General features: G+C 46.6%; 103 protein-coding genes, 1 tRNA gene and 2 pseudogenes (2 of these 106 only partly in view). 25 read left to right on the forward strand and 81 right to left on the reverse strand.

Annotation, left to right across the window (positions count from 1 at the left end):
* The 4 genes from AC07KQ_RS12550 to AC07KQ_RS12565 form a co-directional block, all read right to left on the reverse strand.
* Positions 1-139, reverse strand: the 5' portion of a protein-coding gene (locus tag AC07KQ_RS12550; protein ID WP_003571499.1) for an NUDIX hydrolase. 341 nt of this gene lie to the left of the window's left edge; 139 of the gene's 480 nt are visible here — the first part of the coding sequence; its start codon is at positions 137-139; its stop codon lies off the left edge, out of view.
* Positions 140-284: 145 nt separating this feature from the next.
* Positions 285-1,190 carry a lactate/malate family dehydrogenase gene (locus AC07KQ_RS12555; RefSeq protein WP_003567764.1) on the reverse strand — a complete coding sequence of 302 codons (906 nt, stop codon included), beginning with the start codon at positions 1,188-1,190 and terminating at the stop codon, positions 285-287.
* 27 nt (positions 1,191-1,217) lie between these two features.
* Positions 1,218-1,826, reverse strand: coding sequence for a TMEM175 family protein (locus tag AC07KQ_RS12560; RefSeq protein ID WP_003567766.1), 609 nt, complete (start codon positions 1,824-1,826; stop codon positions 1,218-1,220).
* A 91-nt stretch (positions 1,827-1,917) separates the two neighbouring features.
* Positions 1,918-2,610 (reverse strand): NAD-dependent protein deacylase, encoded by a 693-nt coding sequence (locus AC07KQ_RS12565; RefSeq protein ID WP_003567768.1) that lies wholly within the window; start codon positions 2,608-2,610, stop codon positions 1,918-1,920.
* A gap of 283 nt (positions 2,611-2,893) precedes the next feature.
* Between AC07KQ_RS12565 and AC07KQ_RS12570 the strand changes: the two genes are divergently transcribed.
* The gene (locus tag AC07KQ_RS12570; protein ID WP_003567770.1) at positions 2,894-3,040 is read left to right on the forward strand and encodes a hypothetical protein; all 147 of its coding nucleotides are present in this window, start codon (positions 2,894-2,896) and stop codon (positions 3,038-3,040) included.
* On the opposite strand, the gene AC07KQ_RS12575 is transcribed toward AC07KQ_RS12570, so the two are convergent.
* A complete protein-coding gene (locus AC07KQ_RS12575; RefSeq protein WP_013246094.1) occupies positions 3,037-3,963 on the reverse strand; it encodes a hypothetical protein in 927 nt (308 codons plus the stop codon). The two genes, AC07KQ_RS12570 and AC07KQ_RS12575, sit on opposite strands and share 4 nt — an antisense overlap.
* 251 nt (positions 3,964-4,214) lie before the next feature.
* Here AC07KQ_RS12575 and AC07KQ_RS12580 point away from each other — a divergent pair, with 251 nt between their 5' ends.
* The gene (locus AC07KQ_RS12580; RefSeq protein WP_003567772.1) at positions 4,215-4,724 is read left to right on the forward strand and encodes a YbhB/YbcL family Raf kinase inhibitor-like protein; all 510 of its coding nucleotides are present in this window, start codon (positions 4,215-4,217) and stop codon (positions 4,722-4,724) included.
* A gap of 75 nt (positions 4,725-4,799) precedes the next feature.
* On the opposite strand, the gene AC07KQ_RS12585 is transcribed toward AC07KQ_RS12580, so the two are convergent.
* The 5 genes from AC07KQ_RS12585 to AC07KQ_RS12605 form a co-directional block, all read right to left on the reverse strand.
* Positions 4,800-5,078: a hypothetical protein gene (locus AC07KQ_RS12585; protein ID WP_003581148.1), complete on the reverse strand. Its 279-nt coding sequence runs from the start codon at positions 5,076-5,078 to the stop codon at positions 4,800-4,802.
* Between the two features lie 35 nt (positions 5,079-5,113).
* Positions 5,114-6,097: a DUF1002 domain-containing protein gene (locus AC07KQ_RS12590; protein ID WP_003567776.1), complete on the reverse strand. Its 984-nt coding sequence runs from the start codon at positions 6,095-6,097 to the stop codon at positions 5,114-5,116.
* A 217-nt stretch (positions 6,098-6,314) separates the two neighbouring features.
* On the reverse strand, positions 6,315-7,256 hold the full coding sequence (gene ppx / locus AC07KQ_RS12595) for an exopolyphosphatase (RefSeq protein ID WP_003567778.1): 942 nt from the start codon (positions 7,254-7,256) through the stop codon (positions 6,315-6,317).
* On the reverse strand, positions 7,253-9,415 hold the full coding sequence (locus AC07KQ_RS12600) for an RNA degradosome polyphosphate kinase (protein WP_003567780.1): 2,163 nt from the start codon (positions 9,413-9,415) through the stop codon (positions 7,253-7,255). The genes ppx and AC07KQ_RS12600 overlap by 4 nt, the downstream gene beginning before the upstream one ends.
* Complete coding sequence (locus tag AC07KQ_RS12605; RefSeq protein ID WP_003567781.1) at positions 9,412-10,941, reverse strand: Ppx/GppA phosphatase family protein; 1,530 nt, start codon at positions 10,939-10,941, stop codon at positions 9,412-9,414. The genes AC07KQ_RS12600 and AC07KQ_RS12605 overlap by 4 nt, the downstream gene beginning before the upstream one ends.
* Positions 10,942-11,327: 386 nt before the next feature.
* On the opposite strand from AC07KQ_RS12605, the gene AC07KQ_RS12610 reads away from it, so the two are divergent.
* From AC07KQ_RS12610 to AC07KQ_RS12620, 3 genes are all read left to right on the forward strand, one after another.
* Positions 11,328-12,260 carry an aldo/keto reductase gene (locus AC07KQ_RS12610; RefSeq protein ID WP_003567783.1) on the forward strand — a complete coding sequence of 311 codons (933 nt, stop codon included), beginning with the start codon at positions 11,328-11,330 and terminating at the stop codon, positions 12,258-12,260.
* Between the two features lie 289 nt (positions 12,261-12,549).
* Positions 12,550-13,374, forward strand: a complete 825-nt coding sequence (locus AC07KQ_RS12615) for a class I SAM-dependent methyltransferase (RefSeq protein WP_003567785.1) — start codon at positions 12,550-12,552, stop codon at positions 13,372-13,374.
* Positions 13,375-13,396: 22 nt separating this feature from the next.
* Positions 13,397-13,897 carry a GNAT family N-acetyltransferase gene (locus AC07KQ_RS12620; RefSeq protein ID WP_003571512.1) on the forward strand — a complete coding sequence of 167 codons (501 nt, stop codon included), beginning with the start codon at positions 13,397-13,399 and terminating at the stop codon, positions 13,895-13,897.
* A gap of 428 nt (positions 13,898-14,325) precedes the next feature.
* Here AC07KQ_RS12620 and AC07KQ_RS12625 read toward each other — a convergent pair whose 3' ends face one another.
* The 8 genes from AC07KQ_RS12625 to AC07KQ_RS12660 all read right to left on the reverse strand — a co-directional run bounded on the left by AC07KQ_RS12625 (position 14,326) and on the right by AC07KQ_RS12660 (position 25,387).
* Positions 14,326-15,681: an MATE family efflux transporter gene (locus AC07KQ_RS12625; protein WP_003567789.1), complete on the reverse strand. Its 1,356-nt coding sequence runs from the start codon at positions 15,679-15,681 to the stop codon at positions 14,326-14,328.
* A gap of 214 nt (positions 15,682-15,895) precedes the next feature.
* Positions 15,896-16,756, reverse strand: coding sequence for a TPM domain-containing protein (locus AC07KQ_RS12630; RefSeq protein WP_003571520.1), 861 nt, complete (start codon positions 16,754-16,756; stop codon positions 15,896-15,898).
* 8 nt (positions 16,757-16,764) lie between these two features.
* On the reverse strand, positions 16,765-17,373 hold the full coding sequence (locus AC07KQ_RS12635) for a LemA family protein (RefSeq protein WP_003567793.1): 609 nt from the start codon (positions 17,371-17,373) through the stop codon (positions 16,765-16,767).
* Positions 17,374-17,558: 185 nt separating this feature from the next.
* Complete coding sequence (gene trpS / locus AC07KQ_RS12640) at positions 17,559-18,575, reverse strand: tryptophan--tRNA ligase (RefSeq protein ID WP_274990910.1); 1,017 nt, start codon at positions 18,573-18,575, stop codon at positions 17,559-17,561.
* Positions 18,576-19,323: 748 nt separating this feature from the next.
* Positions 19,324-21,450, reverse strand: coding sequence for an ABC transporter ATP-binding protein/permease (locus AC07KQ_RS12645; RefSeq protein WP_003567796.1), 2,127 nt, complete (start codon positions 21,448-21,450; stop codon positions 19,324-19,326).
* A 114-nt stretch (positions 21,451-21,564) separates the two neighbouring features.
* The gene (locus tag AC07KQ_RS12650) at positions 21,565-22,890 is read right to left on the reverse strand and encodes a dihydrolipoyl dehydrogenase family protein (RefSeq protein ID WP_003567798.1); all 1,326 of its coding nucleotides are present in this window, start codon (positions 22,888-22,890) and stop codon (positions 21,565-21,567) included.
* Between the two features lie 5 nt (positions 22,891-22,895).
* On the reverse strand, positions 22,896-23,855 hold the full coding sequence (locus AC07KQ_RS12655; protein WP_003567800.1) for an ABC transporter ATP-binding protein: 960 nt from the start codon (positions 23,853-23,855) through the stop codon (positions 22,896-22,898).
* On the reverse strand, positions 23,855-25,387 hold the full coding sequence (locus AC07KQ_RS12660) for an ABC transporter permease/substrate-binding protein (RefSeq protein WP_003567802.1): 1,533 nt from the start codon (positions 25,385-25,387) through the stop codon (positions 23,855-23,857). Before AC07KQ_RS12660 ends, AC07KQ_RS12655 begins: the two co-directional genes overlap by 1 nt.
* 657 nt (positions 25,388-26,044) lie before the next feature.
* Here AC07KQ_RS12660 and helD point away from each other — a divergent pair.
* Both helD and AC07KQ_RS12670 read left to right on the forward strand, forming a co-directional pair.
* On the forward strand, positions 26,045-28,333 hold the full coding sequence (gene helD, locus AC07KQ_RS12665; RefSeq protein WP_274990911.1) for an RNA polymerase recycling motor HelD: 2,289 nt from the start codon (positions 26,045-26,047) through the stop codon (positions 28,331-28,333).
* A gap of 134 nt (positions 28,334-28,467) precedes the next feature.
* Positions 28,468-29,301 carry a LysR family transcriptional regulator gene (locus AC07KQ_RS12670; RefSeq protein ID WP_003567806.1) on the forward strand — a complete coding sequence of 278 codons (834 nt, stop codon included), beginning with the start codon at positions 28,468-28,470 and terminating at the stop codon, positions 29,299-29,301.
* 24 nt (positions 29,302-29,325) lie between these two features.
* On the opposite strand, the gene AC07KQ_RS12675 is transcribed toward AC07KQ_RS12670, so the two are convergent.
* The 4 genes from AC07KQ_RS12675 to AC07KQ_RS12690 form a co-directional block, all read right to left on the reverse strand.
* Positions 29,326-30,294: a TDT family transporter gene (locus tag AC07KQ_RS12675; protein ID WP_003567808.1), complete on the reverse strand. Its 969-nt coding sequence runs from the start codon at positions 30,292-30,294 to the stop codon at positions 29,326-29,328.
* A gap of 435 nt (positions 30,295-30,729) precedes the next feature.
* On the reverse strand, positions 30,730-31,374 hold the full coding sequence (locus AC07KQ_RS12680; protein ID WP_003567809.1) for a CPBP family intramembrane glutamic endopeptidase: 645 nt from the start codon (positions 31,372-31,374) through the stop codon (positions 30,730-30,732).
* Between the two features lie 286 nt (positions 31,375-31,660).
* A tRNA-Thr gene (locus AC07KQ_RS12685) sits at positions 31,661-31,733 on the reverse strand.
* Between the two features lie 164 nt (positions 31,734-31,897).
* A complete protein-coding gene (locus AC07KQ_RS12690) occupies positions 31,898-32,572 on the reverse strand; it encodes an HD domain-containing protein (protein ID WP_003571551.1) in 675 nt (224 codons plus the stop codon).
* Positions 32,573-32,699: 127 nt separating this feature from the next.
* Between AC07KQ_RS12690 and AC07KQ_RS12695 the strand changes: the two genes are divergently transcribed.
* Both AC07KQ_RS12695 and AC07KQ_RS12700 read left to right on the forward strand, forming a co-directional pair.
* Positions 32,700-33,116 carry a MarR family transcriptional regulator gene (locus tag AC07KQ_RS12695; protein ID WP_003567813.1) on the forward strand — a complete coding sequence of 139 codons (417 nt, stop codon included), beginning with the start codon at positions 32,700-32,702 and terminating at the stop codon, positions 33,114-33,116.
* 212 nt (positions 33,117-33,328) lie between these two features.
* Positions 33,329-35,857, forward strand: a complete 2,529-nt coding sequence (locus AC07KQ_RS12700) for an excinuclease ABC subunit UvrA (protein ID WP_003567822.1) — start codon at positions 33,329-33,331, stop codon at positions 35,855-35,857.
* Positions 35,858-35,920: 63 nt separating this feature from the next.
* Here the strand turns inward: AC07KQ_RS12700 and AC07KQ_RS12705 are convergent, their stop codons facing one another.
* The 3 genes from AC07KQ_RS12705 to AC07KQ_RS12715 form a co-directional block, all read right to left on the reverse strand.
* Positions 35,921-36,925 (reverse strand): aldo/keto reductase, encoded by a 1,005-nt coding sequence (locus AC07KQ_RS12705; protein WP_003567823.1) that lies wholly within the window; start codon positions 36,923-36,925, stop codon positions 35,921-35,923.
* A 301-nt stretch (positions 36,926-37,226) separates the two neighbouring features.
* Positions 37,227-38,039: a Cof-type HAD-IIB family hydrolase gene (locus tag AC07KQ_RS12710; RefSeq protein ID WP_003567825.1), complete on the reverse strand. Its 813-nt coding sequence runs from the start codon at positions 38,037-38,039 to the stop codon at positions 37,227-37,229.
* A gap of 62 nt (positions 38,040-38,101) precedes the next feature.
* On the reverse strand, positions 38,102-38,446 hold the full coding sequence (locus AC07KQ_RS12715) for a hypothetical protein (protein ID WP_003567827.1): 345 nt from the start codon (positions 38,444-38,446) through the stop codon (positions 38,102-38,104).
* A gap of 307 nt (positions 38,447-38,753) precedes the next feature.
* On the opposite strand from AC07KQ_RS12715, the gene AC07KQ_RS12720 reads away from it, so the two are divergent.
* On the forward strand, positions 38,754-39,017 hold the full coding sequence (locus AC07KQ_RS12720) for a hypothetical protein (RefSeq protein WP_003567829.1): 264 nt from the start codon (positions 38,754-38,756) through the stop codon (positions 39,015-39,017).
* A gap of 288 nt (positions 39,018-39,305) precedes the next feature.
* Positions 39,306-39,983, forward strand: a complete 678-nt coding sequence (locus AC07KQ_RS12725) for a YoaK family protein (protein ID WP_003567831.1) — start codon at positions 39,306-39,308, stop codon at positions 39,981-39,983.
* Positions 39,984-39,988: 5 nt separating this feature from the next.
* Here the strand turns inward: AC07KQ_RS12725 and AC07KQ_RS12730 are convergent, their stop codons facing one another.
* Positions 39,989-40,675, reverse strand: coding sequence for a histidine phosphatase family protein (locus tag AC07KQ_RS12730; protein ID WP_003567833.1), 687 nt, complete (start codon positions 40,673-40,675; stop codon positions 39,989-39,991).
* Between the two features lie 44 nt (positions 40,676-40,719).
* Positions 40,720-41,532, reverse strand: a complete 813-nt coding sequence (locus AC07KQ_RS12735) for a Cof-type HAD-IIB family hydrolase (protein WP_003567836.1) — start codon at positions 41,530-41,532, stop codon at positions 40,720-40,722.
* Positions 41,533-41,628: 96 nt separating this feature from the next.
* Here AC07KQ_RS12735 and AC07KQ_RS12740 point away from each other — a divergent pair, with 96 nt between their 5' ends.
* A complete protein-coding gene (locus AC07KQ_RS12740) occupies positions 41,629-42,111 on the forward strand; it encodes a ribonuclease H family protein (protein ID WP_003567838.1) in 483 nt (160 codons plus the stop codon).
* Between the two features lie 5 nt (positions 42,112-42,116).
* Here AC07KQ_RS12740 and AC07KQ_RS12745 read toward each other — a convergent pair whose 3' ends face one another.
* A complete protein-coding gene (locus AC07KQ_RS12745) occupies positions 42,117-43,019 on the reverse strand; it encodes a LysR family transcriptional regulator (protein WP_003567840.1) in 903 nt (300 codons plus the stop codon).
* A 249-nt stretch (positions 43,020-43,268) separates the two neighbouring features.
* Here AC07KQ_RS12745 and AC07KQ_RS12750 point away from each other — a divergent pair, with 249 nt between their 5' ends.
* Entirely contained in the window at positions 43,269-44,471 is a 1,203-nt protein-coding gene (locus AC07KQ_RS12750) for an aminotransferase-like domain-containing protein (protein ID WP_003567842.1), read from the forward strand.
* Between the two features lie 304 nt (positions 44,472-44,775).
* Here the strand turns inward: AC07KQ_RS12750 and recA are convergent, their stop codons facing one another.
* Positions 44,776-45,969 carry a recombinase RecA gene (gene recA, locus AC07KQ_RS12755; RefSeq protein ID WP_003567844.1) on the reverse strand — a complete coding sequence of 398 codons (1,194 nt, stop codon included), beginning with the start codon at positions 45,967-45,969 and terminating at the stop codon, positions 44,776-44,778.
* 399 nt (positions 45,970-46,368) lie between these two features.
* Here recA and AC07KQ_RS12760 point away from each other — a divergent pair, with 399 nt between their 5' ends.
* Positions 46,369-47,067, forward strand: a complete 699-nt coding sequence (locus tag AC07KQ_RS12760) for a DUF554 domain-containing protein (RefSeq protein WP_003567846.1) — start codon at positions 46,369-46,371, stop codon at positions 47,065-47,067.
* 157 nt (positions 47,068-47,224) lie between these two features.
* Here AC07KQ_RS12760 and AC07KQ_RS12765 read toward each other — a convergent pair whose 3' ends face one another.
* The 4 genes from AC07KQ_RS12765 to pfkB form a co-directional block, all read right to left on the reverse strand.
* Positions 47,225-47,698 (reverse strand): DUF7679 family protein, encoded by a 474-nt coding sequence (locus tag AC07KQ_RS12765; protein ID WP_003567848.1) that lies wholly within the window; start codon positions 47,696-47,698, stop codon positions 47,225-47,227.
* A 319-nt stretch (positions 47,699-48,017) separates the two neighbouring features.
* Positions 48,018-48,356, reverse strand: a complete 339-nt coding sequence (locus AC07KQ_RS12770) for a hypothetical protein (protein ID WP_003658790.1) — start codon at positions 48,354-48,356, stop codon at positions 48,018-48,020.
* Between the two features lie 48 nt (positions 48,357-48,404).
* On the reverse strand, positions 48,405-50,387 hold the full coding sequence (locus tag AC07KQ_RS12775) for a fructose-specific PTS transporter subunit EIIC (RefSeq protein WP_003567850.1): 1,983 nt from the start codon (positions 50,385-50,387) through the stop codon (positions 48,405-48,407).
* 3 nt (positions 50,388-50,390) lie between these two features.
* Positions 50,391-51,320: a 1-phosphofructokinase gene (pfkB, locus tag AC07KQ_RS12780; protein ID WP_003567852.1), complete on the reverse strand. Its 930-nt coding sequence runs from the start codon at positions 51,318-51,320 to the stop codon at positions 50,391-50,393.
* A 125-nt stretch (positions 51,321-51,445) separates the two neighbouring features.
* On the opposite strand from pfkB, the gene AC07KQ_RS12785 reads away from it, so the two are divergent.
* On the forward strand, positions 51,446-52,198 hold the full coding sequence (locus AC07KQ_RS12785; RefSeq protein ID WP_003567854.1) for a MurR/RpiR family transcriptional regulator: 753 nt from the start codon (positions 51,446-51,448) through the stop codon (positions 52,196-52,198).
* 104 nt (positions 52,199-52,302) lie between these two features.
* Here AC07KQ_RS12785 and glpK read toward each other — a convergent pair whose 3' ends face one another.
* The gene (glpK, locus tag AC07KQ_RS12790; RefSeq protein WP_003567856.1) at positions 52,303-53,817 is read right to left on the reverse strand and encodes a glycerol kinase GlpK; all 1,515 of its coding nucleotides are present in this window, start codon (positions 53,815-53,817) and stop codon (positions 52,303-52,305) included.
* Between the two features lie 403 nt (positions 53,818-54,220).
* Positions 54,221-54,340: a putative holin-like toxin gene (locus AC07KQ_RS12795; protein WP_003567858.1), complete on the reverse strand. Its 120-nt coding sequence runs from the start codon at positions 54,338-54,340 to the stop codon at positions 54,221-54,223.
* 373 nt (positions 54,341-54,713) lie between these two features.
* On the opposite strand from AC07KQ_RS12795, the gene mazE reads away from it, so the two are divergent.
* Positions 54,714-54,956 carry a type II toxin-antitoxin system PemI/MazE family antitoxin gene (gene mazE, locus AC07KQ_RS12800; RefSeq protein WP_003567861.1) on the forward strand — a complete coding sequence of 81 codons (243 nt, stop codon included), beginning with the start codon at positions 54,714-54,716 and terminating at the stop codon, positions 54,954-54,956.
* Between the two features lie 283 nt (positions 54,957-55,239).
* Here mazE and AC07KQ_RS12805 read toward each other — a convergent pair whose 3' ends face one another.
* From AC07KQ_RS12805 to AC07KQ_RS12870, 14 genes are all read right to left on the reverse strand, one after another.
* Complete coding sequence (locus tag AC07KQ_RS12805) at positions 55,240-55,842, reverse strand: hypothetical protein (RefSeq protein ID WP_003567866.1); 603 nt, start codon at positions 55,840-55,842, stop codon at positions 55,240-55,242.
* A gap of 51 nt (positions 55,843-55,893) precedes the next feature.
* Positions 55,894-57,039, reverse strand: coding sequence for a galactonate dehydratase (gene dgoD / locus AC07KQ_RS12810; RefSeq protein ID WP_003571577.1), 1,146 nt, complete (start codon positions 57,037-57,039; stop codon positions 55,894-55,896).
* A gap of 37 nt (positions 57,040-57,076) precedes the next feature.
* Positions 57,077-58,453 carry a PTS galactitol transporter subunit IIC gene (locus AC07KQ_RS12815; protein ID WP_003567870.1) on the reverse strand — a complete coding sequence of 459 codons (1,377 nt, stop codon included), beginning with the start codon at positions 58,451-58,453 and terminating at the stop codon, positions 57,077-57,079.
* Between the two features lie 56 nt (positions 58,454-58,509).
* A complete protein-coding gene (locus AC07KQ_RS12820; protein WP_003567872.1) occupies positions 58,510-58,797 on the reverse strand; it encodes a PTS sugar transporter subunit IIB in 288 nt (95 codons plus the stop codon).
* 50 nt (positions 58,798-58,847) lie between these two features.
* A complete protein-coding gene (locus AC07KQ_RS12825; RefSeq protein WP_003567874.1) occupies positions 58,848-59,315 on the reverse strand; it encodes a PTS sugar transporter subunit IIA in 468 nt (155 codons plus the stop codon).
* Between the two features lie 15 nt (positions 59,316-59,330).
* Positions 59,331-59,957 carry a bifunctional 4-hydroxy-2-oxoglutarate aldolase/2-dehydro-3-deoxy-phosphogluconate aldolase gene (locus AC07KQ_RS12830; protein ID WP_003571583.1) on the reverse strand — a complete coding sequence of 209 codons (627 nt, stop codon included), beginning with the start codon at positions 59,955-59,957 and terminating at the stop codon, positions 59,331-59,333.
* Between the two features lie 123 nt (positions 59,958-60,080).
* Entirely contained in the window at positions 60,081-62,120 is a 2,040-nt protein-coding gene (locus tag AC07KQ_RS12835; protein WP_003567880.1) for a BglG family transcription antiterminator, read from the reverse strand.
* Between the two features lie 219 nt (positions 62,121-62,339).
* The gene (locus AC07KQ_RS12840; protein WP_003567882.1) at positions 62,340-62,654 is read right to left on the reverse strand and encodes a PTS sugar transporter subunit IIA; all 315 of its coding nucleotides are present in this window, start codon (positions 62,652-62,654) and stop codon (positions 62,340-62,342) included.
* Between the two features lie 83 nt (positions 62,655-62,737).
* The gene (locus AC07KQ_RS12845; protein ID WP_003567884.1) at positions 62,738-63,052 is read right to left on the reverse strand and encodes a PTS sugar transporter subunit IIB; all 315 of its coding nucleotides are present in this window, start codon (positions 63,050-63,052) and stop codon (positions 62,738-62,740) included.
* Positions 63,045-64,475: a glycoside hydrolase family 1 protein gene (locus AC07KQ_RS12850; RefSeq protein ID WP_003567886.1), complete on the reverse strand. Its 1,431-nt coding sequence runs from the start codon at positions 64,473-64,475 to the stop codon at positions 63,045-63,047. Before AC07KQ_RS12850 ends, AC07KQ_RS12845 begins: the two co-directional genes overlap by 8 nt.
* 74 nt (positions 64,476-64,549) lie before the next feature.
* Positions 64,550-65,425, reverse strand: a complete 876-nt coding sequence (locus AC07KQ_RS12855; protein WP_003567888.1) for an ROK family protein — start codon at positions 65,423-65,425, stop codon at positions 64,550-64,552.
* The gene (locus AC07KQ_RS12860; protein WP_289420432.1) at positions 65,422-66,717 is read right to left on the reverse strand and encodes a glycoside hydrolase family 125 protein; all 1,296 of its coding nucleotides are present in this window, start codon (positions 66,715-66,717) and stop codon (positions 65,422-65,424) included. The genes AC07KQ_RS12855 and AC07KQ_RS12860 overlap by 4 nt, the downstream gene beginning before the upstream one ends.
* Positions 66,714-69,353 carry a glycoside hydrolase family 38 N-terminal domain-containing protein gene (locus AC07KQ_RS12865; RefSeq protein WP_003571589.1) on the reverse strand — a complete coding sequence of 880 codons (2,640 nt, stop codon included), beginning with the start codon at positions 69,351-69,353 and terminating at the stop codon, positions 66,714-66,716. Before AC07KQ_RS12865 ends, AC07KQ_RS12860 begins: the two co-directional genes overlap by 4 nt.
* A gap of 48 nt (positions 69,354-69,401) precedes the next feature.
* The gene (locus tag AC07KQ_RS12870; protein WP_003567894.1) at positions 69,402-70,727 is read right to left on the reverse strand and encodes a PTS sugar transporter subunit IIC; all 1,326 of its coding nucleotides are present in this window, start codon (positions 70,725-70,727) and stop codon (positions 69,402-69,404) included.
* A gap of 226 nt (positions 70,728-70,953) precedes the next feature.
* On the opposite strand from AC07KQ_RS12870, the gene AC07KQ_RS12875 reads away from it, so the two are divergent.
* Positions 70,954-71,679, forward strand: coding sequence for a GntR family transcriptional regulator (locus AC07KQ_RS12875; RefSeq protein WP_003567895.1), 726 nt, complete (start codon positions 70,954-70,956; stop codon positions 71,677-71,679).
* Positions 71,680-71,711: 32 nt separating this feature from the next.
* On the opposite strand, the gene AC07KQ_RS12880 is transcribed toward AC07KQ_RS12875, so the two are convergent.
* The 6 genes from AC07KQ_RS12880 to AC07KQ_RS12905 all read right to left on the reverse strand — a co-directional run bounded on the left by AC07KQ_RS12880 (position 71,712) and on the right by AC07KQ_RS12905 (position 75,521).
* On the reverse strand, positions 71,712-71,918 hold the full coding sequence (locus AC07KQ_RS12880; protein ID WP_080596995.1) for a hypothetical protein: 207 nt from the start codon (positions 71,916-71,918) through the stop codon (positions 71,712-71,714).
* Between the two features lie 193 nt (positions 71,919-72,111).
* Complete coding sequence (locus tag AC07KQ_RS12885; RefSeq protein WP_003567897.1) at positions 72,112-72,840, reverse strand: class II aldolase/adducin family protein; 729 nt, start codon at positions 72,838-72,840, stop codon at positions 72,112-72,114.
* Positions 72,837-73,073, reverse strand: a complete 237-nt coding sequence (locus AC07KQ_RS12890) for a hypothetical protein (protein ID WP_003567899.1) — start codon at positions 73,071-73,073, stop codon at positions 72,837-72,839. The genes AC07KQ_RS12885 and AC07KQ_RS12890 overlap by 4 nt, the downstream gene beginning before the upstream one ends.
* On the reverse strand, positions 73,066-74,658 hold the full coding sequence (locus tag AC07KQ_RS12895) for a PTS galactitol transporter subunit IIC (protein WP_003567901.1): 1,593 nt from the start codon (positions 74,656-74,658) through the stop codon (positions 73,066-73,068). The genes AC07KQ_RS12890 and AC07KQ_RS12895 overlap by 8 nt, the downstream gene beginning before the upstream one ends.
* Positions 74,659-74,689: 31 nt before the next feature.
* Positions 74,690-75,010: a PTS sugar transporter subunit IIB gene (locus AC07KQ_RS12900; RefSeq protein ID WP_003567903.1), complete on the reverse strand. Its 321-nt coding sequence runs from the start codon at positions 75,008-75,010 to the stop codon at positions 74,690-74,692.
* A gap of 31 nt (positions 75,011-75,041) precedes the next feature.
* Complete coding sequence (locus tag AC07KQ_RS12905) at positions 75,042-75,521, reverse strand: PTS sugar transporter subunit IIA (RefSeq protein ID WP_003567906.1); 480 nt, start codon at positions 75,519-75,521, stop codon at positions 75,042-75,044.
* 205 nt (positions 75,522-75,726) lie between these two features.
* Between AC07KQ_RS12905 and AC07KQ_RS12910 the strand changes: the two genes are divergently transcribed.
* Entirely contained in the window at positions 75,727-76,524 is a 798-nt protein-coding gene (locus tag AC07KQ_RS12910; RefSeq protein ID WP_003567908.1) for a DeoR/GlpR family DNA-binding transcription regulator, read from the forward strand.
* Positions 76,525-76,779: 255 nt separating this feature from the next.
* On the opposite strand, the gene AC07KQ_RS12915 is transcribed toward AC07KQ_RS12910, so the two are convergent.
* The gene (locus AC07KQ_RS12915; RefSeq protein ID WP_003567910.1) at positions 76,780-77,628 is read right to left on the reverse strand and encodes a class I SAM-dependent methyltransferase; all 849 of its coding nucleotides are present in this window, start codon (positions 77,626-77,628) and stop codon (positions 76,780-76,782) included.
* A gap of 506 nt (positions 77,629-78,134) precedes the next feature.
* Here AC07KQ_RS12915 and AC07KQ_RS12920 point away from each other — a divergent pair.
* The gene (locus tag AC07KQ_RS12920) at positions 78,135-79,817 is read left to right on the forward strand and encodes a glycoside hydrolase family 13 protein (protein ID WP_274990912.1); all 1,683 of its coding nucleotides are present in this window, start codon (positions 78,135-78,137) and stop codon (positions 79,815-79,817) included.
* A gap of 460 nt (positions 79,818-80,277) precedes the next feature.
* Positions 80,278-81,027 carry a hypothetical protein gene (locus AC07KQ_RS12925; protein WP_003567914.1) on the forward strand — a complete coding sequence of 250 codons (750 nt, stop codon included), beginning with the start codon at positions 80,278-80,280 and terminating at the stop codon, positions 81,025-81,027.
* A 782-nt stretch (positions 81,028-81,809) separates the two neighbouring features.
* Here AC07KQ_RS12925 and AC07KQ_RS12930 read toward each other — a convergent pair.
* The 11 genes from AC07KQ_RS12930 to AC07KQ_RS12980 form a co-directional block, all read right to left on the reverse strand.
* Positions 81,810-81,968 (reverse strand): putative holin-like toxin, encoded by a 159-nt coding sequence (locus tag AC07KQ_RS12930; RefSeq protein ID WP_003567918.1) that lies wholly within the window; start codon positions 81,966-81,968, stop codon positions 81,810-81,812.
* Between the two features lie 367 nt (positions 81,969-82,335).
* Positions 82,336-84,624, reverse strand: coding sequence for a right-handed parallel beta-helix repeat-containing protein (locus tag AC07KQ_RS12935; protein ID WP_013246110.1), 2,289 nt, complete (start codon positions 84,622-84,624; stop codon positions 82,336-82,338).
* A 27-nt stretch (positions 84,625-84,651) separates the two neighbouring features.
* The gene (locus tag AC07KQ_RS12940; protein WP_003567922.1) at positions 84,652-85,635 is read right to left on the reverse strand and encodes a hypothetical protein; all 984 of its coding nucleotides are present in this window, start codon (positions 85,633-85,635) and stop codon (positions 84,652-84,654) included.
* Between the two features lie 69 nt (positions 85,636-85,704).
* Positions 85,705-87,630 (reverse strand): heparinase II/III family protein, encoded by a 1,926-nt coding sequence (locus AC07KQ_RS12945; protein WP_003567924.1) that lies wholly within the window; start codon positions 87,628-87,630, stop codon positions 85,705-85,707.
* Positions 87,569-87,916: a preprotein translocase subunit YajC gene (locus AC07KQ_RS12950; RefSeq protein WP_003567926.1), complete on the reverse strand. Its 348-nt coding sequence runs from the start codon at positions 87,914-87,916 to the stop codon at positions 87,569-87,571. The genes AC07KQ_RS12945 and AC07KQ_RS12950 overlap by 62 nt, the downstream gene beginning before the upstream one ends.
* A complete protein-coding gene (locus AC07KQ_RS12955) occupies positions 87,916-88,386 on the reverse strand; it encodes a PTS sugar transporter subunit IIA (RefSeq protein WP_003567928.1) in 471 nt (156 codons plus the stop codon). The genes AC07KQ_RS12950 and AC07KQ_RS12955 overlap by 1 nt, the downstream gene beginning before the upstream one ends.
* Before the next feature lie 119 nt (positions 88,387-88,505).
* On the reverse strand, positions 88,506-89,321 hold the full coding sequence (locus AC07KQ_RS12960; RefSeq protein WP_003567930.1) for a PTS system mannose/fructose/sorbose family transporter subunit IID: 816 nt from the start codon (positions 89,319-89,321) through the stop codon (positions 88,506-88,508).
* Positions 89,311-90,123: a PTS mannose/fructose/sorbose/N-acetylgalactosamine transporter subunit IIC gene (locus AC07KQ_RS12965; RefSeq protein ID WP_003567932.1), complete on the reverse strand. Its 813-nt coding sequence runs from the start codon at positions 90,121-90,123 to the stop codon at positions 89,311-89,313. Before AC07KQ_RS12965 ends, AC07KQ_RS12960 begins: the two co-directional genes overlap by 11 nt.
* A 130-nt stretch (positions 90,124-90,253) precedes the next feature.
* Positions 90,254-90,754, reverse strand: a complete 501-nt coding sequence (locus AC07KQ_RS12970) for a PTS sugar transporter subunit IIB (protein WP_041168881.1) — start codon at positions 90,752-90,754, stop codon at positions 90,254-90,256.
* Positions 90,755-90,853: 99 nt separating this feature from the next.
* Positions 90,854-92,032, reverse strand: coding sequence for a glycoside hydrolase family 88 protein (locus AC07KQ_RS12975; protein WP_003567936.1), 1,179 nt, complete (start codon positions 92,030-92,032; stop codon positions 90,854-90,856).
* Positions 92,029-92,859, reverse strand: coding sequence for a hypothetical protein (locus AC07KQ_RS12980; RefSeq protein WP_003567937.1), 831 nt, complete (start codon positions 92,857-92,859; stop codon positions 92,029-92,031). Before AC07KQ_RS12980 ends, AC07KQ_RS12975 begins: the two co-directional genes overlap by 4 nt.
* Positions 92,860-93,073: 214 nt before the next feature.
* Here AC07KQ_RS12980 and AC07KQ_RS12985 point away from each other — a divergent pair, with 214 nt between their 5' ends.
* The 5 genes from AC07KQ_RS12985 (at position 93,074) to AC07KQ_RS13005 (ending at position 97,595) form a co-directional block, all read left to right on the forward strand.
* Positions 93,074-93,841 carry an IclR family transcriptional regulator gene (locus AC07KQ_RS12985; protein ID WP_003567939.1) on the forward strand — a complete coding sequence of 256 codons (768 nt, stop codon included), beginning with the start codon at positions 93,074-93,076 and terminating at the stop codon, positions 93,839-93,841.
* Between the two features lie 261 nt (positions 93,842-94,102).
* On the forward strand, positions 94,103-94,948 hold the full coding sequence (gene kduI, locus AC07KQ_RS12990) for a 5-dehydro-4-deoxy-D-glucuronate isomerase (protein WP_003567941.1): 846 nt from the start codon (positions 94,103-94,105) through the stop codon (positions 94,946-94,948).
* Between the two features lie 34 nt (positions 94,949-94,982).
* The gene (gene kduD, locus AC07KQ_RS12995; protein ID WP_003567943.1) at positions 94,983-95,807 is read left to right on the forward strand and encodes a 2-dehydro-3-deoxy-D-gluconate 5-dehydrogenase KduD; all 825 of its coding nucleotides are present in this window, start codon (positions 94,983-94,985) and stop codon (positions 95,805-95,807) included.
* A 110-nt stretch (positions 95,808-95,917) separates the two neighbouring features.
* Positions 95,918-96,571, forward strand: a complete 654-nt coding sequence (locus AC07KQ_RS13000) for a bifunctional 2-keto-4-hydroxyglutarate aldolase/2-keto-3-deoxy-6-phosphogluconate aldolase (protein ID WP_003567945.1) — start codon at positions 95,918-95,920, stop codon at positions 96,569-96,571.
* A 4-nt stretch (positions 96,572-96,575) separates the two neighbouring features.
* Positions 96,576-97,595, forward strand: a complete 1,020-nt coding sequence (locus AC07KQ_RS13005) for a sugar kinase (RefSeq protein ID WP_003567947.1) — start codon at positions 96,576-96,578, stop codon at positions 97,593-97,595.
* A gap of 102 nt (positions 97,596-97,697) precedes the next feature.
* On the opposite strand, the gene AC07KQ_RS13010 is transcribed toward AC07KQ_RS13005, so the two are convergent.
* From AC07KQ_RS13010 to AC07KQ_RS13075, 14 genes and pseudogenes are all read right to left on the reverse strand, one after another.
* Positions 97,698-98,342 carry a DNA alkylation repair protein gene (locus AC07KQ_RS13010; protein ID WP_003567949.1) on the reverse strand — a complete coding sequence of 215 codons (645 nt, stop codon included), beginning with the start codon at positions 98,340-98,342 and terminating at the stop codon, positions 97,698-97,700.
* Positions 98,343-98,410: 68 nt separating this feature from the next.
* On the reverse strand, positions 98,411-99,100 hold the full coding sequence (gene rpiA / locus AC07KQ_RS13015; RefSeq protein ID WP_003567951.1) for a ribose-5-phosphate isomerase RpiA: 690 nt from the start codon (positions 99,098-99,100) through the stop codon (positions 98,411-98,413).
* 157 nt (positions 99,101-99,257) lie between these two features.
* Positions 99,258-101,222 carry a hypothetical protein gene (locus tag AC07KQ_RS13020; RefSeq protein WP_003567953.1) on the reverse strand — a complete coding sequence of 655 codons (1,965 nt, stop codon included), beginning with the start codon at positions 101,220-101,222 and terminating at the stop codon, positions 99,258-99,260.
* A gap of 11 nt (positions 101,223-101,233) precedes the next feature.
* Positions 101,234-102,175: a glycosyltransferase family 2 protein gene (locus AC07KQ_RS13025; RefSeq protein WP_003567955.1), complete on the reverse strand. Its 942-nt coding sequence runs from the start codon at positions 102,173-102,175 to the stop codon at positions 101,234-101,236.
* 1 nt (position 102,176) lies between these two features.
* Complete coding sequence (locus AC07KQ_RS13030; protein WP_003567957.1) at positions 102,177-102,848, reverse strand: phosphatase PAP2 family protein; 672 nt, start codon at positions 102,846-102,848, stop codon at positions 102,177-102,179.
* Positions 102,838-103,494 carry a VTT domain-containing protein gene (locus AC07KQ_RS13035; protein ID WP_003567959.1) on the reverse strand — a complete coding sequence of 219 codons (657 nt, stop codon included), beginning with the start codon at positions 103,492-103,494 and terminating at the stop codon, positions 102,838-102,840. Before AC07KQ_RS13035 ends, AC07KQ_RS13030 begins: the two co-directional genes overlap by 11 nt.
* A gap of 208 nt (positions 103,495-103,702) precedes the next feature.
* Entirely contained in the window at positions 103,703-105,094 is a 1,392-nt protein-coding gene (locus AC07KQ_RS13040; RefSeq protein WP_003567961.1) for a sensor histidine kinase, read from the reverse strand.
* Between the two features lie 15 nt (positions 105,095-105,109).
* Positions 105,110-105,811 carry a response regulator transcription factor gene (locus tag AC07KQ_RS13045; RefSeq protein ID WP_003567963.1) on the reverse strand — a complete coding sequence of 234 codons (702 nt, stop codon included), beginning with the start codon at positions 105,809-105,811 and terminating at the stop codon, positions 105,110-105,112.
* A gap of 283 nt (positions 105,812-106,094) precedes the next feature.
* On the reverse strand, positions 106,095-107,480 hold the full coding sequence (locus AC07KQ_RS13050) for a 6-phospho-alpha-glucosidase (protein ID WP_003567965.1): 1,386 nt from the start codon (positions 107,478-107,480) through the stop codon (positions 106,095-106,097).
* Between the two features lie 71 nt (positions 107,481-107,551).
* Positions 107,552-109,156 carry a PTS transporter subunit EIIC gene (locus tag AC07KQ_RS13055; protein ID WP_013246115.1) on the reverse strand — a complete coding sequence of 535 codons (1,605 nt, stop codon included), beginning with the start codon at positions 109,154-109,156 and terminating at the stop codon, positions 107,552-107,554.
* A 256-nt stretch (positions 109,157-109,412) separates the two neighbouring features.
* Positions 109,413-112,514 carry a polysaccharide lyase family 8 super-sandwich domain-containing protein gene (locus AC07KQ_RS13060; RefSeq protein ID WP_480156569.1) on the reverse strand — a complete coding sequence of 1,034 codons (3,102 nt, stop codon included), beginning with the start codon at positions 112,512-112,514 and terminating at the stop codon, positions 109,413-109,415.
* 127 nt (positions 112,515-112,641) lie between these two features.
* On the reverse strand, positions 112,642-112,830 hold the full coding sequence (locus tag AC07KQ_RS13065; RefSeq protein WP_003606154.1) for a hypothetical protein: 189 nt from the start codon (positions 112,828-112,830) through the stop codon (positions 112,642-112,644).
* A 126-nt stretch (positions 112,831-112,956) separates the two neighbouring features.
* Positions 112,957-114,876: pseudogene (locus tag AC07KQ_RS13070) on the reverse strand (cell surface protein); the annotation flags it as partial.
* Positions 114,877-114,879: 3 nt separating this feature from the next.
* Positions 114,880-115,343 (reverse strand): annotated as a pseudogene (locus tag AC07KQ_RS13075) (IS30 family transposase) (its annotated part continues 466 nt past the right edge of the window); the annotation flags it as partial.

Consider the following 115,343-nt stretch of genomic DNA (forward strand, 5'->3'; position numbering starts at 1 on the left):
CGCAATTAGCTGGGGTTTCATTAGGCAGGAATTTCCCGCCCAATGTATTCCACATGCCACGATATGGTGGATTCGTCCGATTAATTAGCAACCAGCCGCTTGGGGTTTCGACAGTGACTAAGGTATATTTTTTGACCATGTTTGCTCCTTTGCTTTGGGATCATCACTAGCAAAAAGGCGCCGAAATGGCGTCTCTTTTGAATCTTTGATGACAGGCCTTTTTTTGCGAGGATGCGTCAAACCGCCCAGATTAGCTGACCGTGAAAGAGCGCTCGTAAAAGGACCTACTTCATTTTTTCAAAGGTATCCTTAATGATACCGGCAGAATGAACATACTTAGCACGCTCTTCATCTGTCAACTTCAACGTTGGCGTCTTGATAACACCTTGTTTACCGATCATGGCTGGATGACCGATAGCAATACCGAATTCTGGATCGTAATTAGCGCATGGGAAGATGCGATGTGCATCGCTGATGATCGCCTGTGTCATTTCAGTCGCGATGGTGGCGATACCGTAGCTCGTATAATGCTTAGCCTGATAAATCTTCCAACCGCCTGCCCGCGCATCATCGGCAAGCTGGTCGTAATCCACCTTCGCATATTCAGCAATCGGTTCATTATTGACCCGTACTGTTGACCAAGCGGTAAATTGCGATTCGCCATGTTCGCCCATATTGTAACCACGCACGTCAGCAACATTCACATGCAAGGTATCGGCAACCGCCCGTCGCATCCGATAAGTATCCAGCGAAGTCCCAGTCCCAATAATTTGAGACTTCGGTAAATCTAGGAGATATTGCCAGTAACTCGTGACAGCATCACATGGATTGGTGATATCTAGCAAAACACCATGGAAGCCAGACGCCTTCAGTTTTGGAGCGACGTCATCTAGTGCTACTTTTGAAGTCTTGGTTTCTCCAATTCGATCACCATTTGAAATGGCGCCAATATTGCCGACCGCGGAAATAACCACATCAGCATCTTTCAAAGCATCATAATCGTTGACAACAATGTCAGTATAAGTGGGCAAGCCGCCAAGCGCATCCTTCAAGTCAAAGCTTTCGCCTTCAGCAAGTTCAGCCTTTTTATCAATCAAGACTAACTTGTCAGCAACCCCTTTGCTGACAAGATTAAAAGCCGTGGTCACACCTACGTGTCCAATACCAATAATACCAATTGTTCTTGCCATATAAAAAATCTCCTTTTCAAAATGCGTTCATTGGCGTGATTTCTTTTTTGAATCAGCCATCAAGTGACGTTCAATGCGCTGATCCGGAATCGCCCATAGCAGCAACATCAATAAGTCTAGTATGATCGTCAACGGCGGCCAAAGCAAAGCCAATAACATCGCAACAAGTGCAATCGCGACTGAGGCCGCTGCTTTCCAGTTGTGCCGCTGCCGATATAAGTCTGCTAATGCCGATGTTGGTCCATTGACGCGAATCAGGGTTTGTACTAATAGCACATAGCTGATATTGGCCATCAAGATCACAAACCCATAGGCCAATTCAGGGCCAAATGTCCCTACGTGTCCTTCGCCTACCCAGCTAGTGGCGAATGGAAACATTGACACAACCAGCATGAAGAAAGAGTTCGCCCACATCACCCGCCAATCGATTCGTTCGACCAGTTGAAACAAGTGATGATGATTATTCCAGTAAACAATGAGTGTCAAAAACGACACTAGATAAATGGCAAAAACACCGCGTAGTTGCCATAACGAAGCCAATGATCCGCTGTGCGGCGGTTGCAATTCTAACACCAGAATCGTCAGGATAATGGCGATAACCGCATCTGTAAACGCCTCAAGCCGCCCTTTATTCATGGCAATATCCCCTCACAAAGTTATTTTTGGAAGCTTCGCCTTCACTTACAGAATTTCCCAGATGATGAGCAAAAGCTAAGTTGTGATTGCTTCAGACTACCAGCTTCGCAAATACGTCCACCGCATCCCCCTGCACCATATGCGCGCCTTCCGGCAATGCGATCTTTTCACGGTTCACAGCGACAATGGTCGCCTCTGGTTGCGCATAGCCAATCAACCCCGCAAATGGATAAACCACGAAGCTTGTTCCCACCACGATCAGCAAATCTGCAGTTGAAATGGCTTCGATCGCCGCGCTGACGGTATCGGGATTGATTGGTTCACCATACAACACAATATCTGGTCGCAAAATACCACCGTCAGCTGCATGAATATCACTTTTCAGGTAGGTCTCGTAGTCAAAATGCTTGTGACAAGTTTGACAATAAATGCGATAAAGGTTGCCATGAAATTCAACAACATGCTCTGCACCGGCCTTACGATCGAGGCCGTCAACATTCTGCGTAACAATCGTACCTTTTTGATTGGTGATGGTTGCCATTTTCTCGTGAATAACGTTCGGTTTAGCCGCTGGAAAGTACATATTATTGACAACAAACTTATGAAAATCTTCATGATGTGCTTGTAAATTATCAATAGACAGTGCATATTCCGGATCGACTTGATCGGCGTATAGTCCGCCCTTGGAACGATAATCCGGAATCCCTGATGCTGTTGAGACCCCTGCCCCAGTCATGAATGTCACATGCTTCGCCTGCTGAATTGCAGTTTGCAGATCAAACATATATGGTCCCTCCTTAAACGCGATCACCGGCTCAGAAACCTGCACATAAAGACCTCAAGCCTAAAAGGCCGCTTATGCTCCGGTTTCTAAACGCGTTCGTTCACGCGCTCATCTTTTAGCAGATATTTTTCAATGATGAAAATACGCAATCAAACCGCCAATCCTTAGCATGACGCATCTTTAATATTTCAAGTTGCGTTTAAATGGTTCACATGCGCTATTAATTTAAATCAAAAAAGGTGTAACATAACAGTAGAAATACTTTCAGAAAGGAGTCTTGATCATGAAGTCATTTCGGTGGTCACACGTTATTAGTTATCTGATCATGGTCATCGTCCTTGTTTTCTTTGCCTTCGTCCTTTATCAGGTCATCATGCTCGGTGTTCATTCCGTTTCCAATAGTTTCTTCATCAACTTTGGTCGGCATTAACGAATTGTGTAGTCGAGCCGATACTGCGTCAGAATGTCATTCAGCGATTGTTGATACAACTGCTGAAAGGCTTCTGGCGTTGTTTCTTTTTCTGGCAAGGGCAGTACAAACGCATTTTGCTCATCGCTGCGTCCCATGGCAACATATGCGGGTTCCTTGGTCTCGCGATCACGGTAGCCACTGTGCTTGATCATGTAAACCTGATCCAAGGTGAGACGTAATTGCCGATGCGATAGGACAGGCGTTACCGTTGCAAATTCAGCATCGTTGGTCGGTTGATAGCCTAGCCGTTCAATCACGGTATCAAATCGCGCCAGCAGGTGAACAATGGCGCGTCGTAATCCAAATGGGGAATCAAGCTTCTGCGCATCCAGCAAGTCGTAAAGTTCGCGTGCAAGCGGCAAAGCTTGTGGATAGGCATTTGCTAATTCTGCTGGCAACTCACCATTTAAAAACCCCAACAAATCAAGCAACGATAGCACTCGATAAATAACCAACTGGTCATCGGCTTCTGCTGGCACATTTTGTTTGAAGCCGGCGAGCACTTGCGCCACCGCTGCGTCTGTCAAAAGGTTGTGATCGCGTTGCCAGGCCACAACAAGCATATGCACCGCAGCATTGTATAGCGAGGTGCTCGTGGCATAAAGTTGATCGTCTACCTGCGGATCACCGCTCAATAAATGGAATTGAAGTTGCGGATAACCTTTCATCTGGAACAACAGGTGTAGTAACTCATGACTTAAGGTGTAATCGACATTGGTCGTGTCCGTCACTGCTACCACTAGCGTACCATCTTTTTTTAATTGCTGATGGCTTTGATCGTGCGTTAAGACGCCGCTCGCCTCCCCACTAATATCAACTTCTAGGGGATGATCATAGTGTTCCTTGATTTCATTTAGTAATGTTTCAACGTCTTCCTGCATCGTATTGCACTCCTTAAACGCGATCACAGCCGCAGAAACCTGCACATAAGGACCTCAGGCGTAAATGACCCAAACCCAGCCGTTTACGCCTGAGGCCGCTTATGCTCCGATTTCTAACCGCGGCCGCTCACGCTCTGTCTTAAACACGGTTGCTGACCCAGAAACCGGGCCAGCTCACGCTCTGTGATAAATTGGCTTTAATTATTTTTATCCTCTATCATTAAGGTAGCGATAAAAGGGAGGAAATTCAAATGAAACTATCCGTACCACTTATCAATGGTCAACTTGCCGATCGCTATGGCAAGCATGCAAGCGGCAGTGACGTTAAAAATGGCTATCCCATTACGAGTTTTCCTTTTACGATTGAGGATGCCCCTGCCGAAACTGTCAGTTTTGCACTTTGGTTCCTTGACTACGATGCTGTACCGGTTGGCGGCCTACCATGGATTCATTGGAATGTAGCCAATATTCCCGCCGACAGCACAACATTCCCAGCAGGCGCCAGTCATACCAATAAGGTGCCAATGGTCGAAGGCAAGAACGCCACCGCTGGCCACCTCGTCGGCAACACCGACCCGTTCACACAGGCTGGTTATGTCGGCCCGCAACCACCAGATAAAGATCACGATTATACCTTAATCGTCTTTGCATTGGATACGAAATTGCCACTGCAAGCTGGCTTTTGGCTAAATGAAGCTCGGCACGCGATGAAGGGCCACATATTAGCACAAGCAGAAATTGATCTGCCTTCGCGCGTTTAACCGACAAAGATGAAAAACCCCTGCTGACCAGCGTCAGCAGGGATTTTTTCATTTTGACACCAGCTTCTTAAACTGTCAGCTACCATCGCCTGTGTTCAGCCATAAGGCACCAGCGCCGGCTGCAGCTAAAACGCCGACACCAATAATACCGACTAACGCAAACTTAAAAATGGCAAAGCCGCCAAGTGCAAACAGTATCAGACTGATAAAGGGATGACGGAGGATCGCACCCAGTAACTTAATCACCAAAAACAAAATGATGATCACCGCCACCACTGCACCAATCAAAATTGCGCCAGTTAAGGTATGACCATTGCCACTACCCTCTGTCGTTGTTAAAATCGCCGGAATCATCACAAACTGTCACCCCTTGCTTAAACCGCGAAAAATTATTTGATCAGGCTCTGAATCCATTGAGCGATACCATTAAAGAAACTCACGATGCCATCCCAGATTTTTTGCAGGAAATTCCGATTTTCTTCAGTGTTCAGGCTCTTATTGAGTTTATCAAACAAGCCTTTAGCAGAATTCTGAATGGAATCGGCCAGCTTCCCTGCCTGTGCTTTAAAGTCATTGTTCTTTAGTGAGCCGGCTTTTTGAACGTTCACTAGTAAGTTGATGATCAATTGCCGCTGATTGTTGTTAATAATCGTTGTTAAATTATTCTGTTTAAGCTGACTGTCTACGATGTTACCGATCTGATTTTGGGACAAAGTCTGCTGCCCGTTGTTACTTTGACTGGCCATTTGCTGTTTCGCACCCGCCACGGCATTATTGAGCTGCTTGTCAGAATAACCATCTTTGTCCTTATTCGCTTGGGTGATCGAACTCAAGGTGTTGACTTCCTGCTGAGCAGCATTGATTTGCTGGTTATTCAAATTTTCGCCATTTTGAGCAAAAGCCGCATAAACCCCTGCCAAGGCACCTGAACCATCAATTCTAACCGCGCTGGTAATGTAGAGGTTGGCATTGCTAACCCCAGCGGTTAATGCCGCATTACGATATTGATCAGCGGTGATGGTGGTGATGTTATTGGTGCCATTATAAGGGACGATTTTGACATTAATGCCCCCATTATCAGTCTTTTGAACCAACGCGCTAGACCAGACGCCTGAGCTTTCAGTAAAAGTACTACCTGAAGGATTGAGGTACTTCACCAGTGTGGCCCCATTCACGGTCAGTTGACTGGCATTGTTGACCCCGGCAGCATTTTGTAAAGTGCTCAGGGTGCCGCTTTTTTGATCAGCAGTCAGTGAGGAACCAATTGTTGCCACTGGTTGTGACCAAGTATCGGCTCGCACCACATGCGGTGCTGCGGTTAGCAAGGCCAAGCCTGCAACGGCCAGACCTAGCCATTTCATAAATTTTTTCATGAGTAAAATCCATCCTTTTAAATGCGTTCTCCAGCCCAGAAACCTCCGCATAGGGACCTCAAGCACAATGACCATGACCCAGTCATCGCACTTGAGCGCACTTATGCGCCGGCTTCTAACCGGGCTGGCTCACGCTCTCCTTTAGATTGGTACCTTCATTATCGCTGCTTCAGCGCACCCCGTCAGCATGTTTACCAGACTTTTAAGCAATGATTAACTAATGCTCACGCTGTGTCACTGCACGCGTGTTCAAATGATCGTACAGCGCGCCTTCTCGCAAGCCAAACTGTGAGAAGGTGAGACGATCCGAGTCTAGATAACGAATCATCGAGATAACCGGCATCAAACCGCCCACGATAATATCAGCGCGAAACTTTGACAGCCCCGGAATTGACTCCCGCGTGGCCAAATCTGCACCAAGAATTTCCTTAAAAATCGCATTGGCCTGCTTTGTCGGCATCCGATAGCCGTGAATTGCCTCAAAATCAGCCATTTTTTCCTTACGTCGTTCGATTTTCGCCAACGTCCGATTGCTTCCGCCAAGCGCGATAATCGGCAAATTCTGTGCCCGCCGCAGCCACCAGATGCTGTTAAAAGTCTCATGAATAAACGTACTTAAAGCAAAATACTCCGGCGCCGAAATCACATCCGGATTCAAAAACCGTTCGGACAGGTTGACCGAACCAAAAGGAATCGATACCAGATGTTGCAACTTCCGATTTTGAACCAGAATCAACTCGGTTGAGGCACCGCCTGTGTCCATAATTAAGGCGTTTTGAATCGGCAAGGTGTTGATGACGCCTAAAAAGTCATACTCGGCTTCACGCGTTCCCGGAATCACATTGATGATCAACCCCGCTTCGTTCTTCACCCGTTTGAGGAATTCTTTTTGATTCTTGGCTTGGCGGACAGCAGCTGTTGCAACCGCCTTTAAATCAATATCAGCATACTTATTCAGCTCCGTCTTAAACCCCTGCAAGGCTTTCAGGGTGCGATCCATTGCTGCGGGCTGCAAAACGCGATCTGGCCCCATGTCCTCAGACAATCGCACCATTTCTTTGAGCCGTTTGATCGGCTTGACAACCTCTTGCTCGATTTCCCAGATCGTCATCCGAGCTGAGTTACTGCCAAGATCAATTACTGCAAAATGATGCGTCATGCGTCATCGTCCTCCTTGGGTGCGGTTATCGGAATAAAAGTATGCGTTGCATGCAAGTCTTCAGGAGCATCATCAACTTCCTCACGTCGCAATGCTTCACCCATGGCTTCAGCATGTTCAATGAAGTATGCCTGTGCATTGAGTTTTGTAACCCCGCGTAATTGAGCACGAACCCACGTACTGTCCGGTTGTAAAATTCGCGTTTTAACGTTATCTGCCCACATGATACTGAAAATTTTGATGATGCGTTCGCGAATATCGTCCTGCAAAATCGGGAACAGCAGCTCAACTCGGCGGCTCAGATTGCGGTTCATCAAGTCAGCAGATGAAAGGTAAACATTTTCCTGCCCATCCGCATAAAAGTAGTAAATTCGGCTGTGTTCCAGCAACTGTCCGACAATCGAATGTACTGTGATATTGTCTGAAACTCCGGGAATACCAACCTTCAAGTTGCAGATCCCACGAATAAGGAGATGTATCTCGACACCAGCATTGGAAGCTTCATAGAGCTTCTCGATCATGGCCGTATCAGATAGCGAGTTCATCTTCATCTGGATCAAGGCCTTGCGCCCCGCCTTAGCAGCAGTAATTTCTTCATCAATTCGATCCATCAGATAGTCTCTGATGCCCAGTGGTGCAATGACCAGCTTGTGAAAATACGGTGGTTCCGAAAAGCCAGAAAGCATGTTGAAAATATTAGACGCATCTTCACCAATTTCGTTGTTGCAAGTGAACAAGCCCATGTCGGTATAAAGCCGCGCCGTCACATCGTTGTAATTTCCGGTCGCCATGTGCATATAGCGCTTGATGCCTTCCTCTTCGCGACGAACAACCAACGCCAACTTACAATGTGTCTTCAAACCGACCAAACCATAAATCACGTGGCAACCGGCATGTTCCAATTCTTGCGCCCAATGAACATTATTCTCTTCATCAAACCGCGCCTTCAACTCCACCAATACCGTGACCTGCTTGCCATTTTCTGCAGCTTTTTTCAGGTAACGGATGATCGGCGATTTGCTTGAAACCCGATACAGCGTCATTTTTACCGCAAGCACTTGTGGATCTAATGCCGCTTCGCGAATAAAGTCAACAACTGGCTGAAAGCTGTCATATGGGTGCTGCATGAAGACATCGCGATCCTTAATGACATCAAAAATCGACTCTTTCTTGAAATCCGGATCCATGTACGGTGTGAATGGCTTGAATAGCAAATCTTTATGATCGTGCACTTGTTTGACCAATTTGCTGAGAAAATTGAGATCAATCGGACCATGAATTTCATAAACGTCTTCATCCTTCACATTCATAGCCTTGATGAGACGTTTGCGCAAATGCTTGCTCATACCAGCTTCAATCTCAAGCCGCATCACTTTCCCGCGTTGACGCTTTTTCAACTGGGATTGAATCTCCTTCATCAAATCAGATGCATCCTCTTCGGCCACATCCATGTCCATGTCACGGGTAACCCGAAATGTAGCCGTTTCTTTGATGTCAGCACCAACAAACAGCTCACTGACAAACATCCGCACGACTTCTTCAAGCAAAATAAAGACATTGTCATCGCCTGGCAGCCGCAAAACCCGCGGAAAAACATCAGGCACCTGTACCATCGCAAACGACCGTGACTTATCGCCTTTATCATCAGGCCGAACCAGCCGAATGGCCAAATTCAGACTATTATTGCCAAGAAATGGGAACGGCCGCGTCGGATCAACTCCCATCGGGGTTAAAACGGGATACAGTTCATAATGGAAATAATCTGAGACAAAATCGTGCTGTTTCTCCGTCAATTCTGATGCATGTAGCAGTTGAATATCGACAGCACTCATTTTTGGCAACAGCGAACGAACCAATGTTGTGTATTGTTTCTCCACCATCGCGTGGGCGGTTTCGGAAATTGCGTCTAACTGCTCTTGCGGTTTCAATCCTGCTGCATCCGGCTGATCATAATTAACTGTGACCATTTTTTTCAGCGACGCAACGCGAATATTGAAAAACTCATCAAGATTGCTTTGCGTAATACCCAGGAAACGTACCCGTTCTAGCAACGGGTTATTCTTATCCCGGGCTTCTTCCAGTACCCGATCGTTGAATGCCAGCCAACTGAGTTCACGGTTATTAAAATAACGCGGCTTTGAAAAATCTAGTTTCTTCATAAAATGTTTCTTCCTTTCAGCTCAAGCCCTAGCCCGAATACCTCAGAGAAAAACTTTCCTTTGCGTGCTAATGTCCAGCGTTCAAGTTCAATATCATCATCGGCTCTGGCTGTTAACAGCACTTCATTTGGTTTGACAGAAACCCGTAATTGCTGAATCTTCTGTTGGCGAGATGCGTCTAGACTATCTGCAACGCGTAGCAAGGCGGATAACTTAGCCACAACTAAGCGATTTTCGGTCGACATTGTTGGAAAGTTCTTTAAGTCCGATTGCGGTGTAATGGAGCTGTGAAACCGTGTAATCGTTGCCACCATGGTTACTTCAAGATCATTGAGCCCCATAATTTCAGATGCTTTGATGATGTAATTAGAATGTGCGTAATGTTTGTGTGTTTCAATGTAACTACCAATATCACTAACCGTTGCGGCGACTTCAAGCAAAAGACGCTCGCGTTTGCCCATGCCGTGCAACTTTTTCAATCGATCAAACAGCTGTAAGGCAACCGTCCGTGTGGCTTGCATATGGGCTTCATCAACTTGGTAGCGTTCTGCCAAATTATTCGCACTGATGACAATTTCTTCATTTGGATCAAAGCCCAGCTTTTTAAAGCCGCCTTCATGTGCTGCATTGACTTCAATACCATCAATGGCTTTAAGATCTGAGATCCAAATAGATTGACTGTTGAGTGTTTCAACCAACCGATACACCAGCAAAACTGTCGGCAAAACCAGTGATGTTTGGTCAGAAGTCAAATCATAGGTATCTGCAAGGTACTGGTCAGAAGCCTTTGTCACTTCATCGTATAATAAATCAAACCCTGGCCGATCAGTTTCTACCTGATGCTTGCCTTCCGGAATGATATTTTGAAAAATCGACAGATTACTACCCATTAAAATCATATTGGTGTACTCAACACCTTGTGGCAACAGCCGCATAAAGTCGAGCAAGCGACTGTCGATATAGTCGCGCATCACTTCAACATAATTTGTCACCGAGCGTTGGACATCACTCATGATTTCATACACTCGCAAAGGGCCAAGTGACAGATTACGCGAGAAGCCAAACACGCCATTGCTGAAGGTAGTCAACTCAACTGACCCTGAACTGATATCAATCAGCACCGTGCCTTTTTGCGTAATCGATTTAAACTGCGGAAACTTCACCATGATCGCTTGGGTACGAAAAAAGGCTTCTTCTGATAGTGAGGTAGTTTTAATGAGCCAGCCAGTTCGCGTATAAAGCTGATCACGCACAAACTCGGCATTATCAGCTTCGGCCCAACTGGTACTTGCAAATACATTAACAGTCGGTACGCCATAGTCTTTAAAAATTTGATTGATGGCATCAAACGCTTGTACGATCGCATCAACAGTATCGGGCAAGATTTCATGTTCTGCATAAAAATCATCCCCAATGGCAACTGGATATCTACCGCGTTCAATTGTTTTCAGCGTCCGCAGATTTGTGATGCTAAAAACGATTGCTTGTGCACCGATCATCACAAACCCTTGTATATTATTTGCCATTCTCGTTCCACCCATTTCTTTTCGTTTGCTACCTGACTGTCATCATGCTCTAATGCCATGATAGCACGGTAAACACCGCCTGCATGGCTTTTTAGACAAGCCTTATTACTGACAATCGGTCTATCTACCTTTAGTTTACCAAAAATCGGCATCAATCTTTACTGAATGTGCTATAAGTAGCGCTTTCTTCAACATTTGGTCCGACCAATGGCAGACTCGACTGCTGGCTAGTCAGGCATTGGCCAATACCACAGACTTAATAACCATCACAAAAGCATGCGATAGCCTCAAATTAGGTCGTCCTTGAGGGTGCTTTCTCACGCAATCATCACTGCTTTTGTGATAATCTTAAAGCATCATGGAACAATTCTGAAAGGATGCTCATTATGAAAATGATTGATCTAGGCCGTTCTGGTCTGCACGCTTCTGCCATTGCGTTAGGTGTTATGCGTTTGCCGAATCTCGATCGGCCGCGAGCAACCGAACTACTTGATGCTGCTTATGACGTCGGCATTAACTTTTTTGACAATGCTGATGTTTACAGCAATGGTAAAGCTGAACAGCTTTTTGGCGATGCGTTGAAGAAGGCCAGCTTTACACGTGATCAAGTCCTGATTCAGACTAAGGTCGGTATCGTCAATGATCGAAAAGCGACCCATCGCTATGATTTCTCCAAAGAGCATATCGTGGATGCTGTCAATGGCAGTCTTAAACGCCTTGGTACCGATCATGTTGACAGCTTGCTATTGCATCGACCTGACCCGCTCATGGAACCAGAAGATGTTGCTGAAGCCTTTCTGCAATTGCAAAATGAAGGTAAAGTTCGGCAGTTCGGGGTTTCCAACTTCAATCCTGCTCAGATTGAACTGCTCCAACAGGCGGTGCCGCAACGATTGATCATCAATCAATTGCAGTTTTCCCTGATGCACACAGGCATGATTGATGCCGGCATGCATACAAACATGGCAGATGCCCGTTCCATTGATCATGATGGCGGTCTTCTCCCATACAGTCAGCAGCATCATATGGCAATTCAGGCGTGGAGTCCTTTCCAATATGGCTTCTTTGAAGGTGTCTTCATCGACAACGATAAATTCCCTGAATTAAATGCCTTACTTCAAAAGCTGGCCGATCAATATACCACCAATCCCAACGCAATTGCTGCTGCCTGGCTCTTGCGTGTACCAGCTGATGTGCAAGTCATCGCCGGAACCACCAAACCCGCTCGCATTCGCGCCATCGCCGAAGCCGGCGACATTGCTTTGACCCGGCAAGAATGGTATGACCTCTACTTCGCCGCCGGAAACGACCTGCCATAATCAGACAGAGCGTTCAATGGCGCGGTTAGAAACCGACGCATAAGCGGCCTCAAGTGCATTGACCGGGCTTTGGTCAGTCTGCTTGAGGTCCTTACACGCAGGTTTCTGCGACTGCGAACGCGTTTAGACAGGGCGTGAGGAGTCGCGCTTAGAAATCGAAGTGTAAGTGGCCTCGGGTGCGATGGTCGGCCTTTTACCATTGTGCCCGAGGTCCTCACACGCAGGTTTCTGCGACTGCAAACGCGTTTAGACAAAGCATGAACCAACACATTTTTAAAAGGAAAATCCTATGGAAAAACGACTCGACTACATTACAGATCTCATGGCACTTGGTCCAACCGCCAATGCAAGGACCATTCAGCGTCGCCAAACTGCCCATCGACTCGCAATTGCTGAGGCATGGCAGGTAAAACCCGGCGAAAAAATTCTAGAAATCGGCTGTGGGCAAGGCGACCTGAGCGCCGTTTTGGCTGATCAAGTCGGCTCAGCCGGGCATGTGACTGGCATTGACATCGCCTCGCCTGACTACGGCGCCCCGCTGACGCTTGGCCAAGCATGGAACCACTTGCTTGCGGGACCGCTTGGTGATCGCTTAACGGTTCATTTCAACACTAATCTTTCGGATGATCTTGGGCCCATCGCCAATCAGCATTTTGACCGGGTTGTCCTGGCACATAGTCTTTGGTACTTTGCTTCCGCCAACGCCCTCGCCTTATTATTCAAAAACATGGCAGCTGTCTGTGATCACGTTGATGTCGCCGAGTGGTCAATGCAGCCAACTGCGCTGGATCAAATTGGGCATCTGCAGGCGGCTATGATTCAAGGCTTGCTGTATGCCATTGCTCCAAGTGATGTCGCCAACATTCGCACGTTGATCACGCCGGACACTTTGGCACAAATCGCACATGATAACACATGGACCTACACCGCTGGCACCATCGTCGAAGACCCTACTTTAGATGATGCTCACTGGGAGATTGCAACAACCAATGCGCTTTTGACCGAACTCAAGCTCAGCACAGATTTGCGTGATCGTGTGAAACCATTGCTCGAGGCTATGAGCCATAACGGTACGGCAAGTTTAGCAACCTTTACGGGCCGCATCACATTTTAACCAAAATGGAGGTCATCAGACGTTGATTGAATTTACCCCTGCCACAGCCAGTGATTTACCAAAAATTGTCGCCATTTACAATGAAACTATCCCGACCCATCAAGCAACCGCTGACTTGCAGCCGCAAACAGTCGCTGAGAAACAAGCTTGGTTTGCGGCTCACAATAACCATTTTCCCGCTTGGATGATTCAAGTTGACCACAAAATCGTTGGCTGGCTGACACTGTCGGCTTATAGTGACCGCTCAGCTTATGACCAAACTGCCGAAATCAGTTTATACCTTGATGTGGCCGCCCGCGGTCACCACGTTGGCAGCGCGGCATTGGCCTTTGTTGACCGCGAAGCACCCAAGCACGACTTAACCACTGTTCTCGCCCGAATTTTTGGGCATAACCAAGCCAGTCGCAACTTGTTCACCAAATTCGGTTATGACCACTGGGGCCATTTGCCAGCCATCGCTATCCTGCCAGAAGGAGAAGCGGATTTAGAAGTCTATGGCAAACACTTTAAAAGCAGAGCGTGAACTGGCGCGCTTAGAAACCGGAGCATAAGCGACCACAAGTGCATTGGCCGGGTTTTGCCAGTGTGCTTGTGGTCCTTATGTGCAGGTTTCTGCGCCAGTGAACGCGTTTAAAAGAGCGTGAACTGGCGCGCTTAGAAACCGGAGCATAAGCGACCACAAGTGCATTGGCCGGGTTTTGGCCAGTGTGCTTGTGGTCCTTATGTGCAGGTTTCTGCGCCAGTGAACGCGTTTAAAAGAGCCTGAACTGGCGCGCTTAGAAACCGGAACATAAGTGGCCGCAAGTGCATTGACCGGGTTTTGCCAGTGTGCTTGTGGTCCTTATGTGCAGGTTTCTGCGCCAGTGAACGCGTTTAAAAGAGCGTGAACGCGTAAAAAGCGTTTGACTGATGCTAACGGGCTGACCCGTTGGCGATCAATCAAACGCTTTTTTAATCTTGGTGCCCAGCCAATTCATCTTCCTGCTGTCTAATGCGCCGCATCGTCCGAACATACGAGCTGACTAGTACCAGCACACTGCCGAACCACGCCAGCGGGTTGGCCGCCGATGCACCAGCAAAGCCGAATGGCACAACGAGGAAAATCGCCGCAAACGCCCGCATCCCCAATTCGAAGAATCCCGCAACCGTTGGCACCAACGTCTGGCCAAGACCTTGCAACAAATTACGAATCGTGAAAAGAATCGCCAACAACCAGTACATGCTGGCATTGAAGTGGAAATAAGTCTGGGCTAAGGCCGTCACAGCTGGTTGATTCGGCCCGAGAAACAAATTCACTAATGGTTTGCTGAAAAGAATAATAACCACACCCAGCACTGCCGATAAGCCGACGTTCACCATCAAGGTTTGATAAACTCCGCGACGGATTCGCCCATATTCCTTCGCACCCAGATTCTGCGCAGCAAACGTCGCCATTGCCACCCCAAAAGAGGCTGACGGCAAGGTCGCTAACTGGTCAATTCGTCCAGCCGCCGTATACGCAGCAACCGCATTGGTGCCTAATGTATTCAACATCACCTGCAAAATGACAGCGCCAATTGCGATAATCGACATCTGAAACCCCATCGGAAGCCCAACTTTTAAATGCTGAACAATATCGTGCCAATCAAAGCGCAAATCACGACGCCGAATCATTAGAAGCGGTATCCGCATGCGAATGTAAATCCAACAGAGCAACGCCGCGATCACTTGCGCGCTAACCGTTGCATAGCCGGCACCAGCCACCCCCGAATGAAACCCGAGAATGAACCAAAAGTCCAATACGATATTAATAATGGTCGCAATGATCAAGAAGAACAGCGGTGTTCTTGAATCGCCCAGTGCGCGCAGCATATTGCTTAACAAGTTAAAACTCATTGATGCAATAATGCCGAAATAGATAACCCGCACAAAGGCAATCGAACCATCCATGATATCCGGTGGTGTCTGCATCACGGTCAATAATGGTCGTGTCATCGTGACGGCTGCTACGGTGAGAATCAGTGAAATCCCAACCGTGATCCAAATGCTCGTACCGAAACTGCGTCGCACACGGCGATAATCATGAGCACCATAGGCCTGTGCTGTCAAAATAGAAAGTCCAGCCGTGGTCCCTTGCGCAAATCCAATAATCAAAAAAACAATGCTGGATGTTGCCCCAACTGCCGCCAACGCATCCTTACCGATCGTCCGCCCAACAATCAACGCATCCATAAAACTATAAAGCTGTTGAAAAAGATTGCCAATCAGTAATGGAATCGTGAACAGCACGATTAATTTCAATGGCTTACCGATGGTCAAATTCCGCATTAACAAATCCTCCAAAAATGATCGTGTGCTCACCCAATCAGGATCGCACTTTTCAACAACGGGATTGCACACGTAAACTACCTGTCCGTCATCGGATATCACTGATAAGCGATATGACATGCGCTCGTTCCCGTTCATAAAAGACTAATTCAACAACCATAGCACAAAAAACCAGGCAGCGACTCGCTGTCTGGTAATTGAAATATATTTGCAATCAAACATCGGCACCACCGCCGCCGGAACTGCCGCCGCCCCAGCTGGAACCGCCACCGGAGCCGCCTCCGAAACCACCGCCGAAGCCGCCTCCGCCGCCACGGCGGCCAGAAGATAGCAGCGCGTCCAGAATAACCCAGAGCCAAAAGCTACTGTCACCTCGACCACGGCGACCACCACGACCACCGCCGCCGCGACTACCAAAGATGATGGCCACAACGACGACAGCGATAAAGATGAAAACAATTTTCGTCAAAAAGTTGCCGCCGCTGTCTTGACTTGAGTTGCGATATTGATTCATCGTCTCATCAGAAACCGTGTTTTGATCTTTAGGGAACTTGTATTTCTTATCGATGACTGTCGCAACCGCATTGAAAACCTTGCGAATGGCCTGATTCAGTTCTTTAGGATCATGTGACTTGATGTCCTTCAAATTGTCATTCAAGATTCGCCCAGCCAGCGCATCAGGCAAATCACCTTCCAAACCATAACCAACTTCAATGCGCATGTTCTGCTTGCCGCCATTATTCGCATAAAGCAAAAGCACCCCGTTATCGGTACCTTTCTTGCCAATTCCCCATTTCTGGAAAAGATCCGGTGCATAGTCTGACAAGGGGTCGCCATGGGTCGACTTTAAAGCTGCTACGGCAATTTGCGGCTGTTGTTTAGTGCCTTGGTAATACTGATTCTTACTGTCGATCAGTTGCTTGGTACTTTCATCAAGCACACTGTCTTGATCTAGATAGTAATGCTCGGTGGGCCGTGCCGGCAGATCTTCGGCTGCCGCCACTGGCTGCGCGGCGCCAGTGAACAACAACAAACCCGTCAGCGCGGCAACAAACCACGCTAAGTGCCTGCGCATGATGCCACCTACTTCCCGGAACTAGAGCTGTTCGTTGAAAAGTCAACGCTTGGAACCGTTTGGGCAGCCGGTGTTGCTTTGAAGGTGTCCTTCTTCCCTAAGCCCATCATGCTAGCAAAAATATTCTTCGGGAAGGTCACAACACTCTGGTTATAATCACGAACCTGATCAATATATCGCTTACGTTCAACCGAGATTCGATTTTCACTACCTTCAAGCTGCGTCATCAAGGTGTTCACCTGATTGCTGCTTTGCAGTGTCGGGTAATTCTCTTTAATCACGTTGATCAAAGTACCCACACTCTTGTTCAACTGATCATCGGCCTTAGCTTTGTCAGTTGTCGAACTTGCATTAGCATACGACTTGCGGGCTTCAGCAATGTCACCAAAAACCTTCTGCTCTTGGCCCATGTTGCCTTTAACCGCATTAACTAAGTTAGGCACCAAGTCAGCCCGTCGCTGCATGACGTTTTCAACCTGGCCCCATTGCGCTTCAACGGCTTGATTCTGCTTAGCTAATGAGTTGTAGGTGCCGATTCCGAAGATCAGGCAGATAGCAACAATCACACCAAGGACAATACTTGTGACCGCAACTGGACTTAATCGTTTCGTTTTCATTGATATGAATTCCCCTCTAATGCGTTCACAATTACCTACCTTTTCACGGAAAAAGCCGTCAGAAAACAACGGTATTTCCGTGAAAAGGCAGGCTACAACTGCTCACGCTTATCATCAATTTCCTGCTTATACCATCATTCTACCATGACGACGGTTTTCGACATCCGGCTTAAGACGGAACTTGACTATTTAAAGTAGTTGAATCCGATCGCATCCCGAACTTCCTGAAGCGTTTGATTAGCCACCACATTGGCTTTAGCCGAACCTTGCTTGAGCATATCAGCAACCGCCCCCATATCCTTGGCATAGTGCTCCCGCCGAGTGCGGATAGGTTCAAGCACTGCCTCCATGACATCAATCAGGTAGCGCTTGATCTTCACGTCCCCTAAGCCGCCATGTTGGTACTGGGCTTTCAACTCAGCAACTTGCTGCTTATCAGGATCGAAAATATCAAGATAGGTAAAGACAACATTACCTTCCACCTTACCGGGGTCTTCAACGTGAATATGGCCCGGATCGGTATACATTGACATAATCTTCTGCTTAACGGTATCAGCGTCGTCCGCCAAATAGATCCCGTTATTTAAGCTCTTGCTCATTTTGGCATTACCATCAATCCCTGGCAACCGGCCAAGACCGTTTGGTGGAAAATAGCCTTCAGGTTCAACCAACACATCTTTGTGATAAGTCCGATTGAACGTGCGCACAATCTCACGAGTCTGCTCCAGCATTGGCTCCTGATCGTCACCCACGGGCACCGTTGTCGCCTTAAACGCCGTAATGTCAGCCGCCTGACTAACGGGATAAATGAAGAAACCTGCTGGAACGCTATCACCAAAGGCTTTTTGTTTAATTTCAGCTTTCACGGTTGGATTACGTTCCAGCCGGTTCACCGTCACCAGATCCAAGTAGTAGGCCGTTAATTCAAACAAAGCCGGAATCTGGCTTTGTACCAGAATCGTCGTCTTGTCTGGGTCAATCCCAACCGCCAAATAATCCAAGGCCACTTCCAGCAAAGAGTGGCGAATTTTTTCTGGATCGTTGGCGTTGTCCGTCAATGCCTGCGTATCGGCAATCATAACAAACGGTTCGTATTCTCCAGAGTTCTGCAGTTCCACACGATTTTTCAGTGAACCAATGTAGTGACCAATATGTAACCGTCCTGTTGGTCGATCACCTGTTAAAATGATTTTCTTTGCCATACTTGTTTCCTCCTTATATTGTGAGCGCGAGCCAGCGTGGGTGAAACCGGAGTGTAAGCGGCCTTGGGCGTGATGGTCGCACTTTGACCATTGCGACCAAGGTCCTTACACGCAGGTTGCAGCGCTGGCGAGCGCGTTATAGTGAGCGCGAGCCAGCGTGGGTGAAACCGGAGTGTAAGCGGCCTTGGGCGTGATGGTCGCACTTTGACCATTGCGACCAAGGTCCTTACACGCAGGTTGCAGCGCTGGCGAGCGCGTTATAGTGAGCGCGAACAGGAGCGCTTAGAAACCGGAACATAAGCGGCTTTGGGCGTGATGACCGGTTTTTGGTCATTGCGACCAAGGTCCTTATGCGCAGGTTTCTGCGACTGTGAACTCGTTATCGTAAAAAAAGCGCCCTATGTCATAACAACATAGGACGCAAGCGCGCGGTACCACCTAACTTGTCCGCCTTGCGGACCTCTCTTGGCTTAAGGCGCACCCACCGAACATAACGCAAACGACCCAACTTTGCCTACCATGGTCATCGACGTCACAGCATTGTCGACTCTCTGGAGACCACTTAGATAAGCTACTCATCGTTTGTGTGAATATGGGTTTAGGTTAGCTAAATTCGCTAGTGATGTCAATGCAAGGTTACATCTGTGACTTATCAATTTGCTCAGTTTTGTTCCAACTAATGACATCAATTATTCGATGCGGTAGCAATGACAAATGGCATGGTAAGCGCACCTTTGATTCAATCAAATCAGCCACGTTTTTGCCCATATGAAGCCTTTATAATGTCAATCGGGTCCTTACGGCTAATCAGCCGAATCGGCCATAAGCTAGCAAAAATGGTCACTCCGAAACTCAGAGCAAGATTTGTGATAAAAGCTGTCAAAATGATGGCTATGAAGTGAACTCCCAAACGCAGCGCCATTATCGTTGCCGCAACCACAATTAAAAGCGCAGCACCACCAAAACAATAGCATCCGTATTTCATGGCATTCCAGAAAAGAATGCGCCGAACATCTTTAGTTGTGAAACCAACCGCTTTTAAAATCCCAACTTCCCGCAATCGCTGTCGATTGTTCATACTGAAAAGTATGGTCAACGCAATCATACTTGCCATGATGAATAAAAGTGCAATCTGCCGCGTGCCGTTCTTCGCTTTCTGCACAGTAGCATTCAGTGACGCCACATTCTGTGCAACTGAGGAAACACTATAAAAACCGGAACTTGATTTGATAGTTTTAGTCATTGAAACCATATCGTTATAACTTTTAGCTTCCAATCTGAGCGCGCTATACCCAAAAGGCTGTTGCTTGAAGCCTTGAAAAATCTGATCTGACGTTGTATTTGCTCGAATCGCGCTGTGCAGCAAAGTCGTCATGCTAGCATCATCCATGAAAAAAGCGTTACCTTGCTCTGACCGATCATAAGGATAGTTTGAGGCATAGACGCCAGTGATGGTTGCTGCCAATGGCTGCTGAACATATATATTGCCATCTATCGCGACCTTCTTTTTATTATTGGTTGGCAGCTCACTTTCTGAAAGATATTGTGCATATGGAATATAGACTTCAAATGCTACTTGTTTACCCATCGCAGATTTTGTCGATATGTGATTTTTTTCAAGAAAGTCTTGGCTGACTATGAAGTTTGTTCCCACTTTAGCTGGATGTCCATTTGCATACAAATATTTTTTGGTCAAATCACTCTTATAAATTGGCTGGATTGAAAAGGTTTCATCGACATGATAACTTTTTCCGCCTAATGAAAAATTGGACCCTTTGGGAACCGGCTGTCTAACATTTTCTTTTGTCAGGCCATATGAAAGAAAGGTGTAGTAAGGCTGTACAGATGTAATCCCCGGCATTTTCTTGATTTTTTGGATCTGTTTAATCGTCAAATTTCGAAATGGATCGAGATCCTGATGACTGCCCGTACCAAGGGTGTTATTCGTGACAAAAAGTGAATTATCCGTTGCTTGATTGAGTTCACGTTGTTGCTGACTTGCCAAAATTTGTGGCACATTTAAAACTATGCTGGCAACGGCTAACATGACCGTAACAATGACAAGGAAGCCAATAGGCAGTTTTTTTGCTGATTGATAGTTGTCATAGACGAGCGCTTGCTTATTGGACAAATCTGATCGATATGTAACAGCAGATGCTGTCGGTTGGCCTGCCATGCTTTCTGGAATTGCACGATTGAAAAGTTTAGTACCCGACTGAGGCACTAATTGCCTGTTATTGATAGTCAAAATTTGATCAGCATAGTCTTCCGGCAGCGTTTCATGTGACGCAACGATCACAATCGCCTGTTGTTGGTGAGCAAAGTCCGCTAATTGTTCATAAAACATACGGGCATTTTCACTATCTAAGGAATTTGTTGGTTCATCAGCTAAAATAATCCGTGCACCGGAAATCAAAGCTCGACCAATAGCACCGCGCTGATCTTCGCCACCGGATAAATCCTCGGGCAACATGTGACGTTGGTCTTCAAGCCCCAGCTTATCCAAAATGGCTGTCACGCGAGCTGCTTTCTTTGCTTCTGGCAGGTTGCTTTTTAAAAGCGGCACTTTGAGATTCTCTTCAAGTGTCATCGTGTCGATTAAGTTATGTTGTTGAAAGACAAAGCCATAATCTTTCAGCCGCACACGCGCTTGTGTCGCATCATCCAGTGACCAAAGATTTTGACCATCATAAACCACTTCGCCTGCAATCGGCCGCTTCAATAAGCCAAGCACATTCAATAATGAAGACTTGCCAATACCTGACTGGCCTTGCAACAAATAAAAGTAGCCGCTTTTAAACTCATAAGAGACATCATGTAAAATCTCTCGATCAAACCTGATCGTCATATTCTTCAGCAATAAATTAGATTTCATTAGTGCCCCCTTCAAATACTCGGTTATCAGTTAATAAAAAAAGGACTGGCATAAAACCTACCAGTCCAACATATAATTAAAACAACATACCAATTAAGGTCATATCATCCCATATCAAAAGAGATACTGCAAATCACTCTGCGCACTTGGATAAGCATAGATCTTGTTTAAATCACTCGGCTTTTCACCAGTATCAATGGCCGCTGCGAAGGTATTGATCAAGTCCTCAGCCAAGCTGGCTAAGACGACAGCACCGGCAAGTCGGCCGGTCTTTTTGTCGACAATGGTCCAAACTTGCGCGTCAGGATCCTGGACCCGATTGTAAGTGTACCAGTGGGTCATCTCGTTGTGTTTGACGGTGTACTGATCAGGCGCTGCTTCAGCGGCCTCTAATGAAACCCCGACTTTGGCTAACTCCGTTGGGCCAAAGACGATAGTCGGAATGGCCGAATAGCTAATGGGTGCTTGGTCGCCTAAAATTTGGTTGGCAACATAACGGCCTTCGAAGCCGGCCACCGGTGTTAATTTAGGCTGTGGCTTCAAATTGACATCGCCGATTGCATAAATCGTCTCAACTGCGGTGCGAAGATGGTCGTCAACCGGAATACCACGCGTATCAGCCTTAATACCAGCATTGGCTAGCCCGAGGTCGGCAACATTGGCGATACGACCCATGGCAGTGATTGCCATGTCAACATTCAAATCGAAGTTATCAGCATGTAGATGGGTCATGGTACCTAAGGGCGTGATTTTAGTCAGTTCGACATTAGGATGAAAATGAATCCCGGTCTTGGCAAGCAATGGTTTTAAAGCTTCAGTGGCGACTTTGGGGAATGCCCGTAACAACCGATCAGAATGACCGATGATATGCACATCTGCGCCAGCCGCTGCAGCGATGTTGGCCAGTTCGACACTGACATAACCGGCTCCGATGAAGGCAATGCTGGTTGGTAACTGATCAAGGTCCAGAAAATCCCGACTCGTTTTAAGCAGATTGGCCCCAGGAATGTCCGGATAACGAGGCGTGTGCCCAGTTGCAATCACAATATGTTCACCGGTCACGTTTTGGGAGCCAACTTTGACAGCATGTTCACCTAGAAGCTGAGCATGACCATACAACGTCGTGATCCCAGCATGAGTCAGGCCATTCAATGTGCCAGCAGGTACGCCGGTTGTGTAACTGCGCTTGAAGGCCATTAAGGATGGCCAGTCAATCTTCGCCGTCCCACTGATACCAAAACCGTTCATGCGCAAGGCAGCATTTTTAACTTCGACACCACGATACAGCATTTTTTTCGGATCGCAGCCATAGTTGGGACAGGTGCCGCCCCACAAATCGTTTTCAACGACTAATACTTTTTGCTTTGCTGCTAAACCGTAAGCTGCTGCTAAGCCGCCTGGGCCGCCACCAATCACAATCGTTCCATAATCATAAGCCATCACGATCACTCCTTCGTCTCTGTGTTCTGATCGACAAATGCACTTGCGAGATAAGCGACAACACTATGGGTATTGACCACAAACGCACCATGTTCACTATTCACGCGCAACGCCTCATGCGCATCTAAAAGCGGCAACGCCTCGGCCAGCGTCAAGTTGCCGCCAACCGCATGCCGGGCCGACACATCCGCTGCAAATGGTGCTAACTGACTGAGCGTGACCTGCAGACCCTGATTGGCTTGCGCTCCCTTGAACAAATCCGCCACGAAATCGTTAGCCGGATTGGTCGCAATTTCTTCCGGCGTATCAACCTGCAAGAGTTTGCCACCGCGCATCACGCCGATCCGATCACCAAGTTTCATCGCTTCAGCCATATCGTGGGTCACAAAAATGACAGTGGTCTTCAAGGCACGATGCAAATGCAGCAGCATGTCCTGAAGCTGAGTGCGGGAAATCGGATCTAATGCTGAGAACGGTTCGTCCATCAAGACCACCTTAGGCCGTGATGCTAAGGCCCGCAAAATACCGATGCGTTGCTGCTGCCCTCCGGATAATTCGCTTGGCATGCGATTGCGATACTCGGCTGGCGGCAAATCAACTGTTGTGAGTAACTCGTCTGTTGCCGTCCGAATTTTTTGGCGCGACCAGCCCTTCATTTCGGGGATCACGGCAATGTTTTGCGCCACTGTCATGGTTGGAAACAAGGCGATCTGCTGCAGGACATACCCCAGATCCCACCGCAAGTCGCGCATTTTGTAACTGGTGAGCGGTTTGTCGGCAAATTCGATGACGCCGCTCGTTGGATCAACCAAACGATTGATCATTTTCAGCGTCGTGGTTTTGCCGCTGCCGGAGGTGCCGACTAGCACAAATAACTCCCCTTGATCGACCTTCAGGCTAAGATCGTTGACCACGGGCTTGCCGTCATATTCCTTTGTGACGTGTTCAAGACTGATCAATGCCATCAGCGCACCTCCTTCAGCAAGCCATGCTGAACCAAATAGCGGTGAGCCACAGTTGCGGCCTTTTCGTTCTTCACACTCACGGCATAATTCATGGTCTGCATCTGTTTTTCCGTAATTTGACCAGCCAACTTGTTCAATGCAGCTACAAGTTGCGGGTGTTTTTCGGCAAAGGCAGTTCGCATCAATGGTGCACCGCGATAAATCGGAAACAACCCCTTATCATCTTGCAACGCCACCAGATGATATTGCCGCAATTGCGCATCAGTCGTATACCCATCGGTCAAATTGATCTGCCCGCGGTCTAAAGCTTGGTAACGCAAGGAAGCATCCATTGAATCCACCTTAAACTGCAAGCCGTATTTTGATTGGATGCCCTTATACCCATCTTGCCGGTCAATGAACTCTAAATCAAATCCGGCGCGAATGGATGGTGCAATTTTGCCAAGATCGCTAATGGTATGCAGATCATAACGCTTGGCAAAACTTTCCTTAACGACTAAAGCATAGGTGTTGTTATACGCCATCGGTTTGAGATAACTCAGGCCTTGTTTAGCAAGCAGTTTCTTTGCAAGTGGATAATTATCTTTACCAGCCGTCACCTGTTGTTGCTGAGCGGCAGATGGTTTCGTCAAACTTGCCAGAACCGTCCCGGAAAACTCAGGGTATATGCCGATCTTATCGGTTCTCAACGCATTGTACAAGAAGCTCGTCTGTCCAAAGTTCGATTTCAACGTGACCCCGACATCAGGATCAGCTTTTTGAATGAGTTCTTTGTACATATTGATCAAAATATCCGGTTCACTGCCTAGTTTTCCCGCAATCGTGATAGTTTCCTTTGGTGCGGTCGCATAAGTGTATACTTGGCTGCCAACCATACCAAGGACGGCAACCGCCACAACCCCGACACTGACCTTCCAACTGACTTTTTGCATGACATTTAAGAGCCACGAAAAGACAATCGCCAATAGCGCTGCTGCCAAAGCACCCATTAAAGTTAACGCCGCATCATTTCGATCAATACCTAGCAAAATGAACGTGCCTAAGCCACCGGCGCCGATCAAAGCTGCCAGCGTCGCGGTACCAATGATCATGACCATTGCAGTCCGGACGCCCGACAAGATAACCGGTAAGGCGATGGGCAATTCAACTTTGAACAACTTCCGCAATCGACTCATGCCAAACGCATCGGCTGCTTCTTCATAGGAAGGATCAATATCGCGTAAACCGATATATGTATTTTGAAAAATCGGCAATAAAGCATACACCACTAAAGCAATAATCGCTGGCAGTGTCCCGATACCCACAAACGGAATCAACAACCCTAACAAGGCCAACGAAGGAATGGTTTGCAAAACACCAGTCACTTGCAGCAGCACTGCCGCAGTTTTGTGATGCGTCTGGACCCAAACGGCCAATGGAATCGCAATCACAACGGCGATCATCAAGGCAATTAAAGATATTTCGATATGTTGCCCCAAGGCACTAAGCAACTCGCCGTGCCGTTCAGAAATTGTCCGCCACAAATCAGCCATGTTATGCCTCCAATTGAATGTGATATGAGTAAGTGTAACACCTAGTTTTCACGTGCAACAAGATAAGGTGTGTTATATTCTGGCAAGTTCATCTTTCTTCTGGGAGCTGGTGAACTAACGGTAGTTCGCGTTAACTTCGCAGACGCCTGCCACTGTCTTAAACGCTTCAAGAAGCAGTGCCATGGGCAATCTAGCTCGAATACTAGGATAGAAAGCAGAGAGTTGGCGGAGCGGCGATGGGCTCAGTGGTGAGATTGGTCTTAGCAGAGTGGTTTTCTCCGCTTAGACCAAGACCGAGCTTCGAGACAGCGCGCCGGGCTTGCGCTTTGGCTCGAAGTCGTGCCCACCACTCTAGCTGCGCGGTCGCCACCCCGAATCGCCGCGGAGTCAACTCGGACAATAGGATCAAGTTTAATTAGAGTAGAACCGAGAAAAGCTTGACACATACGGGTCTGCTCACGCTCTCCCAAACGCGTTCGCAGGCCCAGAAACCTGCACATAAGGACCTCGGACATAAATGGCCAAAGCCCAGCCATTTATGTCCGAGGCCACTTATGCTCCGGTTTCTAACCGGGCCTGCTCACGCTCTTTACTTTTCCAAGTGCCCAGCGTACAATTATCGACACCATTTTAAACACCGAAAGGAGCGCCGTTTCTATGGAAAATGCAACGAAGGCAGAAGAACAGGCTCGGGTCACGGCGGTCATTGAGAAGCTCAAGGCAAGGCTAGCGGCCATTCATGACCAGATCGAAGCGGCGCACAAAGAAACCAGCCGGATTGAACGATCTTACGGTGAAAATACCAAGGTCAACGTTACCGAAGTCGATGACCAAATGGAAACCAACGCTGCGGTTCAACAGCAGAAAGTCATGGTTGCCCGCGCCGTCGAAAATGAAACCATTCTCAAACACGAAGGTAATCGTCTCACCCTGCTAGCGGACAATCCTTATTTTGGCCGTATCGATATTGACGAAGATGGCGATCCCGACACGCTTTATATCGGCACTGCCACCTTCATTGACCAAGATGGCGAATTCTTGGTTTATGATTGGCGCGCGCCGGTAAGTTCTATTTATTACAACGGTACCCTTGGCGATGTCAGCTACGATACACCAGCAGGCGAACAACACGCCACTTTGAAAAACAAGCGTCAGTTCCAAATCGAACACGGCCACATCAAAACCATGTTCGACACCAATGAAACCGTTGGCGACGAAATCCTTCAATCCGTTTTAGGCGATCAATCAGACGAATACATGAAAAATATTGTCGCGACCATTCAGCGCGAACAAAACGACATTATTCGTGATACCACCAGCGACTTGCTTGTGGTTCAAGGGGTCGCCGGCTCCGGGAAAACCAGTGCGGTCCTGCAACGCATTGCTTACTTGCTATATCACAGCCGTAGCGATCTGGATGCTGACCAAATGGTGCTTTTCTCGCCTAACCGCTTGTTTGCCAATTACATCTCACAAGTTTTGCCGAGCTTAGGCGAAAAGAATATGCGGCAGGCAACCTTGTTTGAATTCTTGGCAAACCGTTTCACCGGCTTACATGTTGAAACATTATTTGAACGTTATGAACATGATGCAGCTGGATTGCCGCCAGCTGCTGAGCATATCCGTCGCTTTAAAGAAGCGCCGCGCTATCTTGAAGCTATCTACGCCTATGCTAAGCAACCGAAGCGGACACCGCATTTTATTGACGTTGAGTTCAACGGTGAGACTTTCTTCTCAGCCGCAACCATCGCAAAAATTTATCAAGCCCAGCCAGCATTGATGCAGCCAGTTGATAAGTTTACCGCCACTAAGAATGCTTTGATCAAACGTCTGAATACCCGAATTCATATGGAAGCCAAACGAGACTGGGTGCAGTTGCGCGTTTCCGATCTGTCACAAACTGAATTGGAAACCTTGACCGCCGATCACGAATTCGAAACCGGTGAAGATGAACAGCGATTTGTCTCGGAAGCTATTGTCTCAAAAGCATTTTCACCAATCTACGATGCACTGTACAACGATCATTTTTACGATGTGTTCCAAGACTATCAGCAATTCATGGCACAGGTGAAACCACCCGTTGCTCCGGCTATCTGGCACACAATGGTCAACGCCTTTTCAGACGGAATCGAAGCGCATCAATTACGCTTAGAAGATGCCGCCCCGCTGCTTTATCTTCGTGATCTCAGCACCGGCAGCGGTCAAAATAGCCTGATTCAGTATGTTTTCGTTGATGAGATGCAAGACTTCAGTATGGCGCAGTTGTTGTACTTGAAACACGCCTTTCCTAAAGCCAAGTTGACTTTGTTGGGCGATGCCAAGCAAGACGTGTTTACCAGTAATTATCAGCCTAGTGATTTCATTCATGAAATCGAGGACGTTTTTTCCGGCTATAAAATTCGACTCATTACGTTGAACAAAAGCTACCGATCCACGCAACCGATTACTAACTTTGCCAAAGCTTTATTACCAGAACACGACCATATTCAGGCGTTTAACCGTGCTGGTGATAAACCAGAAGTCTTGACGGTAGCGCGCACGGAAGCACCCGATGCTTTGTCAAAACTGGTGACGCAACTGCTGGCAACCGATACCACCGTGGCGATTCTAACCAAAGATGCCCAAACGGCTGATCAACTTTACGCCACTCTCAAACTTGATGCACCAGTAACCTTGCTATCGGCTAATGACCATAGCCTTAAAAACGGTTGTGTCATTTTGCCAGTCTATCTCGCGAAAGGTTTAGAGTTTGACGCAGTCATCGGTTGGGATATTTCTGCAACCACGTATCAAAATGAAGCCGACCGTGATATTCTCTACACACTTTGCTCCCGAGCCTTGCACCATCTCACACTCGTTGCTTTGGACGCCCCAAGTCCATTGATCACGGCACTGCCCGCTGATCTCTACACACATGCAGGGGATGCCTCTGAGGCGCGTGTCTAATGCCACCCATGCATCATCAACAAACGCCCGTGTCTTCGCTGACACGGGCGTTTGTTTGGCTTCTAGAATCATGATAAATTATCAATGGGACGATTTAATCAATTCTGTTTATTAAAAATTTGGAGGGTTTATTTTTGTTTAATCTACTCCGTACCTTCATGGCCGTTTACGAAACACGCAGCTTCTCCTTGGCAGCCACGCACTTATTCACCAGCCAGCCAACTGTGTCACACCATATTCATCAGCTGGAACATCAACTAAAAACAACCTTATTTGAACGAAACAAACGCAGTGCGACGATTCCCACAGCAGCTGCTGATATTTTGTATGCCTTTAGTGGCAACATGCTGGCTGAGTGGGAAAAAACGCAGGAAGCGATTCAAAATAGTCAAAAGGATGCCATTGTTGACCTGCATATTGGCGTATCGCAAAGTGTCGCCGCTGTTCTATTTTCCCGAATCGCCGCGGCTTTAAAAAAGGCTTTTCCTTACTTGCAATATGATGTCGCCGTGCTCAATTCCTTGCAAGTTGTCAAACAGCTGGAAGGCCAACATTTAGATTTAGGCTTTATTGAACAACCTTTAACCTTAAAGGGCGCTGTCCGAACAACCCTTTGTACGGATCAACTGATCGCTGCAGGTTGGTCTACCGGCACTTGGATTACCCGCGAAGAAGGCTCTGGGATGCGCTATTACACCACCGCTTACCTGCAAGCAGCCGGTATTTCGCCGCAACACATGATGACCGTCAATAACAATGCCATGCTGCTGGCATTGGTACAACAAGGTGTCGGGCAGGCACTTTTGTCGGATCAAGTCGCACTCGGCAATGCTCCGGCACAAGCAATTGGGCCGCAATTTCAACGGCATTTTTACTTGCTGCAAAACCCAACCGCCAATTGGCCCCACAAACAGGCCATGCTAGATAGAATTGTTGAAGCAGCTCGCGCTTCGGAAGTAACCCGCTGATGGCCAAGCTGCTTTGGATGACTATTAATCAGACACTTCTTGAGTAGCAGCTGCTTGCTTGACTGTTTTAGCTGTAAGCCGCAAAAAGTTTAGATAATGGCCGGTCACAAATATCAGCATCAAACTCGCTACAAGCCACTCACCCCACTGCAACACGCTCAACAAGTTATGCACCAACCCCTTGCTGGCAAAGATAGCAATAAAGCGGGTCAAAGCAGTTGCGGAAATGACGAGTGGAAAGGTGAAGGCGGCAAAACTCGGATAAAACGACAGCCGCGTATACTGTCGAATGCTGAAAAGGGTCAGAAAATACAGGCACTGTGCAAAAATCAACATGCCGGTTGCAAATGCCAAATTCGGATGCGTGAAGCTGGCCAGATAACCGGTCAGGCAAAGCGAAGCCGGTGCGGCGATGATCGTCAGTAAGGGCTGTGTTGCCTCAGGCAGCGGTATTGTCCTGACACGATGCAGCACAAACGGAAAAACTGCCACGTAGATCACAAATGCAAGCCAGAAAAGGGGCTGCCCAAGTGCTGGCACGAATTTTCCACTGGTCACGGGAATGACGCCGATACCGACAAAGGTGACAAACCAGCTCGGATAAATCATTTGCCATTCTTTTTGTTGCGGGAGCAAATGCCGTGAAACGAAAAAAATCATTAAGCCAAAATGGATAATCACTGCTAATACCCAGATGACAGTAGCGATCCCCACCGGCATTCCCCAAGCAGTTAAATAAGTGCACAAGATCATCAAGGTCATCGAAAATGTCGGCGACACCGATGCGATGATCGGATCCTGTAAACTTTTAGCTGCGTGTAAGGGAGTCAGGCAAATTTTCAGTAAAATCAGTCCAAACAGCAAAGCAGCTAAGCCTCCTGTTAGGTTCCCTACTAATTGCCAACCTGCCAGTTTGTATAGATTACCCAACGATGCCAATCCCAGTGTCAGTCCCGCCATCGGTAACGGCACTCGTTTCAAAAATGATCTCATAACTGCCTCCTTATATTCTTGCTATTAAGTGTAGCAAGAATCATCGTCATCGGCTAAATTGATCTTTTGCATGATTAACATTCACTTATTGAATCAATCATGGTGACGATCATGCGACCAATCTAGGCTACAAGTTTCTTGCCATGCCAAACTCCGCAATCTCCGGCCAGATGAGGATGGAACGCGTGACGGCGCTTCGAGCCCAAAAAGCGGTCTCGAAGTCGCCTAACAACATCAGCGACAAAGCCCGGTCGCTGTGTTGTTTGCACAGCTGATCCCCATCCGGCCTACGATTGCTTCGCCTTGGCACTGGGATCTTTAAAACCCCAATAAATCATTTATGAGAAAATAAAAAATGAACAACTTCCAATTGCGAAAATTGTTCATTCTTATTTGACGCTTATGAATGATGTCCTAACCTTAGTTTGGAAAATTCTACACGAGCAAAATTGTTGCATTGTTGAGCATATGCAACCCAATCGAATAACGCATGTCTCTTGTTCGCAAGTAAGTCCAAGCAAGGACGCCGCCAAGCGCGGCATAGATGAAGAAGTTATAATCCACTTTTCCGGCCACATGCGCAAAGCCGAAGACTGCGGCACTGATTAGCACACTCGCCCATTGCCAGGATCGCCGCTTCAAAGAGCCGAAACTGTTCATCAAGAAACCCCGAAATAGATACTCCTCAACGATTGGGCCACCAACAACTGCTAATAACTTGATTGACCACGGATAGTTTTTAACTAAATCAAGCAGGTTACTTTGATTGGCAGCTTGAGGCGCGTGCATGACTTGCGTGAGCGTCACGGTGATGAGCTGAATCAAAAATAGCAATCCGATACCTTGCCAGATCACGCTAGAAGGATGAGCCACCGCCAGCGCAGGTTGTTGGCGGTAAAAATGTCGATAGCAGACCATCAATGCAGCAATCAGTGCACCGAATACAAAGACCAAGGCACCAATGGCCCCATAGGCACCCCACGTGGCCTCACTGCGGATCAACGCAAGTTCGGCAGACGAATAGGCGATAAAACCTGCAGCAACGCCAACAAGTTGGACAAATGAGCGAAGAATTTTCATGAAGTCAATCCTTTCTTGGCATGTTTGTCTTTAAGGGTAACATTTTAGAAGCCAGGGTGCATGGTGAAACATAGCCGTGAAGAGGCGTGTCATGCTTAGAAAGTGAAGCATAAGGTCCCACCATAACGCGCGAGTCATCCCAAAAACCTACGCATAAGGAGCTTAGTCGTAATGATCAAAGCCCGACCTCACGTCCAAGACCACATACTTTCCGGTTTCTAACCGGGTTGGTTCGTGCTCACAAAAAAACCTGACAGATTTAATATCTGTCAGGCGCGGTACTATCAGCCGTCTATCGGATTCGAACCGACGACCTCATCCTTACCATGGATGCGCTCTACCGACTGAGCTAAGACGGCAAATGGCTGTGTTGTTTAAAAACAACTGCCTAATTAATGTACACTAAATCCCCATAGCTCGCAAGTCCTTTTTATAAAAATGTAGCGTAGAAAGCAAAAAAATGCGCATTGCTACAGCTGTTTTAACTGGCCATGCTGTCCTTTCATAAAAGAGCCGCCTTGCCTTACCGTCTACCGTGCCACTCGGCCTTGAACTCGGTTAGAAAATCTTCCATAACCTGTTGGCGATGCATCGCCATTTTTTTGGCCGCATCGGTGTTCAATTGATCCTTGAGTTTCAACAGTTTTTCATAAAAGTGATTGATGACGGTGCCTTCTGTTGTACGATACTGAGCCGCGGTTAAGTCAGCTCGTGGTGGTAAATCTGGATCATACATCCGCCCACCATGTGCACCGCCATACATAAAAGCACGACCAATGCCAATGGCACCAATGGCATCAAGACGATCGGCATCCTGAACCAGTTGTCCTTCGACCGGCAACGATTGATGGTGTTGTAAGTTTGCTTTAAACGACATGTGATCGATAATCGTCAATACCATTTGGACTTGGTCAGCGCGCATGCCAGCGTCGACCATTGCCTGCTGGGCGGCGGCTTTGGCTATTGGCACATCCGGAACCAATTTATCGTCATAGGTATCATGCATCGTGGCCGCCGCCAACACAACAGCTGTATCAGCCTCTGGTGTTTGCGCAGCTAGTTGTTTTGCTGTCGCCACAACCCGCTGAATATGGTCAAACCCGTGGCCACTGTGATCTTGCTCAGATACCTTTTTTGCAAAGGCTGTCAGCTCTTGCCATTCGATCATGAATCGTTGCTCCTTTTCGTTGTCCACCATTCAGTCACCTGCTATGTGATTTTGTTAACAAATTGAGCTTTTTTCTGCCGTATTTATTGCGTCAATCAACCTCAATCCTTCATACTAAAAGTATACAGAGGTTATGAAAAAAAGGGGGAGCACTTTTATGAAAAAGCAATATTTGGCAGCCAGTCAGTCGGTGAATCAATTCAACCGACTCTTTTCACCGGTTTCAACATCGGAGATTCCATTGAATCAACAAAACCTGCTTTTCTGGATGGCGACCGATGCCACGCCAAGAACACCAACAAGCTTGGCCAAAGAGATGCACGTCACCAAGGCTGCGATCACCAAAGCCAGCAGCCCGCTGATTGACCGGGGTTTGCTTGAAAAACAACCCGATCCTGAAGATTGTCGCAGCTTCAAGCTCGTGCTTAGCGAAGAAGGTGAGCAAGCAATTGAGGATCTCGGGCCTGAATACTTGGGCAACTTAGAACGTCTCTATCATGAACTTGGCGAGAAAAAGTATCTGAAGTTGATCAAACTTCTCAGCCAAGCAACTGGCACCTTAGTCACCGAATAAACCGGTCATCTCGTGGCACAAACACCTCATGGAGATCACCACAATCAAGCCTGACGCTCAGTTGCGTGAGGCTTTTTCAGTTGACTGGGCGACACAATTTTGTCGCCGACTGTTGCCGTTTTTCTAGGAGCGTTACAATGACAATATCAGGACGTAGCTAGCCCGATTTTGTCAGTAGCCGGCTATGTCTATCTTTTTAAAGGAGTGGTTTGATGGCAATTCCCGATCATATCAGTGTTCGCGGCGCTTACGTTAACAACTTGAAGCATCTCAATGTTGATATTCCGCTTAACAAACTGGTGGCGATCACTGGTCGGTCTGGTTCCGGTAAAAGTTCATTAGCCATGGGCGTGTTATACGCTGAAGGTATGCGCCGCTACATGAGTGCCTTGTCCACCTACACCCGCCGGCGCCTTGGCCAAACAAGTCCTGCTGCTGCTGACTCAGTACGCCATATCCCTAGTGCCATCGCTTTGCGGCAGCGGCCAACCGTTCCAGGCATCCGCTCAACTGTCGGTACGGCCACAGAAGCGCTCAACGTCATTCGCCTCATGTTTTCCCGTCTCGGCTCGCCGGTTTGTCCTAATGGTCACCGCGTGTCGCCAACTCTCGATATTGCCAAGGCAATGGATCTGCCCAATGACGGTGAAAGTGGTATGGGCATGATCACTTGTCCGACCTGTGGCGTCCGTTTCATGGCTTTTGCTGCTGAAGATTTCGCCTTCAATTCAACTGGCGCCTGCCCGACATGCGGCGGTACTGGTCAAGCGCGCACACTGGCCGCCAACCGGCTCATCCCTGATCAAACACTGACAATCCGTCAAGGTGCCGTGGCCTCGTGGCGCTTACCCGGTCGCAATTTTATGCCTTTTGTCGCACAAGCAATCGGCATTGATATTGATACGCCTTTCCAGGACCTGCCAAAAGATCAGCAAGAACAGGTTTGGCACGGTGAACGTAAAAAATACGCCATCAATATCCCCAGCAAAACCGGCAAAATTTTTCATATGGACCATGCACAGTACGAGAATGCCTTCAATGCGGTCGAAGATTCTTTAGCGACGACCAAAAATGAACGCGCCATTCAGCGGCTGAATCGCTTCTATGAGTTTGGCATCTGCCCGACCTGCCATGGCAGCCGATTTGCCCCGAAATTATTGAGCCAGCACCTAGTGGATCAAAACATTGCTCAGGTTAGTGATATGACTTTAACGCAATTAGCCGCGTTCATTCCCGAAATTTATCACTGGTTGCCAGCAGATATGCAGTCACTGGCGCACGATATTATCCAAGAACTGACGCAATTGCTTAAGCCCATCATGGACCTTGGCCTCAGTTACCTGACCCTGAGTCGAGCCGCGGCTTCCTTATCGACTGGTGAATTGCAACGCATTCAGCTCAGTCGCACGCTTCGGACTGAAACGACCGGCGTACTTTACGTCCTTGATGAACCGTCCATCGGTCTGCATGCTGCAAACGTTTCTGGATTGCTAGAAGTCATGCACGGTTTGGTCAATCAAGGCAACTCGCTGGTCGTTGTGGATCACAACACCGCCATCATTGAGGCAGCCGATCAAGTGATTGAGATTGGTCCCGGTGCAGGCGTTGCTGGCGGCCGACTCATTGATCAAGGTAGCCCTGAAGCGATCAGCCATGATACCCATTCGTTGATTGCACCCTTTTTAACCGGAGCGGCTCCCTTGATTGTTCGCCCGCAAGCCGGTGAACAAGAAATTAAGCAAACCAAACAACTGCAATTAACCGTAACTGATCGATTTAACCTTCATGACCTGCATGTCCATTTTCCAGTTAACTGCTTCTCAGTGGTATCCGGCTTTTCTGGTGCTGGCAAGTCAACTTTGATTTTTGACGCCCTAGTACCAGCGCTGTCAGCAACTGCTGACCAACCAGCTCCAGCATTTGTTCGTGATCTTGACCGCGGCGGCCTGCGCCATGTAGTTGCGATTGATGCTACGCCGGTCGGTAAAAATGTCCGCTCAACCGTCGCCACCTACACAGACATTCTCGACCATCTGCGACACCTTTTCGCCAGTTTGCCTGATGCCAAAGCCAAGCACTATACGAGTAGCCATTTCTCTTACAACGTCAAAGCCGGCGCGTGCCCGACATGCGGCGGTACCGGCGTCATTAACTTAGATATCCAGTATCTGCCTGACATGCAGCAAACTTGCCCGACTTGTCACGGCCGTCGCTACAACCCCGAGGTTCTGAAAATCAAATGGCAGCAGCACAGCATCGCCGACTTGCTAGATCTGGACGTGGACTCCGCCTTGACCGTTCTGAAAGACGAACCGGCTATTACTCACACATTGCAAACCCTGCATGACATGGGCCTCGGTTATTTGCATTTAGGTGAAAGTACCCCGACGCTGTCTGGCGGTGAAGCGCAGCGCCTGAAGCTAGTTGCCCACATGGGACGCTCCCAAAAAGACACGCTTTTTGTCTTCGATGAACCATCGGTAGGTCTACACCCCTTGGATGTTCAAACGTTGATCGCTGTTTTTCAACGGTTGCTCAAAACCGGTGCAACGGTTATTGCCATCGAACACGATCTAGACGTCATCGCTAACGCTGATTATGTCTTGGATCTCGGACCAAAAGGCGGTGCAGAAGGTGGCCGCGTCATGGCTGCTGGCACACCGCAAGCAATCGCCAAACAAGGGAAAGGTGAAACTGCCCCTTACTTGGCGGCCCATCTGGCGGCCTTTCACGTTAAGTAGGCTTGACAAAAAGAGATGCCTCGGAAAGTGATGACCGAGACATCTCTTTTTCATACATCAACTTTAAACGTTCAAGATCGAATCAATGTGGCTGATTTCTTCTGCATTGAAGGTCAGATTTTCGGTTGCCTTCAGGTTGTCTTCCAAATGATCAACCGAGGTGGTCCCGATGATGACACTGGTGACAACTGGATCACGTAACAGCCATGCCAATGCCATTTGCGTTAACGTCTGGCCACGGTCATGTGCTACTTCGTTTAACTCGTTCAGCTTCTTCACAACCGCGTCTTTCCCATGGGCAAAAGTGGCTTGGTTGGTCGGATGAATTTTGAACGTATCCGGAATACCATTCAGATACCGATCCGACAACAAGCCTTCTGAAAGCGGCCCATAAGCAATTAGGCCGGCGCCATCGGCTTGAAGAGCCTTCGTTAGGCCAGAAGTTTCAGCCTCACGATTAAACATGTTGTAACTGAACTGATTCAGCACAAATGGCGTATGCAGATCTTTAAACATCGCAATCGCATCTTTGGTTTGCTGGGTATCAAAATTCGAGATCCCGATGTAAAGTGCCTTGCCATCACGCACCGTCTGATCAAGCGCATTGACAGTTTCTTCTAAATCAACCGTATCATCAAAGCGATGCGCATAATAAATGTCGACATAGTCAAGCTGCAGGCGTTTGAGTGAATCATTCAAGCCTTGAATGACCGCTTTGCGCGAAGTCCCAACACCATATGGGCCCGGATGAATCTCATACCCCACCTTAGTGCTGATCACCAATTCATCTCGATAAGCCTTCAAATCCGTTGCTAAAATTTGACCAAGCAAACTCTCGCTGCTGCCAAAACCAGGTTCATGATCACCATTACCATAGTGATTCGCCACGTCAAAATGAAAGACACCATGATCAAAAGCGTCTAAAATAACCGAACGGCGTGGGCCAAATGGATCAAGATTGCCATAATGCTGCCACAAGCCAAGTGAAATTGCCGGTAGCATCAAACCGGTTTTCCCGGCATGACGAACAGGCATCTTGTCATAACGATCAGTTGCTGCATAATACATGACTTTTCCCCCTCTACACGTTCACGAGTGCAGAAACCTGCATACAAGCGCCTTGAACGCTTATACGCCAGTTTCGACCGCACCAGCTCACGCTTTGACTTAAACGCGCTCACCGACCCAGGAATCATGTATACAAGCCCTGAACGCTATGGTCAAAATTCAACCATCGTATTCAAGCCAATTTGCATACGGATTTCTAACCGGGCTGTCTCACGCTCATAAAAACGTTTACCATCTTCTATGGTGGCAAACGTTGGCCCAACAAGCAACTTAAAAAGTCAATTTTTTAATATAAAACTACTTATTTTTCAAAAAAATCGTTCAAAAAGTTAGCTACACCATCATCCACATTGGCATCTGTCATATAGCGGGCAGTCTGCTTAACCTGTGGCACAGCATTTTCCATCGCCACACTAATACCAGCAGCCTTCAGCATGCCAAGATCGTTGAGACCATCGCCAAAGGCAATCGTTTGCTCCGGACCGATTCCTGTGAGCGTCTGCAACTCCTTGACAGCCGTGGCCTTATCAATATGTTTAGGAATGAGTTCAAGGTTAGTATGTTCAGAGGCTGAAACATGTAAAACATCCTGTGTTTCTAACGCTGCCTTCCCCTTAGCCAATGCTTCCGAATCATGCGGGCCAAAAATGATCCCATTCGTAATTGCAGGTGCATGTGCTAACAAATCATCAACTGATGGTAAGGCTACAACGTCAATGCTCACCGAGCTGGGGGCAAACTTGCGTGCAGCTGCTTCAATGGCAGGCGGCACTTTACCTGTGTAATAAACGGTATCATCGCTGAAATACAAGGCGTTCAGGCCCAACTGATCGGTCACAGTTTCAACCGCCGTAAGTGCCGCTTGCCCCAAAACATGATGCACCCGCTCGCCGGAAAAATCGTAGACAGCACCATTCGATGCAATAATCGAAGCTTCTGGTTCGAATTGTTTGGCCACAACCTGCGCTAAAGCGTGCATACGCCCGGTGGCAACATAAAAAGAAGCGCCGCTAGCAACGGCAGCTGCGATGGCCGCTGCCGTTTTGGGCGTAACGTCATGATGATTGGCGGTTAGTGTGCCGTCAATATCACTAATAATTAAGTATCGCGGCATAACCGTTCCTTTCTACCCTAAGGACACAAATGGCGACCGATCACCATCGGCCGCCTTATTTGTTAAAGTCCTTGCGGTAATCCGTCAATTTGATCAGCGTACCAATCGTTCCATGGTGTTTCAGGTGCGCCTTGCGCATTAAAAGTTACCTTAACTTGCTTCAAAAGGTCCAACAAGTTACCGGATCGGTTAGTCAGAAGACCGGCTGTCAATTCCTCGCGAGTCAGTGGTTGATTATCAAGCAAGTAATGATTAATATCTGCTAGATTCCCCTGCGTATCAATTTGGGAAAAAACATCGAGACCGGCGCCGAAGAAGCGATCCAAGTAGAACTTTGCAAAAGTTTCCAATGCTGTATGTTGTGCTGTTTCATTTAATTGATCAATCGTTGTGTTGCTTGCTGCCATAACTATTTTCGTCCTTTCTGCTTTATTCCATTATAACCACTTTTGGTTGCGTTTTGGAAAACATCGTCCCACAACGATCACAAGTTTCACATAAACTTACACGTTGCCGTCGACCACCATTTTATGAGTGCTCCTGGTCATATTCATTAATGAAAAGATAGTGTTTGATGACATTTTTATAGGAAATCAAAAATGCCATAAAATATTCGTCTTTTTTGAAATTTTACGACTTTGGTCTCTTGCTATTATGGAACGTTTGTTATAATATGCCAAATATGTTGGGGATCCGTGAAAGGCTGGAGATTTTATGGAAAAAGAAAAATTACATCTCGGTGACGCGGTTGTTTGTCATGTCAAAGAAGATATGGAAGCACCTTTTACCGGAAAAATAGAAAAGGTTTATGAGAACTCGGCGCTGTTGAGTATTACCGATTATGCTGATAAAGACCGGCAGAATGCCGCAGAGCTCAACTTTAAGATTGTCGCAAATTTCCACGCGATGACTCAGAACCTCGGCGGCGGCACTGTCTTGGCGTTCCCGCCAGAACCAGCCGAAGAGCCAAAAAAATAAACGTTCCAATCACATTGTCTCACAATATCACTGGCATCTCGTGCCAGTGAGTGGTTGTTATTATTTACTTAGGGATCTTCAACTCAAACAAACAAAGTCAAACCGGTCGACAGGACAGCCTGCTGATCGGCTTTTTTTAGTTAATACCCAAGACAACTTTCATGGTCATTCATGAAAATCAGCGTAAAATGAGTCGCAAACAATCTATCGCAAGAGCGCAAGCCAGTTAAGCTCGAAGTCTTATATGCGGGTTTCTGGCCTGTAAACGCGTTTAAGGGAGCGACCAACATGAACGAGAAACCCTATCCAGTCCACGAAAGTCTTTTGATCGGCACACTGCTCACAGCAGCTGCTGGCAGTTTTGATGCTTTCACCTATCTCTTACATGGTGAGGTATTCGCTGGCCTGCAAACCGGGAACGTCATCTTGTTGGGTATTCATCTCGGTCAGGCGCAATGGACTACCGCTGTCCGTTACATGGTACCGATCTTCGCTTTCATGTTCGGCACCATGGCCGCCCGCGCACTGCAACTGCAGGCTGGCAAAAAATCACGACCTTTAACCGAACAACGGTGGCTCATTCAATACGAAATCACTTTGATTCTTATCGTGACATTGTTTGGCCACTGGCTGCCTGATCTAGCCGCCAGTGCTTTGGTTTCACTCATCGCCGCCGCGCAGCTACAGGAATTTCGCCGTTTAAAAGGCGGCCCTTTTACTTCACTGATGATGACCGGCAACCTCCGCACCGCGGCGCAAAGCCTTTATGATGGCTTCATCCGCGGGCAGCAAAAAGGCCGCAAAGACGCGGCCACAATTGGGACGATTATTTTATCATTTGCTACCGGTGCTGCCGTGACAGGTATTTTAACGACCCTGATCGGAACTTATGCTTTAGTAGGCGCCGCTTTGTGCCTCGTCTGGATTGATATCATTTTTTGGCGTGATCAGGTTGAGCTTCACTAAGCCACTTAATTAGCGGCTTGACCTGCATGCAAGAAACTAAGGTCATTGAAATCCGTCACAGTAAATCGATCATTTTCCCACATCAGTTTCGTCACGCTAGCATTGTCTAGCATTTCGCGACCATCAATGTTGTAGTGAACATAATTCAACCACATGAGCGCCGCTGTCCCGTGTGAGACGACCAATACTCGCTCCCAGTCTTTGGCGACTGCCTCTACAGCAATCGCACGCAAAGTTCGATTCAAGCGTTCCTGCACCATGCGGTTCGTTTCCGCCTTGTTTGGGTGCTGATCCATATTCGCCGTAAAAGCTGCATCTGCCGTCTGGGCCAACGTTATTTCTTGATTGGCCAATGCATCGTGAAAGTTAGCAATCCCCATGGTCGCTAAGGAAAAATCATTTGCCAGTTGACCTTCGAACTTGCCGTAATTTTCTTCACGCAACCCCATCAAGGTCGTCACCGGTATCGGTTCATCCAAACCGCTCAAAACAAAATGGGCAGTATCTACCGCGCGGGTTAAATCGCTGGCAAAAGCCGCGTCAAAGTGAATGTTTTTAGTCTTAAAGCCTTGACCCAAAGCTTTAGCGTCCGCAATGCCTTTTGGCGTCAGTGCCGAATCGGCCATGCCTTGCACTCGTTTTTGTACATTGAATTCTGTTTGCCCATGACGGACAAGATAAAGCGTTGTCATGTCTAGTTGACTCCCATAATTTTCATTTTTCCTGCGACAATGGTTTAAGCCAGTTTCAAATAATCTGCCAAATAGTTTGCCACCCCATCATGCTGATTATCGTTAGGGGTCTGCGCATCGGCGATTGCAAGAATCGCAGGACGGGCATTTTTCATCGCAACACCATGACCCGCAAACTGCAACATATCAAGATCATTCATGTCATCGCCAAACGCAATGATATGCTTTTGATCGATTCCGTATTGGCCCGCCACGTAGGCAAGTGCCCGTGACTTACTGGTATTCTTACTTGTCACTTCAAGCGCAGTGTATTCACCACTCCAAGCACCCCACGTTTTGGCCGCCAAATGCGGATACAATGCGTTGACTTGTTTTGAAACTGGATCAAAAGTTTTAGCCGTCATAAACATCGTGACCGAAATAGGCGGCTGCCGCAAACCTTGCTCATCTAACAGCGCCTTAGGATGCGGACGATCTGGCAAAAACGGAATGTTCGCGTATGGTCGATCAGCCACCAGCAACTGTTTCCCTTCTGCCACCATAACTTTAAAGGAAAAGTCGCGTTTTAGCTGCCGTAACGACAGTGCCACCGGAATGGGAATGGTGACCTCTTGCTCATAACGCCAGTGTTGGTGCGGGATGTGAATCAGCGCACCGTTGAAATTGATCATCGGGCCATGAAGCTGCAAGTCGTCGTAGAAATGTTCCGAAATCGAATCCGGACGGCCAGTTGTAATGACAACGAGATGTCCCGCGGCTTGTGCCTCGCGGAGGACGGCAATCGTGCCAGCGCTTAATTGTCCATCCGCATTCAAAGTCGTGCCGTCTAGATCCAGTGCAATAAGATAGCGTTCCATGCAGCAGCCTCTTTTCAAAATTTTTTCTTAGTGATGTGTCTAGCCATCTAAAACGCGTTCCCCTACAATAGATAGCAGTTAGAAAGCGAGGAAATCATGGCTGAATCAATTGTACTTTATACAGATGGCGGTAATCGCAATACAGGAAATCAGGCGGGTGGATCGGTTCGCCCCACGGATAAAAGCGCATGGGCCGCATTGCTGATCTACGGAGATCACGAAAAAATGCTATCTGACGGCGACTATGGCCGAACGAATAATTATATGGAAATTATGGCCGTTATTCAAGGCTTAAAAGCCCTCAAACGCACAGATATTCCCGTCGATGTTTATTCCGACTCTGCTTACGTCATCAACACCATGCAGCAACGTTGGTGGGTAAAATGGCAACAAAACAATTGGCGCAACCATGGCAAACCAGTTAAAAATGCCGAGCTTTGGCAGGCCTTGTTGCACCAAGTCAATCGCTTTGAAACGATTACCTTTCACAAGGTCAAAGGCCATGCCACCAATCGCAACAACAATCGCGTCGATGCGGCCTTGAATCAAACCATGGACCAGCTTGACGATCATGTTTAACTATTTTACCCCTGATGGCCGAGAAATGCTTCACCATAAGTCTCAGCTAAGAAACTATGAATCACCTGCTGCATGCGCTGCACAGAAGGTGATTTTTTTATGGTCGGATTAATCACGAGACACAGCGTCCGCTCAAAGGGCTCAGAAAATGGGTACATGTTGACATCGCCAACTAACTTCTGCACCGCTAGTTTCGGCAAAATGCCCATCCCCAAACCTGATTCCACCATCGACAGAATGCTTTGGTCATCAATTGAATAATTAATTGCATTGCTTGACACATGGTAGCGGTCCAACGCATTTTTGGTATCTCGATCATAGTCAATCTGCTGCAAAATGAAGTTCTGCTTATCGACATCGGCCTGTGTCACTGTGCGGCCGTTTTTAGGCTTGAATTGCTTGGGCGTGATGCAGTAGATGGGATCCTTTAATAACGGCTCTACCACGACGCCAGGACCAACTGGTAAGGAGGAAAAACCAATGTCGGCAGTTCCCAGTCGGACCGCTTCAACAATCCGGTTAAAAGTGCCTTGCACCACGCTAATTTCAATGTGCGGATAGCGCTTTTTGAAGCGGCGGATAATTGTTGGCAGCCAATTCGTCGAAACCGACGAGAACGCACCAATGCGGATGCGGCCGGTATTAACCCCATTAATGTTGTCCGCAACCTGCGTCAGCTGCTCCTCGAGATTCTGGATGCTTTGAATAATCGGCAGCACCTGCGCCCCGTCTTCAGTTAGTGCCACTCCCGTTCGATTACGAATCAAGAGTGGGAAACCCAGTTCTGTTTCCAGCTGACTGACACTATGACTCACGGCACTCGGCGTTACATTCAGCTCCGCCGCCGCTTTCGCTAATGTGCCTCGCTCCACAACCTTGCTAAAAACTTCATAAGAAAAGTTAGCCATTTGCCCCTCCTTGAAGTGACACCAACTGTCACTTCGTTGTGATAAATCCTTTTAGACTAGGAATAACAGCTGTTCGTTCCTTTTAAGGTGAATAAAATTCATCATAAACTGAAATAGTTGAGCTTTACTCAATCATACAAGCCGTTTTACACTAGTGTCAATAAGAAAACGTTGGTACTTCACCAAAGCATCAACGTCATAAAGACGTCGGCACCCGTTTTAATCGCAAACGTCAAAGGGGGATTCATCATGAAATTCGCAACACGTACTCAAAAAACTGGTCATTCAGGTTTAGAAGATCTATTTGCTGCTTCTGGTCCAAATGTCATTTCATTTGCCGGTGGTTATCCAGATCGCGATTTATTCCCGACAAAACAACTTAATCAGGCATTTAGTCAAAACTTTACAAGTGGCGATAGGGAATTGCTTCAATATGCCAGCACAGAAGGTTACGAACCATTACGTGCCAAGATTGCAGCTCGTCTGCAGACAACTGGGATGCAGGTCGACGCCGATGACATCATGATGACCCAAGGCGCTCAACAAGGCATCGATCTAGTGGCGCGGTTAATGTTGGATCCAGGCGACGGTTTGGTTGTTGAAGCCCCAACTTACTTAGGTGCACTTGCTGCTTTTAACGCCTATCAACCCACCTATTACGAAGTACCGATGCAAGCTGATGGCATGGACATCAATGCCTTACAACGCATTCTAATGAGTCGCAAAGTCAAGTTCATCTACACCGTTCCTGATTTTCAAAATCCTACTGGGGTTGTGATGTCCTTGGCCAAGCGGCAGGCAATTATTCGCCTCGCCAACCAGTATGATGTCATGATTTTGGAAGATAATCCGTATCGCGACCTTCGTTATACTGGCAAAGCCTTGCCGACGATCAAGTCACTTGACACAGAAGGACGCGTCATCTATCTTGGCAGTTTTAGTAAAATTCTTTCTCCAAGTCTGCGCATGGGCTGGTTGGTCGCTGCGCCCAATCTTTTAAAAGAGTTGCTGGCCTTAAAAGGCGGCAGTGATCTGGAATCCAGCAATCTGGTAATGCACGGGATCAATACCTATATGGAAAATAACGATCTTGATGCACATATCAGGGAAATTCAGGATTGCTATCGTGAGAAAAAGAATGCCATGGTGGCGGCGATGAAGCGCTATCTGCCAGAAGAAGCGCACTTCACTAATCCTGACGGCGGCTTCTTTATCTGGCTCACCATGCCAGCCGGCTTCGATATGGGCGCGTTCATGAAAGAACACCTATTACCGGAAGCCAATATCTCCTATGTGCCATCAACCAATCTATATGCGACAGCGGCTTTGTCCAACGGTGCCCGGTTGAACTTCACTGGTCCTAGTCTGGCGCAAATTGATACCGGCATGAAAGCTTTGGGTGCAGCATTAAAGGTTGCCCTGCAACACAATCTGGTTGCCGAACAAGCCTAGGCTATAACGCGTTCAAAAAAACTCGGTTAACCTTAACAAAATGACAACGTAACGATCACATTTTCGTCACACTTTGCCGGTAGTATTAACAGCATAGAAGTGAGCCACCCACTCATTCCTAAACCCCAACCTAATTTTCATTTTTCTCCTCCAAAGAAAAATCGGTGATTGGCCCCCATCCGATCACCCAATAACAAAAACGCCCGCTGCGATGGTAGCGGGCATTTTTGTGTTTTGAAGACAAAAAATCGCCGCACACTTTCTCAAAGTGTAAACGGCGATTAATCAAACATCCATCAGTTGCTTAAACTAACCGATCAACCCCAAAGCTGGCAGGGTCATCTTTCTTGTCGGCTTTCTTTTCAGTATCAGTGGTCGTTGTCTTTTCGGTCTTTTTATCAGCAGATGCCTGATCGTCTTTCTTATCATCCTGCTTCTCATCGGTTTCTTCAGGCTTCTTTGGCGCAACTTGTTCACGAATCTTTTCTTCGATTTCCTTAGAAATTTCCGGATGTTCATCCAAGTAGTGAGATGCGTTGACAAGTCCTTGGCCCAAACGTTCCTTGCCATAGTTATACCAAGAGCCAGACTTGGTGATGACGTCAATGTCATTGTCTTTATCGGTTGCCAAGTTAATCATATCGGTATTGTGTTCAATCCCGTGACCAAATGACATCGTGGTTTCAACCGATTTAAACGGCGGTGCGACCTTATTCTTAGTGACTTTCAGTTTGCTAGCGAAGCCGACAACATCTTTGCCGTCTTTCACCTGCTGCCCACGCTTGACTTCAATCCGCACAGACGCATAGAATTTCAAGGCACGGCCGCCCGGTGTCACTTCTGGGTTGCCAAACATCACGCCAACTTTTTCACGCAATTGGTTAATGAAAATAACCAGCGTATTGGTATTGTTGATCGAACCGGCCATCTTCCGCAGTGCCTGCGACATCAGCCGGGCTTGCAAGCCCACATGGCTATCCCCGATGGCACCTTCAATTTCAGCCTTGGGAACCAAGGCTGCGACAGAGTCAATGACGACAATATCAACAGCCGCTGATTCAATCAGCATTTCAGCAATTTCAAGCCCCTGTTCCCCAGAGTTTGGCTGAGACAACAGTAAGTCGTCAATATTTACGCCAAGTTCCGCCGCATACTTCGGATCCATCGCATTTTCGGCGTCAATGTAAGCCGCCTTGCCGCCTGATTTCTGCAATTCGGCAATAGTCTGCAACGCAATCGTTGTTTTCCCGGTACTTTCAGGACCATAGACTTCAACGATTCGGCCACGCGGTAACCCGCCGACACCGAGTGCAAGATCCAAGGATAAAATGCCTGTTGAGACGACATCAACCTTCAGTTCCGGTCGATCGCCCATCTTCATGACGGCACCTTCACCAAAGGCTTTCTTGATCTTCTGAAGGGCTTTTTCTAGTTCGGTATCGCGATCTGTAGCATCGGATTTAGTATTATCATTCTTTGCGGTCGTTTTCTTAGCCATACTTGTCTCCTTAAATGCGCTCACTGGCGCAAAAGTCTGTATGTAAGCACCTTGGTCACAATAGCTCAACCAGACCACTTATATCCCAGTCTTTAACCATGCCAGTTCACGCTTTGTCTTATAAAAATGCGCCAACAGTTTCAAAAACCTGTGCACGCTATTTTAAACATATACATCCGAGTATCAATTTACGCTGTCTCCATTATCGAACATGCGTTTGTTTTTTGCAAGCTTTTACGTTAAAAAAGTCATCCCCAAAAATTGTATGCAGGTGACTGCTTTATTTTACCTGATACTGACACCTTTTTGGTAAAAATGACGCGTTATTTATGGCACACAAGCATGGTATGATGAGGCGATTGGCTTGATACTACAAAATATGTAAACGAGGAAAATGAAATGATGTTCATGGGTTCTATTGTCAATGGGTTGACGATTATCGGTGGCGGACTCTTAGGCTTGATTCTCCACAGTATTAGCGATCATGCTAAAGATACTGTCACCAAAAGTCTTGGGCTTGGTACCTTCGCATTGGGCATTCAAATGGCCTTGCAGACAAAAAGTTTTATTGTTATGGTCATCAGCCTTTGCCTTGGCGGCTTGATCGGTGAGTGGTTGCATATTGAAGATGGCATGAACCACCTCGGTTTAATGTTGGAACAGCGCTTTGCCCGCGGCAATCAGCATTTTGCGGAAGGGTTCGTGACCGCCACCCTGATTGCTGTCATCGGTGCCATGGGTATTTTAGGCGCGATTCAGGCGGGCGTTTCTGGAGACAATACCACGCTATATACTAAATCCGTCATGGACGGGTTCATGGCGATTATGCTGACCGCGTCACTCGGGGTTGGCGTGATCTTTTCCGCGTTGCCAGTGATCATTTATCAAGGCACAATCACACTCTTCGCCAGTTTTTTAGTCCAATTCGTTCCCAAGGCATTGATGACGAACGCACTCCGCGAAATTGGTGCAGTCGGCGGCTTAATGATCTTGGGGATTGGGTTAAACTTGATGGGCATTACTAAAATTCGTATTTCTAATCTGCTGCCTGGCTTGCTAGTCCTTGTTGCGATCCTAACTGGTCAGTATTTTCTATGATTAATGATTGAACCATTTAGGAGGAGGCTATTGGCAGATCATAAACTGACCGGTTTGAACGGTTGTGGTGATAAATCAGAGCAGATTTTTACCAAAAAAACGACCCCCTGCTTCACTGGCATGGGTCGTTTTTTTTGGTAAAAGTGCCGATTATGATTCAGAAATTCGGAATGAGCCGCTGCTTTTGGCGATGGAAACGATAGTAAACCAGTTTGCAATGCCAATCACGCACGACACCCAGCAAGTGCGAATTGGCATCATAATACCAGTAGCGCAGATCATCTTTTAGGTACTGCTGATTCAACCATGCATGATCGTGCCGCAAGAAAGTATAACTTTCAAGCATGTCCTGCTCTCGCCAAACATCAGGCAATAAGAATTGGCTACGGGTAAACCGTTTTAAAAACCGATCTGAATAATAAACCCGCTCAATGCGACCGACAAACAATGCCGTCTCGCCTTTACCCACATATGGCGCCATGGGCACAACAATCAAACCACCGCGTAAACGTTCAAACCAGTCTGTTTGCTGACTGACGTTAATGGCACGTGTGACATCCTTGGGTAACCGAAAATCCAATACTAAACCATCCGGGCGTCGAACCCGAGCAACGATGTGTCGTTTTTTCATATAAAGTTCCCCCAAAACAAGTGAGCGGTCTTCAGCGCGGTTAGCAGCCAGCGTGTAAGCGGCCTTGGCCGTGATGGTCGCTCTTTGACCATTGCGGCCAAGGTTCTTACACGCTGGCTGCTGCGCTGAAGAGCGCGTTATGGTGAGCGCGAGCAGGAGCGCTTAGAAACCGGAACATAAGTGGGCTTGAACCCAAATGGCCCGATCTTGGCCATTTGGGTTCAAGATCCTTATGTATAGGTTTCTGCGACTGCGAGCGCGTTATAACTTGGCCTATAGGCGACTTGTACTAATGGCAAAAGTTTAACACTAAATGACCTCATCTGCATTGAAAACGCTTGTTTCGACAAAGTTTTTTTAAACAGTTCTGTCTGTAAAGCATTGTTCTACGCTCTTTTTTAAATGTGAACAATGTCGCCACAAAACGATAACCAATTGTTGGATTTGTCTTCACATTTCGTTCACACCCTGCCGGTAGTATAGGAAACATAGAAATGAGCCACCCACTCATTCCTACAAACCCCAACCCAACTTTTTCATTTTTACTCCTCCAAAGTAGCAATCGTCGATCGTCCCCCAAACGATCGCAACAAAAGGGCCGCCCACCCAGCGGTCCTTTTTGCTGCACCCGATCACAAGCAACGTGAAAAATTCCCAATCAAAAATGGCCTCCCGACCGAACGTGTCAGAAAGCCATTTTGGTTAATTAACGATTAAATAGATCATACAATGCATCTGGTGTCTGTGCTGCTTGGAAACTCTTGACGAAGTCTTCGTGCGTCAGCAACTTTGCTGTGTTGGACAAGTACTTCAGATGACTGCCGCTGTCATGTTCCGGGATCAAGAAGGAGATCACGGCATTGACAGGCTTGCCGTCAAAGGTTTTCCACTCAACAGGTTGCGCCAAGTGCAAGATCAACATAGCCGATCGTTTGATGGTTTCATCTTGAGCATGCGGGATGGCGATCCCTTTTTCCATCCCTGTTGATCCTTCCTCTTCACGCGCTACGTACTTTTTGAAAATGGCGTCTGCGTCGGTGGCAAGTCCATCCTTGACCGCCATGTCAGCTAGATAATGCAAAACATCATCTCGCGTCTTAGCAGGTACGTTGACCTCAATAAATTCTTTGTTGAGAATTTCGCCAGGATCAAAACTTTGATCATCATCGGTGGTTGGTGCAGGTTGATTGCGAGCATCGTCGACAGCTATTGGGGCAGCAGCGACATCGTCATCGGCAGCTTCGGTTGCTAACGCCGCTTCAACAACACCGGTTTTTACACCACGTTTTCTAGCCGACCGACCAGCGATCATGGCAAGCAGAACACCTGATGCTGCGGCGCCTACCAGAATCCATGCAACCCAGAGAAATGGCTTATTGACCAACGGCAACACGATGAAGCCGCCATGTGGTGCAGGCACCTGAATGCGTGACATGTAAGTCAAAACAGCCGCAATTGCCGAACCAACCATGAATGCTGGAATATTCATTAACGGATTCTTCGCGGCGAATGGAATCGCGCCTTCTGTGATATGCGTCGAGCCAAGAAGTGCATTGACATAACCAGCACTGCGTTCATCGCGGTTATAAGCTTTCGGGTTGAGCAGAACCGAAATCGTTGTTGCCAACGGCGGGGCAATGCAGGCCGCTGATACACCAGCCATGAAGAAGTAATTGCCTTGTGCCAGTAGTGCCGTCCCGGTCAGATAAGCCGCTTTGTTAATCGGTCCGCCAAAATCAGCGGCACACATAACGCCAACGACAATACCTAGAATGATCGGGCTGGAGCTTTCAAGTCCTTTTAACCAAGCCATTAAGCCTAAGTTCATCGCCTTCATTGGCGTATTAATCAAAAACATAATTGATCCGGCAATGAAAACGCCTAATACCGGATATAGAAAAATAGCTTTTAACCCACGGAACTCTCTGTCAGGCATGAAAGCAAATGCCTTTTGCAATAATAAGATGACCAATCCGGCCATGTAGCCACCAACAATAGCGCCTAAGAAACCTGACCCGTTGCCGCCGTTATAAGCAATCATGCCGACTGCCATCCCAACGATCAAGCCGGAACGCTTGGCAACAGCTTCACCAATATAAGCAGCCAGCACTGGCACCATGAGTCCCATTGCTGCACCGCCGACTGCATTCAGCATGGCTGCAAACTGATTGTATTGAGCGTTCTTGGGATCGGCAGAATAAATGCCCCAGAAGAAGGAAATCGCAATCAGGACACCACCGGCGACCACTAGTGGCAACATGTGTGAAACACCATTCATCAAACTCGTATAAATTTTGTTCCCGATACCCGCTGAACTAGTTTCGGTCTTTTCACCGGCTTCAGCCGTGGCTTTGCCACCTTTAGGCATGAACACCGCCGTATCGCTGCTTAACGCTTCTTGAATCAGTTTAGCCGGTTCGCGAATGCCAGCAGCAACTGGGACATTGACCAGTGGCTTGCCAGCAAAGCGATCGGCGTCGACATCAATATCTGATGCGATGACAACCCCTTTAGCGCCGCTGATTTCTTCTTGTGTCAACGGATCGTCCACCCCGGTTTGTCCGTGGGTTTCGACTTTAATTGTCAATCCCATTTTCTTAGCCGCTTGTTCCAAGGCTTCCTGCGCCATGTACGTATGAGCGATACCAGTTGCACAGCCTGTCGCGGCGATTAAATCATACTTTGCCATTACTTAACCCTCCATCTTGCGAATTTTGATTTGTCCTAACAACTCATCGGTATTTGAAAAATCAGTGATCCATGCCTGTCGTGCCGTGTCACTGCCAGCCGCAATCGCCAGTTTCAGCGTCTCTGCCAGATCATGATGCTGATACAACCCGGCTAAAAAGGTCCCAAGCATCGTATCGCCTGCACCAGCCGTGTTTAGAACGGCAATTTTAGGAGCATTGCCAACCAGCGTTACATCCTGATTCATGAACAAGGCACCTGCCGCACCAAGTGACACTAAAATGTTCTGTGCCCCAGCTTCCAGTGCCCGATGACCTAGCGTAATCATGGTCGTTAAATCAGCCTCCCCGGTCTGGTGGAACCAATTCATCAACTCAACATCGTTCGGTTTCACCAACAGCGGCTTGTAAGCCAATGCCTCAACTGCTTCAGGATACGCACTGTCAATGATCAACTGGAACCCATTTTTTTGGCTCAATGCACCCAGCTTTAATAAAAAGGCTGGCGCGATGCCTTGCGCAAAACTACCAGACACGCATAACCAATCGTCTGACCCCAGCGTGGTTAATTGTTGGTATAATTGATTTAATGTGTCCGCACTAATCTGCGGCCCCGGATTGACCAACTTATACTCCGTATCGGTTGTCACAACCCGCGCAAAGACATTAATCCGGGTAAAGCCAGCGTCCTTATAAAAATGATTTGGCACACCTTGTTGCGTTAAAAAGTCGGCGATGTAATCGAGCGTAAACCCAGCACCAACGCCAAGCGCCGTATTGTCCACGCCACGCCGTTTCAAAATGCAACTGACATTCACCCCTTTACCATTGGCTTGCACATCATAACTGTCGGTTCGATTAACCGTATTTGGCGCCATCTGTTGGGTTTTAATAAATAGATCAATTGCGGGATTTAAAGTCAGGGTATAAATCAAGTTAAGCGCTCCTTTGTGTCGTTTGTTTTGCTTATCCTTATGTTAACCGCTTTCAGCCGAAAACGGTTTTCAGTTTCAGGCGAATCTGCGCCAGTACTGAAAATGCTTTTCAGGAGGTCAAATTCATGGCTACACTCAGTCCCACCGAAGCGTACCTTTGGGATTACATTGAAAATCATCAGCAAGCCGTCGTTAACGCATCCATCACCCAACTCAGTACTGCGGCCAATGTCTCTCCTGCCACCGTTGTTCGCACCATGAAGAAAAAGGGGTTTAATGGCTATACCGATTTCCGTCACGATTTGCTAAAACGCACAGGCGATGCCGCACCGTTCAGCATTCTTGACCAAGTTGACGACCAAATCAAAAAAGTCATTATGCAAAACCAAGTGGAAGTCTATAATACGCTGGAAAATTTGAAGGTTTCTGTCATTGAAGACTCGGTTCAATTGCTAGCTAAGGCCGAAATCGTCCTGATTCTTGCGCGCGGCTTATCTGAATCAATTGCGTCGGAAGTCACTTTAAAGTTGCAACTATTAGGTAAGTACGCCGAGTTTTTCAGTGATCCAAATATCATTCAAACGATTGCCGGTCAGGTCAGCCCGAAGGCAGTCGCCATTACTATCACGTTGAATGGCGAAACTCCAGAGCTTGTTGCTGCAGCAAAGACTTTGGCGGCGCGCGACATTCCGCAAATCATTTTGACAACCAACGCAGAAGCGCCAATTGTCCAATATGCCGATGAGTTATTCGTCGGGTACAAATCCAAAGCCGCTTACTTCGACAAATATGAGGTGGCATCACGCCTGCCGCTGCAAGTTATGAGCCGTATTTTGCTGGATAGTTATGTTGTGCGGAAACGTGGGCAGAAAAGTTAACGGTCACTAGCAGGCTTTGATAACTTGCTCGTAACCACATAAAAAGGCAATGATCACTTGAGAAAACAGTGATCATTGCCTTTTTCACTTTATCCAACCATCAACTACGCTTTTGGCAGTGGCCGATGTTTAAACAACTGTGTTGCAGCGACCGCTTGTTGCCAGCCAGCGTATAAATTCTCGCGCCGGGCTTCTGACATCTGCGGTTCAAACCGCTTGCCGATCTTGAAAATCTTTTTGAGTTCATCCGTATCTTGCCAGAAGCCAACCGCTAATCCGGCCAGAAAAGCGGCGCCCATTGCCGTTGTTTCCAAATTTGCCGCTCGTTCCAACGGCTTACCTAAAATATCGGCTTGGAATTGCATCAAGTAATCATTTTTAGCAGCACCACCGTCAACACGCAAGGTGGGGACAGCGATTTGGGTATCCTTGTACATAGTATCGACCACGTCGCGCGTTTGATAGGCTAGTGCCTGCAAAGTCGCCTTGATGAAATCGGTTTTCGTCGTGCCGCGTGTCAGCCCGAAAACCGCACCGCGGGCTTCAGCATCCCAATATGGCGCCCCCAAACCTGTGAAGGCGGGCACCACATAGACTTCATCATTACTGGTTGACGCATTGGCGGCCGCCTCCGTATCTGGTGACTTTGCAACCAACCCCATTTGATCACGCAGCCACTGAATCGCTGAACCGGCGACAAACACCGAGCCTTCAAGTGCGTAATTAATTTTGCCGTCAATGCCATACGCAATCGTTGTCAGCAAATTGTTCGCGGACATGGTTGGTTTTTCACCGGTGTTCATGACAATAAATGAGCCGGTGCCATAAGTATTCTTAACCATACCGGGTGCCAGCGCCAACTGACCGAAAAGTGCACTCTGCTGATCGCCGGCCATCCCTGCAATCGGCACAGCACTGCCAAAGAAGTGATAAGCCGCCCCTTCGCCGTATATTTCGGAGTTACTGTGCACTTCAGGCAGGATCGCGCGCGGAATATTCAGCAGTTGCAGGATGTCGTCATCCCAATCCAACGTATGAATGTTAAACAACATGGTTCGACTTGCGTTCGTATAATCAGTCACGTGAATAGCGCCACCAGACAACTTCCAGCTTATCCACGTATCGATCGTGCCAAACAATAACTCGCCATTTTCTGCGCGCTGCTGGGCACCGGGAACATGATCCAAAATCCAACGAATTTTAGTCGCAGAAAAATAGGCATCAATCAAGAGACCGGTTTTCTCATGAATGGCATCCCCATGCCCCGCTTTGCGCAACTGTTCAGCAATGCCATTCGTTTGCCGTGACTGCCAGACAATCGCGTGATAAATCGGCAAACCAGTCTTTTTATCCCAGACCACCGTTGTTTCACGTTGATTCGTGATCCCAAGTCCGGCAATTTGACTAGGCTGAATCCCGGTCGAAATGAAGGTGTCTGCGATCGTTGACAACACGGCTTCCCAAATTTCATTAGCATCATGCTCAACCCAACCAGGTTCAGGAAAATATTGGGTAAATTCTTTTTGCGCCTCACCTACCATGTTGCCGGCGTGATCAACGATAACTGCCCGCGTGCTGGTGGTTCCTTCGTCGATTGCCATCATATACTTGTCTGCCATTTCCGTATCCCCCTGCTAATGACTGTTGCCGCTTTCAATTCAGTATACCGGATGTAGCGGAGGAGGTTAAGGTTCAGATGGTTTAAAAATCCCACCGCCTCAAGTTTAGTCTTATTGCAACGATTAGATCCGGCATGCTATAATGAAGATACAAAGAGGGGCGCTGGCCTCAAACAGCACTCCCTAAAAAGACCGTCACCAAACCTTCGTCAAAAGGTTTGGTGACGGTCTTGTTGTTGTCTAAGATTTGAAATTGACGTCATTGCGACACCTTGATACTGCATGCTATAATGAAGACACAAAAGGGAGCACCGGCTGCTACCAGTACTCCCCTGACAAGACCGTTGAAGACGGTCGACATTCGTTTAAGCAATCAATTAAGACCGTCAAACTCGTCAAAAGTTTAGTGACGGTCTTTTTGATTGTCTAGGATTGCTACCACAATCGTGATGATGAGCGCAATCAATGATAGTATGAAACCACCAAAGACCAGCATCAGCATCAAGGCGTCAGTAACGGACAACTAGGCACCTCCCTTCGTATAGATTTTGATCATCGCGCATAGGCGACCACCTCACAATACGTTGGATTTGCCAACCGTCATTCACTTTCTTGTCTCATCCATTATGCCATACCAAATAGCAAAACGCTTAGAGTCGCAAAGATTCTAGGCGTTTTTTAATTGCTCGTGTCACCGTGGCAGCGACTGCTTTTGAAAGCATGCAACAGAGCTCTCTATAAGTAGTACCAGCGTCATTTTATAGCTTGTTCAGCAAATATAGCGTGTATAGTCAGTCCTGTAACTTCACACATTGACGGACACTTTTGTTACACAAGCAATGATGTTGGCAGTTTACCTCACTCCAAATATAATGACATCAGAAAGGGTGATGCACATGACGGTTAAGACTAGTCGACAGGGGAATTCAATTGTGATCCCTATTCCTGTCTCGTTCAACATTGGTGAAAATGTTGAATATCAACCAAGTATAGATAAAAATGGTGTCATTCGTTTAACGCCTGTTAATCAGAATATTTTTAAAGCAGATATGACATATGATCTTCGTAAGGCCATCAGGAAAGAAAATATTGGCGATAATGGCACCCCTGACGGATATGAGAACGTTTGGAATGATTAAAACAATGTTCCAAGGAGATCTACATTGAGTCGCGCGCTAGGCATGAATATGGTTGGCCATATTTCGTCAGTTGGCAATACGTTTCTGCGAGTGTTGGTAATCAAGGACTCTGCGTACAATTAAAGCACACGACTGATTGTGCTAGTGCTGATTTTTGGGATTGTGCTGGGAACGTTTGGCATTATCGGAAAATAGATCTTATTCTCACAGAAACGAATCAAACAGACTGCAATCACCAGAAGCTGATGGTTGCAGTCTGTTTTAATGGAGCCTCGACACACGATTACCGACTTTCATGATCAGCAGTCGAAGATGACCGGCGTTTTTGCCATGGTAATTGATTTCGTTGTGGTCGATTACGAATCGCGTGTAACAATTTGGCTTGGCGATCGCGGTCATCATGCGCCTCGATTTTCTCCAAGTGAGCAAATGACTCAGCGGTTAGCAACTTAACATGCTGTGGTAAATGTTGCTTTAAGAAGTCGCGGATCACCGTTTCCGGCTGATCAAAGGTCAACGAATAACTGCCACCTTTTTTGGACCAGAACGTGACCATTGTTCCTTGCTTGATTTGCTCAGTAATGACCCGATCATAGCGCGCATAATCACTGGCATGTGCGATGGAACCATAAGTGATGACCTTTTCTTCTCCAAGTCCTTGCCGATAAAGTCCGACACTAGCCACTAGAACAGCCACAAAGACCAATCGTAGGTTACTGATCGTATTGGTCGTCCAAAACAAAGCGACAATTAAAATAGCTGCAGCAATGGACAAAGCTATTTTGAATTTGGACGACTTCGTTTTGATTTTTAGCTGCCACTGCTGCTGCAATTCCAGATAGAGTAATCCACCAAGCAAAACAGCGGTTGCTGTCACGTCAATCATTTAAATGCCTCCTCCTTCAGTTAACCAACATCTACCAATTCACTTAAATGCTTACCATTCGGCGATGGTCCCGTCATAGTTCTTCCATGCCGGGTTGCTCCAAACAAGACCTTCTTGTGCAACTTCTTTGATCTTGTCTTCGTCCATATCAATGCCAAGACCTGGGCCTTTTGGCAATTGAACATAACTGTCTTTGTATTGGAAGATTTCTTTATTTTTAACAAAGTCCAACAGGTCAAAGCCTTGGTTGTAATGAATGCCTAAACTTTGTTCCTGAATGAAAACATTCGGCGTGCAGGCATCGACTTGCAAGGTAGCGGCTAAGGAAACTGGACCGTATGGCGCATGCGGGGCAACCCCCATATCGAAGGCTTCGGCCATTGCAGCAATCTTGCGGGTTTCCAAAATACCGCCGCAAAGTGCAACATCTGGTTGAACAATATCAACGGCTCCTTGGCGGAATAAATTCTTGAAGTCCCAGCGCGTGTATAACCGTTCGCCTGTCGCCAGTGGTACCGAAACTTCGTGGGCAATATCATCAAATGACTCCCAGTTTTCAGGCAAAACGACTTCTTCTAGGAACATCGGATGGTAAGGTTCCAAAGCATGCGCCAGAACTTTCGCCATTGGCCGATGAACCCGACCGTGGAAATCAATTCCAATTTCAAGTTGATCACCAACCTGATCACGAATCGACGCAACACGATCAACGACAGCTTGCACCTTGTTATAAGAGTCAATATAGTGCAACTCCGAAGTCGCGTTCATTTTAATAGCTGTGAACCCTTTGTCAACGCGTTCTTGCGCTTGTTCTGCAACATCAGATGGCCGATCGCCACCGATCCACGAATAAACTCGGATCCGATCGCGCGCGGCGCCGCCAAGTAATTCATAAACTGGCAGATTCAAGGCTTTCCCTTTGATGTCCCACAATGCCATTTCCAAACCAGAGATAATGGTGCCATTGATCGGACCGCCACGGAAAAAGGAACGATGCATCTCCTGCCACAGCCGTTCGATTTCAAATGGATTTCGGCCAAGAAGCTTTTTGCCCATTTCATAGGCACCGGCAACCACAGTTTCGGTTTTCGTGCCGGAAATCATCTCACCCCAGCCAGCGATACCTTCATCCGTCAGTACTTTGACAAAAATCCAACGCGGCTTGACCTTATAAACTTTAATATCAGAAATCTTCAATTTTATTGTTCTCCTTTCAAACTGCAGCAACAACAAGTTACGCTTGGGCACTCTTTTCATTCTGAGCATCCATGGCTGCGTTCACATGCTTAATACCATCAAAGAAGTACCAAACACCGGCAAAGATCACGAGCAATACCGGAATCGAAATCAGCGGGTGCCAAGTAAAGGCGAAGTAAACCGCAAAGCTTTGAATCATTGAAGTTGCCGCAAATGACGAAATGTAGAGTGAGTTTGCGCCGAGCTTGATGCCCACTGACTTCGCAATTTCTGTCAGAACAGGAGCCGTCGTGGTTCCGCACCAAAGCAGTGAGGCGGTCACAACTAAACCGATAATGATGTTCTTTAAAAGATTCCCATTTGTCAGTGCCACAACAAGAGCAACCCGGAAAGGTACAACCGCCAAGTCAGCAAATGGCAGCACTTGGTTACCTGGTAAAACTAAAGCCATTAAAATGGTCAGTGGGATGATGATCAAAGCGGTCGTGATAACATCGGCATTCCCGACAACGACTGCCGCATCCAACCCGATAAACAACTTCCGGCCCTTGAAACGTTTCTGTGACCATTTTTGTGCTGAGTCGGAAATCGGCATCAGACCTTCCATGAACAGCGAGGTCATTTTCGGAATCAAGACCAGCACAGCCGCCATAGAGACGCCTAATTGCATGACCTTCATCAGATCGTAACCAGCAAAGAAGCCGATTGCCATCCCAATCAAGAGTCCCATAATCATGGAATCTCCAAAGAAGCCTAAATATTTTTGTGCATCACGAATCGAAAATTTGTTCTTTCGCATGAATGGAATCCTGTCAAGCAGCCAATTCAACGGCCACGCAATGACCAATGAGGACAATGCAGAAACTGTTGGCAGCGAAACCCCGGGCATGCCGAAGAATTCTTCGGTCATTGGCTGTGACCAGTCGGCAAGTTTAAAGGTGACCAGTGCCATCACAATCGAGGCACCAACCCCCAGTGCAATATTTTTAGTAACGAAGTAGACCATGACGCCAACAATGGCCATGTGGTGATAGTTCCAGATATCAACATCAAGCGTATGCGTCCGTTTGATAATCAGTAACACGATGTTGACGGCTAAAATAGCAAAAATCAAAATCGCGATGATCGGCGATGCCCAAGTCACGGCAGCAATTGAACCCCAGCCAACGTCTAAAGCCGTCAAGTGAGCACCAGTACGTTCGACCATTGCTTTGGCTGCAGGGCCGACATTAGTGGTCATGAAATCCAAGATCAACTTGATCCCGGCAAACCCAATGCCTAACGTTAACCCCGACTTGAATGCCTTATCGATCCGCAAGCCGAAAATCATACCGATAATCGTGATAATGACCGGTAATAGCACCGTTGGCCCAGCGGCAATTAGCCAGTTAAATACATTCATTACGATATTCATAGTGTGGTTATCCCTCCAATTTGGTTGGTAGATGCCAGTTTTGTTGATGCGTGTTCTTATTTGTCCTTAACAGCGTCATAGATCTTATTGAGGGTATCATCAGCACCAATACCAGTCAGAAGTGGCAACCCGTGAATATACGGTACGCCATGAGTCTTGCCTTCAAATTGTCCGGTTGTGACGAGCAAGTCATAATTTTCAACCTTACCCGGGACTTCCATTAACTTGGTTTGGGTTGTTTCAACATCAACCCCTTTTTCAGCAAGAAATGTCTTAATCTTAGATGCAACCACTGTTGAGGTTGCGATTCCATTACCACATGCAACTAAAATATGAGCCGCCATTATAATTTCCTCCTAAATTGAAGTGCTTTTATCAATGTTTTCCTAACAACCTACGCCTCAAAAGTTTTGCTGAGCAGTCGATAAAGCGTCTCAGCATCTTTTGCATTGGCAATTTCATGACGCAAGTGATCGTCTTGAATGACCTCAACAATCTTTTGCAGCATTTCGACTTGACCATGTGGTTCACCGATGGCCATCATGATAATGACATCTACCTCCAACTCATTTTCCACATCCCCCATATCATGAAACTTCACGGGGTGCGCCAATGTCGCGACTGAAATGGTCGTTTTTTTGACTAGTTGATAATTCGCATGGGGAATGGCAACGGTTGGCCTTGGAGACGGTAAGCCTGTTGGATACTCGGCCTCCCTGTCAAGAATTGCCTGCTTATAGCCGGCCTTAACGTAGCCTTGCCTTTGTAGATTGTCAGCAATTTGACCCAATGCATCGAGATTGTCTTTTGCTTTCAAATGGGGCAGTAATAACTTCTTATCAATTACTAAATCAACAGCCACTGATCAATGCCCCTTTCAAAGTGTGTTCTTGATATCAACAAATGCTTGCAGCGATGCAGCTAACCCGGCAACATCACGGTTAATCAGGTCTTCTTGATTGAACATGTTGGATCCAATGCCTAAATAGCTTGTTCCATGCGTTAACAAATCCTTCACGTTTTTAAGCGAGACGCCGCCGACCGCCATAAGCGGCAGTTTTCCCAGTGGTGCTTGAATGGCCTTGAAAAAGCCTGATCCAACTGTTGTAGCTGGGAATATTTTGACAATATCGGCACCTTTATCGAACATGGTATGCACTTCGGTTGGCGACATGGCAGCCGGCACTGTGATGACCTTGTGTGCCTTGGCATAAGCGAAAATGTCATCCGTAAATTCGATGGGGCTGAGCATGAACTTAGCACCTTTCCCAATCGCATCTTTTGCTTCATCCAATGTGAGCACGGTCCCAGCGCCAATTTTGAGCTTGTCGCCATATTGCGCATTGCCATTTTCAATAATGTCCAATGCGTGTGGTGTGTTCATAGTCACTTCAACCCCAAACTGATCCTCGAAACCTGCCATGGCTTGCATGATTGCATCAGCTTGGTCTGGCGTATAACCGCGCATAATGACCGTAAAAGTTGGATATTCAGATAATTCCATGTTTTTCCTCCCAAATGCGTTCTCTGGTGCAGCAACTGCTGCAAAAGGACCTCGTTCACAATGGTCAAAGTGCCACCCATCGTGCCTTATCCCATTCATGTTTCAGTCACTAACCGCGCCAGTTCACGCTCTTTTATAAGCGCTTTCATATCTTCTTAAAATGTCATAAGCTTGTTGCCCGTTTTCGGCCTTGAACAAAGCTTTCAGAGTTGCTTCGTCAGCAATGATTTCGGAAAGTTCTTGAATGGCCCGCAAATGTTGATCGGTATCTTTCACCGCGATCGGCACGATCATGCGAATACGAAAACCATTTGGATAAACAACTGGCTGTTTCAAGATGTAGAAACCAAACCCATTGCGCAACACGCCATTTTCCGGCACGGTATGTGGGATTGCCACCTGCGTTCCAATAAAACTGTAGTTGTCCGCGGCTGCTGTCTCTGCCATGAGTGTCTGGCGAAAAGGGTCGGTTACATAGTCCAACCGTTCGAGTGGCCGAATTGCCTGTTGAAGCGCTTGTTCCCAGTTGCGACTGCTACCAACCTGAATCAAATCAGGCTCAGTAAAGTCGGTCAGGCGTGGTTGGTCAACCACGGGGAGCTCTTCAACCGTCTGATCCGCTAGAAAGCGGCGCAGTGCGTGATCAAGTCCAACGGCATCCGTCACTTTTGCATGCTTGCGGACAATAGCCGTCAAAGCGGAAATACCGGTTTGAATATTTTTGACCCCGATGTCGTTCAACACCCGGTAGCGCAATTGCACTTGTTCATCGCCGCTGAGCAGGGGATGAATAATATACTGTCGTGCTGACGTCTTGAGGGGCACGGTTGTAAATACAAGATCGTAATCCCCTGAAAAATGTTCAAACTCCCGCGCTGATGTTGCTGAAAGAAAACTAATTTCCGGAAATAAGCGCCGCAGATTCTGAATCATGAGTTTGGAAACAATCAAGCCATTTGTGCAAACAACAGCCGCTCGTTCCTTACTAACATGTAAATCAGCGGACTTTTCCAGTTCCCCGTCAAAGTAAAAGGCGATCAGATTGCGCTCATCTTCCGGAATCGTTTTCCCGGTCAGTTTTTCAAGTGGTTCAATGATGGCGTTGATCGTATCGACTAAGAACCGATGTCGGGAATCAGCAGCCATCACCTGACCAATGCCAATATCATGCAGATGCAAGCCATAACGAACGCGAAAAATAGCAGGACGTAGATGAGCAAGCAATCGTTTAACGAAATCGTCTTGGTCGGTAATTTTGATGAAGGTTTGCTGTTCAAATTTTGCGACCATGGTTTGAATAGCCTTGACCAAATCCGCATCAGCAACGCCAACATCCCCGCGAATCGTATTCGCCGAAAGCAGGAGAATGACCAACCACTCGGCATCCGAGTCATTTGTCAGCCATGCTTTAGGCATTAACGGCCTTAGTGCCGAAAACTCCTCGGTATCACTGATCTGATGCTCGAAGTAATGATGATCGCTTACTCGATGAGACAGGTTGCGTGTGACATTCATCAAAACCGCCAACATCAGGAAGCTGAACGATTCGTCTGAATAAGTCACATTTCGGGCATTTTCAACCTCGCGAACAAAATGAATGACCTGTTCGGTTGGTAGTTTGCCAAGTTGTTCCATCGAACTGCGACCATCGTCGTATTTCAACAACTGCGTCACGAGATAATTCAATAAATTGCGAATGGCCAACTCCGAGCCTTCGATAAAATAACCTGCTTGGCGCGTATACTTCAGTTTTAATTGCCGCGTACTCAGAAAACGCGTCGCTGCTTTCAGATCCGCTGAAGCTGTGGTTCGACTGACACCGCTAAAATCATAGATATGAACCAGCGATAACAACTCATCGCTCACAAGCAGGTACAGGCAAATGAGCAGGATGCGCTCCTCTTCTTCGCGATAAACATACGGTTGCGGTTCTTCAGTCGCTTGCAAATTGAAAAACTCAGCAATCTCACTCGATGTGACAAACTCGCCTCGCGGTGTCCGCGTGATCTTTGGGAGTTGATGATCGACCAACTCTTCATTAATCTGAGACAATGCATACGCTAACTGACGACGAGTAATGCCAAACTTCTTTTCTAAATCACCACTTTTCAAATTTGGATGACGAATAATTTCTGAAAGGATCTGTAAGTTGCGTTTCTTCAAACAACTCTCACCTCCAGGTTCAATTTCAATTGTACGAGACAAATGGCCGTTGTGACGGCGCTTTCATTCCAGCTTTTGTGCACCCTCTCTTGGTTTGCAATGTACAAGGTGTACTCCCCAGTTCACAGACGTTGGCAACAAAGGCTTCTGTCAAAACAAAAATGGGCAAAAAAAGAACCCACAAACACGAAGTTTGTGAGCCGTTGGTACTTATTCGAATCAATCGGAGACTTTTTGGTACAAATCGACAAGTTCCCCTGCCAAATCGCGAAAAGTAATCGCCGTCATCACATGGTCCTGTCCATGCACCATCAGTAACGATACCGGTTGATGTTCGCCACTTGCCTCAGCGGTTAACATGCCGGTTTGTGCTTGGTGTGCCTCCGCCAGAAATTGATCGGCTTCTTTGAGTTTGGTTTCAGCTTGAGTAAAATCACCAGCTTTGGCAGCTCTAATTGCTTCAACTGCTGCCCCTTTTGCATTGCCGCCTGCCATGATTAACTGCATGACGACAAGTTGTTGTTGTTCATCCATAAAAGCGTCCCCCCTTAATAGCCTTGAGCGCCAGCACTGTCTTTATGTCCTGCAAGCAAATTGTTGACGCCTTTTCGGCCTGTTTATGCCATCAAATCAAGCGCTGTTTGTAGAACATGATCGCCTTTCATCAGGCCGTAATCTTGCATATTAATGACCGCTACTGGAATCGTCAGCGTCTTTTTAAAGTCACTTTCTAAGTAACGCACTTGCGGCCCAAGCAGCAACACATCAGGGTGCTCGGCTGCTAATTGATCCTGAGCATCGGAAGCTGATGCGGCAAATATTTTGACATGAACATCTGTCTGCTCAGCAGCATCCAGCATTTTTCTAACCAACATACTGGTCGACATACCTGCTGCACAAACCAGCATGATCGTCTTCTCATTTTCAGCCATGATTCTTTTCCTCACTTTCAAATGGACGCAACGTTGGCGCCACCAGTCCAGTCGCCGCCACCTGACTAAACCAGTGACCTGATTTTTTGAGTGACTTTGTTTGATTGCGTAGGTCATTACGAATCAAACCGTACCGATTTTTGTAAGCATTCAGCCATGACCAGCAGTCAATGCCGGTCCACACGAAGTAGCCATGACAATTAGCCCCTTCTGCGATAGCCTGGCTTAAGAATCGCAGGTGATCGGTCATAAACTGAATGCGATAATCGTCTTCCACCGTACCGTCCTTCAAAAACCGCTCTTCATTCGCGACGCCTATCCCATTTTCGGCCACAAACCACGGTAAATTGTCGTAACGATTCTTCACAGTCATCGCGATGTCGTATAAGGCTTCAGGATAAATTTCCCAACCTTTATCAAGATTCATTTTCCGCCCTGGTAGATCATAATTGTCAAAATAAATATCAGGCAGCCAAGGTTGCAAGCTATCTGGGGCGACAGCGGGCGCTTGCACCCGGAACGGATGGTAGTAGTTAACCCCAAGTACATCAATCCGGTTGGCAGCAATCACTGCGAGTTCATCAGGAGTTGCCTCCCATAAAACGCCATCTCGTTTGAGTCGTGCTACCAGCTCTTTTGGAAAACGGCCATGAATAGCTGGCTCTAAATAAAGATCATTCGCCCACTGTTCCGCAAATCGCGCCGCAGCCAAGTCCTCAGGTGCTTGCGAGGCCGGATAAACCGGTGTCAGATTAACAATTGTGCCAATCGTTCCTTGCGGCTGCCGATTGATCTGCCGAAACGCCGCCACAGCTTGGGCACTAGCTAAGTTCAGGTTGTACGCAGCTTGCACAGCCATCCGCCCGTCGACAATATTAGGATAGTGAAACTGATATAAGTATTGGCCGTCAACGATGACTTTAGGTTCATTGAAGGTAAACCAATGCGTCACCTGATCGCTATACAGTTCAAAACAACGCGTGGCAAATTTCACATAGAGATCCACCACATGCTTTGACTGCCAGCCGCCATATTGATGTTGTAACGTCACTGGCAAGTCAAAATGATGCAGATTCACATATGGCGTGATACCAAGTTGATGCATAGTCTTAAAAACTCGGCGATAATAATCGGCCCCTACTGGATCCACCGTGCCTGCTTCAAGATCGTCAATCAGGCGCGTCCACTGAATCGAGATTCGTAATGCCTGCACGCCTGCTTGCTTCAACAAAGCAAGATCGTTTTCATAATCGTTGTAGAAGTTCGAGGCAACATCCGGACCAACGTTGTGGTAGAAGTCTTGTGGCCGAGTATGGAAATGATAATCAAAAATGTTTTCGTGCTTTTTATGAAAAGTGCCTTCTGCCTGCGGACCGCTGGTTGCCGCTCCCCAGACAAAGTCAGCATCAAATTGAATGGTCATGTCTTAGCCTAAATGCGCTTGCCAGACGAGAAGCTAGTCTGACTTGCGCTCCTTTCTATACTCGATTTCTGATGTCAGCGGCTGCGTTGATGCTGTTGAAAATTAACTGCGGCGCCGTATAAATTGGCTTCAGCCTGAAACTTGGCAATGCGAACGATTGGCCGAATGGGGGCAACTTCGACTTTTGCCATCACAACATCGAGCGCCTGATTCAAATCTGCAAGCAAGTCAGAATTTTGGGAAATGCCACCGCCAATGACAAAACAATCTGGATCAAGACTGTACTGCAAATTGAAAATGGTTGTCGCCAGCACCTTTAGCATGTCACGAACGGCTTTCTGGGCTAATGGCTGTCCGGTTTTGGCCAGTTCGTAAAGGGCTTTCCCGTCCAAATCAGTGCCATTTGCCCGGTTGTAGCGATCAGCCGCGTTCACAATGGTACCAAGATGACTGACCGTATCGTCATTGCCGTACAACATATAGCCAAACTCGCCGCCTAACAGATGCCGACCACGATGAATCCGGCCATCCAAAACGACCGCACCGCCAACCCCAGTGCCTAACACCAGAAAAATGACGTCACGAACATCTGTTGCTGCACCGGCCTGAACTTCTGCCAGTGCAGCGCAATTGGCATCATTTTCGATGGTGACAGGCAGCTGGAAACGTTTGGTCAATTCAGCCACAATTGGAAAATGGTGAATATACGGAACCGCACTGGCACCGCGGATGATGCCGGCGGTTTGATCCACTGAACCGGGACTGCTGATAGCCACACCGGTAATGGTTGCTTTACGCTGCAATTCATGAACCTGAGTTTGAAGCGCCTGGTAAAACGAGGCCAATGTCTGCGGTGTTTTCACACTGGTCTGGTGAGAAATACCAGACACTTCATCGTAACAACCGAATTTAAGGGTTGTGCCGCCAATATCAATGACTACTAAACTCACAGTGCCACTTCCTCTTTTTGATCACTTAGGTAGTCCAACGCCAATTGACAATAAGTCATGTTTGCCCACGAAAACCACGTTCGCGTGAACTGTGTAGGATCGTCTTTGTGCACGCCTTCATGACATTGGCCAGTACCGGCTGTTGTGGCAGCAATCGTGGCAAGTTTGGCTGCCTTCTCCGTTTTGCTTTCAGCCACTAAGCCTGCCATTGCCACTGCAATCGGCCAAACATATTCCGGCGGGGTGTGCTCGCTACCAATACCTGCCAAAGCTTCTCCTTGGTAGTAGTACGGATTTTGTCTACTCAAAATAAAGGTTTTGGTTGCCAAGTAAATCGGATCGTCAGCTGCAATGGCCCCCAGAAAAGGTAAACTCAACAAACTTGGAACATTCGCATCATCCATGAAACGTGTCCTGCCAAGGCCATCCACTTCATACGCCAAACCTTGATCCCCGCTCGGCAACGTTTGAATCGCATACTTAGCAATGCCTCGCTCAATTACTGTCACCAAAGTTTGTGCTCGTGCAGCCAAGGACTGGTGATTGGCCGGAATCAGCGGCAACAAGCCTTTCAAAACCGTTTTTGCAAACAAATTGGCTGGAATATGGTACCCATATTTACACCGGTTATCACTCGGCCGGAAGCCATCCCAGATGAGCCCAGTATAAGCAACAGGGGTGCCATAACCGTTATTTGGCAAAGTATCGTTAGCTGCAGTGTCACGCCGGCGGAAAAAATAGGGTGACTGTTCATGATGCTGTTCCTGTTCAAAAATATCTAAAATGACCGCGAATGTTTCCCAAAAAGTCGCATCAAGCAGCGCTGCATCGCCTGTTTCAGTATGCAACCGCAACGCCAACAGCAACGGTGCACATAGCGTATCAATTTCGAACTTGCGCTCCCAGACTTGTGGTGAAACCGAAATATTGGTTTCATCGTCATCGCGCCAATGAGCCGCATTGGTCGTCTGATTAAAGGCATTGGCATACGGATCAAGCTGCACGAACGCCAATTCTCGTCGTAGGACACCTTCAAGAATCGGCTTTAAATCAGGCACGTCTTTGATGAGCTGTACATAAGGCAACACTTGAAAGGTTGCGTCTCGTAGCCACATCGCCGGAATATCGCCGGTCGCAACAAAGTAGGTCCCATCCGCCTGCCGACTTGTGGCCTTCATCAGCGCATCCGGCAGTAAGGTGCGAAACATTTGCTGAGCTGGGGCATCTGGTAATGGATGCTCATCAGCAAAAGCAGTGAGTGCCGCTGCTAACGGTCGGCTGTCTTCAGTCATAACGACTCCTTTTTCGATGCTAAGCTGATGTGTCGCGGATAGATACCGTACGTCCGAATCTCTCCCGGCTTAAAGGCTGGCAGCTTAAATGTGGTGACATCGGTGGCAAGCGTTTGCTTCGTTTCATGATTGAGATTCAATTGACGAATACTTGCCGCAACTTCAAGGATAAAGTCTCCTGCTGTTGCCACAGTGACATCGGTCGGGTTATAAACGCGAACTAGGTAGCCGGCATGGTCAGGCGTTTCACTGACACTCGACACAACCAGATCGCGACTCACCAGTTGCACAGGTGACTGATGCACTAGGTTTGTCTGATTAGTGTTGATCGGGAAGTATTGCAAAGGCGTGGTGAAACGATCCAACGTCTGTGTTTGATAGCCAAGGCTGCCAATTGCCAACGACTGAACCCGTCGTTGCAATTCCGCCGGGACAAAATCAGCATCAAGGCAAATCCCGCCTTGCATTTGCCGGGTCCCTAAAAGTTGACTATCAGGCGTCGGCACATACTTGGTCTGCAGGCCAGAGGCATCACCAGGCCGCCGTTTTAAGTCAGGTCGGCCAAGGTACCCGACACCGCGGAACATAGTAACGGCTAACTGGTCAAATTGATCACCAATCAACTGAAATTCTTTTTCGCCTAATCCTAAGAAGGTCCAGCTCGTTTTGTCATCGTGCGTATTGGCAAAATGAATGAGCGGCCGCAATGCCGTCGGTTCTTCATGATAACCAATGGCGCGCCAATCTTTGAGATGTGGATCAATCACCGGACGAGCGGCAATTCCGAATGGCGTATCGGCAAAACTCGTCTGTGCTTGCACCGGTGTCTTCAGAATTAAACGGAGTCGATGATCACAAACGGTGTTTTCAACGGTAAATTCAAAATGAATCACCGGATCATCAGCGGCCAACTTCAAGACCAACATATACGGCATCTCGACACTGGCCTTTTTGGCTGCACGTTGAGCTAGATCACTTGGCAATTGCCATTGACCACGAAAGACAAGTTCGCTTACCAGTTTCCCTTGCTGACCCGTGACCTCGGCTTCAGCCAGCGTCAAGTCCAGCAGCCAGTCTTGAAAAGCCGGCGAGTAGTCATAGGTATCACCTTCATCACCGCCATCGTCAAAATGAATCGGGTTCACAAACGATTGCTTCGTGCGTCGATCAACCAACACCAGCTGGCCCTTGTCGAACGTCAGCGTGTAATAGGCGTTGCTAATCGTTGTGCTCGGCTGACGATCCGTTACGCACTGGCTCGCTTCCTCAAGCGTGAAGCCCACCCAATCCATCGCCTTCATTGTCAATGGCACGACAATCGTTGTCCGATAATAAACATCAGGTTTTTCCCGTGCTGGATCGCGCCGCAATACGGCGTTATCAACTTTCACCTGTTTTAAGATTTCATACGTGACGACTTCACCATTTTCATCTTTAAGTGAAAAATGCTTGCCACGCGTTGCCAGCGTGACCTCACCATTTTGATGAACGGGCCGCACCGTTGGATTCCAGAAAAAGACATTTAGCGATGCCGGTGCTCCGCTAGCCAGTTTGCGTAAAAGATAATCGCGGACTGATTCTGCCAGTTGTAGCGCCTCAACGCCGCGTTGGTAAATATCTTGATTCGTCGCATCTGAATTGCAGCCGCCTGATGAATCATGTGCTTGGCCACGGGCGATGGCACGCCAGATATGAGCCACCATCCCATCTTGCGCTTCGATGCCTTGATGAGCCGCAATCACCATCATCGGTTCAACCACATCGACCATCAAATGCTCAAGCCGATCGTACAAATGCTTTAAATCTGCTCGCGATGAATAAATGCCGCGATGAATTTTCGATGCTGACGGATCAATGAACTCGCCTTGATAGGTTGGCAAATCAGAACTTGTTGCTAAAGCTTTGAAAAAGTCCGGATAATTGTCTTCCACCAATTCAAAGTCGGATGTCTGCTGATTGGCGTACTGAAGCCGATCCTTCAAGTTAAAATCGACCGCGCGTTGATCACCACCCACCGGCAGCGCTAAGTCATGCGCTTGCGTATCTGTGGCAATACGGTGTAGCAAAGCCGCCGTATCATCGTTTTCAATTAGGTCAACGCCTGCATAGTAGCCATTCTTGATATTAGCCGCTAGAACTTTTGAGCCATCATTAGCCGTCCAGTAGAAGTAACGGCCATTCTTTTCATGCGGCATCCCGCGCCAAAAGACAGTGGCGGTAATGTCAAAACCTTGATAAATCTTTGGCATATCCTGTCCTTGACCAAATGAGTCAGGCAGATAGCCAACTTTCATGACGCCGCCCAAGTCAGCCGCTAATTTGTGGCCAAGCTGCAAATTACGAACGATGGCTTCACCACTCGTTACCATCTCGTCAATTTGAGTGTACCAAGGGCCAATGAAAAGCCTCCGTGCTTTGACAAAGCGCATCATGGCTGCTCGTTTGTCCGGGTTTGTCTGCAGATAATCGTCGACAATCGCCAATTGCCCATCTAAAAGGTAACTATCCAGCTGATTATCGGCGAGTGCCTGTAAAACTTCTGCCATGTGATAGGCAAATTGAACCCGTGCTTGCTGGCGCGTGAAATACCATTCGAAATCCCAATGTGTATGGGCAATAACATGAACTTTCTGCATCAAATAAACTTCTTTCTATTCTTTATCGCTCGTTAAGTTTGCAACTCATTAAGCTGCTGCCATTTGTCGCTCGTTGCGTTGATTCATAATGACAAACGGTGCGTAAAGGAAAACATCAAAGATCACTAATACCAAGGCGAGAATGACGGGACTCATATGCAAGCCGCCAAGAATCCAGGTACTAAAGAAGATCGGTTCATTACCCGAGTTAAGTACCACCAGCGGCACAACCCAACCGATTGACGTCACTACATAAGCCACAATGGCATTAAACAGCGGTACGACAATCCAAGGAATGAACATGATCGGATTCAAAACAATTGGCAGTCCGAAGATCACCGGTTCATTAATACCGAAGCAACCTGGCACCAGCGCCAATTTTGCAACTTCGCGCTCCTTTTCGCCTTTTTTAGCGAAAATCAACATGGCAATGATGAGGCCAAAGGTAGCACCGGACCCGCCAATCATGGCGTACACATTCGTCATGGTGTTAGGCGCGATCGAAATATCGGCAAAACTTTTGGTTTCAGCAAACTTAGCAACATTTTGTAAGAATAGCGGTAACCAGAAGGCCGATACGATCCCCCAAACAATGTTGAAGCCGTGCAAGCCAAGGAACCACAGAATTTGTTCTAGTAAGATGACAACAATGATAGCTGGTAATCCTGTACCCACGGTCAACAGCGGCTTAATCACGACCGTCGCGATCAATTGAATTAAGCTTGCATACCCCATCGCCTGCAATCCAATTCGAGCAAGCCCAAAGAGCAACAACACTTCTGCCATTGGAATTAAGGCAAAAAATGAATCAAAAACATTTTGTGGGACGCTGCCGGGCATTTTGATCGTGAATTTGGAACGGCTAAATGCCGCGAAAAGGGCAACAGCCAACATTCCGACAATCAAGCCGGTAAACATCCCTTCATAACTAAAAAGTGATGACGCGAAGCCTTCAATCACCTTCGCCTTAGGATCGGCAAAGTTCACATTATTGGGTACCATCACAAAATATGCAGAGAAGGCTAACAATGTGGCGATAATAATGTTCATACTCTTGTTTTCATCGCGCTGTTTTAATTCAACTGCGTAGGAATAGGCGCTTGAGATCACGACAATCAACCCAACGATGCCAAGTGTTGCAACGCCCAAATAACCAAATAAATTGCTAATACTTGTCAGCCATCCCCAATGAAGATTTTGAGACTTAATCAAGGCATCCAACTGCATCTTGATTAAGTTAGAAAAAGACCCAATCACTGTAAACGGAATCGTTCGAACAAAGGCGTTCTTGACCGCCTGTAAAATCGTGTTGTTTTGAACCCACATTGATGCTTTAAGCAACGGTTCTTGAAGCTTATCAACATTGAACTTCATCATTAACCACCCCTAAGTAGATTTTGTTGGGACAACGCGCTGTGATATTGTCAGTTTAAAGGCGCTTTCATTTTTTGTAAAGACTTATTTTTTATCTTGTGTATACAAATTTTGCGAAATAGAAAAATGTTAATATACAAATATTTAGATATTTAACGGGATGACTTACCAAATATCTGGCTTGTGTTACAATTAGTGAACAAATAATCCAGCTGAGGTGACATCGTTGTATCTATATTGGGAAATCTATTCCGACATCAAAAAAGACATCCTGACAAATCATTATCGCGCAGGCAAACCGCTGCCAACTCAGGAAGTTCTCGCCAGAACCTACCACACAAGTCGTTTGACCATCAAAAAAGCCCTTCGTATGTTGCAAGATGAAGGGCTAATCTATACCAAACAAGGATCAGGCAGCTTTGTGCGCGCTCAAGCACCAGACGACGACAAGGAATTGTTGCCGCTTGATGCGCCAATTGGCGTGACTTATTCGCATCGTGATCAAAAAATCACCAGCAAGCTGCTTTATTTTGACGCCCGTTTACCAAGCGCAACTGAGCAAAAAAATCTTGGCATTAAAAGTAATGAACCTGTCTACGATATCAAACGGGTTCGCCTCGTGAACGGGCATTTTTACAGTCTAGAACACACCACCATGCCGACCAACATCGCGCCGCTTGACAAGAAAATCTTGAAGGGCTCGATTTATGATTACCTTGGCAGTAAGGGCGTTCAGTTAACTGATGCCCGACGCATCTTGTATGCCACCGAAGCTGATGAAGAAACTGCCGAGGCACTCCAAATCAAACAAGGCAGTCCAGTGCTGGTTATCGAGCAGACCGCCTATGATCAAGAAGGTCACGCATTTGAATACTCGGTTTCAAGCTTCATCCGCGATCACTCGCGATTCGTTTTGAATATCCATCGCCGCTTGCCGGATTTACCGCATTAGTTTGGGGCTGTGCGAATTCATTGAAGCTGTGATTACTGACAGCCAAGATGAGGAAAACGGTCCCTCTGTACGCAAAGGGCCAGACTAACGTTTCTCTTGCCGTGCCAAACTCCGCAATCTCCGGCCAGATGGGGCTTGCGACGCGAAGCTAGAGCGGAGACGGCGCTTCGAGCCCAAAGCCCGGTCTCGAAGTCGCCTAACAACATCAGCGACAAGCCCAGTCGCTGTGTTGTTTGCACGGCTGAGCCCCATCTGGCCCACGATCGCTCCGCCTTGGCACCGAAATCCTCAATCCTCGACAGGTAATCTATGAGACAACAAAAGCCGGACAAATTTTCCTCGCATGGGAAAATTTGTCCGGCTTTCTTTACCAGTTTTAACTTGTTCTAATCTTGTCTTGCTACATTGTTTAAATTCAGTTTTTAACCACCGCTAGGCTTTCAAAGGTTCCTTCAACATGCCATCAGTTGTTTTACCGCAGGACTGATAGCTTTCTAACAATCCCAGTTTCATGAAGACCGTCTGTTGATAGGCAATCTTCGCATTCCATTCAACGGTTTCCAGAATTTCTGTGGCATGATGCAAGTCTTCGGAAGTGATCAAAACGCCATGGCTGTTTAAGAGGAAGATGTGCTCTTTTGCCGCATCTCCGACTTCCTTCAGGCCATTGTAGACCGTGTCTGCAAGTTCCTTGGAGCAGGCTGGTGCGTATGGCAGCACCCGAATCGGACCAACTTCTTCAGTAACTTCGGTGACATTTGGCATATCCAATCCGGCTGTTGCCCAGAACATGGATTCTTCAGCATGGGAATGATAGACACAACGGATCTTGTCGTTGGCCCGATAAGCTTCTTCATGCATGTTGATTTCACGGGTCAGACGACCAACGCCGTCAATCAGTTTGCCGGTTTCAAGATCAACCACCAAAATTTGGGTTGGTTGCAACTTGGCATACCAGGCTTCAGACATCATGGTTGGCGTCATAATCAGATAATCTTTGCCAGCTTTAATATGAATATCCCCGTAATCAAAATCCTTGTCAGGGGTGATCCGAACGCTAATGTTGCCACCTGCAACATTGGTATTCTTCCGCATGAACATTTCGCGGGCCACTTCAGCTAAATCTTTCCGCTCATTTTCAAAGACATATTGTTCGGTCATTTTGAAATTCCTTCCTTATTTGTCCGACGCGCCAATAACTCTTCCCGTCTTTTTTCAATCTTTTCCTTGCGTTTGCGATCATAATCGCCAAACAAAATTGGATTGACTTTGACGTAAAGGATCACGGTGGCAATTCCCATCAAGAGACATAACCATGTGTTACCGCCTAGCAAAGCAATTGATATCCCAATCGTATCTAGGAAAACCAAGAATGATGCTAAGGTTTTACTCACCTTTATCACCGCGTTTCTTATCATGACTGGTCTGACTGAAATCCAGTCCGCTAATGTCATTCAAATCAACATCATCAGCTGTATCATTTTGCTTATCTTTGGCGGCCTTCTTTGATTCGTTCGACGCTTTCGCATCGCTGAAGTCCAAACCGCTGAGATCGCTCAGATCAACATCGGTAGCATCACTGCTGGTTGAAGCCGGTGCTGTTGGCGCAGCTGCGGCCGTGACCGGCGCTAGTGCACCGTAACGTTGACTCGGTAACTTGATCTTGATTTGATCGCGGTACAACCAGATGAACCCGAGTGTCCAAAGCACCGCCAGCGCGATTGCCCACCACTGACCATTGAAAGCTTGCGCGAAGAACAAGCGGAAGTCCGGCCCTTCAAATGTGGACCATGAAAGCTGCTGACCAGCCTGAACTTTAACAGTGCCGGTTGATTTGGCCAGGTTCGTGATAACTGGTGCAAAGTAAGTGGCACCATATAAGAAGATCGGCGTAGTAATGATGCCCAATGTGATCATCCGCAACAGGTTTGCCCCAGTCAGTAACAACGCAGCGTTAACAAAGGACAAGTTGATGATGCCAGCGAATGGCAAGACGGTGTTGTGCGGCAAGATCATGGCGAAGACCAACATGATCGGCACCAGAATGATCACCGTAACCCACAATTCGTTACGTCCGGCAAGGATTGGCCAATCAAGGCCGATATAAACCTCACGACCTTTAAAGTGTTTCTGCATGAAACCGCTCATCGCATCAGCAATTGGTGATAAGGCGGTCATGAAAAGTTTGGAGATCATTGGGAATAAAGTCATCGCAGTTGCCGCTTTAATCGCTAAGTTCAAGGAGCCAGAAACGGAATACCCGGCACCAAAGCCTAATAGCACCCCAATCAAGGCACCCATGACGGTATTGTCACCCCAGACACCAATTCGCTTTTGCAACGCATCAGCGTCAAACGGCTTGTTCATAATCGGAATAAAGTCAAGCAACTTATTAAGCGGTTGCAAAATGACCGCGAATAAGGTGATAAAATGTGGTACTGTGACACCCGGCATGCCTGTCAAATCCTCAATATGCCGTTGCCACATATCACCTGCTTTCAGTTCGAAAACAATTTGAATCCCGGCAACTAAGAATCCGAAGAAGGCATTGTGCGTAAAGTACAAAACAACGACGTAAGTGAAAATCTTGTTCCAAACGTTCCACATATCAACGTTCAGGGTTTTGGTCCAGTTGAACGTCAACATCACGAAGTTAATAGCTAATAATAACGGGAAAAATAGGAACGCGGACTTGTACGACCAAGTGATGGCAGCAACCCCGGTCCAGCCGGCATCAATCGCATTCAGGCTCAAATGGAAGAGCTTGGACATGGATTTTGCCGCTGGTGAAATAGCCTCCATCATGTAGTTAACGACCAAGGTCATGCCGGAGAAAGCAACCCCCAAGGTCAAAGCGGCCACAATTGATTTTTTGAACTTCAACCCGGCAACCAGACCCAAAATCAACATGATCAATGGCACGAAGACCGGTCCACCCAAATTCAGGATATAATTAACGACGTCTTTTAAGATTGTCACGATTTTCCACCTCCTCTAGTAGAATGGGCTGTTATTTCCCAGCAGCCTGCATGTTCTTCAATGCTTGAACAATTTCTTTGTAGGATTTTTCAGGATTCATGTTCATGAAAATCGGCATCCCATTCACAACAGCGATGTTGTTTTCTTTGGCCAGATCCTCCAATTGTTGATTCGGCTTTGCAATCCATACATAGACGTCATAGTTATGCAGAATTTCCGGTAACTGTTTGAAATCCGTCGCATCAACCGAAATGCCTTTGACGTTATTAGTTTCAAAAAAATCTTTGATTCGACTGGCAGTTGCTTCACTAGAAGCCACGCCGGAACCACATGCAACAACAATTTTAGCCATAATATTTTGCTCCTTATTTTGATTGGATCAGTTATTTGTTAGCAGCTTGTGTCTTGAACGTATCGACAAAGAATTGATACATTGCTTCAGGATCAGTCGTTGCCTTGAACTTGGCGACAAACGCTTTGTCTTGCAACAGATCCATGAAAACCTGCAATAACCCGACTTGTTGACTGGCATCGGTAATCCCCAAGAAAAACATCGCCGTTGCATCCTCAGGCTCGTTGTAACCCATTTGCAGTACTCGAACTGGTTGAGCGTTTTTGACGATGGCCATAAACGGCTCATTCACGTTCTCAGGATCGGCATGCGGTAACATGACCGAGATCTCAGGAAAAACAACCCCAGTCGGGAACTCATCTTCGCGTTTGTTAAGGGCAGCTTCATAAGTGTCCCTAGCATACCCAGCCGCGCGAATCTTCTTGGCAACATCTCTAAACAGTGTTTTTCGATCGGCAGCGTTTTCGTTGAGAAAAATTAAATCTTTGTGAATCATTGTGCTATAGTCCATCTTTATATCACCTCATCTTTTCGAGTGGCCTTAGCATTTGGAACTTTTTGAACCTTTTCCTTGTTTCCAAAGCTAATGATAAAGCGCTTACATCCTTTTGTCTACGCTGTAAAGTGGAAGTCATCAAGGTTGACAATGGTTCATGAAAGCGGTTAAAATTTGTTCAGATAGATTCATAATAATTCATAAATTGGAGGTGTTAACTGTGTCACAAAAACCGGCTAAGTTTGAAAGACTAAATGACATCATCAGAATTTTGCGTGAAACACCGCAAATTAGTGTGGCTGAACTCAGTCGACAAATATTCACAAGTAAGTCCACCTTGCGTCGCGATTTGATTGAGCTTGAAAACACTAACATCATTCAACGCCAATACGGGATGATTCAGCTCCTGCAAGGTAACAACATTGAATTCACCTACGAAAAGCGCCGCAACGAAAATGCGCGGCTCAAGCGGATTATCAGTCATCAAATTGCTGACAAGATTCCTAGCAACGCCGCCTTTTTCATTGACGGCAGTTCAACTTTTTTCAGCTTACCTGAACTGTTGCACAATCAAGTCGGCCTGCATGTGATTACAAACAACGTCAACATGGGGCTACAATTCAATTCACTGAACAATATCGAAACCATTATCATTGGCGGTAAAATGGCCCCACGATCGGCTTCGACCCTTGGCTCAACGACCATCGAGGAAATCCAGAGTTTCCATCCGGACTTTGCACTGCTCTCGACCGGCTCCATCGATGCAGGCGGCATTTATGTTGCCGATCCGGAACAAGCAGCTGTCAAAGAAGCCATGATTGCCAATGCCAAGTGTGTTATCTTCGGCATTGACTCAACTAAGTTTGATCAAAGTGACTACATTCGCATTACGAACATGAATCAGATTGATGAAATCATCACAGATAAAAAGCCAAATGCCGCCTATCAAAATCTATTTGAAAAAAATCATATTCTGCTGACCTATCCGCATGAGTATCGCCAACCACCTAAAAATTGATTTGCTCATCACCATAATTAAAATCATTTTTTCCCCAGTTCAAAGCTAAGTCACTCAAGCTGACTATTCCAAATTTAAGTTGCTTAGAAACCACGATCACGTACAAAAAAGGCGATTCAAAGCGCTCCCAATCGCACCAGTACGCGTGATTGATGAGACCCACGCTCCGGGAAAATAAGTTAACTAAAAGACTCATTTAGTCGCAGTATTTAAAAAAAACCTGCCCGAGCAATTTTTACTCAGGTAGGTTCTTTGTCATATTTGTTTTCTAGCCACCAGCGAAAACGTCAACGGAATTTGTGGCAGATCAGCCGGCATCTGCCAACCGTCCTCTTCCTGATTGAACGTCAGCATCGGCAATGCCTGCCAATCGGTGATGCGCTGCTCCCCCAGTGCTTCAATCGTTAAACCAGCCTTCAGTAGCACACTCGTTATTTCTTGAAAATCATGTGCCCAGTTGTGGTTGCGGGTGTGTTGGATTAGCCCTTTTGATCCCGCCGTGTACGAACCATCTGAATCGTAAGAGATCTCGGCCCCGCTGAAATAATTTTGCGTGATGGTAAGCCCGTCATTATCCAGTGCGAACAAAAGTGGGTGATTGTCACGTATCATGAAAATCCCGCCTGGTGCAAGTAATGCCGCGATTGAATTAGCCCAATCTTGCAAATCTGGCAGCCAAGTAATGGTACCCGCACTAGTCACGATCACGTCAAACCCCTGAGCTTCATTAGCCAGCGCCTTTGCGGCATAACGCGCATCACTTTGGACATAAGTAATATCCGCGCCGGCTTGCTTGGCAATGTCACGGGCGTAATGTAATGAATTCGGCGAAAAATCAATGCCATGAACATGGACTGCGCCTAGGCGCCACCAGCTCAAAGTGTCGGTGCCAATGTGACTTTGCAGATGCAACAGTCGCTGACCCTTAACCGAATTTGCTGGCAAGTGCGGCAAGAGTACTTCTAAATCGCGTTTAACTGTGCCAGTCACACCGTTTGGATTGTTAATAAAGCCAGCAATGTCACCATAACCGCCACCGGCATGGATGTTGGCGCGGTCATCCCAATTGCTGAGATTGTCTTGAATATCGTGATTTGTTGACATAAAGTTCTCCTTTTTGAGGATGCAATTTAAAGTCCGTATGGTCCTTGTCATGATGGGAATACCTCAGTGGCTGCGGCTTGTTAGTATTAAAAATATCTCATTTGAAGATGTGATGCAAAATATCAACCATGTGCGAACTATTTTTTCAGCTGCTTGTCGCTTTAATGCCACCCTATCAGCAAAAAACCAACTAATTTTGAAGATTACGAACCAAGTCCATTTAAATATCGCGTGCCACGTAATCGTGAATTCACGCTACCGACTGACGCACAATAACTTGAAATTAATAATTGTTTATGATTACATTTTTACGTCATTTTCACTTGGGTAATGGTTATGAACCTTTATACTGAAATTGACGTCAAAAACGAGCGCGCGTGAACCGGTGCAGTTAGAAACCGGCGTATAAGCAGACTTGGGCGTGATGGCTGCTTTTTCATCATTGCGACCAAAGGCCCTTACGTGATGGTTTCTGCGCCAGTGAACGCATTTAAGGAGGCATTCATATGCATAAAAGTTGGTGGCAAGAGGCTGTTGTTTATCAAGTGTACCCACGCAGTTTTCAAGACAGTAACAATGATGGCATTGGTGATCTAACCGGGGTTGTCGAGCACCTAGATTACATCAAACAGCTTGGTGTTGATGTTATTTGGCTCAACCCAATTTATAAATCACCTAATGCCGATAACGGCTATGACATTGCTGATTACGAAAAAATTATGGCGGAGTTTGGCACGATGGCGGACTTCAAGCATTTGCTAAACGAAGCACATGCACGTGGCTTGAAAGTCATGATGGATTTAGTAGTTAATCATACTTCTGATGAGCATCCGTGGTTTCAGGCTGCCAAGCAAAGTCGCACCGATCCTCACCATGACTGGTATATTTGGCGCGATCCAGTTGACGGTCATGAACCGACCAACTGGCGGGCTGATTTCGGTGGCTCTGCGTGGACCTATGTGCCAGAAGTCGGTCAATACTACCTGCATCTTTTTGCGATCAAGCAACCAGATCTCAATTGGACGAATCCTGCAGTACGGAAAGCCGTGTTCGACATGATGACATGGTGGTGCGAGCAAGGTATCGATGGTTTCCGAATGGACGTGATCAACCTGATCTCGAAACCCGAGCAATTCACTGATGATCCTTACATCGTTGAACATCCTAATGGCAGTTCATTGGGATTCATTGCAAATGGCCCGCATGTTCATGAATACCTCCGGGAAATGAATCAAACGGTGTTGTCAAAATACGATCTCATCACGGTTGGTGAGGCACCCGGTGTCACACCTGTTTTGGCAGAGAAATATACCGGCTTTGATCGGCACGAACTAGAGATGGTTTTCCAGTTTAAGCATATGGGTCTGGACGATGATCCACAGTTTGGCAAATGGTCTTTGCATCGGCCAAAGTTGACCGATCTTAAACGCGTGCTTTCCGAATGGCAAACCGACCTGCACGGAAAAGCTTGGAATAGTTTGTATTGGGACAATCATGACCAACCACGAGCCGTCTCGCGTTTTGGTGATGATCGTCCAGCCTTCCGAGTTCGCTCAGCGAAAATGCTCGCCGCAACCTTGCACATGATGGAAGGGACGCCCTACATCTACCAAGGCGAAGAGCTGGGGATGACCAATATCGATTTTTCCTCCATTCACGATTACCGTGACCTTGATACTTTAAATGCCTGGCACGAGCTCGTTGATCAACAGCATGCACTGACCTCTGAAGACATGCTGAAACGAATCCATCGGCGCTCGCGTGACAACGCCCGCACACCAATGCAATGGGATGCCACGCAACATGCGGGTTTCACAAAGAGTACCCCTTGGATCAAGGTCAATCCAAACTATCAGACCATCAATGCAGCGGCTGCATTGGCAGATCCTGATTCAGTCTTTTTCTTCTATCAAAAGCTCAATCAGCTGCGCAAGCAATACCCAGCTCTCATTGTCTATGGTGATTATGAGTTATTGGATCCAGACGACTCAGATGTCTTTATGTATCGGCGTTTTACCGATGATCAAGAGTTGCTCGTTATCAACAACTTCACCGATCAGGAACAATCCCGCCCAATTAGCACGCGCTTGCCTAAAAACGCACGGCTAATGATCAGTAATTATGCTGACGATCGTGGTGACGTTTTGCGGCCTTATGAAACACGCAGCTATCTTGGCGAACGGCGTTAAAGAACCAATATTCAATATCTGTGACAAAAACTAAAGCGTCATTTTAACGCAAAAGTATAACGATGGTTTGGATTAGAACTCACTGCACCACCTAACCTCAAGTAACAAGGCCAATCGCTTCAGGTCACCACATTGGCCTTTATGAGCAGTCAAATTTTCACCTTGTATGAATAACACAATGAACATTTCAACGTCACAATTTCGTCACACCTAGTCTGTAGTATTAGCAATATAGAAATGAGCCACCCACTCATTCCTACAAACCCCAACCCAACTTTTTCATTTTTACTCCTCCAAAGTAGAAATCGCCAGTCGGCCTCCCACCGGCTGGCCAATACATAAGCAAACCCGCGTATGAATGCGCGGGTTTTTGTTTGGCTTTATTTAGCAATAGGCACAACTTCCCTAGGCAGTTTATATCATTAAGAACAGGTATTGTGAGTTTGGAGGGGTATTCGTTTTGAAGAAAAGAACATGGGTGATAACAATCACAGGTGTCGCTATTTTATTGGTGATTACATTTGGCGTCATACTCATTCAGAAAAACGACGCAGAACGCCGATTATCATTAGGGCGCTCAAGAGCATCAAGTATATCGACATCAAAAGTGAAAGCGTCAAAGTGGCAAGTCTCTGTTTCGGAAGCACAAAGCACCGCAAACTCAAAATTTTATGCAGATAAAACGTCAAAAGATGCTGCAGCTTCATCAGCCATCGTCGCATCTGAAGCAAAGAGTAAAGCAGAAGCCGTTAATCATGTTGATTTCGATAAGTTGAGCAAAATTGACCAAGCAAAAGCGGCTATCTATTACGGATTAGGCAACATGCAATATTTTAACGACAAAAGCGTCAGTAATTACCCTGGAGACGCTGTTTATTCGAGTAGCGGCGTTGATGTGGTCTTTGTAAAAGATATGTCCGCAGGCATTGGCAGTACACCTTATTTAGTAGCGCCTCATCTTTTTCAAGTAAGTGCTGCAGCACCAGTATTTTCATACGTCGAACTAGGTATGCAAGCAGATGGTCACCGACCTGAAGGATTGACATATGGAAAAGTTGATGATAATTCCTCCAGCTTTGTTATCGATCCAAGATTACATGCCATTGGTCTTTCCTTTTCAACAGTGAACGACTGGATTAATTCACATGGAGGTATGGCCGCTGTTCAAAAAATCAACATCAACCGTTTTATTGACTTTGACCAAGAGTAATGCCAATTTTGCTAGCAAACAACTAAATTGATTCTCGCAAATTTAGTATGCAAACCAAAATTTAAGGGTGATGCCAAGGGTGACTCAAAAATAAAGAGCAATAGCTTAGTCCTTTTTACTAGCCGCTCAAATCTGCTATTTTTCTGTATTTGAATAACACAAAGACCATCTTTGTGTCACAATTTCGTCACACCTAGCCTGTAGTATTAGCAACATAGAAATGAGCCACCCACTCATTCCTACAAACCCCAACCCAACTTTTTCATTTTTACTCCTCCAAAGTAGAAATCGCCAGCCGGCCTCCCACCGACTGGCCAATACATAAAAGTAAAGGACCCTCGCCGTTTTATGACAGCGAGGGTCCTTTATTAGCGAAAGGCGTCAATACGGTCATTATCAGTCTATGTTAGTCTTTCGAATTAGCTTTCTTTTGGGTTGTCTTGCGTTGGTTTCCCATGCTAAAATGCACATAAAGAGGCGTGCCCGCGGTAATGGACTCGTCCCTAGCAGAGCCGTTTAAGACGGCTGGCATTGAATAACAATCAGAAAAGACCGTTAGACTTCTCCCAGAAATCTAGTGACGGTCTTTTTGATTGTCAAGAATTGCGCGAACAAGGATCACCACTGATTTTCGTTTTGGTTGTCTTGTGCTGGTTTTTCGTGCTAAAATAAACACATAAAGAGGCGCGCCTGCAGGTAATAGACACGCCCCTAGCAGAGCCGTTTAAGACGGCTGGCATTGAATAACAATCAGGAAAGACCGTTAGACTTCGGCCAGAAATCTAGTGACGGTCTTTTTGATTGTCAAGAATTGCGCGAACAAGGATCACCACTGTGCCAACGAGTAACAGTACAAAACTGCCAAACGCTAACATAATGGTTATTGCATCCGCAACGGACAACCAGACACCTCCCTTCACTGGATTTTGTGCGTGACTCATAAGCACCAACTCCTGTGATTGGATTTGCCAACCGTCATTAACTTCTCTGCTGTCGCTATCATACCATACAATTCGGGTAAACGCTTAGAGCCGTAAAGGTTACAGGCGTTTTTTATTTTCCGGTTTGAGCACCTTCTCGGACACATGGACAATCAATAAACATTACAAATAATGACTATCCTTCCACATCACCAACGAACTGAGGTCATGAACCGCAACAGATACCTTGGATTGCCTTTCCGATACCGAGATAAGCAAAGAACCCCTTTGTCTTCCTCACAGCGGTGCCCTTTTTACCTTTCCGACCCATTTCTACAAGAGTCTATCATTCTGGCTGGCAAGTAGTTGTCGAGATCAATAATTTTTCCTACTTGTTCGCTACGTATTTGCGCCAGCCAATAACGCCAAAGCCACAGACAATTAACGCTACGAGCCCAATGATCGGCAAACTGTTCATCATCATCTCGCCAGTTTTTGGAAAAGCCTTTGATTGATCTGTCTCTGAATGCTGCTTCTTTTTGACGAGCGTCTCTGACTTCATCATTTTTTCAGGATCGGGCTTGTTTGGTGTACCGGGTACATCGTCCTTCCCATCAAGTGCCTCTAACGCCCTTCGCAATGCCGATACCATGTTATTAACCGTGAGTTGATCAGCAATTTGATTGGTTAATAAGCTTTGTGCCTTGGCAAGAATTTGATCAAAAGCTGCCTTGTTATCTGAACTTGCCTTAAGATATTTAGCCTTCTCTTTAACCGCCAGCGCTTGGTCAATGACTGTCTTTAACTCGCCTTTTTGCACAGGAATAGTTGGCTTGGTTGCCTCAAAAGCTCCAATTGTTGGTCTTTCGAAATTAATTGGTTTCCCTGAAAAATCTTGAGTAATCGGAAACTTTGCTTGAATAGCTGCAGGTGTTAGCTCCGCCACGCTGCGGCCAGCATTGGCAACAGGCGAACCTGCTATGGGAATAAAGCTGCCAAGCGATTCAACAGACATGCTGCCTGTATTATGATTGATCAGGCCACTAGGTTTTGCTGTTACATCTCCTAATTGCGGATCGACAAATAAGTTGTCACTCACATCAACCGCATCAGTATGACTCTGATCAAGTAATGCTTGTGGGTAGAAAAGATTGTGATCTAAGTTGCCTTCTGCAAATAGTGGCCGCTTGTTTCCAGCCTGATTAACAACAAATTTAGGGGTATTACCTGCTGGTGCATAGACCAAGTTATTCACAAAACGAATACCAGTTTGGCCATTATTTGAAACCATTAAATTTTTCACAGCTTTACCAACGATAAAGGTGTTGTTATGAAACAAGGGAAAACCAGCAATACCATCATTTTTCCCTGACACCACAAAAATCAGGTGATTGAGCGCGGGCGATGGCAAATCGCTTACATCATCGACGCTCAAATTGTACCGGAAAACATTATCTGTTTGATGATCACCCATAAACAAAGTGAACCCACCCGAATTATCATGGGAATAGTTATATTGATACACGCCTTTAGATGCAAAACCGTCAAAGTCAAAAGCCGCTCCATCAAGATAATGGTTGGGAATGCCAAACACTTCATTATATTGGGCAAGATTATATTCACCACCCATAAACCACAATCCAGCAAAGTTTTTGCTCGCACCTGATTCGTTCTTAGATTCAGGCATGTTGTTGGCTGCTTCTACCGTGTTGTATTCCGCAGTCCCATTCTCGCTTGAACTGATGACAATGCCATCACCGGCACTATTTCGAATATAATTATTCCTGAAAGCCGTATGTGCACTCGCTCTAAAGGAATATTGGTCCCAGCCTCCAGGGAGGACTGACGCATTGGCATCATTACGTAATCCTTCATTTGAAACATCCGTAATCACGTTATTCTCAGCAGTGACGTCTGTATTGCCAACGATAATAATACCGCCAGAGTTTTTGCCAGATGGCACCATTTTTCCCGTCTGATCTGGAACTGGATCACTTTGATAGGCACCGTCGACATGATGAACATTGTTGTTTCTAATATTAATACCGGTACGATGTGAGGCTTTGAAAATCGCTAGCTTCTGTTGAATAGACGCAGCATCTGTCCCACTTGGATATGGTACATTGATATCCGACGCTACCAAAATACCAATTCGCATCGCTTGACGATTGCCATCATTCGAAAAATTGGTCACCTCTATATTCGAGATCGTCCAATGATTCGCATTCCAAAGTTCAACAGCCCCCGTCATTAAATTGATATTACTTAAATTACGGTGATGGTATGGACTTTGATTCGCAGTTGTTCCCATACCATTAATGATTGCTTTTTTTCTGACATCCCCTTGGTGATAGCTGCCGATAACGATTGGCTCGGAAGCGGAACCTTCACCATTCTTAGTGCCATCAAGAATGAGTTGACCATTCCAGATACCATTAGCGTCAAATAGAATTTGATCTCCTGGTTGAAATTTCGTGGCCATCACTTTTGCTAATGATCGCCACGGATGATCAACGGACATGCCATCGTTGTTGTCATTGCCATTGTTGGCAATATAAAAGATTCGATTTTCAGCAGCGCTCAGTCGATTTACTTTGCCACTAGCCGCCACAAATAGCCCAACGGACAATGCCAACAAAACCAGCAAACCAACGCGGATTGTCTTTGATGTCTTCATCATACTCCCCCTCATAGCGTTATCTTTTTAACTCAGCTTTTGTTTTGACAAGGCTGCTTTGTTTACCTGAAGAACAGCACGAGCAGCTTTTTTGGCCAAATTAGCATTTAGCCTTCTTTCCAACAACTTGACTGCTACATCTTCCTTTACCGTTGAAAAATCATAATAACCGCCATTGGTAACAGTAATTGGTCTAACAAGGCTCATGGTTTCGTTAGATGTCCATGCAATAAAAATGATGCCTTGCTGAACGTCACCACTGTTAGATGCACGTAAGTAGTTACCGTAGTACTTATCCTTATCATGACTCGAATCGGCCATCACGAATGTTCCTGAAAAACCTTTTGACGCAAAATCATTTTGAATGGTTGATAAATCGCTACTTTTGCCACTGACTTGCTGTACCAAAGCCGTGAATCTACCCAGATCATTGATCTTTTCTCGTTCAAAGGTTAATGCCTGGTAGTTAACTAAGTTGGGCTTTCCCCAATACTTATCCTTATTTTGAGAATAGAAATTTTCCAATTGTTTTGAAGTGATTGTTTGCCGATATTTCTTTGCATACTGAGATCTGAGTCTCATCATCAGGGCGCTGTGTGTTTTTTGCGCTGCAGCCATGCCAGAAAGACTTGCTCCCGTTTGATCAGCTTTCTTCAAATCTGTGAAAGCTACCAATGGCTTTTTTATCAGACCAGCCGTCACAAGCGCCTTGTCCTCAACAATATATTGTTTAAGTGTCCTCAATGCCTTGTCTTGTGCAAACTGCTGTGGTGTCTTTGAACCATACTTCGTCAGCCAGAAGTGCTCGTTATATGTTGTGTGATACTTCGTCATATAGTGACTCACTGTGCTGGCTTTTTCGTTCTGCAAGAAATATTGATAGACCCTTTGCGAAACAGGAACACCGGCAACTTCTAAGAAAGACGGCGTGTCTTTTGCCTGGCAACCTGCAAGCATGAAGACCAACGTCAGTAATCCGATTAGCAATTTGTTAACCTTTTTCGTTGTCATCACCTCAACTAGTTGTACGAACCTCACTATCTCAGCATTTTGCTTGATCCTTTTAACAACTCGTTTTCACTACAAAAGCTGAAAGTGCTTTTCCACTCGTTGACCCTTTCGCTTAAAAAGATTGAAGCTCCCATAAGCCTCAGTCCCATCAAACCAATACAACTTGCGACCAACAATCGTATTCTCTGACTGTAGCGTCACCAAATAATTCACATCATGACCCAGATCAACCCGAAATCCTGTTGCTAACCGGTCATCAACGATCTCATCATCGTTACCAGAATGGCGCACTTGGACCGGCGTTACCGCTATGTCAGGATTAGCCGGTGAAAAAACTGCGGCTTGTGCGGTAAAATCTTTGAATAGCGTTTCAGATTCCAATCGTGTCAGATGATCAAGAGCATTGTATCGTGGTGAGAACAACTGCCGGCTTTTCCATATATTTCTCTCAGTAACAGCAAGGCTAGCTACGTTGCCTAACTGATACCCTTCCGCTTGCTTAGTCACTGTCAGGTCAGGCGCAATCTGCCAGAAACGTTTAAGTGTGTGATAGCCAGGGTCGCTAACAACGTCCAGTATCAGCCGCAATCTCTCCTCCGCAAGATTGATTAAATACCGGACAACCATCACTGGTGTTTGCTGGGCGCGATCAATATACACTGCCTTAATCAGCTGGCCGGCGCTAAAATCAATCACCTGATTCGTAACAGGTGTGGCAGCATACTGATACTTCCATGAGTCCTTTGGCAAACTGAAAGGCTTGTGATCCAGCATGACAGTGTTATGAGCTTCAACGGATTTCAGATAACGGCGTTCGGTGCCATCAACGTACGTATATCGGCCGCCATCGACAAGCACGTCATGCCCGTCCATCACCAAATCAAGGTGCCCCAAGGCCGCATGACCATGACCGCTGCCAAGATTGCCATTGAATAAGTGCCAATAATCAGCGTTTTCACCCCAGTCTGAGCGCCAAAAGTAATTGCCGCTGATCGGTGCAGCAAATTGTTGAGGAAGTTTGGCTTTTTTGGCTGCCAGTTGCCACGCTTGATGCGCCAGTTCTAATAAACCAAAGTCGAAAACTGGTTCTAATCGGTTCTGCAACTGTGCTGGCTGACTTAAGATAGCGGCGGAGCTGTTGAACAAGCTGTCAATCCGAATGGCATCGGTATCACCTTGCTGTAGCAATGTCAGATCGGGTTTGACATATTGCGCCATCATCCGCTGCATGGCACGGGTTTTTTGTAAAATATTCGGGGCCACCGTCTGCTTGGCTCGTTGCTGAGCAGCAATGACCGCCAACGAACTGCGCCAAACTTCTAACAAATATAGCGGCGATTGTTCCCACTGCATGCCTTGCGTGTCCACTTGAAGATCCAGTTCTACCTCAAATCGCTGTTGCGCCCAGGTAACCGTGTCGCGATCAACGACGTCAGGGAATCTTGCCGCATACGTTAAAATACCTGACGTGATTAAGATGCCCCAGTTACTGATATCAAACTTTTCCGTGTAGTTTTGGCGGAGATAGTCAGCCTGAACCTTCACCGCATCATGAACAGAAACTGACTCCGATGCATTTAATTGCTCACTTTCCACCAGATTGGCGACAACGGATGTCCAATTTAATAATCGAATGCCTGTGTCAATTGTTCGCCATGTTTCGGGCAACGCCAAATTTTGACCGATCCAAGAAAAAAGAAGGGCTTTCATTTTTATTTGATATTTAACTTGACCAGTCGTATAGAAAGCTTCCAAAAGATCCAAAAGGTACTCTTGACGTTTTAACATGTACAGCCATTCAGGATCGCCATTAGGCGTCTCCTGCCATTTAATTGGATCCATAGTATAGCTGATTTGGGTGGGTTCCATCGCATAAGGACTATCGAACAAAAAAGTATTATCTAATAGCCGATCTGCATTTGTCTTTGCGTCTTTAGTGAGATGTTGTTGCTGCGCTAGTTGCTGAATGTACCTTGCCCAACGCTGCTTTGCCATGCCTTGACACCTCCTTCACCACCCCAGCAATTCCCATCCGCTTAACCGTTATCACTGTCTTTTCAGCGATTTCAACCTGAACATCTTCTTGATTCAAGCTTTGTATGTTACCTAAGATGCCATCAATCAGGACAATTTGATCGCCTATTTGTAAATTAGCGTGCATCTGATCAACAGCATCAGCTTGTTTTTGCATGGCATAACGTTTTGCCAGAGGAATGGCAACCAAATAAAGCAGGCAAACAAGGACGACCATGATAGCTAAAATAATTTGCCAGAAGGTCATCAGATACCATCCCCTTCATCTTGATGTGTCATATCCGGAACCCGCGCCGTTGCTGAATTTGTATTCATCCTGTCGGGCAGAATCTCAATCAGTTGTTTCGAAAGCGTCAAGGTGTGCTGCAGCTCACCTTCAATCGTGTCATCTTCAAACCCAGTCAAGCTCTTGGCATACAAATCTAACATCAAATTGAGTGGTGCACTTGAGATCACATATTGATGTGGCCGATTGCCTTCGAGAACCAAACGCGACACAATCTGATGCGGCGCACCACCAGTCATGTCGGCAAAAACTAAAACCCGTTCATGCTCACTGAGCAACTCGGTTAATTGTTTTTCGAATTTTTCATGCGTTGTTTGTTCATCTAAGTTAAATGCCTTGATCCCTTCAGTTGTACCGATCAGTAACTGGAGGGCAGACAAGACACCATCCGGATAGCGGCCATGACCCACGATCACTATTTCATAATTCATAAATGTTGACTCCTTTTTTAGTTATTCGGTCGTCAATAAAATGTTGATATTTCTTGTTTTTACCTACTCCTGAAAACAGCCGTCTACACATTATGTGACGGCTGTTTGGTATGAGCATTTCACTTCAAGATGCCTAAAACGGAGAGCAGGACACCGGCAACAAATAGCAGAATGACAATTTTATAAATCGTCCACTTCTTCTTTGTGATCAGCCAATAAACAAAATACGTCAGAGCAATTGGCAACATAAACGGCATGATTTTGTCGAGAATCGTTTGAACGGCCACAACCTGTGTTTTCCCTTTGATAACTTGGGAGTATTGCCATGCCAAATTCACTTTTACAAAGGACACAGACAAGCCAGCAATAACGGTTAGCCCCAACATGCTCGCAACATCAGCAATGGCAGCCATCCGATCAGATAGTGTATCAATGATGCTCGTGCCGACTTTCCAGCCGAGGTAGCCCATTAGCATACGAACGCCGAAAGTAATACCAAACAGACACAAGATAAACGGAATTGGCGCCCAAGTCATGCCCTGCAATGCAAGTGACGCAAAGATTGAGCTGAATAACGGTGCCAGTCCAAACTGCGACAAGGCATCTCCAATCCCAGCTAACGGTCCCATCAACGCGAACTTGATCGCGCGGACGTCGTCTTCATCTTGACCACTGTCATACATCGCCAACATAATACTGCTCACAAATGGATAAGGTTGCGGATTGGTATTGTAAAATTCTAAGTTAGACGTTGTTACCCGTTTAAATTCAGCTTCATCATTTTTATAGATCTTTCGCAGTTGTGGCATGATGCTATTGGCCATCCCAGTTCCTTGCATCGTGCCGTAATTTTGTCCATTTTGCAGAACATAAGATCGCAAAATGGAGTTTAAGTAATCTTTTTTGGTTAAAACCGGCTTCCGACTAGATGCCATCTTCAATACCCCCTTCATCCCCGTCACTACCACGATCATTTGCGCTGGTACTGCCGCCTTTGTTCTTGTCTGCCCGCCGACCATTATAGTAATTGTTGAAAGCCAGAACGGCACCCGCGAAGGCTAAACCAATAACCGGCATCTTGAGATAAGCCACACAGACATACCCAAGAATCAAGGCCGGAATATATTCCTTCTTAGCCATTGTGCTCATAATCAGCGCAAACCCGACAGCAGGAAGCAACCCACCCGCAACCGTTAAACCGCTAATTAGCCATTGTGGAATTGCCTGAACAAAAACTTTCAAAGCACTTGTACTTAAGGTAGCCGCAAAGCCAAAACAGAAGGCAAACAAGATGAACCCTAATAATGTTGTGTTTGCCAAAAAGTGGAATTTACGATACTTTCCCTCTTCAATTGCTTTTCTTGACCACGCCAGGTTGTTGGCGTTGACCGAGAAAATAAACGTAATCACAAATGGAATCAAAATTGCAAATGGATATGATAGCGATAACGCCGCAGCTGGTTTAAGTCCGCTGATTGAGATCGCCATGATTGTACCAACCACACCTGGCCCCAATGGATTAGGTGGTGTAGAACCACCGGGCCCGACGCCGAATCCCATAAACGCCAATTCGGCAGTGGCTCCAAAAACAACGGCTGTTTGCAAGTCGCCTAGGATTAACCCGATGCCAAATGAGATAAATAATGCCCGATTAGTATAAATGCCCCATTGCTGGCCGGCAAAACAAAAAGCCGCCCACAGGCCTACCAAAAGCGCCTGAACGATAGAATATGTCATGCTCTTTCCTCCCTAAATGCGTTCGCAGGCGCAGAAACCTGCACATAAGGCCCCCCCAAAGCCCAGCCTTTTAGGCTTGGGGCCACTTAGGCTCCGGTTTCTAACCGCGCCTGCTCGCGCTCTTCAAATATCAGTGTGTCGCAACATAATCATTTAAATCGAAATCCGAGCCAACATCATTGCCAAGCGGTGTTGTGCGGGTGTTCAAATTTGCGTGATATTTTTCATGCAATGTTCTTAAAGCATTGAGATCATCCGCATCAACTGAAATAAAATTCGTTAAGCGCGTCTTACCATCTTTCATATGGATATTACCCACATTTAGGGACTTAATCGGCACACCGCCTTCAGCCAGCTTCAAAGCATCTTGCGGGGTTTTAACAATGATGAAAATTGTTTGCCGCGGCGCTGCTTTGAAAATCTTATCAATCGTTTCCGCCAGTGAGAAGAAACGAATGCCCACTGATTCTGGCATCAGTGAAGCCATCAATTGTTGTTGAATATGACTCTTCGCAACCTCGTCATTTGCAACAATGACAAGGTTCACACCAAGATTCGAAATCCATAAACGCCCTTGTCCGTGAATGAGCCGCTCGTCTAAGCGAACTGCCTTAATGTTTGGTTCTGCCATCAACATTTCCCTCCATAACGCGCTATTCAGTCTAGAAACTGACTGGCTTGCGCTCTGTCTAAACGCGTTCACCTGCCCAAAAACCGGATTGGTTCACGCTCACCAATATAATTGCCAATCTTTATAAAATCTGATCAATGCTTCCATGTAAAAATAGTCTCCCCAGAGATTGCCTTCATCAACACCATGGTTGGAATGCCAAGAGTAAACGCCGTGGCGTAATAACGGTTCAACGGCCTGACCGTCCACGGGCATCGCATATTTTTGAATCAACGACTTTAACTGAGCATGCATGGCCACTTGATAAACAGATTTATCAGGATCAGCTTCTGGCAAATACTTCAACATTTCATGCATGCCGCACACGGCAATCGCCGCCGAAGAAGAATCACGACTTTGACCGCTGCCTGCTTGAAAAATGAGATCCCAATAAGGTACATGATCAGGTGGCAATCGATTCAAGAAAAAGTGGGTGACCGCTTTGAACGTCTGAAAGGCGCCGTTGTCGTGCGTATCGTAATAATGCAACGCGGTGCCATAAATCGCCCATGCCTGTCCTCGTGCCCAAGCCGAATCATCCGAATATCCCTGACGTGTCGCACCGCGAACAGGTTCGCCTAAGTCATTGAAGAAATATGTGTGAAAAGTTGAACCGTCTGGCCGAAAAACAGTCTGTAAAGCGGTTTCATAATGTCGGTCAGCGATTTGCTGATATTGATGATTACCCGTGACTCGAGTTGCCCAATAAAGTAATGGAATATTGAGCAAGGCATCAACAATCAACCGATTTTCGTCTTTAGCGTCTTTTTTCCCCCAAGCCTGAATAAAACCGCCTTTATCATTAAATCGCGTCAATAATTGATCGGCCGCTTTGATACCCGCTTCTTTAGCTAGTTGGCTCCCTGTCAATTGATAGGCACTTACAACGGATGGCGAGTATAAGAAGCCTAGGTCATGGTGATCAACAGCGATTCGCTGGTCAATTCGGTTTGCAAAACTTTGAACATTTTTCTCGGCAAGCGCACGATATTGGTCCTTACCTGTATATTCGTAAGCTAGCCAAAGCATCCCCGTCCAAAAGCCATTCGTCCATTCCGTGTTTGGCATAGCGGCATAGCGCTCTTGGACTGTGGAAGGCTCCGGAAAGCTTTCACCTAACACCTTTATGTTCAAGTCGAGGTGCCGAACAACGTTATCTAAAGCGTTAGTGACCGCATGAATGTCAACTGCGCCGGCATTAAAGAAACGCTGTGCATTGGTTAAAGGTTCAATTTTCAATTTGCTATCTCCTCGACGAGCTCACAACCATACGCTTCTATTTCGATCAACGCCGGAAACGGTGAATCATCATCCGCTTTAATCAAATCCGACAATTGAAGCTCGCTGATCCCTTCTTTGTTAATATCGAACATTTGCCGTTGATCTGTTTTAGTAAAGTGAAGCAGCATTTGACTGCCGTCTGAGAGTCGCAAGGTGCCTTGTGTCCAATAACTATCGTGAGGAAAATCCGCGCGTAATGTGATCGCTAAACGCGTTAGCTTGATCGGACGCCCAAATGTGAGCGTGAACCTTGCCGTTGGGTCTTGATTGATCCCCCAAGACTGATACGGAAATTTTCCATGATGATCATTGAGCCGATAACCGTCAATGGCATTACGCGCGGCAAAAGTTGGGTCATGCCTTGTTTCGATATTGGCACTTGCATGTGGGTAAGCACCGGAATGTACAGCCTGATCGTGACTATTAAACGCCACATTGCGTTCTTCTGATACTTCGCTCGCATCTGGCTTCCAGATGCGAATGAGATGTGTTTTACCGGCAAAAGCTGTTTCTGGATAGATGCTTTCGTGCTCCGGATGGGTCACGGCAAGCTCGTCAGTTGGAATGACATAATGCCATGTTGACTGGGTAAAATAAAGCAAGCTGGGCACCAATGCGGCATCGACTTGGACCCAGAAGAAACCAGGCAGAAGCTGACGCTCAAACTCAACTTGCACATAATCACCTTCTGCATAGACATGATCCAAGCGCAGATAACCGTCAGACTCACCGTTTCGACTTGTATCAATCACTTGATCCGACGCCGAAAGCAACGCAATTTCCAAAATAGCCCCCTCCTTTATTTCTTTATAGGAAACCCTGTTTCTTTTTGTTTACGAGTGTATCTTAACGTGCATTATTTTCCCTGTCAACAAAAAAGTAAACGTATTCACAAGACGATTATCCATAATGTCGGATTAGTATTGATTTTTTTGCTGATTGTGACTAAAATGATCAGTGGTTTCCAAATAATAAACTCTTACAACTGGAGGGATACGCATGGGCACCACAACAAATGAGTCAAAACCTTATGGGACCGTGCTGATCAAGGCTAAAGATATTTTAGATTTCCTACTCGCCACTACTGATCCACCAACCTTATCTGACATTAGTCGCGGACTGCATGCTTCGAAACCGACCATTTTAAAGATCTTAGGAACACTTGAATCGCTTGGCTTTGTTTGGCGGGATACCACGACAAAACAATATTTTCTCGGCACGCAATTTGTGCCATATGCGCAGAAAGCAATTGCCACTTTTAATATTGTCAGAGTCGCACGTCCTTATCTCGAAGATTTGCGGGATAAGACGCAAGAAACCATTAACTTAGGGATTGTCCGCGATAATAAGATGATCCTTGTTGAAAAATTGGAAAGCCCCACCAGCATCAAGTTGCAATCAACTATTGGCGGAAGCATGAACATGTACTCGTCTGCAATGGGAAAAGCCGTTCTAGCCACGTATGATGCCAAGGAACTACAGGCTTACTTCAAGTCTCACAAACTCACGCCCATGACACCGCATACGATCACTACACCCACAAAACTTCAGCAAGATCTAAAAACGATTCAAGAGCTCGGTGTCGCGATCGATAATGAGGAAAACGAGGAAGAAGTTTATTGTCTCGGTGCTGCACTACAAAAAAACGGTGAACTTTATGGTGCCTTCAGCATTAGCACACCGAAGTATCGGCTTCCCAAGGAACGTCGAGCTGCCTTTGTCCGCTTGCTGTTGGACACACGCCACGCAATTGAAAATACCCTTTAACTTTCAAGATACTTTTTGAAATTGTTTACCTTACGCAATCAAAACAAACAGTCCCCAGAAAGACGTTGCCTCGTCTCTCTGGGGACTGTTTAGTTTGTTCAATTTCTCCTGATTTTTTGTTGAATCGATTCTTTTCGTTTTGGACACTCACATAAAAAATTTGCTTTAGTGGCTTGTGTTCTTTTTGAAAACGTTTTATATTGATGAGGTAGCAGAAAAGGAAACTATGTTTCTATATAAGAAATCACGGAGGGGATTATTTTGGCTTTCCACATGGCAACACGATATGCGCACAGTCCCGAAGACATTAAACACTTTGATACAACTAAATTGCGCCAAGAATTTTTGATGGAGAAGATTTTTAACGCGGGTGATATCCTGCTCACCTATACCTATAACGACCGAATGATCTTTGGGGGTGTGGTCCCTACTGAATCTTCACTGGAAATCAAATTATCGAAAGAGCTAGGGGTTGATTTCTTCCTGCAACGCCGTGAACTTGGGGTTATTAATATTGGTGGTCCGGGATCTATTATCGTTGATGGCGATAAAGCAGCAATGGTGAAGCAGGATGGTTATTACATTGGCATGGGAACCAAGCAGGTTGTCTTTACATCAGACAATCCTGCCAACCCAGCAAAATTCTATGTTGTATCCACGCCGGCCCACAAAACTTATCCTAACAAAAAGCTGCCATTTGCAAATGCGCTTGCCAAGCCAATGGGTGATCAACAACATCTGAATAAGCGGACGATCTACAAATATATTGACGCGTCACAAATGGCTACCTGTCAGCTGCAAATGGGCTATACCGTTCTCGAACCCGGCTCATCTTGGAATACCATGCCAGCCCATACACATGCACGACGAATGGAAACTTATATGTATTTTGACTTTGCCGAACCAGACACCCGTGTCTTGCATCTCTTAGGTGAACCAACGGAAACCCGACATATCGCATTATTCAACGAGCAAGCCGTCGTTAACCCTAGCTGGTCGATTCATTGCGGTGTTGGCACGACCAACTATGCTTTCATCTGGGCAATGTGTGGCGAAAACCAAACCTATGATGACATGGATCAAGTACCCATGAATGAATTACGTTAGCAACAGATAACCCTATCAAAAAGGAGCAATACACATGGCTGAAATTCATCAAACTGAAGAAGAAATCCGGAAACACGAGCAAGAACTGGATCATTTCAAAATGTCACAATTTAATCTCGCGGGCAAGGTTGCGATTGTCACTGGCGGTAACACTGGTTTAGGCCAAGGTTACGCTGTTGCTATGGCGGAAGCTGGCGCTGATATCTTTATCCCAACCTTTGGCAAGGCCGAGTGGGACAACACGCGGCGTTTAATTGAAAAGCGCGGGCGTAAAGTCGCGTTCATGGACGTCAATCTCACCGCGCCAGGAAGTGCAGAAGCAGTTGTTGCAGAAGCCATCAAGCAGATGGGCCATATTGATATCTTAGTGAACAATGCGGGGATGATTCGCCGCAATCCACTACTTGAATCCAAAGATAAAGATTGGGATCAAGTGATTGCGATTAATTTAAGCAGCGTCTATCACTTGTCCTTAGCAGTTTCAAAGGAATATGCCAAACAACGATCTGGCAAGATCATCAACATCGGCTCCATGCTCTCTTTCCAAGGTGGCAAATTTATTCCTTCTTATGCCGCAAGCAAACACGGCGTCGCAGGTTTAACGAAGGCTTTTGCTTCAGAAATGGGTGCGTATAATGTCCAAATCAATGCGATTGCTCCAGGCTACATTAAAACGGAAAACACCGCACCGATTCGCGCGGACAAAGCGCGTAACGATGAAATTTTGGAACGAATTCCAGCTCGTCATTGGGCAGAACCTTACGAACTAATGGGCATTGCCGTTTTCCTAGCGAGTGATGCTTCAAACTATATCAATGGCGCTATTATTCCAGTTGACGGTGGTTATTTGGTTAGCTGAATTCGTTTTGAACCATTTTTTCGGTTAAGTGTACTGACTTCGATTATGACGTATCGTCCTGCTTGAAGCTCTTTTGCGAAAAACCCATCCTCTGGAAAGAAGAATTCATCATGCAAAAATATGATTTTTTGAATCGGTTAATTGCCACTGGCTGTGTTGCCGTTGTTCGCGGTGATAACACCCAAACCGCCATTAAGACTTGTGATGCCGTTATTGCTGGCGGGATTACCGGCATTGAACTAACTTTTACGGTGCCGCATGCCAATGAAGCACTTGAGACCTTAACCGAAAAATACGCCGGTCGTCAAGATGTCGTCATCGGTGCAGGAACCGTTCTTGACCCCGCTACTGCCCGACTTGCCATCATCGCTGGTGCCAAATTTATTGTGAGTCCCAGTTTTAATCCTGACGTTGCAAAAATATGTAACCTTTACGCTATTCCATATACCCCTGGCGTTTTCACCCCAACCGAAATTCAAAGTGCCCTTGAAGTAGGCGTCGATCTTGTCAAAATTTTTCCTGGCAGTGTCGCCGGGATCAATATGGTGAAAGCTTTACACGGCCCATTCCCGAACTTAGCCATGATGCCAACCGGTGGCGTTTCATTAGCAAATATCACTGACTGGTTTGAAGCCGGCGTAATGCTGGTGGGTGCCGGTTCTAATCTCGTAGATGGCGCCAGTCAAGGCGACTACGAAAAAGTAACCGTCACCGCACAACAATATCGCGCCAAAATTGCCCAAATTAAGGATACAAGGAGATGATGGCATGCCAACAGTACTGACACTCGGAGAAATGATGCTGCGATTAAAGCCCACCAATCAACAACGAATCCTCCAAACATCAGCATTCGCGGCTGATTATGGTGGCGCAGAGGCCAATGTTGCTGCGTCGCTGGCTTTACTTGGTGATCAAGTACAATATTTAACCAAACTCCCCGAAAATTCGCTGGGACACACCGCCCGCAACACGATTCGCGGCTTGGGTGTTGATACCCAGAAAATCCTTTGGGGTGGTCCTCGACTAGGCATCTATTTCTTTGAAAAAGGTGCAAGTGTACGGAATACAAATGTTGTCTATGATCGCGCGGGCAGTTCTTTTGCCACGATGAAAGCAGACGAATTTGACTGGCCGGTTTTGCTAAACGATATCAACTATTTTTATTTTTCCGGCATTACCCCAGCCATCGGGTCAGAACAACAAGCGGCCGTTTTTGCTGCCTGCCAGTATTGTTCCGATCACAACATCACGGTTATTTGTGACATGAACTTTCGTGAAAAAATGTGGTCCCCTGAAGCAGCCCAAGCATTCTTCAAAACTGTCATGCCGTTTATTGATGTCTGCATTGCTAACGATGAGGACTTTGAAGCAACCTTGGGCATCAAGGCGTTTGATGGGAATATGGCAACCGGCATTGACCAGCTTGCGGATTTTAGAGAAGGTATGCTCGAAGTAACCCGACGATGGCCAAATGTCCACACAGTCGCCAGCGTCGTTCGCAACATTCATTCCGTCGAAGAAAGTCAATGGACCGCTCTCCTGGTTCAAAATGATAAAGTCTACCAAGGTCCTACGTTTGATATGCATATTTTTGAGGGCGTTGCGGCTGGCGATGCGTTTGGCGCCGGATTAGTCCACGCTCTCATTCATCATTTTGAACCACAACGGACCATTAACTACGCCATTTCAGCGAGTGTCCTAAAGCTGACAATTGGCGGTGATCTCAACTTGGTGACAAATGCTGAAGTTGAGGCCAGCATGAAGACTAATAGCGGAGTCAATCGATAGTGTTTTGCAGTCATTAAAGACCGGTTAGATTTCTGGCAGAAGTCTACCGGTCTTTTTTGGTGCCTAACGCACTTCTTCAAGCAGCTTACCGATCAACGAGCTCTACAAATACTTACTGCCTTCCCGCATTGCCAATGGACTGAGCGAATGGGCAGCCATAAATGCGAGCACCCAATCTGGGTCAAACTTACTATACTGCCGCAAAGACCACCCGATGGCCTTCTGAATGAAAAATTCATTCGTATCCAAATCAGCCAAGATAACCTTGCTAAGCAGCGCCGTATCCATCGTTTCTTTTTCTAGCAGTTGTAAATTAATTCCGATACGCCGCAGCCAAAAATTCGGTTGATTAAAAAACAAATTAAAGACTGCCAGTTTCTGATCAGGGTGCAGCCTCACGTAGTCCGCAAAAACCTTACGCCAAGCATCCACTGTATCCCACCAGCTTTTCTGCACAACAAGTTGTCGAAAAGCCTGCATATCCGAAAAGTGCCAGCGCTTGATGTGATAAAGCGCCAAATCAATTGCCACATATTGGTATTCCCGGGCATCGCGTTGATACAACGCATCAATCCAAACGCGAATCGTTGGTAAGTCCTCACCGCGACTGGCTTTAAGCAACGGTTTCGTCTGTGCCTTGCGTTCCGGTGTTTTGAGTCCTAAAAATGGAAATTGATGCTTCATATACTTCGCCATTTGCGGCGCTTGCGTTGGATCGCCGCTTAGTTCAAAATCTAAAGACTGCATATGTTTTCTCCAACCATCTACAAAAAGTACGATGCCCTCACCAACGAGAACATCGTACTTTTTGAATGCTATCCACGATGTGCGTCCAAAATCTCTGGACCATGTGTTGTGCCAACCACCACGGTTTTGACCAAATCTAAGAACAAGCCGTGCTCCACAATACCGACCTGCTTATTCAGCCATTCAGCCAGCAGATGCGGGTGCTCGATTTTGCCCAGATGCAAGTCAATGATATAGTTCTTGGAATCTGTCAACGCCTTGCTCCCATCTTCATTTAAGCGGTATGCCGGTTTAAGTCCTTCGTCGGCCAACCGTTGCAACAGCTTGCCGCTGCCAAAAGGGATCACTTCAAGCGGCAGTGGAAATTTGCCAAGGGTATCGACCAACTTGGTTTCATCCACGATCCAGATGTTGCGGGCCGAGTTGATAGCAACGATCTTTTCGATTAAGTGCGACCGGCCGCCACCCTTGATGCCCTGAAAGTGCTTGTCGACTTCATCGGCGCCATCAATCGTCAAATCAATCTGGCCAACCTCGTCCAGTGCTTTCATTGGGATGCCCAGCGATTCTGCTTGTTTACGCGTACGAACACTGGTGGCGACACCGGTTAGATTGAGATGCTCGTCTTTGATTCGTTGCGCAATCGCTTCGACCAAATAAACCACTGTCGAACCTGTCCCCAAACCAATTGTCATACCGTCTTCAACAAACTCAGCTGCTCTTTGCGCGGCTTCCTGCTTCAACTTATTCTGGTCCATGGCCAACCATCCTTTTCGCTTAGTTGCCTTCATTATAATATGAATCGGTCGACAGATGGCGAGTTGTGTAGAAAAAGCCAAATTAATAGATCCGCAAGTTTGGCCACGCGGCATCCTGCTTGTTGGCCGCACGCCTTTACCCAAAAGGTACAAAAGATCACGTTGGTTGATACAAACTCGTATAAACAAACGATGCCGTCGCGTTCTTGACGCCATTGACGACCAATGGATACTCGGCCAACTGATATCTCTGGGTGTTCACAACATCGACTTGCTGGCCAATGCCGGAAGTGTTTTTAGCCGTAATTCGATAATGGCCCGCAGCAATATTGGTTTCGAGTTTATAAACAGCAGCGGCTGGTTTCAGCTTGTACACTTTGCCAGTACTTAGACTTGTCAACGTTACCTTCATGCCAGCGGCTTGGTGAATTTGAACTGATAGGTAATTTGATGCACCGTTCAAGCTGATTTCTTCGGACATCACTGTATTTGGTGCAATTAGTTGCGGCTTTGCATGATATTGCGTGGAGAGTTGGGAACGTTGCGCCGCCACAACGATCGTATTCGGATAGTCCTTCGCTAACAACCCCGAAAACGTGCTCAGCCCAAGAATAGCGGCCAAGGCAAATCCAACTGCCAACCGATTGCGCGTCCGTTTAGGAATGACAACACGTTTGCGCGCCGTATTAGGCAAAGCACCTAGGGCAAAAAGAACAAGCGGCACGATCGCCTGGCCGTACCTTTCTTCAGTTTCCCATAACAAGGTATGGAAGGCGAGATATCCAAGTGCGGTGACAATCGCCAGCAGTCCTATCAAGGCAGTTTCATCACGTAAATCTGGCCGCCATGCTAGCAACCGAATGATTAACGTCAACCAAAGCACAATCGTGACAACTTGATAACTCACAGCCGTAACTGCTCTCAGAAATTGTGAATGCTGATCGTACCAAGTCGGCGCCGATTGGAATCCGCCATTGTACCAGTCTTGGATGGATCTGACATTAAGGAGAATCCCTATTTTGACAAGCCAAAGCTTCATTAATCCAAAGACGCCGAGCTTCTTAACTCGAGTTTGAATCGTTTGAATGTCGTATTGCTCAACTGCCTGTTTATCTTTTAAGGTAATCGCTTTTTCAATATCCTTGGTGCTATACATCCCGTCAGAGTTTGTATTCACGCCCATTAGCATCCAAGACGTAACTGGCAGTTCATACGCAGCATTTGGATGGAAATTAGCCGCAGTATGAATCACCTGTGTCGTTGGCACGCTCAGGCCGAAACCAGCAACAATCAAAAGAAAAGGCACAGTCAACTTAGTAGTTCTTAGAAGTTTTCGATGCCACAGGATCACAACGATGATGAAAAGTGCTGGCAAGAGAACAATCAAATTTGGTTTTAGCAATTGACCGACTAAGACAAGCATCGTCAAGCCGATGCCAGCACAAATTCGTTGCAGGTTACTCTTGATTCGCCATCGCCATAAGATCCGAAAAATCATGAGTAAAATGAGCATAGAAGGCAGATCGGAATAAAAGACCTGTAAATAGTAAGTGTACGCGAAGGGACTTAAGACTAGGAATGTAAAGCCGCCTAACACGATGCTATTGCGCTCGCTCAATTGTTTCAAAGTTACTAAGGTCATGATGATAAATGTATCTAACAAAGTGATGGTCAATATATGACTCGCAGCGTTCGTTGACATCCCCACCAAGCTCGTCAACCTGAACCAAAGCGAGAGCAAGTAGGTCAGCGAAACATTGTTGGGATAACGCCAGAAGTAAGTCGTGTTCCAAATGTTGTGGCCTGCCGCCATTTGATCAGCCTGTGACAAAATTCGGTACGGATCATGGTAAATCGTGTCTGGCAGAAAGATCAGAATCAAAACTTGCCCCACGAGCATCAGGGTTAAGCCAATTCCGATCATTATCCTCATCTGCCTAGCAGTCAATCGATTAACCAACGGACCTAAGTTGTGTGCAGCTGCGAAAGTAACGACACTGATGAGCAGAACAACGACACCCCACAAAACAGCACCAGATTTCATTAAATTGCCGCAAATGCCGATAATCAGACAAATTGCTAGGAAAACTGCCATCCATGAATGTTTAGCCATTTTTGTCATTTTTATCACTTCTAATCTAAGCGGGTTTGAATCGTATACCGTGGTCGTCCTTTGACTTCAGTCATCATTTTACCAATATACTCGCCGATGACGCCCAGACTCATCATCTGCAAACCGCCTAGAAACCATAAGGAAACCATCAATGATGACCACCCATGAACGGTCAATCCAAGGACTTTCACGATGATTGAGTAAACTGACATGCCAAAAGCCAGCATCACAGCAAGTGTCCCAAGCAGAAGAATTAACCGCACTGGCGCAATGGTGAGTGAGGTAATGCCGTCCCAAGCGAAAGCAAGCATTTTTTTAAGCGGATACTTCGACTCCCCGGCGAGCCGCGGGGTGCGTCTATAATAGACTTTTGCTGTTTGAAAGCCAAGCTTCGGGATCAATCCGCGAATGAACATGTTTCGCTCAGGATAAGTGAGTAACGTCTGCGCCGCTCGTTTGGACATTAGACGAAAGTCAGCATGATTGGGTACCATCTGAACACCTAGTAGTCTGAGCAGTTTGTAATAGCCTTGTGCTGTCGTACGTTTAAACCAGCTATCAGTTTCACGATGGGTGCGCACACCATAGACAATATCTGCACCGGCACTGTATGCCTGAACCATCTCCATGATCTTCTCAGGATCATCTTGCAAGTCAGCATCAATGGTAATGGTCATGTTTGTGGTCTTAATCACTTCCGTCAACCCAGCGATGAGTGCAGCTTGATGCCCAAAATTGCGTGAAAAACGTAATCCGCGGATTTTTGAGTGCTGCTTATGGAAACTTTCAATGATTGACCAAGTGTTGTCCGATGATCCGTCATCCACAATCAGTATATCTGAATCTTCGGAAAGGAAATTTTGGGTAACCACCTCTCGTTCAATTGACCATAATCTCGGCACAGTGTCTTTTAGCACTTCTTGTTCATTATAGGCTGGTATCACAATTGTTAACTTTTGCATGCTACTTATCCTCCCTTTGCGGACGAAATGCTGAACGTTGTGCTGTCTGTTTGACAATCAAAGCATCAATGTATCTTGCTTGCGGCAACATAACGAACCAAAGACCATTTGCGAGTAACAAGCTACCAAGAATATCAGAAGCAAAATGATCGCGCAGATAAATCCGACTGGTAGCGACCATGCCAATCCAGATCATACTGAGTAAGATTGCCACAAATTGATTTTCTTGTTCTTTAATTTTTGGCAGCATCAGCATTAACAGACTCAGCATCAGTACCATTGAGCACATGACGTGACCGCTTGGAAAACTAAAACCTGTGTCAGCAACAAGTTGATGTATCGGTCGCGGACGTTGAACCAGCAACTTAATTAGTAAGAGAAGGCCTGATCCAAGTAATTGACACGCGCCAATCCAGATGCTGTCGGATCGTCTTCCCTTGACCCATAGATAGCCGCAGATCGCGGCGGTCAAACTGATCACAACAGGCGGGCTGCCCAACAGCGCCACTACTTCAAAGATATGGGTATCCATTTGAGTGTCATATTTGATGATGCCCTGAACACTGCGATCCAGCTCACCGACCCACGCTGCCTGCATCACAACAGACCAAGTTAGCAAGGCAAACAGCAGTAATAATCCACCGCCCAAGAAATAGTCTTTTTTAATGTTCATCTGCAGTCATCCCCCGTTTTCGTATGGCCATCACGATCATCGGGAACAAGGAAATGCCGATAATTGCAAGCATGATGAGTTCAAAATGTGCTTTAATGAATGGCACATTTCCAAACAGGTACCCCGCGCCAGTGGCCAGTGTCACCCAGCTAAAGCCGCCAAGAATGTTGTAAATGGCAAAATCTCGATAATGCATTTTCCCGATCCCAGCTGTGAAAGGGACAAAGGTTCGCACGATCGGTATCAATCGGCCTAAGAAAATCGCAATATGACCGTACTTTTTGAAGAATGTTTGACTGCGTTGAAGATACGCTGGTTTCATAACTCGTTTAAACTTTTGGCTGGTGGTCAAGTAAGCGCCAAAATGTTCGCCAATTTCAAAATTCAAGGCATCGCCGAGGACTGCAGCGCCAGTCAAAAGTCCGACTAACAACCCGTAGTTAATGGCGCCATTACCTAACGCCGCTAGTGAGCCACAAAGGAAAAGTAGCGAGTCGCCGGGTAAGAATGGGAATATGACAACGCCAGTCTCGATAAAGATAACGCCAAACAAAATGACGTCAATCCAATTACCGGTGTGGGCTATTAATGACGGTATCAGCTGATTAAGATTGGGGATAAAGCTTGTGAGTAAAAGCAATGCCATTTGAAATGCCCCCTTTGGTTGGTGTTTGCTAACAGCATCTAGCTTAATCGTCTAATCGGTTCATCACTACCTAGACAAAATAAATCATTTCTAAATTTTTTTAGTTTTCTCCATGCTATTGCCGAGAATAGCGACATCTTTCCTTAATTTTTTGACGCAAATCGTTTTGCCAATCACGCAAAAACGCCATCTTTTTGCAGATGGCGTTTCAGCTTTCATTCAATTGATGCCGTTCCTTCGTTGTTGCCAGCGGCAGGATAAGTTCGGCAATCGTTCCATGAGGTTGGTTGTCTCGCAACTTGATTCTGCCATTGTTGATCGTGGCGAGCTGGTTAGCAATAGCGAGCCCAAGGCCAGTTCCGGGAACCGTGCCCCGGACGTTAGCACTACGATAAAAGCGCTCAAAGACATGGCTTTTGTCTTCTGCACTAATCCCCGCGCCTTGATCAAGTACTGCCAATACAGCATTGCCATCATCATCGCGCGTCAAATTCACCGCAATGATTGTATCAGCCGGTGAATATTTAGCAGCATTCGTGACAAAGTTATCCAAAATCTGCTCAATAGCCGACTCATTACTTTCTACAGACATATTAGGCGTCACGTGTACCTCAATGGTTTGAGAAAAAGCACTGGCCAATTTTTCAGCTAAGTGTTGAACCGTTTCACTCAGATTTAACAAATGCGTATCAAGCGTTAACCTGTCAGCGCGTGATAGCTGCAGCAATTCTTCAATCAACTGTTGCATCTGTCTGGATTCTTCAGTGATATAGTTGACTGATTTGAGCACAATTTCAGGATGCGCCCGCCCATGCCGCTCAATCAGTTGCGCGTGACTGCGAATCGTCGCAATCGGTGTCCGCAGTTCGTGGGCCGCGTTCATGATAAACAACTTTTGCTGTTCTTGCCGATCATGCAGTTGTTTCAAAAGGTCATTGAAGTCCTTTGCCAGATCAGTAACCTCCGTCGGTTTATCTGGCACAGGCAACATCACCACACCAGTCTTTGCGTGCTCCGCTGCATGCTTGGTGCTTTGCGACAGGTCACTCAATGGACCGGTCAGGCGATGTGCCAGTCGTCGAATAAAGATCGGACTGACGACTAAGGCAAGTACCAAAACGATCATCGTGACAACCAAAACTCTGATCAGGACTGCCAGATAACTGTTCATGCTCTGCCAGATCTCATAACGGATACCTTTAGCATGAACCTCTTGGTAGTAGAACAATCCTTGATTCGCTTGATATCGCAACTGCGTCAAAAACGGAAATGATTTCGCCAATTGAACTTTTTTAGTCGCAGGCGAGTAATAATTTTTCACCTTCGCATCTTGGCGCATATTATGAACATGAACATAAGTTGAGCTCGTATCTAACGTGCTGTTTTTGCGCCAATTTTCCCAGTCATCATCACCGTCAATCACAGTCTGCTTGAGGCTTGCAGCAATATGATCTGTTGACAATACCACTTGCTCATAAAGCTGATGGCCAACTGCCGCCACGATAAGCAGACCTAGCGCAAGGGTCAGCGTGGCCACCATACTGACTAACGACCGCTGCATGATCGCAGCACTTGATTGATTCTGCTTTCTCTTTTTCAATCAATCATCGCCTCACTAAATGGATGCAACATTAGCCGAGAGCATATAGCCGACGCCGCGAACAGTATGAATGAGTTTCTTGCTACCTGAATGATCATCAATTTTATGACGTAAGTTTCTGATATAGACATCCAATATATTAGGTTGACCGTCAAAGTCGGTTCCCCAGACGGCATCAAGCAAGTCATCCCTCGAACAAGCTTCGTCCTGATGGGCAACAAGTTCGACAAGCAACTCATATTCGCGCTGTGTCAATGGCATAATCACCTCACCGCGCTGAACGCGTTTGTTATCCGTATCCACCAGCAGATCATCGACTTGAAAAATAGTCGCTGGTGAGACAGCCTGCCGATTGTGACGCAAGGCGACTTCGACACGAGCAACCAGTTCCTCCATTTCAAAAGGCTTGGTGATGTAATCATCGGCCCCGCCAGTCAGTCCAGCCACCTTGTCGCCGATGTAGTCACGAGCCGTCAACATAATAATAGGCACTTGGCTGGATTGTCTGATTTTCCGCAAAACACTAAACCCGTCTAGTTTAGGCAGCATCCAATCCAAAATAATGACATTGATTTTACCTTCATTGTTCTTAAACAGCGTCAATGCCTCCGCGCCGTCTTTTGCCCAAATAACTGACATATTCTCTAACTCGAACTCTGTTGTTAATGAATCTGCCAATGCAGCTTCGTCTTCCACTAGAAGCAATGTTGATTTCAACTGATTTCCTCCTAACGCGGTCATTTGAATTATAAGCGCAAGTACAGGAGAATTGACACTGCTTTTTCTATAACCAAAAACTACCATCAATTTTGCTTTTGGTTCATAGTTTTTCTAGCAGCCTTAGAGAAGGTGCCACAGCGAAGAGAGCACGAATTTACGATAAAACGTGCACTCGCAAAAGGACCGTCAATCCCTTATCCCGAAAGAAGTTGACGGCCCTTAGTCTGCGTTAAAGTGTCGAATAATATTTTTGTAAAGAACTCCTCAAAATCACCAAGCCCTAAATTTCGCTCACTGCGCTCTCACTAATCAAGTGCACCTCATGTTCATCATGCTTCAACTCAGGCCAATATTCCCGATTGGCCTCGATGAGATCATCCAAGACTTCCTTCGCCACTTGGGCGCTTGGTAAGGTTTTGGATAAGGTCAAGGCTTGCCACAGTTCTTGATAATCATGATTGATCCATGCATCAACGACTAGTTTTTCGACCATGGCTTGGTTGAGAATCATCCCCCGTTGAAACATCGGGATTTTGCCTTGCGTCAGCGGCTCGGCACCGTCTTTGCCAACGATGCACGGTACTTCGACCATAATGTCGTCGTCGATATTGGCCACCGCACCGTTATTTTCCACGATTAGCAACATGCGTTCATGCGTGTTGAAGGCAATGGCACAGGCAAGATCGACGATGAAAGAGGCGTGGCTGTCGATCGGGAAGGAGCCAACGTCACTGGTACCGGTATCGATAATTTTCTGGGCGGCACTGAAGACGCGCTTTTCACGGCCATCTTCGACTTCATTGGCGCGCGTATAGTCAGGATCAGAGTGAGCCACCACGTAATCCGGATAGAGATAATACTTTAGATACGTGTTCGGTAGATAATGCGGATCAACTGCCAACAAATCCTGCGCCTTTTTGTGAGTTGCTTGCCAGCTGGCATCCATGTGCTGGGTGTCGACTTCGATCTGGGTCAAGTAGCCATGATGAGCCACATAATCCCGAATCTGCGGCAAATATTCATTGCCCGCTTTGTCCTTAATGCTGGTCCACCAGCCAAAATGATTCATCCCAAAGTAACGGACTTCCAGATCTTTTGGCTGCAAGCCGATGATCTGTGACATCCGCCGCTGGGTACCAACAGGCATGTCGCAAATATTGAGAATCTTGGCGTCAGGCCGCAATCGCCGACATGCCTCGGCTACGATGGACGCTGGGTTTGAGTAATTGAGCATCCAGCAATCTGGCGAATACTTTTCCATAAAATCAATCAGTTCGATAATATCGCCAATACTGCGCATCCCGTAGGCAATACCGCCAGGGCCGCAAGTTTCTTGACCGACCACGTGATGTTTAAGTGGAATCTTTTCATCTTGCTCACGCATCTTATAGCCGCCGGAACGAATGTGGGCAAAACAGAAATCAACATCAGTGAAGGCGGTCTGCGGATCAGTGGTCCAAGTGAAGTCAATCGCCGGGGCCTTTTCTTTTAGCTCAATAGCAATTGCCTCAGCAATCGTCGCCTGTCGCTCTTCGTCGAGATCATAAAGTTTCAATGCTCGCAGTGGAAAACGTTCCGCATTTTCCAGTAGCATCATCACGATCCCTGCTGTGTACGTACTGCCGCCACCTGCAATGACAATGGAAAATTGTTTATTCTGATTCATTATATTGTCCCCCTAAACGCGCTCACTGCCACTTACACTTCGATTTCTAAACGGGCTGGTTCACGCTCTTTCTACTCAACTTCTGCCGCATCAAAGCCTAATGCTTCATCCACCGCCGCGCGAACTTTCGTAACGGCAAGGCCATAAACAACATGCACATTGTTGCCTTTTTTGATGACACCACTGGCACCGGTTTCATTTTTTAAGACTGTTTCGTTTACCAATTCCGGATTCTTCAAAACAGTTCTTAAGCGTGTGTAGCAGTTCGTGACACTTTCAAAATTGTCGGCACCGCCTAGCGCCTCAATAATCGTTGCCACCGGTACTTCCGTCGCACCTTTAGGAACACTGACCGGCGGAGCTTGTTTCTTTTCTTGATACTCGGCTTTGCTGTAAAGCTTAGTCTCTTCTGCATCAGCTTCACGGCCAATCGTTTTCAAATTGAACCTGCCGATTAAGAATCTGAAGCTGAAGTAATAGATAAAGAAGAACATGATGCCGACAACGATATACATTGGCCAATGGGTTTTACCGACCCCCAGCGGCACATTGTAGAGCAGAAAATCAAGGAAGCCATTCGGACCAATCGCCCGAACGTTCAGAAGGTTCAAAACCACCATGCTTAACCCGCTTAAGGCTGCATGAACAACAAACAGCAATGGTGCGATGAACATGAAGGAAAATTCAATCGGTTCCGTGACCCCTGCTAAAAAGGAGGTCACAACGGCTGGAATCAAAATGGCTTTCACTTTGTTCTTGTTTTCAGGTTTTGCCATTTGATACATTGCCAAGCAAGCACCGATCAGACCAAACATTTTTGAGATGCCTCGCGCGTCCCAGATAACCGAACGTGACAACAGATGAATATTGGGGTTAGCCATTTCGGCGTAGTAGATGTTCCGTGCGCCTTCAAAAATGTGCCCGCCGATTTCTTCAACCCCACCAAGCGAGGTATATAGGAATGGCGTATAGATAAGGTGATGTAAACCAGTTGGAATGAGTAACCGCTCAAGCGACCCATACAGGAAAAGGCCGAAGTTGCCGGTTTGATTAATCACGTGCCCCAGACTGGAAATGCCCATTTGAATAAACGGCCAGACATACGTCAGCAAGACTGCTAACATGACAGTAACTGGAATCAAAACAATGAAGACAAACCGGCTGCCACCATAAATTTGAAAGGCACTGCGAAATTCAGTATCCACAAATTTGTTATGAATGAAGCCAACCGTTAACCCTAAAATAATACCTAGAAAGACCCCCATATCGAGAATTTGAACGCCAAGAACCGATGCTTGACCGGTACCTTGAAGATTCTCGGCCTTCGATAAAATCCCGCGCAGTTCCATAAACTTGTTCATCGCGTTAATGAAGACCAAGAATGTCAGCAGCGCCGTAAACCCAGCCTCTGCCTTCTTCTTCTTCGCTAACCCAACAGCCAAGCCCACACAGAAAATCACCCCAAGGTTGGTTAAAATTGACACCAACGATCCGGACAAAATCAAGCCGAAGCCTTTTGTCACCGGATTATTCATGAACGGCACCACTTCAAGCAGCTTCTGATTGGTAAAGATGTTCCCAATCGCAATCAGAATCCCCGCAATCGGCAGGATCAGCACGGGCACGAACATGGCCTTGGAAAAGCGCTGCAAACCGTCCATAACCTTCTGTTTCATCTTTGTCACCTCTTCTAGTAATAGCAAAATATTTTCTTGTTGATCTAAACATAACAGACAAGTTTTATCGTGAAAACCCTTTCAAGACAACAAGAAACGTGTTCCGCTGATTCGGAACACGTTTCTTGTTGGGTGGTTGTTTTGGTTTGTCTTTAGCTGCTAGCACAAAAGTGGTGCTACTAAGCATAGAAACTATTCATCTTCGTTTGGCAGTTATAAATTTTAGTTCTAACCGCTTGTGTTGTAACCCGTCTGACTATTGCTCACGCCGTTTACGCCAAATCATCAAGCCGCCAATCAGCAAAAGCATGCCCACGCCTGCCAAACTTAGCCATTGAATGACCTTATCGCCAGTTTGTGGCATATCTGCTTGCATTTTCTGATGCCGGCCGTTTTTATCAGCTGGTAACGGTTTGGTCGGTGAGGTTTTGCTGCTTGGATCTGTCTGTGATCGTTTGACGAGCGCTTTTTGTGCAGTAAGTACGGCCTTCGTGGCGTGATCCACCATAACTTGGGTCGGCTCGTCAAGCGTCAGAACGTCTTTTGCAGCATCAATCGCTGCTTGCAAGTCCCGCCATGAAGCATCGGTATAAGTTTTCGCATCAAGTTTCGCCGCAGCAGTCAAAGCAGCCTGAAGTGCTTTCGTATCAGCAGTTTTTACCAGCCCATCAATGGCTGCCACCAACGCTGTATTAGCATCATCCACTGTCTGCTGGTCAGTCGCTAAATCGGCGATGACTGCTTTTGCTTCCGTCAGTGCTTGCGTTAAGGTCGCGAAACTTGCTTTCGTGTAATCCTTCGCCTTCAAATTTCCTGCAGTTTTGATAGTCGCAGCTAAGGTAGTACGGTCAACTGGTACATCGAGCTTAAAGGTGACCGCTCGACTGGCGCCTGCCAAATCAGCCGGATTAAAGGTCAAAACATGGCCGTTCGTTGAAAAGAGCGCCTCCGTCTTTCCTTGAAGATGAACTGGGTAGTTAAAGCTGAAGTTGATTAGGTTACCGGTTTGACTTGGTTCGGCAGCCGTCAGCTGATAAACACTGTTGCCAAGTGCTTTGATGATGACCGCGGCCGGCTGATCAATTGAAACAAGGCCATCCAGTTGATCGGCCTTGGTCCAAACATTGGCCATCACCTGATCTTTTGTCTTGATTGCTTGCAACTCGCCAGTATTTGCGAGAACCGTATAGTCTGGTGACTTCGCTAGCTGGGCGACTTTTGTATCCGTCGCATTTGGCACAGTGACATATTCATAAGATCCATTTTTAACGGTTGCGCCATGCATGGCTGCCAACGTTGCATAAGTATGCTTATAAACCGTGTCGGATGGGAAGTACCCATTAATATCTTTGTAAGTGCCTGTCCGCGTCGCCTGATTGATCGTAACGGGCGCATTGCCTTTTGCGATAATATAGCCAACATTATTTTCAGGATCGGCGGTGTTGATATTTGCCCACCGGCTGACTGTCTTTTGGTTCGTATATACCTGACCATCCACCGTCATCTGGGTCGTTGCCGGATTGATTTGTCGCTGGTCAATAATGGTTTCGATATCAGCGGCAGTTGTCCCGTTAATATTGGCACCGAGATTGATGATCTGGTCATCCAGCAAAAACCACGATTTCATCGCCTGCAGGTTCTGACCTTCATTGACTTTATTCAATGCCATGCCAACGCTGGCGGTGGTCCCATCAGTCGCGCCACCAACCCAAGCTTGTGGACTTTTTGAAGACGACTTCGCACCATCCGGCAGTGACACCGTGTCAACTGTCGTTCCGGGAAGGCGGTACGGATCAACCGTTGCCCAGTAGCCTTCACCGAATTGATTCAAATCATTGTTATACAGATAAACCATCCCGTCAGCCGTATGCCAAGCATGGCTATTTTCGGTATTACCGTATTCAAAATTGGCAATTCGATTGGAGTACATCGCGATGCCAACCGCGTGCGTCGGCGTTTTTTGCATGACCCGATCCATCGCCCCATAAATATTCAGCGAACTGACGTCATCTTTCTGAGCTGTTGCCTGATGCAAAGCCGTTTTTAGACCATTTAATGCCGCGTAATCTCGTGGCTTGTCATAGAAATTGTAGCGCTCACCCACCTGTGCAACCCAAGTGGCAACGGCCTGATAAATTTTCTGCTTCAATGTTGCTGGCGTTGCCTTGGCAATTAAGGTCAGATTGGCTAACGTCTCTTTGCCAGTCTCCAACTCCGTGGTTTCCGCATTCGTCCCTGGTGCGCGCGAAATACTACGACCCGAAACCATCGACGGCATGCGTCCATTCACCATCAATTGCAAAAAGCCTTTGTCAATTAAGTTAAAAACGTTCGCGAACTGAACTTCACTAATAGCCCAAGGCGTACCAACGAGGGTCGATGAAACGCGCGCGATGCCTTTAATCATTTCGTTGCCATAACTGCCATTGTATGGAAAAAAGGTGTGTTGAACGAAGGAACCATCTGCATAGATACCATCCTTGGCGGTCACAAGCCCCATCGCTTTAGGTAAATTCTGTTGAACAAGGGCAACCCGCTTGTCATCTTCTAACAACAACCCGCTAGCCAAAACCGAAATCGAAATGTCCGTCAAGTTGGCCCCTGTTGCTGTGTAAGCTGGCCATTGAATATTAGGATCCTTGGCATAACCCAACAATGGTTGCACAAACTTGACCAACTTTTCTGGATCCTGTCGGTGCAAGTCATTGTATAACAGGATCAAAGTATCATCGAGCTGTTGTGCCGAACCGATTTGCCAATCCCACCAATTGCCGGTGGAATAGCTCCCGTTATATTTTTTGGCCGTCTCCATAAAATCAATCGCATCAATGATTGCCTGATACACCTCAGGATTTTGGTACTGTTGGCTCACAGGATTATAGTAACCCAATGTTAACATTTTAATATTGGTAAACATCGAGGTGTAATCCGCCGAGGTCGTGTCCGAACTTTTCTTCGGCCAAAGCCGACTACGATTAGCCCCTCGATCCATCGTCGCCCATAGCGTTTGACTCTGTGCTGCCAAGTCTGTCAAATAAGCCTTAGCATTGGGATCACTCATATCTGGCTTGGTCGCAATCAGGCGGTCACGCCATCTTGCGCGCATCGTCGCATACTCAGCACGATCTGAGGAAGTACTTGTTGCTGTTGCTGCCTTCTCGATAGGCTTAGCCCCTTGCGCAGGAACTTCCGTGGCAACCGGTTCGTCACTAACAGCCTTCAGTATTTCTGAACTCGACGTGGCCGACGATGGTGTTGCGACCGCGCTGGCACTATCATCAGCCGCGTACCCAGTATCCGTCCCGGTCGAAAGCACCATCATTCCCAATAGGCCTACACTTACCAAAAACTTTTTCATGCTCTTCCCCCTGTTAAAATGATTTTCGATGATAGGTGATCATCAATCAAGACGTTGCTCCGTTCAGCTACAGCCGCTAAATCGTTCAACTGCCTAAAATAGCCAACATATAATCTCAGAGAGCTTATCATCGCATAATTGGAAGCGCAATCATCGTGAACTTTTGGTATACACCAGCAATCGTTTTAATATTGACGCGGTGCTTGTAAAAATAAAATAAATTATTTTCCCGACAGAATTTATTAATCCACTTTTTGAATTTCACCAAACGAATCAAAAAAGCTGCACGAAAATCTTCATGCAGCCAGCCTGCCACGTAAAAGTAGGCAGTATATTTAACGATCAGGATGCAAATCCTTGAAAAGGTCGGCTAAATTGGCAAAGTCTTCATAGCGTTCATTCTTTAAATCCTAGAGTGAATGATTTCGTTCCGCCTCGCTGATTAATGTAATACCTCAAACTTAAAGGTTAAATCCATGGCCAGATTTTGCCGACTCGAATAATCACCGAAATATTGGCCCGACAACGACACACTGGTCTTAGCCTGATCATCTAACGTTCCTAGCTCTTGATTCGCTGTTGAATCATCAAGCGGGATTTTATTTGCGGCAAATTTTTCGTTGCCTTTCAAAAATAATCTGGCACTTTCTGAGGCGTTTACTGGATCAGGATCATTAACATGCACTAACTTAATCGATGATTTGGTTGTGGTCTTAACTTGTTGCAAAACCACTTTGACTTTTGTCTTTGAACGATTCTTGATCTCATAGTTGGGTGAGACAATCTGACCTTGATCAACATCAGTCGAACCAAAGGCGAGACTTTTCGGAATCGTCAAATCGATCATATTGTTTGATGCTAAGACATTGATTGAAATCTCTTTTCGAAGCTTACCAATCGCTAATGTTGCCTGATAAGTACCAAATTCAGGCTTTAGGTCCGTTGTGATCACCTTGATTTTCTCGGAGGGGGTCTGCTTATTCTTTTCCCAAGCCTGAGCTTGACTTTGCTTCAAAATAAACGCCGCCAACTGATCGGACGTTTTATTAGCTAGTTGATTAGAATAAGCGGTTATGTTTTTTGCCGTGAGAATAAATTGATCATCCGATTGATCGTCTGTATCTTTAACGACAACTGGAATTGTGTATGTGAAGAACACCTTATTCCCTGAAGTAAGCTTTTCAGAAACTTGCACCTTTACATCTTGAAACCCATCGTGAGCGGTGTCTGGATAGTCAGTTATCCTCTCGAATGTCACCGTTGCTTGCTTGTTTTTATCAATAGCATTTTTGACTTCTTTTTCAATCGCTTCTTTTTTAACAGCTGGTGGGACGACCAACCCTTTAAAAGTCAGTTGGTTAACTTGCAAAGGCCGGTAGCCATTTTTCGTGACTTCAAAAAAGATTTCTTTAGGTTGTTGATAGCGGTTTAAGGAAGTATATGTTGAATCTTGTGTATAGCCAATTTTTCCTTCTGCTTCTTTGGCTTTAAAAATATCGCCGTAATTAACGGACAGCGTACGAGAAGTGCCCCAACGGTTCAAAAAGTCTTGCTTCTTATCGTCGCCGTTCGCTTTAATGACCATCGTTTGCGTACTTTTATCAAGCACTAACTCGGTATGCTGATTCATGCTATACAAAGCAGTCTCAACATAAAACTTTCCGGGAAACGAGGAATGAATGGCTTCGTTATCGGTTGACTTCCCCGAAGTCGCGATAATTTTCGGGTTACCATTTTCCTCAATCAAAGCGAACACACCAGCTGAATCACGAGGGCCATATTCATATCCTCGTAAGACAATGGCGTTCCCATACTTTGCTTCAACTGGACTAATAGAAGTGACTGTTCCGCCCATGGACGCAAAGACGAGTTCAACGGATGCTTTAAAGAGCTTATCTATTCGGTCATCTTTGAGCGCTTTTTTAACTTCATCAGGATTGCTCGACCCGACTCTGCCGTCACTGTATGGCACATCACTGCCATCAGTGTCTGTCGCCGACACCATCATCCTTGAACGATTTTCTGTGTTCCACTTTTCACCAAGTTTATAAAAAGCTTCCTGTGTTTTAAGTTTGCCCGGCTTGGCGATCACGGTTACTGGCACTTCATAAGGATAACTGACTTTTTTGCCACTCGATAAGGTTTGTGACACAAGCACTTTAGCCGTCTTTTCACCTGCAGTATCCACATCAGGATACTCCGAAAATTTTTCAATGGTGATGTTTGAATTACCTTTAGTGTCAATAGTATTTTGCAGTTGTTGCGCAATTGTACTTTGCGAATCTTTTTGAGTGACTGAGATCTTTTTAGAACTTAATTGATTGATGGCTAATGGCTTGTACCCATTTTTTGTCACGACGAATTGTCAACTCAAGTGCAACTTTTTACCCATGAAGACTTCTGATGGCGTCTTCCAGCCTAAGACCTTGCGTGGTCGATTATTCAGTTGTTCAATGTAAGTCTCAATTTCCTGGTCGCTCTGAAGGTCTAGGTCTGTGTTCTTGGGAAAGTATTCTCTAATCAGTCCGTTGGTGTTTTCGTTAGTTCCTCGTTGTTGAGGCGCGTGTGGGTCAGGAAAGAAGACCTTTGTATTCAGACGTTCTGCCAGCTCCCTGTACCGGGCAAACTCCCTTCCACGGTCAGGAGTCACTGTTCTTACTCGGTTAGCTGGTAAGGCACCAAGCAGCTCAATCATGACGTCTCTAACAGTGTCAGCTTTTGCGTTGGCCGTTCGCTTCGAAAGCAGATAGCGTGATTTACGGTCAACTAATGTTACTAATGCAGAGTGTCCTGTTTTACCGCGTACTGTATCGCCTTCCCAGTGACCAA

The sequence above is a fragment of the Lacticaseibacillus sp. YLM2-1 genome (assembly GCF_056583465.1).

What these genes read in the sequence shown, in the direction of transcription:
- AC07KQ_RS12555 (WP_003567764.1), bottom strand. Translation starts at nt 1,190, where the DNA reads ATGGCAAGAACAATTGGTATTATTGGTATTGGACACGTAGGTGTGACC.
- AC07KQ_RS12560 (WP_003567766.1), bottom strand. Translation starts at nt 1,826, where the DNA reads ATGAATAAAGGGCGGCTTGAGGCGTTTACAGATGCGGTTATCGCCATT.
- AC07KQ_RS12565 (WP_003567768.1), bottom strand. Translation starts at nt 2,610, where the DNA reads ATGTTTGATCTGCAAACTGCAATTCAGCAGGCGAAGCATGTGACATTC.
- AC07KQ_RS12570 (WP_003567770.1), top strand. Translation starts at nt 2,894, where the DNA reads ATGAAGTCATTTCGGTGGTCACACGTTATTAGTTATCTGATCATGGTC.
- AC07KQ_RS12575 (WP_013246094.1), bottom strand. Translation starts at nt 3,963, where the DNA reads ATGCAGGAAGACGTTGAAACATTACTAAATGAAATCAAGGAACACTAT.
- AC07KQ_RS12580 (WP_003567772.1), top strand. Translation starts at nt 4,215, where the DNA reads ATGAAACTATCCGTACCACTTATCAATGGTCAACTTGCCGATCGCTAT.
- AC07KQ_RS12585 (WP_003581148.1), bottom strand. Translation starts at nt 5,078, where the DNA reads ATGATTCCGGCGATTTTAACAACGACAGAGGGTAGTGGCAATGGTCAT.
- AC07KQ_RS12590 (WP_003567776.1), bottom strand. Translation starts at nt 6,097, where the DNA reads ATGAAAAAATTTATGAAATGGCTAGGTCTGGCCGTTGCAGGCTTGGCC.
- ppx (WP_003567778.1), bottom strand. Translation starts at nt 7,256, where the DNA reads ATGACGCATCATTTTGCAGTAATTGATCTTGGCAGTAACTCAGCTCGG.
- AC07KQ_RS12600 (WP_003567780.1), bottom strand. Translation starts at nt 9,415, where the DNA reads ATGAAGAAACTAGATTTTTCAAAGCCGCGTTATTTTAATAACCGTGAA.
- AC07KQ_RS12605 (WP_003567781.1), bottom strand. Translation starts at nt 10,941, where the DNA reads ATGGCAAATAATATACAAGGGTTTGTGATGATCGGTGCACAAGCAATC.
- AC07KQ_RS12610 (WP_003567783.1), top strand. Translation starts at nt 11,328, where the DNA reads ATGAAAATGATTGATCTAGGCCGTTCTGGTCTGCACGCTTCTGCCATT.
- AC07KQ_RS12615 (WP_003567785.1), top strand. Translation starts at nt 12,550, where the DNA reads ATGGAAAAACGACTCGACTACATTACAGATCTCATGGCACTTGGTCCA.
- AC07KQ_RS12625 (WP_003567789.1), bottom strand. Translation starts at nt 15,681, where the DNA reads ATGCGGAATTTGACCATCGGTAAGCCATTGAAATTAATCGTGCTGTTC.
- AC07KQ_RS12630 (WP_003571520.1), bottom strand. Translation starts at nt 16,756, where the DNA reads ATGCGCAGGCACTTAGCGTGGTTTGTTGCCGCGCTGACGGGTTTGTTG.
- AC07KQ_RS12635 (WP_003567793.1), bottom strand. Translation starts at nt 17,373, where the DNA reads ATGAAAACGAAACGATTAAGTCCAGTTGCGGTCACAAGTATTGTCCTT.
- trpS (WP_274990910.1), bottom strand. Translation starts at nt 18,575, where the DNA reads ATGGCAAAGAAAATCATTTTAACAGGTGATCGACCAACAGGACGGTTA.
- AC07KQ_RS12645 (WP_003567796.1), bottom strand. Translation starts at nt 21,450, where the DNA reads ATGAAATCTAATTTATTGCTGAAGAATATGACGATCAGGTTTGATCGA.
- AC07KQ_RS12650 (WP_003567798.1), bottom strand. Translation starts at nt 22,890, where the DNA reads ATGGCTTATGATTATGGAACGATTGTGATTGGTGGCGGCCCAGGCGGC.
- AC07KQ_RS12655 (WP_003567800.1), bottom strand. Translation starts at nt 23,855, where the DNA reads ATGGCATTGATCAGTCTTGAACACGTCACAAAGGAATATGACGGCAAG.
- AC07KQ_RS12660 (WP_003567802.1), bottom strand. Translation starts at nt 25,387, where the DNA reads ATGGCTGATTTGTGGCGGACAATTTCTGAACGGCACGGCGAGTTGCTT.
- helD (WP_274990911.1), top strand. Translation starts at nt 26,045, where the DNA reads ATGGAAAATGCAACGAAGGCAGAAGAACAGGCTCGGGTCACGGCGGTC.
- AC07KQ_RS12675 (WP_003567808.1), bottom strand. Translation starts at nt 30,294, where the DNA reads ATGAGATCATTTTTGAAACGAGTGCCGTTACCGATGGCGGGACTGACA.
- AC07KQ_RS12680 (WP_003567809.1), bottom strand. Translation starts at nt 31,374, where the DNA reads ATGAAAATTCTTCGCTCATTTGTCCAACTTGTTGGCGTTGCTGCAGGT.
- AC07KQ_RS12690 (WP_003571551.1), bottom strand. Translation starts at nt 32,572, where the DNA reads ATGGTGGACAACGAAAAGGAGCAACGATTCATGATCGAATGGCAAGAG.
- AC07KQ_RS12695 (WP_003567813.1), top strand. Translation starts at nt 32,700, where the DNA reads ATGAAAAAGCAATATTTGGCAGCCAGTCAGTCGGTGAATCAATTCAAC.
- AC07KQ_RS12700 (WP_003567822.1), top strand. Translation starts at nt 33,329, where the DNA reads ATGGCAATTCCCGATCATATCAGTGTTCGCGGCGCTTACGTTAACAAC.
- AC07KQ_RS12705 (WP_003567823.1), bottom strand. Translation starts at nt 36,925, where the DNA reads ATGTATTATGCAGCAACTGATCGTTATGACAAGATGCCTGTTCGTCAT.
- AC07KQ_RS12710 (WP_003567825.1), bottom strand. Translation starts at nt 38,039, where the DNA reads ATGCCGCGATACTTAATTATTAGTGATATTGACGGCACACTAACCGCC.
- AC07KQ_RS12715 (WP_003567827.1), bottom strand. Translation starts at nt 38,446, where the DNA reads ATGGCAGCAAGCAACACAACGATTGATCAATTAAATGAAACAGCACAA.
- AC07KQ_RS12720 (WP_003567829.1), top strand. Translation starts at nt 38,754, where the DNA reads ATGGAAAAAGAAAAATTACATCTCGGTGACGCGGTTGTTTGTCATGTC.
- AC07KQ_RS12725 (WP_003567831.1), top strand. Translation starts at nt 39,306, where the DNA reads ATGAACGAGAAACCCTATCCAGTCCACGAAAGTCTTTTGATCGGCACA.
- AC07KQ_RS12730 (WP_003567833.1), bottom strand. Translation starts at nt 40,675, where the DNA reads ATGACAACGCTTTATCTTGTCCGTCATGGGCAAACAGAATTCAATGTA.
- AC07KQ_RS12735 (WP_003567836.1), bottom strand. Translation starts at nt 41,532, where the DNA reads ATGGAACGCTATCTTATTGCACTGGATCTAGACGGCACGACTTTGAAT.
- AC07KQ_RS12740 (WP_003567838.1), top strand. Translation starts at nt 41,629, where the DNA reads ATGGCTGAATCAATTGTACTTTATACAGATGGCGGTAATCGCAATACA.
- AC07KQ_RS12745 (WP_003567840.1), bottom strand. Translation starts at nt 43,019, where the DNA reads ATGGCTAACTTTTCTTATGAAGTTTTTAGCAAGGTTGTGGAGCGAGGC.
- AC07KQ_RS12750 (WP_003567842.1), top strand. Translation starts at nt 43,269, where the DNA reads ATGAAATTCGCAACACGTACTCAAAAAACTGGTCATTCAGGTTTAGAA.
- recA (WP_003567844.1), bottom strand. Translation starts at nt 45,969, where the DNA reads ATGGCTAAGAAAACGACCGCAAAGAATGATAATACTAAATCCGATGCT.
- AC07KQ_RS12760 (WP_003567846.1), top strand. Translation starts at nt 46,369, where the DNA reads ATGATGTTCATGGGTTCTATTGTCAATGGGTTGACGATTATCGGTGGC.
- AC07KQ_RS12765 (WP_003567848.1), bottom strand. Translation starts at nt 47,698, where the DNA reads ATGAAAAAACGACACATCGTTGCTCGGGTTCGACGCCCGGATGGTTTA.
- AC07KQ_RS12775 (WP_003567850.1), bottom strand. Translation starts at nt 50,387, where the DNA reads ATGGCAAAGTATGATTTAATCGCCGCGACAGGCTGTGCAACTGGTATC.
- AC07KQ_RS12785 (WP_003567854.1), top strand. Translation starts at nt 51,446, where the DNA reads ATGGCTACACTCAGTCCCACCGAAGCGTACCTTTGGGATTACATTGAA.
- glpK (WP_003567856.1), bottom strand. Translation starts at nt 53,817, where the DNA reads ATGGCAGACAAGTATATGATGGCAATCGACGAAGGAACCACCAGCACG.
- mazE (WP_003567861.1), top strand. Translation starts at nt 54,714, where the DNA reads ATGACGGTTAAGACTAGTCGACAGGGGAATTCAATTGTGATCCCTATT.
- AC07KQ_RS12805 (WP_003567866.1), bottom strand. Translation starts at nt 55,842, where the DNA reads ATGATTGACGTGACAGCAACCGCTGTTTTGCTTGGTGGATTACTCTAT.
- AC07KQ_RS12815 (WP_003567870.1), bottom strand. Translation starts at nt 58,453, where the DNA reads ATGAATATCGTAATGAATGTATTTAACTGGCTAATTGCCGCTGGGCCA.
- AC07KQ_RS12820 (WP_003567872.1), bottom strand. Translation starts at nt 58,797, where the DNA reads ATGGCGGCTCATATTTTAGTTGCATGTGGTAATGGAATCGCAACCTCA.
- AC07KQ_RS12830 (WP_003571583.1), bottom strand. Translation starts at nt 59,957, where the DNA reads ATGGAATTATCTGAATATCCAACTTTTACGGTCATTATGCGCGGTTAT.
- AC07KQ_RS12840 (WP_003567882.1), bottom strand. Translation starts at nt 62,654, where the DNA reads ATGGATGAACAACAACAACTTGTCGTCATGCAGTTAATCATGGCAGGC.
- AC07KQ_RS12845 (WP_003567884.1), bottom strand. Translation starts at nt 63,052, where the DNA reads ATGGCTGAAAATGAGAAGACGATCATGCTGGTTTGTGCAGCAGGTATG.
- AC07KQ_RS12850 (WP_003567886.1), bottom strand. Translation starts at nt 64,475, where the DNA reads ATGACCATTCAATTTGATGCTGACTTTGTCTGGGGAGCGGCAACCAGC.
- AC07KQ_RS12860 (WP_289420432.1), bottom strand. Translation starts at nt 66,717, where the DNA reads ATGACTGAAGACAGCCGACCGTTAGCAGCGGCACTCACTGCTTTTGCT.
- AC07KQ_RS12865 (WP_003571589.1), bottom strand. Translation starts at nt 69,353, where the DNA reads ATGCAGAAAGTTCATGTTATTGCCCATACACATTGGGATTTCGAATGG.
- AC07KQ_RS12870 (WP_003567894.1), bottom strand. Translation starts at nt 70,727, where the DNA reads ATGAAGTTCAATGTTGATAAGCTTCAAGAACCGTTGCTTAAAGCATCA.
- AC07KQ_RS12885 (WP_003567897.1), bottom strand. Translation starts at nt 72,840, where the DNA reads ATGACCGAACAATATGTCTTTGAAAATGAGCGGAAAGATTTAGCTGAA.
- AC07KQ_RS12900 (WP_003567903.1), bottom strand. Translation starts at nt 75,010, where the DNA reads ATGGCTAAAATTGTTGTTGCATGTGGTTCCGGCGTGGCTTCTAGTGAA.
- AC07KQ_RS12905 (WP_003567906.1), bottom strand. Translation starts at nt 75,521, where the DNA reads ATGGACTATAGCACAATGATTCACAAAGATTTAATTTTTCTCAACGAA.
- AC07KQ_RS12915 (WP_003567910.1), bottom strand. Translation starts at nt 77,628, where the DNA reads ATGTCAACAAATCACGATATTCAAGACAATCTCAGCAATTGGGATGAC.
- AC07KQ_RS12920 (WP_274990912.1), top strand. Translation starts at nt 78,135, where the DNA reads ATGCATAAAAGTTGGTGGCAAGAGGCTGTTGTTTATCAAGTGTACCCA.
- AC07KQ_RS12930 (WP_003567918.1), bottom strand. Translation starts at nt 81,968, where the DNA reads ATGAGTCACGCACAAAATCCAGTGAAGGGAGGTGTCTGGTTGTCCGTT.
- AC07KQ_RS12935 (WP_013246110.1), bottom strand. Translation starts at nt 84,624, where the DNA reads ATGAAGACATCAAAGACAATCCGCGTTGGTTTGCTGGTTTTGTTGGCA.
- AC07KQ_RS12940 (WP_003567922.1), bottom strand. Translation starts at nt 85,635, where the DNA reads ATGACAACGAAAAAGGTTAACAAATTGCTAATCGGATTACTGACGTTG.
- AC07KQ_RS12945 (WP_003567924.1), bottom strand. Translation starts at nt 87,630, where the DNA reads ATGGCAAAGCAGCGTTGGGCAAGGTACATTCAGCAACTAGCGCAGCAA.
- AC07KQ_RS12950 (WP_003567926.1), bottom strand. Translation starts at nt 87,916, where the DNA reads ATGACCTTCTGGCAAATTATTTTAGCTATCATGGTCGTCCTTGTTTGC.
- AC07KQ_RS12955 (WP_003567928.1), bottom strand. Translation starts at nt 88,386, where the DNA reads ATGAATTATGAAATAGTGATCGTGGGTCATGGCCGCTATCCGGATGGT.
- AC07KQ_RS12960 (WP_003567930.1), bottom strand. Translation starts at nt 89,321, where the DNA reads ATGGCATCTAGTCGGAAGCCGGTTTTAACCAAAAAAGATTACTTAAAC.
- AC07KQ_RS12965 (WP_003567932.1), bottom strand. Translation starts at nt 90,123, where the DNA reads ATGACATATTCTATCGTTCAGGCGCTTTTGGTAGGCCTGTGGGCGGCT.
- AC07KQ_RS12970 (WP_041168881.1), bottom strand. Translation starts at nt 90,754, where the DNA reads ATGGCAGAACCAAACATTAAGGCAGTTCGCTTAGACGAGCGGCTCATT.
- AC07KQ_RS12985 (WP_003567939.1), top strand. Translation starts at nt 93,074, where the DNA reads ATGGGCACCACAACAAATGAGTCAAAACCTTATGGGACCGTGCTGATC.
- kduD (WP_003567943.1), top strand. Translation starts at nt 94,983, where the DNA reads ATGGCTGAAATTCATCAAACTGAAGAAGAAATCCGGAAACACGAGCAA.
- AC07KQ_RS13000 (WP_003567945.1), top strand. Translation starts at nt 95,918, where the DNA reads ATGCAAAAATATGATTTTTTGAATCGGTTAATTGCCACTGGCTGTGTT.
- AC07KQ_RS13005 (WP_003567947.1), top strand. Translation starts at nt 96,576, where the DNA reads ATGCCAACAGTACTGACACTCGGAGAAATGATGCTGCGATTAAAGCCC.
- AC07KQ_RS13010 (WP_003567949.1), bottom strand. Translation starts at nt 98,342, where the DNA reads ATGCAGTCTTTAGATTTTGAACTAAGCGGCGATCCAACGCAAGCGCCG.
- rpiA (WP_003567951.1), bottom strand. Translation starts at nt 99,100, where the DNA reads ATGGACCAGAATAAGTTGAAGCAGGAAGCCGCGCAAAGAGCAGCTGAG.
- AC07KQ_RS13020 (WP_003567953.1), bottom strand. Translation starts at nt 101,222, where the DNA reads ATGACAAAAATGGCTAAACATTCATGGATGGCAGTTTTCCTAGCAATT.
- AC07KQ_RS13025 (WP_003567955.1), bottom strand. Translation starts at nt 102,175, where the DNA reads ATGCAAAAGTTAACAATTGTGATACCAGCCTATAATGAACAAGAAGTG.
- AC07KQ_RS13030 (WP_003567957.1), bottom strand. Translation starts at nt 102,848, where the DNA reads ATGAACATTAAAAAAGACTATTTCTTGGGCGGTGGATTATTACTGCTG.
- AC07KQ_RS13035 (WP_003567959.1), bottom strand. Translation starts at nt 103,494, where the DNA reads ATGGCATTGCTTTTACTCACAAGCTTTATCCCCAATCTTAATCAGCTG.
- AC07KQ_RS13050 (WP_003567965.1), bottom strand. Translation starts at nt 107,480, where the DNA reads ATGAATCAGAATAAACAATTTTCCATTGTCATTGCAGGTGGCGGCAGT.
- AC07KQ_RS13055 (WP_013246115.1), bottom strand. Translation starts at nt 109,156, where the DNA reads ATGAAACAGAAGGTTATGGACGGTTTGCAGCGCTTTTCCAAGGCCATG.
- AC07KQ_RS13060 (WP_480156569.1), bottom strand. Translation starts at nt 112,514, where the DNA reads ATGAAAAAGTTTTTGGTAAGTGTAGGCCTATTGGGAATGATGGTGCTT.